Annotated in this window: 84 protein-coding genes (1 of these 84 cut by a window edge); 56 read left to right on the plus strand and 28 right to left on the minus strand. The window is 39.0% G+C overall.

The features are described from left to right. Positions 1-18 precede the first annotated feature (18 nt). The 7 genes from IPZ59_RS18575 (at position 19) to IPZ59_RS18605 (ending at position 7,144) form a co-directional block, all read left to right on the plus strand. Positions 19-489, plus strand: coding sequence for a type I restriction enzyme HsdR N-terminal domain-containing protein (locus IPZ59_RS18575; RefSeq protein ID WP_236137534.1), 471 nt, complete (start codon positions 19-21; stop codon positions 487-489). A 73-nt stretch (positions 490-562) separates the two neighbouring features. Then, a complete protein-coding gene (locus IPZ59_RS18580) occupies positions 563-1,276 on the plus strand; it encodes a Crp/Fnr family transcriptional regulator (protein ID WP_236137535.1) in 714 nt (237 codons plus the stop codon). 88 nt (positions 1,277-1,364) lie between these two features. Further along, a complete protein-coding gene (locus tag IPZ59_RS18585; protein ID WP_236137536.1) occupies positions 1,365-1,862 on the plus strand; it encodes a rhodanese-like domain-containing protein in 498 nt (165 codons plus the stop codon). A 168-nt stretch (positions 1,863-2,030) separates the two neighbouring features. Next, positions 2,031-2,792: a DUF547 domain-containing protein gene (locus IPZ59_RS18590; protein ID WP_236137537.1), complete on the plus strand. Its 762-nt coding sequence runs from the start codon at positions 2,031-2,033 to the stop codon at positions 2,790-2,792. Then, positions 2,785-4,140 (plus strand): NAD(P)/FAD-dependent oxidoreductase, encoded by a 1,356-nt coding sequence (locus IPZ59_RS18595; RefSeq protein ID WP_236137538.1) that lies wholly within the window; start codon positions 2,785-2,787, stop codon positions 4,138-4,140. Before IPZ59_RS18590 ends, IPZ59_RS18595 begins: the two co-directional genes overlap by 8 nt. Then, positions 4,137-5,681, plus strand: coding sequence for a 4Fe-4S binding protein (locus tag IPZ59_RS18600; RefSeq protein WP_236137539.1), 1,545 nt, complete (start codon positions 4,137-4,139; stop codon positions 5,679-5,681). Before IPZ59_RS18595 ends, IPZ59_RS18600 begins: the two co-directional genes overlap by 4 nt. Beyond that, positions 5,681-7,144 (plus strand): cellulose synthase family protein, encoded by a 1,464-nt coding sequence (locus IPZ59_RS18605; protein WP_236137540.1) that lies wholly within the window; start codon positions 5,681-5,683, stop codon positions 7,142-7,144. Before IPZ59_RS18600 ends, IPZ59_RS18605 begins: the two co-directional genes overlap by 1 nt. A 542-nt stretch (positions 7,145-7,686) precedes the next feature. Here IPZ59_RS18605 and IPZ59_RS18610 read toward each other — a convergent pair. Beyond that, positions 7,687-8,778 carry a bifunctional 3-deoxy-7-phosphoheptulonate synthase/chorismate mutase type II gene (locus tag IPZ59_RS18610; protein WP_236137541.1) on the minus strand — a complete coding sequence of 364 codons (1,092 nt, stop codon included), beginning with the start codon at positions 8,776-8,778 and terminating at the stop codon, positions 7,687-7,689. A 53-nt stretch (positions 8,779-8,831) separates the two neighbouring features. Next, positions 8,832-9,965 carry an acyloxyacyl hydrolase gene (locus tag IPZ59_RS18615; RefSeq protein WP_236137542.1) on the minus strand — a complete coding sequence of 378 codons (1,134 nt, stop codon included), beginning with the start codon at positions 9,963-9,965 and terminating at the stop codon, positions 8,832-8,834. Positions 9,966-10,136: 171 nt separating this feature from the next. Here IPZ59_RS18615 and IPZ59_RS18620 point away from each other — a divergent pair, with 171 nt between their 5' ends. From IPZ59_RS18620 to IPZ59_RS18630, 3 genes are all read left to right on the plus strand, one after another. After that, on the plus strand, positions 10,137-11,324 hold the full coding sequence (locus IPZ59_RS18620; RefSeq protein ID WP_236137543.1) for a proline dehydrogenase family protein: 1,188 nt from the start codon (positions 10,137-10,139) through the stop codon (positions 11,322-11,324). Positions 11,325-11,378: 54 nt separating this feature from the next. After that, positions 11,379-13,097, plus strand: coding sequence for a lysine--tRNA ligase (lysS, locus tag IPZ59_RS18625; protein WP_236137544.1), 1,719 nt, complete (start codon positions 11,379-11,381; stop codon positions 13,095-13,097). Between the two features lie 721 nt (positions 13,098-13,818). Next, on the plus strand, positions 13,819-15,033 hold the full coding sequence (locus IPZ59_RS18630; RefSeq protein ID WP_236137545.1) for an arginine deiminase: 1,215 nt from the start codon (positions 13,819-13,821) through the stop codon (positions 15,031-15,033). Here IPZ59_RS18630 and IPZ59_RS18635 read toward each other — a convergent pair. Then, positions 15,030-17,780 (minus strand): putative LPS assembly protein LptD, encoded by a 2,751-nt coding sequence (locus IPZ59_RS18635; protein ID WP_236137546.1) that lies wholly within the window; start codon positions 17,778-17,780, stop codon positions 15,030-15,032. The two genes, IPZ59_RS18630 and IPZ59_RS18635, sit on opposite strands and share 4 nt — an antisense overlap. Positions 17,781-17,867: 87 nt before the next feature. Here IPZ59_RS18635 and IPZ59_RS18640 point away from each other — a divergent pair, with 87 nt between their 5' ends. The 11 genes from IPZ59_RS18640 (at position 17,868) to IPZ59_RS18690 (ending at position 30,991) form a co-directional block, all read left to right on the plus strand. After that, positions 17,868-18,671: an N-acetylmuramoyl-L-alanine amidase family protein gene (locus IPZ59_RS18640; protein ID WP_236137547.1), complete on the plus strand. Its 804-nt coding sequence runs from the start codon at positions 17,868-17,870 to the stop codon at positions 18,669-18,671. Positions 18,672-18,674: 3 nt separating this feature from the next. Further along, positions 18,675-19,376 carry a glycosyltransferase family 2 protein gene (locus IPZ59_RS18645; RefSeq protein WP_236137548.1) on the plus strand — a complete coding sequence of 234 codons (702 nt, stop codon included), beginning with the start codon at positions 18,675-18,677 and terminating at the stop codon, positions 19,374-19,376. Between the two features lie 198 nt (positions 19,377-19,574). After that, positions 19,575-20,084, plus strand: coding sequence for a hypothetical protein (locus IPZ59_RS18650; RefSeq protein WP_236137549.1), 510 nt, complete (start codon positions 19,575-19,577; stop codon positions 20,082-20,084). After that, positions 20,081-21,901 (plus strand): M64 family metallopeptidase, encoded by a 1,821-nt coding sequence (locus tag IPZ59_RS18655; RefSeq protein WP_236137550.1) that lies wholly within the window; start codon positions 20,081-20,083, stop codon positions 21,899-21,901. Before IPZ59_RS18650 ends, IPZ59_RS18655 begins: the two co-directional genes overlap by 4 nt. A gap of 11 nt (positions 21,902-21,912) precedes the next feature. Then, positions 21,913-22,797, plus strand: coding sequence for a hypothetical protein (locus IPZ59_RS18660; protein WP_236137551.1), 885 nt, complete (start codon positions 21,913-21,915; stop codon positions 22,795-22,797). Further along, positions 22,794-24,107, plus strand: coding sequence for a carotene biosynthesis protein (locus IPZ59_RS18665; RefSeq protein WP_236137552.1), 1,314 nt, complete (start codon positions 22,794-22,796; stop codon positions 24,105-24,107). Before IPZ59_RS18660 ends, IPZ59_RS18665 begins: the two co-directional genes overlap by 4 nt. Then, positions 24,104-24,841, plus strand: coding sequence for a hypothetical protein (locus IPZ59_RS18670; protein WP_236137553.1), 738 nt, complete (start codon positions 24,104-24,106; stop codon positions 24,839-24,841). Before IPZ59_RS18665 ends, IPZ59_RS18670 begins: the two co-directional genes overlap by 4 nt. Positions 24,842-24,843: 2 nt before the next feature. Further along, positions 24,844-25,581 carry a DUF6503 family protein gene (locus tag IPZ59_RS18675; protein WP_236137554.1) on the plus strand — a complete coding sequence of 246 codons (738 nt, stop codon included), beginning with the start codon at positions 24,844-24,846 and terminating at the stop codon, positions 25,579-25,581. A 1,987-nt stretch (positions 25,582-27,568) separates the two neighbouring features. Beyond that, entirely contained in the window at positions 27,569-28,894 is a 1,326-nt protein-coding gene (locus IPZ59_RS18680; RefSeq protein ID WP_236137555.1) for a DEAD/DEAH box helicase, read from the plus strand. A gap of 565 nt (positions 28,895-29,459) precedes the next feature. Further along, positions 29,460-30,617, plus strand: a complete 1,158-nt coding sequence (locus tag IPZ59_RS18685) for a baeRF3 domain-containing protein (RefSeq protein ID WP_236137556.1) — start codon at positions 29,460-29,462, stop codon at positions 30,615-30,617. Positions 30,618-30,646: 29 nt separating this feature from the next. Next, complete coding sequence (locus IPZ59_RS18690; RefSeq protein ID WP_236137557.1) at positions 30,647-30,991, plus strand: HPF/RaiA family ribosome-associated protein; 345 nt, start codon at positions 30,647-30,649, stop codon at positions 30,989-30,991. Positions 30,992-31,363: 372 nt separating this feature from the next. On the opposite strand, the gene IPZ59_RS18695 is transcribed toward IPZ59_RS18690, so the two are convergent. After that, on the minus strand, positions 31,364-32,044 hold the full coding sequence (locus IPZ59_RS18695) for a tetratricopeptide repeat protein (RefSeq protein WP_236137558.1): 681 nt from the start codon (positions 32,042-32,044) through the stop codon (positions 31,364-31,366). Between the two features lie 2,260 nt (positions 32,045-34,304). Further along, entirely contained in the window at positions 34,305-36,410 is a 2,106-nt protein-coding gene (locus IPZ59_RS18700) for an FtsH/Yme1/Tma family ATP-dependent metallopeptidase (protein WP_236137559.1), read from the minus strand. 170 nt (positions 36,411-36,580) lie between these two features. Here IPZ59_RS18700 and IPZ59_RS18705 point away from each other — a divergent pair, with 170 nt between their 5' ends. The 4 genes from IPZ59_RS18705 (at position 36,581) to IPZ59_RS18720 (ending at position 39,943) form a co-directional block, all read left to right on the plus strand. Then, positions 36,581-37,483 carry a helix-turn-helix transcriptional regulator gene (locus IPZ59_RS18705; protein WP_236137560.1) on the plus strand — a complete coding sequence of 301 codons (903 nt, stop codon included), beginning with the start codon at positions 36,581-36,583 and terminating at the stop codon, positions 37,481-37,483. A gap of 14 nt (positions 37,484-37,497) precedes the next feature. Beyond that, complete coding sequence (locus tag IPZ59_RS18710) at positions 37,498-38,523, plus strand: restriction endonuclease (protein ID WP_236137561.1); 1,026 nt, start codon at positions 37,498-37,500, stop codon at positions 38,521-38,523. A gap of 31 nt (positions 38,524-38,554) precedes the next feature. Then, complete coding sequence (locus tag IPZ59_RS18715) at positions 38,555-38,713, plus strand: hypothetical protein (RefSeq protein WP_236137562.1); 159 nt, start codon at positions 38,555-38,557, stop codon at positions 38,711-38,713. Positions 38,714-39,238: 525 nt separating this feature from the next. After that, complete coding sequence (locus tag IPZ59_RS18720) at positions 39,239-39,943, plus strand: type I restriction-modification system subunit M N-terminal domain-containing protein (RefSeq protein ID WP_236137563.1); 705 nt, start codon at positions 39,239-39,241, stop codon at positions 39,941-39,943. A gap of 3 nt (positions 39,944-39,946) precedes the next feature. On the opposite strand, the gene IPZ59_RS18725 is transcribed toward IPZ59_RS18720, so the two are convergent. Beyond that, positions 39,947-41,068: an IS4 family transposase gene (locus IPZ59_RS18725; protein WP_317208054.1), complete on the minus strand. Its 1,122-nt coding sequence runs from the start codon at positions 41,066-41,068 to the stop codon at positions 39,947-39,949. Positions 41,069-41,411: 343 nt separating this feature from the next. On the opposite strand from IPZ59_RS18725, the gene IPZ59_RS18730 reads away from it, so the two are divergent. The 10 genes from IPZ59_RS18730 to IPZ59_RS18775 all read left to right on the plus strand — a co-directional run bounded on the left by IPZ59_RS18730 (position 41,412) and on the right by IPZ59_RS18775 (position 61,457). After that, positions 41,412-43,163, plus strand: coding sequence for an HsdM family class I SAM-dependent methyltransferase (locus tag IPZ59_RS18730; protein ID WP_236137565.1), 1,752 nt, complete (start codon positions 41,412-41,414; stop codon positions 43,161-43,163). Between the two features lie 4 nt (positions 43,164-43,167). Beyond that, positions 43,168-44,229 carry a PDDEXK nuclease domain-containing protein gene (locus tag IPZ59_RS18735; RefSeq protein WP_236137566.1) on the plus strand — a complete coding sequence of 354 codons (1,062 nt, stop codon included), beginning with the start codon at positions 43,168-43,170 and terminating at the stop codon, positions 44,227-44,229. Beyond that, entirely contained in the window at positions 44,222-45,517 is a 1,296-nt protein-coding gene (locus tag IPZ59_RS18740; RefSeq protein ID WP_236137567.1) for a restriction endonuclease subunit S, read from the plus strand. The genes IPZ59_RS18735 and IPZ59_RS18740 overlap by 8 nt, the downstream gene beginning before the upstream one ends. A 2-nt stretch (positions 45,518-45,519) precedes the next feature. Further along, positions 45,520-49,710, plus strand: coding sequence for a sacsin N-terminal ATP-binding-like domain-containing protein (locus IPZ59_RS18745; protein ID WP_236137568.1), 4,191 nt, complete (start codon positions 45,520-45,522; stop codon positions 49,708-49,710). After that, complete coding sequence (locus IPZ59_RS18750) at positions 49,700-52,762, plus strand: type I restriction endonuclease subunit R (protein WP_236137569.1); 3,063 nt, start codon at positions 49,700-49,702, stop codon at positions 52,760-52,762. Before IPZ59_RS18745 ends, IPZ59_RS18750 begins: the two co-directional genes overlap by 11 nt. A 2,797-nt stretch (positions 52,763-55,559) precedes the next feature. Then, the gene (locus IPZ59_RS18755; RefSeq protein ID WP_236137570.1) at positions 55,560-56,090 is read left to right on the plus strand and encodes a hypothetical protein; all 531 of its coding nucleotides are present in this window, start codon (positions 55,560-55,562) and stop codon (positions 56,088-56,090) included. Between the two features lie 1,517 nt (positions 56,091-57,607). Beyond that, positions 57,608-58,108: a hypothetical protein gene (locus IPZ59_RS18760; RefSeq protein ID WP_236137571.1), complete on the plus strand. Its 501-nt coding sequence runs from the start codon at positions 57,608-57,610 to the stop codon at positions 58,106-58,108. A gap of 62 nt (positions 58,109-58,170) precedes the next feature. Continuing rightward, positions 58,171-59,278 (plus strand): peptide chain release factor 2 gene (gene prfB / locus IPZ59_RS18765; RefSeq protein WP_394800721.1). Its coding sequence is split into 2 segments (ribosomal slippage): positions 58,171-58,221 and positions 58,223-59,278, totalling 1,107 coding nucleotides; the frame shifts between segments, so codons are not numbered across the junction. 94 nt (positions 59,279-59,372) lie between these two features. After that, entirely contained in the window at positions 59,373-60,557 is a 1,185-nt protein-coding gene (locus tag IPZ59_RS18770; protein WP_236137573.1) for an MFS transporter, read from the plus strand. A 153-nt stretch (positions 60,558-60,710) separates the two neighbouring features. Next, positions 60,711-61,457: a lysoplasmalogenase gene (locus IPZ59_RS18775; protein ID WP_236137574.1), complete on the plus strand. Its 747-nt coding sequence runs from the start codon at positions 60,711-60,713 to the stop codon at positions 61,455-61,457. Between the two features lie 15 nt (positions 61,458-61,472). Here the strand turns inward: IPZ59_RS18775 and IPZ59_RS18780 are convergent, their stop codons facing one another. The 5 genes from IPZ59_RS18780 to IPZ59_RS18800 all read right to left on the minus strand — a co-directional run bounded on the left by IPZ59_RS18780 (position 61,473) and on the right by IPZ59_RS18800 (position 66,851). Further along, the gene (locus tag IPZ59_RS18780; protein WP_236137575.1) at positions 61,473-62,828 is read right to left on the minus strand and encodes a M24 family metallopeptidase; all 1,356 of its coding nucleotides are present in this window, start codon (positions 62,826-62,828) and stop codon (positions 61,473-61,475) included. Positions 62,829-62,987: 159 nt separating this feature from the next. Next, positions 62,988-64,349 carry an MATE family efflux transporter gene (locus IPZ59_RS18785; RefSeq protein WP_236137576.1) on the minus strand — a complete coding sequence of 454 codons (1,362 nt, stop codon included), beginning with the start codon at positions 64,347-64,349 and terminating at the stop codon, positions 62,988-62,990. Positions 64,350-64,366: 17 nt separating this feature from the next. Beyond that, positions 64,367-64,906, minus strand: coding sequence for an NUDIX domain-containing protein (locus tag IPZ59_RS18790; protein WP_236137577.1), 540 nt, complete (start codon positions 64,904-64,906; stop codon positions 64,367-64,369). A gap of 58 nt (positions 64,907-64,964) precedes the next feature. Beyond that, positions 64,965-65,447 carry an Lrp/AsnC family transcriptional regulator gene (locus IPZ59_RS18795; protein WP_236137578.1) on the minus strand — a complete coding sequence of 161 codons (483 nt, stop codon included), beginning with the start codon at positions 65,445-65,447 and terminating at the stop codon, positions 64,965-64,967. 210 nt (positions 65,448-65,657) lie between these two features. Further along, positions 65,658-66,851 (minus strand): tetratricopeptide repeat protein, encoded by a 1,194-nt coding sequence (locus tag IPZ59_RS18800; protein ID WP_236137579.1) that lies wholly within the window; start codon positions 66,849-66,851, stop codon positions 65,658-65,660. 82 nt (positions 66,852-66,933) lie between these two features. On the opposite strand from IPZ59_RS18800, the gene IPZ59_RS18805 reads away from it, so the two are divergent. The 3 genes from IPZ59_RS18805 (at position 66,934) to IPZ59_RS18815 (ending at position 71,683) form a co-directional block, all read left to right on the plus strand. Further along, a complete protein-coding gene (locus IPZ59_RS18805) occupies positions 66,934-67,575 on the plus strand; it encodes a sulfate ABC transporter permease (RefSeq protein WP_236137580.1) in 642 nt (213 codons plus the stop codon). A gap of 84 nt (positions 67,576-67,659) precedes the next feature. Beyond that, complete coding sequence (locus IPZ59_RS18810; protein ID WP_236137581.1) at positions 67,660-69,531, plus strand: CocE/NonD family hydrolase; 1,872 nt, start codon at positions 67,660-67,662, stop codon at positions 69,529-69,531. 124 nt (positions 69,532-69,655) lie between these two features. Further along, positions 69,656-71,683 carry a M3 family metallopeptidase gene (locus IPZ59_RS18815; protein WP_236137582.1) on the plus strand — a complete coding sequence of 676 codons (2,028 nt, stop codon included), beginning with the start codon at positions 69,656-69,658 and terminating at the stop codon, positions 71,681-71,683. Positions 71,684-71,737: 54 nt separating this feature from the next. Here the strand turns inward: IPZ59_RS18815 and IPZ59_RS18820 are convergent, their stop codons facing one another. Next, positions 71,738-73,186 carry an amidohydrolase gene (locus tag IPZ59_RS18820; protein WP_236137583.1) on the minus strand — a complete coding sequence of 483 codons (1,449 nt, stop codon included), beginning with the start codon at positions 73,184-73,186 and terminating at the stop codon, positions 71,738-71,740. Between the two features lie 370 nt (positions 73,187-73,556). Beyond that, a complete protein-coding gene (locus IPZ59_RS18825; RefSeq protein WP_236137584.1) occupies positions 73,557-74,549 on the minus strand; it encodes a cation diffusion facilitator family transporter in 993 nt (330 codons plus the stop codon). 111 nt (positions 74,550-74,660) lie between these two features. Between IPZ59_RS18825 and IPZ59_RS18830 the strand changes: the two genes are divergently transcribed. Beyond that, a complete protein-coding gene (locus tag IPZ59_RS18830; RefSeq protein ID WP_236137585.1) occupies positions 74,661-75,740 on the plus strand; it encodes an AI-2E family transporter in 1,080 nt (359 codons plus the stop codon). Then, on the plus strand, positions 75,737-76,669 hold the full coding sequence (locus IPZ59_RS18835; protein ID WP_236137586.1) for a tetratricopeptide repeat protein: 933 nt from the start codon (positions 75,737-75,739) through the stop codon (positions 76,667-76,669). The genes IPZ59_RS18830 and IPZ59_RS18835 overlap by 4 nt, the downstream gene beginning before the upstream one ends. Here IPZ59_RS18835 and IPZ59_RS18840 read toward each other — a convergent pair. The 4 genes from IPZ59_RS18840 to IPZ59_RS18855 all read right to left on the minus strand — a co-directional run bounded on the left by IPZ59_RS18840 (position 76,664) and on the right by IPZ59_RS18855 (position 84,796). Next, on the minus strand, positions 76,664-79,693 hold the full coding sequence (locus tag IPZ59_RS18840; protein WP_236137587.1) for a PAS domain-containing hybrid sensor histidine kinase/response regulator: 3,030 nt from the start codon (positions 79,691-79,693) through the stop codon (positions 76,664-76,666). The two genes, IPZ59_RS18835 and IPZ59_RS18840, sit on opposite strands and share 6 nt — an antisense overlap. 120 nt (positions 79,694-79,813) lie before the next feature. Further along, complete coding sequence (locus IPZ59_RS18845) at positions 79,814-81,019, minus strand: porin (protein WP_236137588.1); 1,206 nt, start codon at positions 81,017-81,019, stop codon at positions 79,814-79,816. Positions 81,020-81,128: 109 nt separating this feature from the next. Next, on the minus strand, positions 81,129-83,390 hold the full coding sequence (locus tag IPZ59_RS18850; protein WP_236137589.1) for an aconitate hydratase: 2,262 nt from the start codon (positions 83,388-83,390) through the stop codon (positions 81,129-81,131). Between the two features lie 113 nt (positions 83,391-83,503). Then, the gene (locus IPZ59_RS18855; RefSeq protein WP_236137590.1) at positions 83,504-84,796 is read right to left on the minus strand and encodes a TIGR00366 family protein; all 1,293 of its coding nucleotides are present in this window, start codon (positions 84,794-84,796) and stop codon (positions 83,504-83,506) included. A 95-nt stretch (positions 84,797-84,891) separates the two neighbouring features. Here IPZ59_RS18855 and IPZ59_RS18860 point away from each other — a divergent pair, with 95 nt between their 5' ends. Then, on the plus strand, positions 84,892-86,649 hold the full coding sequence (locus IPZ59_RS18860) for a sensor histidine kinase (protein WP_236137591.1): 1,758 nt from the start codon (positions 84,892-84,894) through the stop codon (positions 86,647-86,649). Here IPZ59_RS18860 and IPZ59_RS18865 read toward each other — a convergent pair. Continuing rightward, a complete protein-coding gene (locus tag IPZ59_RS18865) occupies positions 86,640-87,665 on the minus strand; it encodes an aldehyde dehydrogenase family protein (RefSeq protein WP_317208024.1) in 1,026 nt (341 codons plus the stop codon). The two genes, IPZ59_RS18860 and IPZ59_RS18865, sit on opposite strands and share 10 nt — an antisense overlap. A gap of 140 nt (positions 87,666-87,805) precedes the next feature. On the opposite strand from IPZ59_RS18865, the gene IPZ59_RS18870 reads away from it, so the two are divergent. The 5 genes from IPZ59_RS18870 to cas6 all read left to right on the plus strand — a co-directional run bounded on the left by IPZ59_RS18870 (position 87,806) and on the right by cas6 (position 91,950). After that, the gene (locus IPZ59_RS18870; protein WP_236137592.1) at positions 87,806-88,153 is read left to right on the plus strand and encodes a 4Fe-4S binding protein; all 348 of its coding nucleotides are present in this window, start codon (positions 87,806-87,808) and stop codon (positions 88,151-88,153) included. Positions 88,154-88,340: 187 nt separating this feature from the next. Beyond that, complete coding sequence (locus IPZ59_RS18875) at positions 88,341-88,670, plus strand: DUF3276 family protein (RefSeq protein ID WP_236137593.1); 330 nt, start codon at positions 88,341-88,343, stop codon at positions 88,668-88,670. A gap of 117 nt (positions 88,671-88,787) precedes the next feature. Next, the gene (locus IPZ59_RS18880; protein WP_236137594.1) at positions 88,788-89,870 is read left to right on the plus strand and encodes an AI-2E family transporter; all 1,083 of its coding nucleotides are present in this window, start codon (positions 88,788-88,790) and stop codon (positions 89,868-89,870) included. Positions 89,871-89,881: 11 nt separating this feature from the next. Continuing rightward, positions 89,882-90,979 (plus strand): redox-regulated ATPase YchF, encoded by a 1,098-nt coding sequence (ychF, locus tag IPZ59_RS18885; RefSeq protein ID WP_236137595.1) that lies wholly within the window; start codon positions 89,882-89,884, stop codon positions 90,977-90,979. A gap of 101 nt (positions 90,980-91,080) precedes the next feature. Next, a complete protein-coding gene (cas6, locus tag IPZ59_RS18890; RefSeq protein ID WP_236137596.1) occupies positions 91,081-91,950 on the plus strand; it encodes a CRISPR-associated endoribonuclease Cas6 in 870 nt (289 codons plus the stop codon). Between the two features lie 34 nt (positions 91,951-91,984). Here the strand turns inward: cas6 and IPZ59_RS18895 are convergent, their stop codons facing one another. Beyond that, complete coding sequence (locus tag IPZ59_RS18895) at positions 91,985-93,247, minus strand: type IX secretion system plug protein (protein WP_236137597.1); 1,263 nt, start codon at positions 93,245-93,247, stop codon at positions 91,985-91,987. A 193-nt stretch (positions 93,248-93,440) separates the two neighbouring features. Continuing rightward, positions 93,441-95,363, minus strand: a complete 1,923-nt coding sequence (locus tag IPZ59_RS18900; RefSeq protein WP_236137598.1) for an ABC-F family ATP-binding cassette domain-containing protein — start codon at positions 95,361-95,363, stop codon at positions 93,441-93,443. Positions 95,364-95,508: 145 nt separating this feature from the next. Here IPZ59_RS18900 and IPZ59_RS18905 point away from each other — a divergent pair, with 145 nt between their 5' ends. Further along, the gene (locus IPZ59_RS18905; RefSeq protein WP_236137599.1) at positions 95,509-96,639 is read left to right on the plus strand and encodes a PQQ-dependent sugar dehydrogenase; all 1,131 of its coding nucleotides are present in this window, start codon (positions 95,509-95,511) and stop codon (positions 96,637-96,639) included. A gap of 88 nt (positions 96,640-96,727) precedes the next feature. Here the strand turns inward: IPZ59_RS18905 and IPZ59_RS18910 are convergent, their stop codons facing one another. The 3 genes from IPZ59_RS18910 to IPZ59_RS18920 form a co-directional block, all read right to left on the minus strand. Then, positions 96,728-98,047, minus strand: coding sequence for an ABC1 kinase family protein (locus tag IPZ59_RS18910; protein WP_236137600.1), 1,320 nt, complete (start codon positions 98,045-98,047; stop codon positions 96,728-96,730). A gap of 11 nt (positions 98,048-98,058) precedes the next feature. Continuing rightward, positions 98,059-98,724, minus strand: coding sequence for a TetR/AcrR family transcriptional regulator (locus tag IPZ59_RS18915; protein WP_236137601.1), 666 nt, complete (start codon positions 98,722-98,724; stop codon positions 98,059-98,061). 156 nt (positions 98,725-98,880) lie between these two features. Then, positions 98,881-100,050, minus strand: coding sequence for an MFS transporter (locus tag IPZ59_RS18920; protein ID WP_236137602.1), 1,170 nt, complete (start codon positions 100,048-100,050; stop codon positions 98,881-98,883). Positions 100,051-100,312: 262 nt separating this feature from the next. Between IPZ59_RS18920 and pflB the strand changes: the two genes are divergently transcribed. The 5 genes from pflB (at position 100,313) to IPZ59_RS18945 (ending at position 107,888) form a co-directional block, all read left to right on the plus strand. Continuing rightward, complete coding sequence (pflB, locus tag IPZ59_RS18925; RefSeq protein WP_236137603.1) at positions 100,313-102,556, plus strand: formate C-acetyltransferase; 2,244 nt, start codon at positions 100,313-100,315, stop codon at positions 102,554-102,556. Positions 102,557-102,565: 9 nt separating this feature from the next. Then, positions 102,566-103,429, plus strand: a complete 864-nt coding sequence (gene pflA / locus IPZ59_RS18930; protein ID WP_236137604.1) for a pyruvate formate-lyase-activating protein — start codon at positions 102,566-102,568, stop codon at positions 103,427-103,429. Between the two features lie 223 nt (positions 103,430-103,652). Then, positions 103,653-105,044 carry a Na+/H+ antiporter NhaA gene (nhaA, locus tag IPZ59_RS18935; RefSeq protein WP_236137605.1) on the plus strand — a complete coding sequence of 464 codons (1,392 nt, stop codon included), beginning with the start codon at positions 103,653-103,655 and terminating at the stop codon, positions 105,042-105,044. A 780-nt stretch (positions 105,045-105,824) separates the two neighbouring features. After that, a complete protein-coding gene (locus IPZ59_RS18940) occupies positions 105,825-106,061 on the plus strand; it encodes a T9SS type A sorting domain-containing protein (RefSeq protein ID WP_262912290.1) in 237 nt (78 codons plus the stop codon). A 192-nt stretch (positions 106,062-106,253) separates the two neighbouring features. After that, a complete protein-coding gene (locus IPZ59_RS18945; protein WP_236137607.1) occupies positions 106,254-107,888 on the plus strand; it encodes an ABC-F family ATP-binding cassette domain-containing protein in 1,635 nt (544 codons plus the stop codon). Positions 107,889-108,067: 179 nt separating this feature from the next. Here IPZ59_RS18945 and IPZ59_RS18950 read toward each other — a convergent pair whose 3' ends face one another. Then, a complete protein-coding gene (locus IPZ59_RS18950; protein WP_236137608.1) occupies positions 108,068-109,885 on the minus strand; it encodes a tetratricopeptide repeat protein in 1,818 nt (605 codons plus the stop codon). Between the two features lie 51 nt (positions 109,886-109,936). Here IPZ59_RS18950 and IPZ59_RS18955 point away from each other — a divergent pair, with 51 nt between their 5' ends. Then, complete coding sequence (locus IPZ59_RS18955; protein ID WP_236137609.1) at positions 109,937-110,155, plus strand: PspC domain-containing protein; 219 nt, start codon at positions 109,937-109,939, stop codon at positions 110,153-110,155. On the opposite strand, the gene IPZ59_RS18960 is transcribed toward IPZ59_RS18955, so the two are convergent. Together IPZ59_RS18960 and IPZ59_RS18965 are read right to left on the minus strand one after the other, a co-directional pair. Beyond that, on the minus strand, positions 110,144-111,148 hold the full coding sequence (locus tag IPZ59_RS18960) for a glycosyltransferase family 2 protein (RefSeq protein ID WP_236137610.1): 1,005 nt from the start codon (positions 111,146-111,148) through the stop codon (positions 110,144-110,146). The two genes, IPZ59_RS18955 and IPZ59_RS18960, sit on opposite strands and share 12 nt — an antisense overlap. Then, positions 111,148-111,480 (minus strand): YbaB/EbfC family nucleoid-associated protein, encoded by a 333-nt coding sequence (locus IPZ59_RS18965; protein WP_236137611.1) that lies wholly within the window; start codon positions 111,478-111,480, stop codon positions 111,148-111,150. Before IPZ59_RS18965 ends, IPZ59_RS18960 begins: the two co-directional genes overlap by 1 nt. Before the next feature lie 346 nt (positions 111,481-111,826). Between IPZ59_RS18965 and IPZ59_RS18970 the strand changes: the two genes are divergently transcribed. Beyond that, positions 111,827-112,108, plus strand: a complete 282-nt coding sequence (locus IPZ59_RS18970) for a hypothetical protein (protein ID WP_236137612.1) — start codon at positions 111,827-111,829, stop codon at positions 112,106-112,108. Between the two features lie 151 nt (positions 112,109-112,259). Here IPZ59_RS18970 and hisS read toward each other — a convergent pair whose 3' ends face one another. Both hisS and IPZ59_RS18980 read right to left on the minus strand, forming a co-directional pair. After that, entirely contained in the window at positions 112,260-113,630 is a 1,371-nt protein-coding gene (gene hisS, locus IPZ59_RS18975) for a histidine--tRNA ligase (RefSeq protein ID WP_236137613.1), read from the minus strand. Positions 113,631-113,957: 327 nt separating this feature from the next. After that, entirely contained in the window at positions 113,958-114,458 is a 501-nt protein-coding gene (locus tag IPZ59_RS18980) for a metallophosphoesterase family protein (protein WP_236137614.1), read from the minus strand. Between the two features lie 58 nt (positions 114,459-114,516). Here IPZ59_RS18980 and IPZ59_RS18985 point away from each other — a divergent pair, with 58 nt between their 5' ends. Then, positions 114,517-114,942: a rhodanese-like domain-containing protein gene (locus IPZ59_RS18985; protein ID WP_236137615.1), complete on the plus strand. Its 426-nt coding sequence runs from the start codon at positions 114,517-114,519 to the stop codon at positions 114,940-114,942. 110 nt (positions 114,943-115,052) lie between these two features. Further along, on the plus strand, positions 115,053-115,343 hold the start of the coding sequence (locus tag IPZ59_RS18990) for a pyruvate dehydrogenase complex E1 component subunit beta (RefSeq protein ID WP_236137616.1). 687 nt of this gene lie beyond the right edge of the window; the window shows 291 of its 978 coding nt (coding positions 1-291); the start codon lies at positions 115,053-115,055; the stop codon falls past the right edge of the window.

The following is a 115,343-nucleotide window of genomic DNA, read 5'->3' on the forward strand; positions in this document are numbered from 1 at the left end:
AGCACTGATATTTGCTACATGATCCCAGAGCGATATGCATACCTAACAGAGAAGCTCAACTTTCCTGAATTTTCATTTGACTTGAAAAACGTGGAAGGTAAAATCCATATTTATGATCAATTGAGAAAAAAATATTTGGTCTTGACTCCTGAGGAATGGGTGCGACAACACATGATTCAATACCTCATCCAATTTAAAAATTATCCCAAAAGCCTGATTTCTTTAGAGAAAGGATTGATATACAATTCATTAAATAAGCGCTTTGATCTCTTGACGTTTAACCAAAAAGGAGAACCATTGCTGCTGATAGAGTGTAAAGCTCCAGAAGTACAACTCAATAAAAAAACAGTCAATCAGGTCACAGTATACAACCAAACCATTCAAGCGGAAATAATCGGAATTAGTAATGGTAAGCAACACTTTTTCTATAGACTTAATAAAGAGGTAAACAACTACCAACAGTTGACAGACCTACCAAATTTTATTTGATGAATTTGTGACAATCATCATATTTTTCGCTAATTTTAGGAATAATCTTTACTTCAAACCCACACTACCGATTATGAAAGTACAGCAGAAAGCCACTCCTTGTGAACTCTGTCTCAGCCGTAAATTTTCCTTGTTTGCTGGACTTGGAGACCAGCATTTATGTCATTTATCCGACAATAAAAATTTCATTACTCATAAAAAAGGACAAACATTATTTTACGAAGGAACCAAACCTTTAGGTGTGTTTTGTATCAATGATGGCATCGTCAAAGTATATAAAACCGCTTCCAACGGAAAAGATCAGATTATACGATTAGCAAAAAAAGGTGATTTTTTGGGTTATACTTCCCTTTTAGGTGAAGAAGTGTATTCCAATTCAGCTACAATCATAGAAGATGCCAAAATTTGCTTTGTCCCCAGAGAATCGTTCTTAAAAGTACTCGGTGAAGACAATGACTTCCATAGAAGAGTCACCAAAGCCATCTGTTCGGACTTGGGTGTAATGGAAGAAAAACTGACCGACGCAACCCAAAAATCCATCCGAGAGCGGTTGGCGTTTACTTTGCTTAAGCTTTCCGAATCCTATGGTTTGGATGGAGAAAATAGCGAAAAAATTGATGTCATGCTAACAAGAGAAGAAATAGCTGGTTTAGTGGGTACAGCTACAGAAACAGTGATTAGGCTGCTTTCCGAATTTAAAAAAGATGAATTGATCGCTTTTGAAGGGAAGAAAATATTGGTATTAGATAAAAAAGGGCTGGCAAGAATCTCTGACTTCTACGGCTGATTTATTTGGAAGACCATTTATACAAAACCTTTTAACTTTCCCGTTAAAAGGTTTTTCTTTTGTAAGAGTTAGATTTCTAGTGGAAAAAATGAGAAGTAGGCACTTGTACATGATTGCATTTTGTTGGTTGATAACCCTTCAAAGTCATGCGCAATCCACAGCTTTCAAATTACTGTTGGATACTTTTTATGACAAGGAGTTCCCAACTATTTCTCCAAAGGGAGTTTCGAACTTAAAAAATCCACTGATATTGGATACGAGGGAATGGAATGAGTTTCAGACTTCCCATATTAAAAATGCGCACTATGTTGGTTACAACAATTTTGATATTTCTACCATCCAAGAAAAAGATAAATCAAGACCTATTATCGTATATTGTTCTATTGGCGTGAGAAGTCAAGATATTGGGAAAAAGCTACAAGAAGCAGGCTATGTCAACGTTTACAATCTTTATGGAGGTATTTTTCATTGGGTCAATGAAGAAAATACCGTTTACAAAGATGATCAACCCACCAAAAAAGTCCATGCTTACAACAGAGCTTGGGGTATTTGGTTGAATAAAGGGGAGAAAGTGTATGGGGATTGATTGTGAACAAAGGAAAGTGAACGATAAACAGTGCACATAATTCTTGATGCGATAGCGAAAACTCGCTTTTCTCCAACCGAGTTCATCTTGTTTCTTGAGACTTGATTTCTACCTTAAAACCCAGCCTCTAAATTTAAGTATCTGGCATCTAATCTCTTTCATCAACATATGTTACAATACATACAACTATTATTCATTCTCCTCTTTGTACCAGTAGCGTGTGGGAATTCTAAGCTTGGAATGGAAGGTACCTCTTCCCCCTCTCACGAGATCTGGGATAAGCTATTACAAACTCACGTAAGTGTGGATGGAAAAGTCAACTATCAGGGATTCATTCAGGACAAAAATAAGTTACAAGTATATCTCGATAACCTGAGTCAACATGCCCCTGATCGGAAAACTTGGACGCAAAATGAACAATTGGCCTATTGGATCAATGCCTATAATGCATTTACAGTCAAACTCATCATCGACCACTATCCATTGAAAAGCATACAAGATCTCCAACCCAAACTCAACATCCCATTAGTCAATACCGTTTGGAATTTGGAATTTTTCGAAATCGGTGGAAAGAAAGCAAGCTTAGACGAGATAGAACATAAAATTCTACGCAAAGAATTTGATGAGCCAAGGATTCACTTTGCTATAAACTGTGCCTCATTTTCCTGTCCAAAACTATTGAATGAAGCCTTCATGCCAGCAAAGTTGGAAAAGCAACTCCAAGCTACTGCCGTGGATTTTATCAACGATCCCAAGAGAAATAAAATTTCCGCTAATGCCGTGGAAATTTCCCAAATTTTTTCTTGGTTCAAAGGTGATTTTACTAAAAATGGCAGTATCATTGATTACTTGAATCAATATTCAGCAATAAAAATTAACCCGAAAGCGAAAGTGTCACACTTGAGCTATGATTGGTCATTAAATGAATAATTCCCCTTACGTAATTATAGGAAATGGAATTGCAGGAATCACTTGCGCCAGGCACATCCGCAAATACAATGCAGATGCTCCCATCTTGGTGATTTCAGGAGAGTCCGAGCATTTTTTTTCACGTACAGCCCTGATGTATATTTACATGGGGCATATGAAGTATGAGCACACCAAACCTTACGAAGATTGGTTTTGGGAAAAAAACAGAATCCACTTAAAACGAGCTTGGATCACCGATATCAACCTCCATCAAAAAACAATTCACAGCAGTGAAGGAGAGCTCATACCGTTTGGTACACTTATCATTGCAACAGGTTCTAAGCCTTTTACTATTGGATGGCCAGGGGAACATCTAAAAGGTGTACAGGGATTGTACAGTTTACAGGATTTAGAGCAAATGGAAGCCAATACCCAAGGTATTCAGCATGCCGTAATCGTAGGCGGAGGTTTAATTGGTATCGAAATGGCTGAAATGCTCCAAAGCCGTCATATAGATGTTACCTTTTTGGTTCGGGAAAAAAACTTTTGGGACAATGTATTACCTGAAGAGGAAGCGAAAGTCATCAATAGGCATATCAAGGCACACGGTGTAGACCTTAGATTGGCTAGCGAATTACAAGAAATCCTCTCCGACGAAAAGGGTGCCGTCCGGGCCATACGTACTGCTGCAGGCGAAGAAATACCCTGTCAATTTGTGGGGCTTACTATTGGCGTTACGCCAAATATTGAGTTTTTAAAAAATCAACCTACTATTACAACTAATAAAGGGGTGATGGTGGATCAATTTTTCAGGACCTCAGTTCCAGATGTCTATGCAATTGGTGATTGTGCGGAATTTATTGAGGCACCCGGCTCCCATCGTAAAAACATCGAACAAGTATGGTACACAGGCCGAATGCATGGAGAAACCTTGGCTTACAATCTTACACACTCCGATCCAATGCCTTATAAACCTGGAATTTGGTTCAATTCTGCAAAGTTTTTTGACTTGGAATATCAAACCTACGGTTGGGTTCCAAACAAAATTCCAGCGGTACTTGATACTTTCTATTGGGAAAACAACGAAGGAACTGTAGCCATCCGTTTCACTTATGATAAAACTGTAGGGACAATTAAGGGAATTAATACCATTGGTTGGCGCATGCGTCATGCTTATTTTGATCGAGCAATTGAAGAGGGCTGGCTGTTTGAAAAAATTCTAAGCCATTTGGATAGAGCCAACTTTGATGCTGAATTTTCAAAAAACTATACTCCACAAGTAATCCTAGCTTACAATAAAGCTAAAAACAGAAGCCTATCCTTGCCAAAAAAAGGATTGATCAGAAGACTATTAACCGCATTTTCATGAAAACGATACAATCACTAGGCATTGTCCTTTTTTGTTTGGCTTTGGCATTTTTCAGTATACTTCCTTTCATTGGATCCTATACACTTAGACCAGAGTTGGTAGAGAAAAATACCAAAGATATCCATCAAAAACAGATGTTGGAAATCTTGCAGCCTATGTATGGAGAGCTCTATTCTTCCAATGTTGCCTTTATTGCAGATTTCAATAAGTATTTCAATAACTATAACGACGCACTCAAAGCGAGTCAGTCTTGGGATCAAGTGATTTGGGATAACTATGCACTTCCCTTGACCAAAGCATCCTCGCAAAGCCCTGTTACCGAAAACCCATGGTTATATTTGGGGCTCACCGTATTTCTTGCGATCGTTGGAGCCTTACTTTATATCCTGCCCATGTATGCTGGAAAGCTTCCAGGTATTAAACATGATGGTATTTATTTTTCATCCATGAAATCAAAGGGACTTTTAGGCATTATCACTGGTTCTTGGTTAATTCTCTTTTACATAGTCCTTTACTGGTTTCCGGAGTATTTGACTAATTTAATTCTAATGGTAGATCCTCTCAGCATGGCCATTTCAGGTAATCCCGCGAGCCAATGGTTTTTATATGGACTGATCTACACCATTGCTATTTTAGTGATGGGGATACGGATGTTTAAAAAATATAAGGGCAATGCCTATCAACGCCTACGAACTGGCTCGGTAATGTTTTTTCAGTTGGCTTTTGCCTTTATGCTCCCAGAAATATTGGTCCTATTCAACATGCCTTGGCATGATTTCAAAAATATTTGGCCACTCGATTACTCCTTTTTCTACGATTATCGACTGGAAGGTATGACAAGTTCAGGCGCACTAGGAATGTTTATGCTGATATGGGGGATTATTTTAATTATCGTAGCAGTCCCTTTGCTGACCTATTTTTATGGAAAACGATGGTATTGCTCTTGGGTCTGTGGCTGTGGGGGCTTAGCCGAAACCCTCGGAGACCCCTATCGTCAGCTTTCTGATAAGTCTTTAAAAGCATGGAGTATTGAACGCTACCTGATTCATGGAGTCTTGGTTTTTGCAGTGGTGATGACGGCTGTTACCCTTGTCAATTACTTTATGGAGTTCGAATTGCTGGGACAAGCGACCAATCAACTGCACAGCATTTATGGCTTTGCTATCGGTTCAGCATTTGCAGGAGTCATCGGAACAGGCTTTTATCCTTTGATGGGTAATCGGGTTTGGTGTAGATTTGGATGCCCATTGGCGGCTTACTTAGGAATGGTACAGCGCTTTAAATCTAGATTTAGAATCACCACCAATGGAGGACAATGTATTTCTTGTGGAAATTGCTCCACCTATTGTGAGATGGGCATCGATGTACGTTGGTATGCGCAACGGGGCCAAAATATCGTCCGCTCATCCTGTGTGGGTTGTGGTGTTTGCGCTTCCGTGTGTCCAAGAGGGGTGCTAAAATTGGAAAATGCCGACGAAGAAGGTAGATTGCAGGACCTTCCTATCATCATTGGAAACAAATCCATCACGATCAAAAACTAATGATTGTACTTTACATCTTTGTGTTGCTGTATGCTATAGCCATGCTGTTTATATTGTTGTATGGATTTGCACAAGCTGATTTGCTCATACAGTATTGGAAAAAACCAAAAGAAGAAAAAAGTTTACCGGTAATTCCACATGATTCACTGCCGAAAATTACCGTGCAACTCCCCATTTTCAATGAGCGCTATGTGGTCGAACGTTTGATTCATGCAGTAGCCAAATTTAACTACCCAACAAATTTATTGGAAATACAGCTGCTAGATGACAGCACAGATAGTACTTCTGATATTATCCAAAAAACCATCAAAAATTATCCTGATATAAACTTTGATTTTATCCACCGGGAAAACCGTCAAGGTTATAAGGCAGGGGCATTAAAAGAGGGATTAGCTCAAGCTCAAGGTGAATTCATCGCCATTTTTGATGCAGACTTTGTTCCGGACCCAAATTTTATTCTCCAAACCATTCCCCATTTTCAGGATCCTGAGGTCGGTATGGTACAAAGTAGATGGACTCATCTCAACGAGGATTATTCGATTTTTACACGCTTGCAAGCCTTTGCTTTGGATGCTCATTTCACAGTAGAGCAGACGGGTAGAAACAGGCAGCAAGCATTTATCAACTTCAATGGAACGGGTGGAATTTGGAGAAAAAGCTGTATCCTAGACGCCGGCAACTGGGAAGCTGACACCTTAACCGAAGATCTTGACTTAAGCTACCGAGCGCAACAAAAAGGTTGGAAATTTATTTATAGGGAAGACATTGAATCACCCGCTGAACTCCCTCCGGTCATGTCAGCAATCAAATCCCAGCAATTTAGATGGACCAAAGGAGGAGCTGAGTGTGCTACCAAACATTTGAAAAATGTCTGGAGAGAAAAGCATAGTTTACATAAAAAATGGCATGCAACTGCCCATTTATTGAATGCGGTGTTATTTGTGGCAGTTTTGACAGTGGCTATCAGTTCTATTCCGATTTGGTGGGGCTTTTACAATGAATTATTGCCAACATGGTTATTTACCATTGCAAAAATTTTCTTAGCTGGATTTGTAATCGTAGCTGGAGTGTATCTTTCAGCAAATATCAGTTTAGCCAAATACAAGGGTGCAAGTACGCTCAAGTTTTTATGGGAATTGCCCTTGTTTTTGATGGTCAGCATGGGGCTTTCGCTGCACAATTCCCAAGCAGTCATCGAAGGACTCACCGGGAAGAAATCACCTTTTATCCGAACTCCAAAATACAACCTAAAAAAATCTGACACTTGGTGGAGCAATCCCTACCATTCCCTAAAAATGCCTATCACCACCTACTTGGAAGCTGGCTTGGCCTTGGTTTTTGGATACATGCTTTTCTTAGCAATTTCTTATGAACAGTTAGCTATGGTTGTATTTCATGGAATGCTCTTTGTAGGTTTTTCCATCGTCAGTGTCACATCCTTTCTAAGCTACCGGTCCAATTGACTTACTCACTCTTGAAATCTTAAGGCTCGCAGAAAGCGCTGAATCCGCGGAAAAATTAGAACACAGATTGAAAATGTGATTGACGCTGATTCACACAGATTTTTTTGCTGACGCAAAGGGAGGAGGGTTCGCGGAAGGCGTGGAAAACGCGAATAAGAAGGAAAATGGATGTTTTGATGTTTGAAAGTGTCTTGTCCTGAAAATACTTGACATTTTTTAAGAATAATCTTCCTATTTACACGCCGTTAAAATAAGTCACCAAAAGACACAACTTCCACTCTGTGGCAGATTTCTATGGCCAACCCTCAAAAATCGGATGTTCTAACCTATCTTTTGTCGGTCGTACCTACGGCACTTAAGGTGTGACGCTATCATCAATCTGTGGGTTGAAGCTAGCAAGTCTGCCGCCCCTATGGACTTTTTGCCGTTCCCTCCCTCATCATGTCACGTCCTGAATTTCTCGCTTCTAGCCTCCTGCTTGCAGCAGGCAAGTCTCGCCTCTTGATTCTTGATTCTTGTCTCTTGATTCTTAAATCTCGCTTCTACGATCCTTTCTTCTCCACTCCTTCCATCAGCTCCGCTTGCACCTTGATCGACTCCACATGGATAATTTGGAAGAGCTCTTTGATAAAATCGGGATTTAGCTGCATTTGAACAGCCCATTCGGGTCTGGATTCAAACACTTTTTTCCATCGCTCCATTTGAAAAAGAGCTTGGTCATTTTCCTTTTTAAAAACGCCTGCCTGTTCTACTAATTTCATGCGCTGACGTAAGGTGGAAAGCAAGGCCCTGTCTACCTCATCAATCTGCTCCCGAATCAACTCTAATTTACTTTTAAAAATTGGATTTTCAGCGGATGAATTAGGGACATGTAATTGCTCCAAAAGCACACCCAGGTCATCGGGCGTTAATTGCTGGGCTACATCCGACCAAGCCTCATCAGGATGGATATGAGACTCTATAATCAGTCCATCCATATCCAAATCCAAGGCCATTTGAGCAATCATAGGGATCAAATCCCTTTTACCACAGATATGACTTGGATCGTTGATTAAAGGAATTGCCGGGTAGCGTGTCTTCAATTCCAAAGGAATCTGCCATAAAGGACTGTTGCGATATGTCTGATCATTAAAATTGGAAAACCCGCGATGAATAGCCCCTAAACGCTTGATTCCAGCTTGATTGATTCGTTCCAAAGCACCTATCCATAAAGCTAAATCAGGGTTAACAGGATTTTTCACCAATACAGGAATGTCCACTCCCTTTAAAGCATTCGCGATTTCCTGAACAGTGAATGGATTAACAGTCGATCGGGCTCCTATCCATAAAATATCAATGCCATACTCCAATGCCTTTTCTACATGATATGGACTAGCGACTTCTATAGCAAAGCTTACACCGTACTTTTCCTTGATATCTTTGATCCAAGGAAGGGCAATCTCCCCTACTCCTTCAAAAGAATTTGGACGCGTACGAGGCTTCCATACACCTCCACGAATGATCTGAATACCTTTTTCTACCAATTTCCCAACAGTTGCATCCAACTGCTGCGGTGTTTCTACACTGCAAGGACCAGCAATTACAAAAGGTTTGTCGGTGGCAAAGCCCCATTCGTTTAAGCGTATTGTATCCACAGCTAAGTTTAATTTGTATACAAAACTAGCTTGCCTCTAGATTTGTTCCTAACCTAATTAAAAATGGAGTAACCTACCGTCCATTCAAAGAAGTCGGCTCTTCCTTTATGTGCTTTAATGCTGAGTCCGGTAAAAAGGTTATTATCAAAACGATAGCGAAGACCAATTCGCTGGTAAAACCAATTCCATTCATCGTTGAACCGATTCCGATGGGCATATACACCCACACCCATAGGGGCATACAATTTTTCAGTCAATAACCATTCCCATGATCCAAAGACTGCAAAAGAGTTGGCATCCCAAAAGGAATTCTCTCGAGGTTCTCGTACCCTTGTTTCCCATCCTCCGGAATAGAAGTGTTCCAATCCGAGACCAAATCTATGCTTATACGAAAACTCCCGGAGCACATGGATCCCGGTCCCCATTTTAAAATGCTTGGTATCGCCTACAAAATATTCTTTCACACCCGGAGCTACATGGAAATGGATGGCTGTTTTGGATTGATGCTTTGGAAGAGAGGTGTCTTTGAAATCCATTTCACTTTCTTTGGTCAACCGATATTGCACCCCCAGAGAAAAAGGAAACAAATTGATGCCTGAATTGGGCAAACTTGACGCACCGTTTGAAAAATGTTTGAAACCAAAGGTACTGGACAAGGCTGTTCTATCCGTAAGGCTCACAGCTGCTCGAAACCCGAGATGAGCATACACATTTCTATAGGACCCAATGAATAGATTCAATGGATTTTCTTCAGGATCAAAGGGATTGAAATTGTAAGAAAGTCCGTAAGATGCAAAGTAACTAAATCTGACTTTTTGATACCTAGGGAATGTAAATGGCATATTAAGGAAAAAATACAAGGCATTGGGTTCTCCCACATTGGCATTATGAAATGTAGAACCATAAAAACCAACCCCAAAAGTAGGGAAACGATACACTTTGGAATACAAATTTTCAGAACCTCTCCTAAAGCCAAGTCTTGCATCTACCCCAATGTATGAAGAGCTATTTCTAATTTGCTCTCCAAAATCAGAGCCATTTCCAAGCATAGGACCGCCTTCCACACTCAAGTCCAAGTACTTTTCAAACTTGGGAGATTTTTTGCTTTTTGACAGGTCAATTTGACCCCAAGCTTGAAAGGAAATAATAATTAAAACAGCAAGCAGAGCACTCTTGATTACACCCATCTCGTTTAGTTGATTTAAATAATTTGCTAATTAGCGTTTTTTTGAAAAATAAAAAAATAGTGTTTGCCAATCCTGATTAAATATTGGCATTCATTATTCAACGTTCTTTTACCAAACAATTAACAAGTCCACATAGTTTTTTGATATATTTGCGACATAATTCAAAGCTTTATGCCAGTTAAACCCAAGATTTCTTTTGAGAACCTCGAGGTCGCTTTCGCATCCAAGTCGGATGTAGAATTGAAAAAAATGTACCTCATATTTGCAACGGTCAATAATAACCTTGCTGTAAGCGTGGGTACAAAACTCGCGAATTGGTCTTTTGCCTTGGGTTTGCCAATTAAAAGCATTATGAAAGCCACCATGTTTGGTCATTTTTGCGGGGGAGAATCCATACAAGATTGTGAGTCATCAGTTCAGAAACTGGCTGAATATGGAATCAAAACTATCTTGGATTACTCCGTAGAAGGAAAAGGTGACGAAGCGAGCTTTGAAGCAACTAAAAATGAAATTCTTCGGACAATTGAGCGGTCGGCAGGTGATGTACATATGCCTTTTGCTGTATTCAAAGTAACGGGCCTGGGCGATTATGCGATCATGACCAAAATCCAAGCAAAAAAAGCGCTTACACCCGAGGAGCAGTTAGCATTTGACCGCATGCAAAAGCGAGTGGATGAGCTTTGCAAAGCTGCCTTTGAAGCAGATACCAAAATCTTGATTGATGCAGAAGAATCATGGTTTCAGGACGTAATTGATGAAATGGCATATAAGGCCATGAAAAAATATAATCAAGAAAAGTGCGTCGTGTATAACACCTATCAAATGTATCGGCATGATATGTTGGAGCGCCTGAAAAAAGCACATGAAATCGCCCATGCACAGGGCTATTGGTTAGGTGCCAAATTGGTGAGAGGGGCATATATGGAAAAAGAGCGAGACCGTGCTCTAAGCAAAGGCTATCAAAGTCCCATTCAACCTACAAAAGAAGCCTCAGATAGAGATTACAATGCGGCTTTAACTTTTTGCGTGGAGAACCTTTCTTCCATAGGATTGGTTTCAGGTTCGCACAACGAACAAAGCAATCATCTGTTAGCTGAACTGATCGCTGACAAAGGGTATGACCCTCAGGACCACCGCATCTATTTTGCGCAATTATATGGCATGAGTGACAATATTTCCTACAACTTAGCGAATGCAGGGTATAATGTTGTGAAATACGTACCTTACGGCCCCGTAGAAAAAGTTATGCCCTACCTTTCTAGAAGGGCTGAAGAAAACACCTCTGTCGCAGGTCAGTCCAGCAGAGAGTTCGATTTAGTTCGTAGAGAAATGAATCGAAGAAGGAATAAAAAATCGTAATTAACTATAAAATTTTCAAAAGGCTATTATACCTTTTTAAATCAAATCAGCACAATGCAATTACTGAGCGAACAGGAGTTAGAGCGTAGAAAAGACAGAGAAGAGTTGATGAAACTGGGAATCAATCCCTATCCAGCAGATTCTTTTGCTATCAACGTCACCGCACAAGATATTCATCAAAATTACGAACGTCGCAAAAACGACTATAAAAACATTTCCATAGCAGGGCGTTTAATGAGCCGTAGGATTATGGGTTCTGCATCGTTTGCCGAGCTCCAAGATTCCACTGGAAGACTGCAGATCTATATCCGAAGAGACGATATCTGTCCTGAGGAAGATAAAACATTCTACAATACCGTATTCAAAAAATTACTGGGAATCGGTGACTTTATCGGCGTAAAGGGCTACATTTTCACCACACAAACGGGTGAAATCTCCTTACATGTTACTGAATTGAAAGTCCTATCTAAATCTGTCAAACCACTACCAGTGGTCAAAAGAGATGATGATGGAAATGTATACGATGGGTTTACAGATCCTGAATTACGCTACAGACAGCGGTATGTTGATTTGGTTGTTAATCCAGATGTTAAAAATGTATTCCTAACCCGTTCTCGAATCATTACCAACATGCGTAAGTTTTTCGATGACCGAGGTTGGTTGGAGGTGGAAACACCAATTTTACAACAAGTTCATGGAGGTGCGGCAGCTAGACCATTCAATACGCATCACAATACCTTGGATATGCCTTTGTATTTAAGGATTGCCAATGAATTGTATTTGAAACGATTGATCGTGGGCGGTTTTGATGGAGTGTATGAATTTGGAAAAATGTTCCGAAATGAAGGCATGGACCGCACCCATAATCCAGAATTTACTTCCATGGAAATATATGTAGCCTACAAAGACTACATCTGGATGATGGAAATGGTAGAAACCTTATTGGAAAAAGTTACCGAATCCATTCATGGAAAGACTGTCGTAGCTGTAGGCGATAAGCAAATTGATTTTGCAGGCCCATACAGAAGACTAACCATGTTTGATTCCATCAAGGAATATGCAGGAGTAGACGTCAGCGAACTCGATGAAGCCGGCTTGCGTCAGGTCTGTGCTGAGATGGGCATCGAAGTAGATAACAGCATGGGCAAAGGCAAATTGATTGATGAAATCTTTGGTGAAAAAGTTGAGGCTAATCTGATTCAGCCTACCTACATCACCGACTACCCCATCGAAATGACTCCTTTAGCTAAGAAGCACAGAAGCAAAGATGGCTTGGTGGAGCGCTTTGAATTATTTGTGAACGGCAAGGAAATCGCCAATGCATACTCTGAATTAAATGATCCGATCGATCAGCGAGAGCGGTTTGAAGACCAATTGAAATTAGCTGCAAGAGGTGATGATGAAGCTATGGCCATGGATGATGATTTCTTGCGCGCCTTAGAATATGGAATGCCTCCAACTGCTGGTCTGGGCATTGGAATCGATCGATTAACGATGCTATTGACGAATAATTCCACCATACAGGAAGTACTGTTCTTCCCTCAGATGCGTCCAGAGAAAAAAGTGAAAATTGCGAGCGACGAAGATTTTATAGCATTGGGTATATCAGCAGGGTTGATCCCAGTGATACGAGATATGAATATCCACACCATCGAGCAATTGAAAGAGTACGATCCAAACAAACTCTTCAATGATGTCTGCGGTCGTAGAAAAAAACTCAAATTAGACATAGCCAATCCTACAAAAGAAGAAGTAGAAAGCTGGTTGCAGTGAGCAGTTGATGGTGGACAGTGAGTAGTTGACAGTGCACAGTGCACAGTGTGGGAATAGAAAACTAGTTGGAAGGATTCCTAGAGACTGTAGAGGCGGCTAAAATTATAGGCTTAAGTCTTAATCTAGCAGAGGATAAAATAATAGACCAGTGAATGGGTCATAAAAACACTGTTCTCAAATTTCAAAATTGGAGTGCTGCCAAGCGCTCCAATTTTTTTTATGTCAATCAGTTATTTATAAAATCAGTCTTCTATGATCTAAATTCCTTAGGGGAGAAAGCTTTTCCAAAGTTCAAAACTTTGGAAAAGTTACCATAACCACAATCTCTCTTGTTCTGCAAATTCTTGAGATTTTTCTATTGTTTTTCGTTTGTTTTCAATCCCCTTATATCTCTATAATGGGTTAAAACCTGGGGTGATTGATGAGCTTAATTCGTTCATTCTTAATTCCCACTCTTGGATATAATCATATCTCTGCATATTTTTTTTGCTCTTTCTGTATATTTTGCGAGACTTGTTTCTTCTTCGTCTAAACTTTCGCTTCTCGGCTCTTTTTTCGCGACTCTCGTTTCTCGTATCTTAATACGTAGTAGATGGTACATCCCTTACACTCCTGCCGACTTTTTATATTACCACAAATATTTTCCCAAGAATTGCCATTTTTCAAACCATACTATCAAAATTTTACAGTATTTTTAACAAATTCACTTTTACAGCAACCTATGAATCTTCGATTAAACTCAGAATTTGGAACATTGAAGGCTGTGTTGATGCACAGGCCGGGCAAAGAAATTGACAGACTTACTCCTTATAATAAGGAGTTTTTGCTCTTCGAAGATGTGCCTTACTTAGAAGCCATGCAAAAAGAGCATGATTTTTTTACCGATCTTATCAAGCAAACTACCGGCGCCACCGTATTTCGACTGAGAGAGTTACTGATGCAAGTATTGGGAGACCGTACAATTTTGGAAAGCTTGATGAAAGCAGCCTTAGTCAGATCAGGACAAACACATTTATGTGAATATATCTTGGATAGACTTTCGACTGCTGAATGCACCACCGTATTGACAGCGGGGATAAAAGTGCACGAGTTAAAAAGAAAAATCCCCAATGCCCCCACCGGTGAATTGATGGATTATGCATTCATCATCCCACCTAGTCCCAACCTTTACTTCCAACGAGACCCTATGGCGATCACCCCAGGAGGCATCATATTCTCCAGTATGAACAAAGAAGGAAGGCAACGCGAGGCAGACCTCTTAAGAACCATCTTTGAAAATCACCCAGAGTTTAAAGACAACGTCAACAGGCTCTATCCTATCAATGGACACGACAATCCTCCAAGTATCGAGGGAGGAGATGTGATCGTACTTTCCAAAAAAGCCGTAGCCATCGGAAATTCTGAGCGCACCAATGAAAAAGCCATTTACCATGTTGCCAAAGCGCTTTTAGCCGAAGGGTCTGTTGAAAGGGTTTATGAGGTACACCTACCTCAAAAAAGGCAATACATGCATTTGGATACCGTATTCACCATCTTGGATGAAAACCTGGTACTCACCTATCCGGACGCGCTTAATTCAGTACTTCAAACTTCTCTTTACACTTTAAAAGATATACAAGATGGAAAGGCTACCATCAAAAGGCAGGTATTAAAGGAATCTTTGCTTACGATATTGGAGCGGGAAATCCCTCATTTGGAAATATTATCCACGGCGGATGGCAATCCAGACTATGCGATGAGAGAACAATGGTTTGATGGAGCAAATGTGTTTGCTATTGGCCCCCGCAGAGTGATTTCCTACAATCGAAATATACACACCAACAGAGCCCTGAGAAATATGGGAGTAGAGGTATTGGAAATCCCCTCATCAGAATTATCCCGTGGATTAGGTGGACCTAGATGTATGACCATGCCACTGAGCCGAGCGAAGCTTTAGAAATCGAAGAAGCTTCTTCTACGAGAAACCTTCAAGTCTTGTAACATGGCCGCATTGACCCTGATATCAATGTTGTAAGAAGTAAATCGGCCAAATGGAATCCAGCTCATATCCAATCTCCAGCAATGCAAATTTCTGGAAATACCGATCATGGTTTGAGTAATTTGTGCGGTCATAAAGTCATACCCACCATTAAATTTTACTTTCCATTTATCTGTCAAACTCACATCCCCATTGACAGTCATTGCAGAAGTAACATTGGCATCTCTGCCGGGCTGTCGATTGTAAGCAATATTATATCCAAAACCCAAATTCCATGGAATACTCCAATCGATATACATGGCAGGATCGTTTACAATCCTATTGATTTCATTCTCCACAAACTCATTCATCACACCGCCTTGCTGCAAAAAATCATTGGTCAAATCCTCCCTCACTTCTCCTGGAGTGCGTTCCCCACCGGTAGGATTGATATTTCCGTTTAGGTTTAGTGTCAAATTTCTGAGGTTACCCAATCCCTGCCCCGAAGTCCATGCCAATTGATTGACACGACGTCCTGTAACAGCCCCTGTTTGAGAATTGACGATGCGTTGCTCTGCATACATATCGAAATTACCCGAGAAGTTGACAGAAAGCTTGTCGTCAAAAAAGGAGGTTCGTGTATTGAAGTTGATCGGAGCCAACTGGAAAGAGTCTGCTGCAAAATTGTAAGAAGTGGAAAAATTCAAAGATTGCAACAATGGGATTTTCTTAGTTTGCATTTTTTCATCATCCGAATCCTGTCTGATTTTCGCTTCTAGCACATTTCGAATATTGATGGCCAAAGCACGAGACTCTCCTAGCGGTGCACCTGAAAAAATGAATCCTTGATGTCTGGAAAATAGCTGTGTATTTCCTTCTCTATCTACTTGTACCTCTTGGTAAAAACCAAATGCAGGATTAGAGAAATCGGGGGTGTAGTTGAACGAAAAAGTAGGTTGCATGTGGTGACGAATACGTTCTATTTTTTTACTTCTTTTGGGCGTATACATGCCATAAATGTTTGTATTCAAAGAAAAGGAAGAATTGAAGAATCCCACTCTATTAAACCCAGACTCCAAAATCCTATCTACTCGATTTTCTACAGGATTGAAATAATAATTGATCCGTTCGAGATACCACAATTCTGTATAGTTTGCCGCCGCAGTGCCCGTGAAGTGCTTGAATAAGCGGAAATTAGAAGAAACAGGTATTGTGTGTCTAGCGCCATTGTCAGCCTCTCTCAAAAGCTGTGCAAAGTTTTCCCTAGCAAAAGGGATGATGTTTGGGTTTTGAACAAAACCCTCTTCCAAATCCAACTGCTGCTGTATTGCCGCACTTTGCACGCCAAAAGGAGGCGTAATGCGGTTATTGATACTATTCTGTAAGTTAAAGTTCCAAGCTACGTTGAGTGTTTTGATAGGCTCTATCTTGGAATTTTGAAAAGGGCTCTGCCGGTTCATGTTGACCGCAATATCTGGTAAAATGATGTTTACTTCATCTGTTTGGATATTTTGGGAGTGGCGCATATTTGCCGACATGCTGAAAGGAGTTCCTTGAAAAGTTTTGCTGTAGGATATATTGGAAGAGAATTCAGCCCTAGTATTGGCAGCAAAAGATACTGGGTTAATCACCACGTTATTGTAATTGCTAGTACCCGCATTCACAGAAGCTGAAAACCTAGAATTACCACGAGACTCCGGAGAGTGATTCCAATTGACCCAAATGGTATTATAGTCAATGGGATTTAGTTCGGTCTCCGGGCTTCGAAAACGCTGGTAGTCCAAGTTAAACCCACCATTATATTTATACCGCTTTTTGTAAACAGTGGCAGCCTTGGCACCATAGCCTCCCAAGGAGTATACATCTGCAGTTACCCGTGTATGAATATAATCGTTGAAGGCAAAATAATAGCCGAAATTTCTCAAGAAGAATCCACGAGCTCGTTCCTGTCCCCAAGACGGGAAGACAATTCCGGAGGCTTTTTCATCGGGAGTATCGGGGATTATACCAAATGGCAAACCAGCAGGTGTAGGAATCCCATTGAAATACATATTGAATGGCCCGGTGACGATTTGCTTCCCTCGAATAGATTTGATCTTATTAGCCGAAATATGCCAATGCGGTTCGGCAAGATTACAGGTAGTATAATATCCCCTGTCCATGTAAATGCTTCCATCCTGATCTTTTTTAATCGTTTGACCACGCAGTAAGCCATCTTGCTGTTCGGTAACTACATCTTTGATGATTGCTTTTTGGGATTTGAAATTATACCGCATTTCCTTGCGTATTTCGTAGGAAGTCCCTCCTTCTTTAAAAATCGGATTACCCTGAATATTTCCAAGACTATCTACAACCCCAGAGGCAAACAGTTCATTTTTTTCCCAGTCTACAATAATCAAATCTGCATCCAAACGGATATTTCCATATTCAAACCATGCGTCCTTGTGAAGAATTAACTTATTATTGACAAAATCTGTGATGATACTATCTTCACCATAATAATTGATGACGGTCTGAATATCACTTTTAGGTACTGTTTTTGTAGAGTCAGCAAGGGGAATAGTATCTTGGGCTAATTTGTCCAAAGAGTCCAGCGGAGACAAGTCTAAAGTTTGGGGATTGAGCACAGTATCAGGCGCTACTACCCTTCTTTCAACCCCCCGTTGATTTCTTTGTTGCGAAAATGCTGATGGGGTAAAGTAACCCAACAACAGGAACGCTAACAAGCAAAGCCACTTATTCTGCACTGATAGATTTTGATTTGATTAAAAATTTCTAAAATTTGCCTTGGCAAAGTTAATAGTTTACCACGCATGGAACGCTTCAAAGTAAAAAATATTCTTCTTATTTCAATTTTTACGCTCTCTTTGGTTTTTGCAGGCTTTTCTCCCACCGGAACTAAGGCTCCTGAATATCGTTTGAAACGGGTGGTGATCGACGCGGGACATGGAGGAAAAGACCCTGGGGCTGTAGGCGCCGTCTCCAAAGAAAAAGATATCGCTTTGGCTGTCGCTTTGAAAGTGGGTGAATATGTCAAAAAAAACCTGCCAGGTGTTGAGGTGATTTATACACGCAACTCAGACGTATTTGTGGAATTAAAGGAGCGAGCAAACATTGCCAACCGAAACAAAGCGGATCTCTTCATTTCTATCCACTGTAATGCTGCGAGCAATCGGGCTGCATACGGAACTGAAACGTTTGTCATGGGTACCAAAAACTTTGAAGCAAACTTTGAGATTGTGAAGCGGGAAAACTCGGTAATCTTGTTGGAGGATAATTACGAAGAAAGCTACGAGGGATTTGACCCGACCTCCCCTGAATCCTACATCATGTTTAACTTAACCCAAAAAGCATTTTTAAGTGGCAGCATTTCATTGGCATCCAAAATAGAAAGTGACTTTTCTTCACGAGTCAACCGCACTAGTAGAGGCGTCAAACAAGCACCTTTATATGTATTATGGACCACTTCCATGCCTTCTGTTTTGGTTGAATTAGGTTTTATCTCCAATCGCAACGAAGAGGCATTTATGAACAATAAGGACAATCAAGCTTATTTAGCCTCTGCCATTTACCGCTCAATCAAGGCTTATAAAGAGGAAATTGAGGAATTACAATAAGACATGAGTGAAACCACCCGCCATCCGATTGTGGATGTGATTATACCTGCCTACAACGAGGAGCAGTCTATCCATCATGTCATCAAGGAAATTCCCACTTTTGTTAGACACATCATCGTTGTCAACAACAATTCAACTGACCAAACAAAAACCGTAGCCCAGCAAGCAGGGGCCATTGTATTGGACGAACCCATCATGGGCTATGGAAGAGCTTGCTTGACTGGCATGACATTTTTGGAGAGCCTAGATAGACAACCGGATATGTTGGTTTTTCTGGATGGAGATTACAGCGATTATCCTGAGCAAATGCATGACCTTATCCAACCAATAATAAATAACGATATTGATTTTGTTTTAGGATCGAGAGCCAAGGGGAAAAGAGAACGCGGTTCAATGACCTTGCCACAGGTTTTTGGAAACTGGCTATCCACTTCCCTGATGCGCTGGAGATTTGGTACTACTTATTCGGATTTAGGACCTTTTCGGGCGATCAAATGGGAAAAGCTAAAGAGTCTAGGAATGATCGATCAGAACTATGGCTGGACCATAGAAATGCAAATCAAAGCTTTCAAAAAAGGATTAACTTATCAAGAAATCCCTGTGGACTATCGCAAAAGAATTGGCGTATCCAAAGTCAGTGGTACCATCAAAGGAGTCTTTGGTGCAGGTTATAAAATTTTATGGACTATCTGGAAATACCGCTAAAATTCAATTCATATCCATCAAGGATATAGTTTTTTTTGAACGAGTGTTCTTTACGCCTGCTTAAAAAAAGAGTTTTTTCTGTAGATTTAAAAAAAGTTATTGAAAAAGGGTTGAATTTTCACATCAAACCCCATAACTAACTATATTTCAGTAGGATATTCTGAAAAAGCTTAGTATGTTTAATCAAATTTCATTGCTATGAATCGAGTGAACTTTTTTCTTTTTTTTCTGCTGTTCGTGTCATGTTTTTCTTGCAAGGTTTCAGATCCTGTCCAAAGTCAAGAAAAAGAACCGATTACAGTTCCTTCCCCTACTGCTGGACCTGAAATCCTCATGGCTACCTTTCAACTTCACAAGACAGATTCAATTCAACTCCTAGAAGCACACATCAACGTCGGCACTCTCAAATCAACACCCCATCTACCTGCCTATTCATACGATGGAGATTTAAAATTAACTTGGTTATCACAAGATGGACAGATGTGTCTGGAAGAAATCATTTCAAATCCACTGCTAAAGAAAGTGGAATATATCAACGATATTGATTCTGGCAAACTTAGCGCAGAGGCTGTTGATCTCGAGGAAAATACTTTTTTTATTCGACATCAATGGATGGATTGCTTTCATGCCATAAAAATTGAAAAAAAAGAAAATGAAGAATGGAAACTGTTACGAATTTTGAGTTTTTCTAAGCCACCAATGTTATGAAAAAAATTTACTACACCTTCAGTCTATTTGTGGGATTTTTCTTTTCAACAGCCTTTGTATTTGCCCAGCTGTTCCCAGTAGAAACAATTGTTTATAATGGCTCCCCTGATAAAATGGTCAACTTGGTCATCATGGGGGACGGGTATACCGCAGCCCAACAAGATAAATTTATGCAAGATGTGCGTAAAAACATTGAAGGCATGTTTGGTCAGGAACCCTGGAAATCCAAGGCACAATTTATCAATGTATACGCTATCAAAGTAGTATCCAATGTTTCGGGAGCTGCTGACCGTCCATCTCAACCCATCGATAACTATTTCGGAAGTTCATTTAACACCTCTGGCATTGAGCGCTTATTGTATCCAACTCGCATCAACAGGGTAGTGTCTGTGTTGAGCAATAACCTCCCTTTCTACGACATTGGAGTCATTGTGGTCAACGATGGCCGCTATGGAGGCGCCGGAGGTTCCTTTGCCACCTTTTCGACCCATCCCTCAGCATTGGAGATTATGATCCATGAATTAGGACATACCTTCACACGCTTGTCCGACGAATATTGGGCGGGAGATCAATTTGCTAGAGAAACACCCAATATGAGCCGAGACAACAATCCTGCTACCAATCGTTGGAGGACCTTTCTCAATAATGGAGGAGTAGGGATCTTCCCTCACGAGGAGTCCCCTGCATGGTTTAGGCCACACAATAATTGTAAGATGCGCTTTTTAGGCCGTGATTTTTGCCCGGTTTGCATGGATCAGCTTACAACAAAGATTGATGACCTGACAAAACCAGCTGCATTGCAGAGCCCACAGGCATTTTTTGGAGCAGACAAATTGGAGATTTTGGAAGGTCAAGAAGTCCGCTTTTTTGATTTGACTAGTCAGTCCCCTGATACATGGTCTTGGATTTTTCAAGGAGGATCCCCAGAAACAACCTCAACACAAAACCCTACGGTTTCCTTTGAAAATGAAGGGAATTATCAAGTAACCCTTACTACCTCCAACAGTGTGGGAACTTCCACCTTTCAACGGAATCAATTCATTATTGTAAAAAAAGATACTGAAGCTCCAATTTTGAGCACACGAAACCCTATCATACAATTGAATCAAAACGGACAAGCCACCCTCTCTGTAGCACAGGTAGATACGGGTACTAGCGATAACGTGGGGATTCAGTCCATGACACTATCTCAGACTGCCTTTGACTGCTCCCATGTTGGGGTCAATAATATCACCTTTACAGTTGTCGACGTAAATGGCAATGAGGCTAGCACCACCGTATCAGTTACTGTGGTAGATAACATCGCTCCTGTGGTGCGGACAAAAGCATTTACGTTAGTATTAAATGAGGAAGGTGTTGGCGAATTAAAACCGGAAGATATCGATGACGGTTCTTTTGATAATTGCGGCATTGAAAGCCTCAGTTTATCCAAAACAACTTTTGGAAGGGAGGATTCTGGAGATAATACAGTAACTTTAACTGTTCGCGATATTCATGGAAACAGTGGAAGTGCTACCGCTACGGTCAGGGTAGATATTATCTTGTTTGCCAATCAAGAAATCCAAGAGGCAATCCTTCTTTATCCCAACCCAAGTCAGGGATACCTACAGCTTACCTTTCCTCAGGTAGTGGATCCAACCCTGAAAAGTATTGAAATTTTGGACACCAAAGGTTCAGAAATTCGACGAATCACGGAATTTCCCTCCACAGGAAAAGTTATTCCAATCGATGTGAGTCATCTGCCAAATGGACTATATTTGCTTCAGCTTACCAGTGAAAAATACTTTCAAACCATACGGTTTGTCATCCAAAAATAATCCAATCGTAGATGAAACGTTCTATTTTGCCCCTCCTTTTGTTACTGATCTTGGTTGCTTGTAACGTTGAACAACGAAAGGAAATCGATTTTAAAGAATGGGGCAACTACTGGTTTCAGGGAAAAGCAGAAATCAGTTCCTTTCAACTCAGCCAACACCGTTATGGGGAAAGCAGAGCTGGGCAAGCAGTTTTGATTTTTGTAACAGAGGATTTTTCGAGAAAAAAACATGTAAAATTGGATAATCCGGATGAAGCTGGAAAAGACAAAATTTCCGTGCTCAAGATGAACCAAACCCGGGACTTTATCACAGGGATCTATCCCTACCACATGATGCTCTCGGCATTTACTCCAACCAAAGAAGCCTCTCAAGGACTCAAATTTACAGCAAGTGTACAGGAATGGTGTGGACAAACATTTACCCAATTTAATCTTTCCAAGAAGGATTCTTATAAAGGTAAACTGTATTCCTATTTTGAAAAGGAAGGGGATCAATCCATCAACATACAAGGACTCATGGAAGATGAGCTCTGGAACTTGTTGCGAATAAACCCTAATCAAATTCCCTTGGGTTCAGCTAGAATAATTCCATCCTTATTTGATCAGCGATTCAACCATCAACCGTTTGCAAGTGAAGAAGCTTTCATTAGCATCAAGGATATTTCTGAGCGTAGAAGTCAATTAGAAGTCATTTATGCCAAGGGTTTCCGAGAACTCAGAATAGATTTTGAAAAAACCTTCCCTTTCCACATCATGGGTTGGGAGGAAGTCACCATTCGCTCCAATGGGCAACAAGAAAAAACTACTGCTACTCGCCTAGCTGTCAGCACCATCGATTATTGGAAACATAACAAAATTGAGGATGAGTACCTGAGACAGGAACTAAGGCTTCAATGAAGGTTTTTGTCAACTGGATTAGCCCTATTTTTTTTCTGATTATACTCATGGGCATGGCTTATGGCTTGGAACGCACAGATGCTTGGGCGCTACAGGTTTGTTATGCCATACTTTTTGGACTGTTTTTATTCAGCTATTGGAGATCTCAAGAAATTGGCTTTGTAAGGTTATTAGTAATTGGATGCTTAAGCCGGTTGCTACTGATCCCCCATACGCCATTCTTATCGGATGACTTTTATCGCTTTCTCTTTGATGGACATCTGATCCTACAGGGTATCAACCCCTACACCTACCTCCCACAAGAAGCGTTGCAGCAGGTATCAGAAAACAGCTTATCCTATATGAGTTTACTAGTAGAGCAGATGAACTCTTCTTCCTATTTTTCGATCTATCCTCCACTTCATCAAGTCTTTTTTGTAGGGGCTGCCTTAGGTGGGCAATCCCTAGTCTGGAATCTTATTTTGTTAAGATTACCGCTGATTTTGGTAGATATGGGCGTTCTGTTTTTTCTTTGGAAATTACTGCCCCTATGGAATCAAGACCGATCTAAGGTTCTGCTGTATTGGCTCAATCCCTTGATTATCTTAGAACTGACGGGAAATGTACATTTTGAGGGGTTGGTTCTACTGGGACTTTTGGGTAGCATATGGTTTTTCAAAACCTCTAAACCTATGACAAGTGCAAGCCTGTGGGGTTTTGCGATTGGCGTAAAACTCCTTCCTGCGATTATGGGAGCTGTGTGGCTTCGGGTATTTCCTCCATTGAAGCATACAAGATTTTGGCTGACTTTTACATTCATTTGCTTAATTGTTCTATTCCCTCTCTTTCAAGCAGATACCTTTCATAATTTCTACCAAAGTTTTCGTCTGTACCAAAGCAGTTTTGAATTTAATGCTTCGCTTTACTATGTTCTTCGTTTTCTCAGCTCTTTTTGGTTGGATTACAACCCTATTGGCACCCTAGGGCCGGTTTTAAATTTCTTGGCTATCATCGGCATGCTGTTTTTTGCTTGGCGTCAACCTAAGCCAATAGATTTGGCAACAGGATTTGTTGGTACTTATGGAATTTACTTAGTAGTTCAGACCACTGTGCACCCCTGGTACATCATCCCCATGCTCGGGCTTAGTTTATTGACTCGATACAGCAGCCCTTTACTTTGGTCTGCTCTGGTTTTTTTATCCTATACAGCCTATACAAGTGATCCTACCGAAGAGTTGACATTACTATTGTTGGTTCAGTACATTCCCTTGCTTATTTTTGCAGCTAAGGAATTGTTCGATCCTAATCAAGACATTCCAGAGACACCATGAAAAAAATCCAACTATTCATTCTTTCCATTACCATCCTATCCTTGACTGCCTGCACCTCCTCTGAAGATCAGGCAAGAGCATTGATTCAACAATCAATCAAAGCACATGGAGGACAAGAGCGATGGGATCAATTGAATGGATTTGAATTCTTGAAAAAGAGCACCCTCTACCAAGAAGATGGCAGCGAAGAATCTTCTTTAGAGCAGCAGGTCCAGTTTAAGCGCTACCCCTATTTTGAGGCCCGAATGAATTGGAATAAAGACAGTACCTCACATAGGGTAAGCTTTGATGGACTAAAAACACGATACATGATGGGAAGCAATGAAATCCTCAATGAAGGATTTCTAGCCAGTAAAAAGAAAGAAATCGATGCGGCTTTTTATGTCATGGACAAACCATTTGCCCTTCTTGAAGGCACAAAGAAGCTCACTTACATAGGCCTTGTCACGTTACCGGACCAACGGGAAATGGAATGCATTGAGGTTATCGATGGAGATCCTACTGATCCAAAAACTGATCGCTGGTGGTATTATTTTCACCCGCAGACGCATCAATTAGTCGCTTACAAAGTAAAAACTTCCGACCATTACAGCTTGGTATATAACTTGGAAATGGACCGTTCGTTGGGCATTGCATTTCCGATGAAACGAGAGTCCTTCCGCGTAGACAGCTTGGGACAAGTTCTTTACCTGAGGGCTTCCTACACCTATACAAACTATCAAAAATTAGATTGACCATGAAAAAATTTATAGTATTGGGACTGCTGATCAGTTTCCTTGTTGGATGTAAGGAAAATAACCCAGCGCAGGAGATTGTTGACAAGGCGATCACTGCCCATGGAGGGAAGTCATTTGAACAATCAACCATTGAGTTTGACTTCCGGGAGCGCAGCTACAGTATTTTCAAATCTCCAGAAGCATTTGAGTATAGCCGTGAGTTTACTGATTCTACGGGTCTCATCAAGGATGTGCTCAACAATGCGGGCTTCACCCGGACGGTGAATGGTGTAGAGGTAAGTTTGGAGGAAAAGCAAATTGCTGCTTTTACCAATTCGGTCAACTCAGTAGCCTATTTTGCTTTTTTACCTTACGGCCTAAACGATGCTGCGGCCATCAAAACATCCCTTGGACAAGTGACAATGGAAGGAAAACCATACGAATTGGTCAAAGTAACCTTTGTTGAAGAAGGTGGAGGCGAAGATTTTGAGGATGAATTTTTGTATTGGTTTGATGCAGACACATTCAAACTAGCCTACTTAGCCTATTCTTTCCATACCAATGAAGGCGGAGTTCGCTTCCGCAAAGCCATCCGCGAACATGCTGTCAATGGGCTTATCCTTCTAGACTATGAGAACTACAAACCCAAAATCAAAGACACACCGCTAGAGGACCTGGCTGCCTTATTTGAAGCAGGAGAGTTGGAGTTACTGTCGGAAATTGAGATGGAGGATGTGAGAGTGAAAAGTAAGCAGTGAATAGTGAACAGTGAACAGTGAGCAGTGAACAGTGAGATAATTTGTAATGAGGAATGTGGAATGCGGAATGAAGAATTAGAAATTTTGAATGCTTATTCCGTCTGTGGGTTTTAACCAACGATTTAGAATAGTAGTTAGGAATGAAATTCAGATAATTTTTTAAAGAATGCACCAATCAATAGCCGTGGATTTTAATCCCCTGTATTGAAGTGAACATTGGGCAGTACAATCTATCTCTAAGATTAAAAACTCCGACAGGAGTTGGGCATGCATACCCGCTTCGCGAAATTTGGAATTTCGGGAAACAGATAAATGGAGATTTGCAATCTCCTTGGGTAAGGCGAATTATCAAGCCTAATAATCCTGAGTTTTAAAAGCGATTGCCCTAAAGGATTACAAATCCTCGTTTATCTACAGTCCGAGATTGCAAATCTCGGACAGCTCCTCCATGCATCATCTCTCTGTGAAATCTGTATCATCTGTGGACAAAAAAAATACAAAGAGCTATCCCAATAACTCTTCGTTTAAGATATCAGGGCTGACGCCCCTCGTCCTGGACTTTTATACATCAGTCCTACGAAGATTACAGGGCTAAAGCCCCTTTTTAGTTTGAACCATTATTTCAATTTTATTTCCACAATGTTTCGCGTCAGCATTATTTCATCTACATAATCCCAAGAAAAAAAATCCTTCAACCCCAATACGTCAATCCTTGCCAATCCCGGAGCACTCAACAAAATCTAATTAACCTACCGATCCATTAATGTATGCTACCCAAAAAAATTTTCAAAGTTCACCCCTCTGTGAAATCTGTGTCATCTGTGGACAAAAAAAATACAAATAGCTATCCCGATAACTCTCCGTTTAAGATATCAGGGCTGACGCCCCTCGTCCTGGACTTTCATACATCAGTCCTAGGAAGATTATAGGGCTAAAGCCCCTTTTTAGTTTGAATCATTATTTCAATATTTTTTCCATAATGTTTCGCGTCAGCATTATTTCATCTACATAATCCCAAGAAAAAAAATCCTTCAACCCCAATAGGTCAATCCTTGCCAATCCCGGAGCACTTGACAAAATCTAATTAACCTACCGATCCATTAATGTATGCTACCCAAAAAAACTTTCAAATTTCTCCCCTTCTGTGAAATCTGTGTCATCTGTGGACAAAAAAAATACAAATAGCTATCCCAGTTACTCTTCGTTTAAGATATCAGGGCTGACGCCACTCGTCCTGGACTTTCATACATCAGTCCTACGAAGATTACAGGGCTAAAGCCCCTTTTTAGTTTGAATCATTATTTCAATATTTTTTCCATAATGTTTCGCGTCAGCATTATTTCATCTACATAATCCCAAGAAAAAAAATCCTTCAACCCCAATAGGTCAATCCTTGCCAATCCCGGAGCACTTGACAAAATCTAATTAACCTACCGATCCATTAATGTATGCTACCCAAAAAAAATTTTCAAATTTCACCCCTTCTGTGAAATCTGTGTCATCTGTGGACAAAAAAAATACAAATAGCTATCCCAATAACTCTCCGTTTAAGATATCAAGGCTGACGCCCCTCGTCCTGGACTTTCATACATCAGTCCTACGAAGATTACAGGGCTAAAGTCCCTTTTTAGATTGAATCATTATTTCAATTTTATTTTCACATTATTTCATCTACCTACTACCAAAAAAATATCAAACAATATCGCGCAGCTAATTTCCACCAATATCTATTTCATCAATTATTTCAACCTTGTTTCGCGTCAGCATATTTCAACCTTATTTCATCTACTCACTTCCAAAAAAATATCAAACAATATCGCACCGCTAATATCAACCAATATCTATTTCAAAAATTATTTCAATTTTATTTCTACAATATTTCAACTTTATTTCATTCAACAACCCCCAAAAAACAATATCATCTAATATCGCACCGCTAATATCCACCAATATCTATTTCAAAAATTATTTCACGTACTTTAGCACCATGGAAAATGATGCACAAAGACTAGCACAACAATTTTTAAACAACCTAGGTATAGATGCTTTGAATGAGATGCAGCAGGCATTTATTGAAGCAACTACAAAAAATCCAAACTTGATGTTGTTAGCACCAACAGGTTCAGGTAAGACAGTGGCATTTTTATTTCCACTAATCAAGAATTTGGATCCTACTTCCAGAAGTACACAAGCACTTATAATTGTTCCCTCCCGTGAGTTGGCCATACAGATTGAACAGGTCTTTAAATCCCTGAAAACGGGTTATCGCGTGAGTACTTGCTACGGAGGACATTCCATGAAATTGGAGAAAAACAGTTTGGGAGAATTGCCTGAATTGGTCATTGGTACACCTGGAAGGCTTTCCGACCATGTAAACCAAGGCTCACTCGATACCTCTGCTATCCAAACGGTGGTTTTGGACGAATTTGACAAATCCCTTCAACTCGGGTTTCATGAGCAACTGAGGGATATATTCAGAAAACTTATCAGTGTTCAAAACCATTACCTGACCTCAGCAACGAAAATGGGACGTCTGCCTGACTTTATTCCCTTTGATAATCCTCCGGTAGTGGATTTTCTTCAGCAACAGCAAGAGTCTAAGCTGGAATTGAAACTTGTTCGTACGAACACCAAGGAAAAAATCCAGAACTTGATGCGTTTGATTTCGCATTTTCAGGGAGAATCAAGTATTGTTTTCTGCAATCATCGAGAGGCAGTTGACCGCATTAGCTTGTTGTTGGGGGATCATGGCTATGAACATGCAGTGTTGCATGGCGGTATGGAGCAGTTGGATCGGGAGAAAAATCTAATCAAATTCAGAAGCGGGGTGGTAAATTTATTAATTGCTACTGATTTGGCTTCCAGAGGATTGGACATTCCGGAAATCAAGCATATTGTCCACTACCAAGTTCCTCCAAAAGAAGATGCATTTATTCACAGAAATGGCCGTACTGCCCGCATGCATGCTTCCGGGCAGGGTCACTTGATCTTGGCTGAAGATGAAGATTTTCCAGAATACTTGGATGAAAAGCGCATGGAGGAAGTGGAGATAGATGAAACCATTGCTTCCGAGCCAACCGGATTTTCTTTACTCTACTTCAGTGCTGGTAAAAAAGATAAAATCAGCAAAGGAGACATTGTCGGCTTCCTGATCAAAATAGGTAAGGCCAACAACGACGATATTGGATTGATTACCATTATGGATTTTGCAAGTTATGTGGCTGTAAAGCGCAATGTAGCACCTAGCTTAGTCAAGAAACTCAATGGAGAAAAGCTGAAAAAATCAAAAGTGAAAGTGGCTGAGGCGAATTGATTTTTTAAACACCTATTTTAAAATGATCGGCATAGATAGGTGGCTATCGACAAGTTTTTTTGGAGATAGTGAATGAAAGTTTAGAGAAAAAACCAAATTGTACAGTTCATGCAACCTCCATGAAGGTATCTAATAAATAAGATTTTCTTGCTAAAGATTATCCTGACTTTGATTTTTAGTCAGGTCAACTTGTGCAATTAAATCGAGCATAGCGTTCTTGGAAAAACCTGAATTCAACTGTCATCCGACAGCCCCCAGCAGCTAGCAATTAACACTTCCTTCAAAATACTATCGTAACGAATATCCGTGAACGATGTAATATATGCCAAAACCTGTGTAAAATAAATGGGGGTTTTATTACCACCTTGTGTGAAACTTCAAAATCAACCTTCTCAACCGTAATGGCAGGGATTTTCAAGGCCCTGAATGTCACATTATTCGTATTGAGGAAAGTAAGGTCATGGACACTCAATTCCAGTTAGGCCGATTAACCTACATTTTAATGAATCCAGTAGAGGGATGTGGGGCACTTGGTCTTAATAAGCAAACAATAAAAAGAATTATAATGACTACTAAACTTACGCCTGAGTTAATTAAAGAACTGCTTGCAGAAACTGCGAAACCCTGTATTTCTCTTTACATGCCAACGCATCGTAGCCATCCAGAGAATATTCAGGATACTATTCGTTTTAAGAACCTTTTGAAAAAGGTAAAGGAGTCATTATCAGAAAAACTTCCTGCAGGTGAAATTACTGAGTTGATGGAACCAATTGAAGCGCTTGGCGAAAACAAGGACTTTTGGAATCACACCACAGAAGGACTTGCTGTTCTTCGCTCTGCGGAGCGCTTTGTGGTTATACATTTACCGGTACCAGTAGGGGAACTTGCGATTGTTTCGGAAAACTTCCATACCAGATCACTGAGACGTTATTTGCAGTCGGCAGATCGATATCATGTCCTGGGTTTAAGTCAGCATGAATTTAACCTTTATGAAGGCAACCGTCATGCACTTGTTGAAATAGTGCTTCAGGAGGATATTCCGAATACAATAGAAACAGCACTTGGAGATGAATTGACGGATGGACATGTAACTGTTGCCTCTTATGGAGGGGCAGGCGGCGAAAGTTCCAATATGCATCATGGACACGGTGGAAAAAAGGATGAAGTGGATATTGATGCGGATAGATTTTTCGCTATCGTAGCCGACACGGTACATAGAAATTTTTCTAATCCCAGTGGTTTCCCTTTGGTTCTTGCCGCTTTAACCGAACACCATGACCGGTTTCAGCAAATAAATGAAAATCCTATGCTGTTGCCAGATGGAATTGAAATAAATGCACAATCTGTTTCGATAAAAAAACTGGCAACATTAGCTTGGGAAGTCATGGAGCCGGTCTATTTTAAGAAGCTTGAGGATATAGTAGGCAAATACCAACAAGCAAAAGCCAATGGTTTAGGAAGTGACAATATCGATGATGTCACCGATGCCGCTGAAAGCGGAAGAGTGGATACACTTCTGATTGAAGAAGGCCGAATCATTGCCAAGCGCCTGAGAAACAAAATCACTGGCACCTTTGAAATGATGGATTTAACACAACCTAAGTTGGACGATTTACTCGATGACATAGGCGAGTTGGTAAATAAAATGGGGGGCACCGTATGGATTATCCCACAGGATAAAATGCCCTCTACTTCTGGCCTTGCAGCCATATTTAGGTATTGATCATTCCTTTTCACTAAATTCAATTTACTATGACCATTCAATTTAACACAGATAAAAGCGTACCGAATAACGATGAGTTTACGGCTATTTTCCTACGCATGATCGAAGAAGGACTTAACCGCTATGATCACCATATAACCCGATTGGAAGTTCATCTTTCCGATGAAGATGGGTTAAAAGAAGGTGTATCAACAAAACGATGTTTACTGGAAGCACGGCTAAAAGGACGCCAACCTTTTTCGGTGATCAATCAATCTGACACCTATGATCAGGCCATATCCGGGGCATTGGATAAATTGACAACCTCACTGGATACAATTCTTGGTCGGTTAGGCAATCATCAGCGAAAAAGGATCGATAAAACCGGTATTTGAAATGTTTTTGGTCAATAGCAGCATTTAATATTTGTTGCTTTTTTGGATAAATGGACAATGGTGCTTTCGTCTATGATGTTGTTTAATTAAAATAATTTTGTTGTTCATAGTGTGTCAGCATTCAAAAATAAAAGACCAAATTAATCCTTGGTTTGATTAAAAACTTGCATCTGCTACGCATGAATCTAAGCCAGCACTCCGAAAGGAGTTGCATTTTGGGACCGTATTTTTTTTTGGACACAGATTTCAAAAGGATGGACGCTGATGGATACGGATGGGGTGGCTGACGCCATAGTAATCTATTTCAAGTTTATTTTGCAAAGCAAATTTTTCACTTTTTTTCTTACCATCAATAGTCCGCAAGACAGTATTTCATTCCGAATCCAAAAACCATAACCAACTCGGGACCTGAAACCGAAACACCCATCGATCTTGCGCTAGAATCCGCTGATGCAGTTGATAAGCTTTGGCTAAATAATCCTGGTCTGTGATCTTATCGAGACTTTCCAAGGCTTGTTCAAACTGTCCAAGATTGCGTTGCAATTCTGCTTTCAATAAGTACTCTTGAGGTCTCTGGGGTTGGATGATAAGAAGAAGATCCTGAATAGTATCCTCCCATAATTTTAGCTGTTCTGAACTCTCCCATTCACAATGCTTCAAAAAATACTTATTCAACTCCCAAAGCAAGCTTTTCTGAAGAAACAATTCTTCTTTTAAATTACCAAAGACCTTTTCACTGATAGCCCTACGCCAACCCTGTATATCCAAACGGGGTGCCCAATCTCCAAGGCTATGATAATGGTTTGCTATTTGGGGATCTCCTCTATCATAATCCTCGTGAAATTCATCCACCTGGTTTTTGGGGTCTAACCAAAAGACCTTACTACAAGCAGGACATTCCGTGATGCTGTTTTGCTCGCAAAAATAGGGGCCTTCCATTCGGCCATCCGAATAATACTTTGCTTTTATGTCATTGACAGACAAAATACTTTGCCCTAGCACTAGTTGCCCACACTTGGGGCATTGATACACGATGGTGGAGCCTGTAAGCATTGATTAAGAAGTTTACGGTTCAAGATAACTGGATTTTAGTAGATTTTCTAACCCAGCAACTCAAGGATATTCCAAGGCAAGTTGATCCCTTTAGAAAGGAGCTTCAACTATGATGCATTAAAACTAAATCACTAGACTCCGACAGGAGTCAACTACCGCAAGGTTGCTAACCCCGCTTCTCGAAATTTGCAATTTCGGGAGACAGATAAACGGAGATTTGTAATCTCCTTGGGTGAGCCGTCTTTTCAAGCCAAATAAATGCTAGTTTTAAATCAATTACCCTAGAGGATTTCAAATCCTTAGCATCTCCAAAAAATCTAATCCAAGACTCCGATAGGAGTCAACTACCGCAAGGTTGCTAGCCCCGAGTTGCCACTCGGGGTAAAAAAGAACAAATTGATATCGATCCTCTCAACTCCGGTAGGAGTTGAATTTTGGGACTGCACTTCTTTTGAACACAGATTTTAAAAAGGATGAACACTGATTGACACAGATGGGGTGGCTGACGCCACGGGGATGGTGGGATTGCTTGTTTAGATAGATTTCTCCTATAAACTAGGTCCAATTTCACTGGAATTTTAACCAATCATATTTTGCTTTACTTCATCTGGTCTAATTTCTCGTCTCCTGCTTGCAGCAGGTATGTTTCTCTTCAAGTTATGACAGATGAGCGACTGGAGTCTATGTTTGCGGAAGATTAGACTTCTTGGCTAGCATCAGCACCTCTTACAATTCGACTCCTACCGGAGTCGGGAAGGGTGAATGGGACATCATTTTTCACCCCGAGTTGTCACTCGGGGCTAATACCCTGCGGGATTGAACTCCTTGCGGAGTTGGTCTGCTCCTCAGATTTCCAACACCCTGCTTCTCGAAATTTGCAATTTCGGGAGACAGATAAACGGAGATTTGTAATCTCCTTCGGTAAGCCGTCTTATCAAACGAAATAAATGCTAGTTTCAAATCAATTACCCTAGAGGATTTCAAATCCTTAGCATCTCCAAAAAATCTAATCCAAGACTCCGATAGGAGTCAACTACCGCAAGGTTGCTAGCCCCGAGTTGCCACTCGGGGAAAAAAGAACAAATTGATATCGGTTATCTCAACTCCGGTAGGAGTTGAATTTTGGGAAGACGATTTTTTGAACACAGATTTTAAAAAGGATGAACACTGATTGACACAGATGGGATGGCTGACGCCACGGGGGAACACAAAGGTATACATCAAGCATCTTATTCGCCCTAATTCTGGGTCGGAAGTCAGATTAGGTTTTTTCCTTTACTATAAACACATGACCTCTTTAAGGTCATTTGTAAGAACTTTACTTCTACAGTATTCCACATCAGCATTATTTCATCTAATCAAACCTTGACAATCCCAGAGCCTGCGACAAAATCAAATTAATCTATCCATCCAGTAATGCCAGCCACCTAAAAAATCCTCCAAACATCATCCCTCTGTGAAATCTGTGCCATCTGTGGACAAGAAAACATCCTCCAATCGCTATCCAAATACCCCTCCATTTAAGATATCAGGGCTGACGCCCCTCACCTGAGACATGCATAAATCAATTCTACGAAGAAAACAGGGCTAACGCCCCTTTTGAGTCGAAACCAATTATTTCAATTTTATTTCTACATTATTTTAACCTTATTTCATCTACCTACTACCAAAAAAATTTATCCTTCAATCCTGACACATCAATCCTTAGCAATCCAGGAGCCTGCGACAAAATCCAATTAATCTATCCATCCAGTAATGCCAGCCACCTAAAAAACGTTCCAAACATCATCCCTCTGTGAAATCTGTGTCATCTGTGGACAAAAAGAAATTTACCAATAGCTATTCCAATACTCCTCCGTTTAAGATATCAGGGCTGACGCCCCTCTCCTGGGACTAACTTAAATCAATACTACGAAGAAAACAGGGCTAACGCCCCTTTTGAGTCCAAACCATTATTTCAATTTTATTTCCACATTATTTCATCTATCCACTCCCAAAAAAATATCAAACAATATCGCGCAGCTAATATCCACCAATATCTATTTCACCAATTATTTCGAGTCAGTATATTTCAACCTTACTTCATCTACCCACTCCCATAAAAATATCAAACAATATCGCGCAGCTAATTTCCACCAATATCTATTTCAACTTTATTTCCAACTCCCCCCATAATATCTTAATATCTAATATCCACCAATATCTATTTTTACATTATTTCAATAGAATTTCGCTCAACTAATGATAATTGGTTCTTGGTTCATAATTCTACTGCTCCTCCCCTATCTATCCTATTCAAAGACATTCCCCAAGCATCTTTAACAGGCTTTGGAGGGTTAATGATTTCAAGACCTGAAACCTGATCTTTCAAATGCTTTCGGTAAAAAAGAAAATCCCCTTCTTCAATAAGGCTATTCAGTTCAAAATTTACAGCGTATTTTTTAGTCATTTCAAGAATCGATTCCTTCCGCATCTGACTATGGTCACTTAGAAAATCGGACATTTTCAGTAACCATACCTTTTGCTCAACCAATGTTTTTTCAGCCAAGTCCATTGCCTTTAAAATCCAGAACTCTGCCTCTTGATTCAATTTATTCGCTTCGTCGTGAAGATAGTATTTTGTTTCAACCCCTTTTGCATCAAAAGTTCCTGGAACGTCACCCATTCCCGCCTCTTTCAACATCCCTGTAATAAAAACAGTGGCTTTCTTAATGTCATTCTCTGCACCCGTGGTGAGGTTTTCTTCCCCGAAAACCAAGCGCTCAGCCACATAGCCCCCTAAAAACAAGGCCAAGCGGTTGATGATTTCTTTTTTGGAAATGTACTTCCATTTGAATTTGGTATGGACAAAACCACCTGTCCCCACCTCAGCTGATTTGGAAACAACAACTTCCGGAATGGTACGAAGCAAGATAGTCGAAATGATGGCATGACCTGCTTCATGAACGGCTGAAATGGCCTGAAAATCGTCCTGCTTACTTTTTCTCAGCTCCTCCAATACTAATGGCTGCTCAAGGAAAAACATGTGAACTACGCTTTCTCCCTGATAATATTCAACCTGTATATTTTCCCCCTTAGCCTTCACCTTGACACAACAAACATTCAACTTATTCAATATCATTTCTGTAATGATCCTGCCCAACTTTGAATGGATAACTTGATGGATAGTAGTAAAAATCGGTCGTGTGCCTTGTGTAGGGTATACTGCTTCTTTGTAGATCAACTCATGAACCGTAGCATCTATAAGCATTCTTATCCCTTGGTTGTGGAGTATCTTTTCCTCAATTTTTGCCAATTCCAAGGCGATAATTTTCTGAAAGGATGCCTTGCTGAAGGCTGGGTAAATGATATGAAGATTTCCTAAGCGTGCAATCTGCTCATTTCGAAAGCGCTTCTGCAAAGCTTTCTTGATATGGGGGACAGTGATTTTGAGGGACTGTTCGTGAAATTCATCCGCATCCATATCCGGGTTGAAATTATGGCTCATCGTATACGCCTCATCTAAATTACCCATGACAAAAATCAATCCTTTAGAACAGTCCACCTTCTTAGGACTATTGGCCAAATCAAAAACTTCCAGTAAAAAGGAAAGGGTTTCATAGCCATCAAATGTTAATAATTTTTCCTCAAATTCAATTTTATTCGAAAAGCGATCTTTAGCAAAACTGTAAATGATGCCATATACTTTAGAAGGGACAAATAGTACTTCATCAGTTCTTAAAAATGAGCTTTTCTCATCCTCTCCATAAACCATGTAGACATCTTTCAAATGCATTTTTTGAATGAAGTAATTTTGGTTTTCCACTACCATTCCATTTTTAACCACTACTCCATTCGAAATAAGAAAGCGAATACGCTGTATAAACTCAAACAATTCATCCAAATGCAAATTGAATTTAGAAACCTTAAATTTTCCCGAATCCAATAACTGCCAGATTACTCGGGAAGGACTCTTCTCCTTTTCTCTCCCCAAATCATCAAGTGTTCTGACATTCTGAAATTCATCCAAGGCGAGGATAACAGGATATCCATTGACGTTATCATAAATTTCTTCCAAGGTCCTTTGAACATTCCAATCTCTGTTATCAGTTTCTCCCAGGTCAAAGCTAAAATACTTTTGCTCCATGCCTATCAACTGTACCAATCGGTTGACCAATGAGGATTTACCCACTCCAGTCAATCCCCATAAATTGATAATTACCGGTTTTTCCTGAATATCTGGAAATAGGTACCAAGAACTCATAGCATCGACGACCTCTTCAATGACTCCGTCAATTCCTACAAACTCTCGCTTCAATGTTTCTTTGGCTTGTTGGAGAATAACTTGTTTCTCTAATAGCTCTTGTTGTCTTTTGTGTAAGTCCATGTCCGTATTAGTTTGATTTGGGTCAAAACTATCCCCAGCCTATGCCAAAGAATGACCGAGTAAAAAAATTTTACGAAAAAATTTTCCTGACAATCTTCACATAAAAATTAATTTCTAAAAAATCAGACCCTCAGACGCGTATTGGCGGAGTGTAACCCTATCTTTAGGTTATGAGCAAATTAACATCTCTGATCCGGCAGACAGAAATCATCAAATTGGCCAAAAGAAAAGCATTTGATTGGGAGACTTTGGATAAGCATTTGGCGCGCAAGGAAGAGGAACTTGGGCATGAACTCTGCATTTCCAAAAGGACCTTCAACAGAGACCTTTCAGAAATTGCCTCTCTTTTTGGTATTGATATTTCCTTTGACTTTAAGACTGCGCTTTATAGCATTGTACCGGGGGATAGCAGTGAAGAAAACACCCACTTGCTAGAAGCTTTTGACATGCTTCAGGTCTTTGGTCAGCAACGAAAGGTCCCCTCCTACCTGCTTTTTGAGCAGAGAAAAGCCAGAGGGACTGAGCACCTTACACCAATCCTAGCAGCCATCCAACAGCAACAATTGATTGCCATCCACTACGAAAAATACTGGATGGGTCAATTTCAGGACAGAACCTTACAACCCCTTGCGTTAAAGGAATTCAAACGGCGCTGGTACCTGCTTGCCTTGGATGAAGGCAAGGTGTTCAAGGTTTTTGGATTGGATAGAATTCGAAATTTGGATATCCTGCAAGAACGATTTCAAACTCTACAAAACATGGACTTTGAGCGGTATTTCCAAGATGTATTCGGTATCATCAATACTCCTGGAAATCCTGTAGAGGATGTAATCCTAACATTCACTGAATTCAAGGGTCGCTATATCAAATCCCTTCCCCTCCACCGCAGTCAGGAAATCCTGGTAGAAGATGGGCAACTTCTAACAATCCGCCTCCGAGTCAAAATCGAATACGAGCTAGTAGCCGAAATCCTCTCCCATGGTGATGAAGTAAGGGTTGAGGGGCCGGAAAGATTAAGGGAAATTGTAAAGAAGAAAGCGGAAAATGTAATCAAAGGAATTTTATTAACCTAGAAAAATAAGATCAAATGAATTATTGGCTTCATAGAATTTCGCACGTTGCGGAGTTGTCCTATCCCCTGTTGGACAGAGGATACCTAACTATTGGATTTTCAGACTTTTCTTACAAAGAAATGATCGATTGCGTTTTAGAAGACGATTGGGCCTACTTCAATCAACAGTTTCAGGACTTCTGGGGCAGAATACCTAGACCAAGATATAGCCTTTGGAATTTTCTAAAAATGTCCAAGGGAGATCTGGTGATAGTTCCAAGTCAAGGAACATTTGCTGTCTGCGAAATTATAGACCAAAGACCTCTATTGATTGCCGAGACATTTTCAGAGGACCTGAAGTCTTGGGATGGCAAACCCATTTCAACAAATGGAATCCACTTAATTTCTCCACATGGGAATGCCTTCGACTTGGGTTTTGCCAGAAAGGTTAAAATACTTTACAAACAAATTCCCAGGGACAAATTCGCAGATGCCCAATTGACCGCAAGAATGAAAATCAGACAAACCAATGCAGCTATTAATGATTTAAAAACAAGTATTGAAACGAGCATTGAAAATTTCATAGCAAACAAACCCATTCATTTGCATGCATTGATAATTGACAAGACAGCAAATTTTGTTCTGGATACCATTCAAAATGAATTGAACCCTGACAAGTTTGAGAAATTAATACAAGCCTACTTCAAAACCATTGGGGCCACCGAAGTTGCTATTCCTGCTAAAAATGGGAGAAATAAAGAGGGAGATGCGGATATTGTGGCTGTTTTCGAGCCTATCAAATTGATAATTTACACTCAGGCAAAATTTCAAAAAGGGCAGATCAACGAATGGGGCACCAATCAAATCCTAGATTACAAAACCAATCAGGAAAGTATAGCAGATGGTTACAATAAAGTTGCCTGGGTAATTACAACAGCCAACACTTTCAATGAAAGGGCTGAAAACTTGGCCAAAGAAAATGAAGTCCAATTGATCAACGGACTTGAATTTTCTAAAATGTTATTGAATGCAGGAATCAGGTCCATGGATACTTTCCTGTAAGTAGGAAAAAATTTTTAAAACGAATAAAACTATGAATGATCAGGATTTTCAAAGCATTAAAAACTTGAAATGGCTTCCTTGGATAGGAAGTGATTTCTTCAATTTACCTTTGGATAAAAGAATATTAATTGTTGGAGTAAATGGAATGAATATTTACAAAGAAAAATTCCTTTTGAACTTGAATGGTTAGGTGAGAAAGTCAAATAACAGAGACCGGATTCAATTTAAGAGACCTTTTCAAAAAGAAACTTATATATTAATTTGTATCAATTTATACTCGATATGGAATACAACATATTACCCGTCGAGAGAATTTTTGGAAAGAGATTTGGATTTAATCCTTCTGGAAGAATTAACTATTATGTAACATTCGCTGAAGGGATTGTCAGGGAACTTCAAAAACACACTAAGTCATTCTCCATTCGATTTTTTACCGAAAAAATCGACCAAACCTAGGATTTTGACAATCAAATCGATCAAGTAATCAAAGGACTAGATCATATCCTAAAACTTCGGAACTGGATTTTGGCGAAAGGGTTATTGGAGGAGGGTGAATGAAGAAGTAAAGACAATTGACATTTCTTCTTTCCATTCAATTTGTTTAAAAAACTTGATCAACCTTACTCCACCAAATTCCCTAATTAAACAAAAAACCATTAACTTGAACTTTAATTCAATTTTTACACAACATCTTTTTCCAATTATAAAAATTTAGATGAATACCGCCGTACACAATAGATTAATATCCTTCATCTGGTCCATAGCTGACGACTGTCTGAGAGATGTATATGTAAGAGGAAAATACCGAGACGTTATCCTTCCTATGGTGGTGTTGCGCAGATTGGATGCCTTGCTAGAACCAACCAAAGAAGCGGTAATGGAAGAGCTTGCTTTCCAAAGAGACGAAGCAGGATTCACGGAATGGGATGAAACAGGTCTAAGAGACGCCAGTGGCTATGTATTTTACAATACCAGTGAATGGACTTTGCAACGACTGTATGATACAGCAACTAACAGCCAACAGATCTTGCAGGCCAATTTCGAGGATTACCTTAACGGCTTTAGTCCGAATGTCAAAGAAATCATTGACAAGTTTAAGCTGAAAAGCCAAGTCCGCCACATGGCATCTAAAGATGTGTTGCTCGATGTTTTGGAGAAATTTACTTCCCCTAAAATCAATCTGACACCTTTTGAGGTAGAAGACCCTGACGGTAGAAAACTCCCGCCGCTTTCCAACTTAGGAATGGGCTATGTGTTTGAGGAACTGATCCGGAAATTCAACGAGGATAACAACGAAGAAGCGGGAGAGCACTTTACCCCACGCGAAGTAATCGACCTGATGACGCATATCGTTTTTGACCCTATCAAAGACAAATTGCCTCCTGTCATGACCATTTACGACCCTGCTTGTGGTTCATAGCCGTCAGGTTAAGAGGTTAATTATATGTTCAAGAGCCAATTTTCCTTTCTTTTTTTCAAGATAAATTGCTTTTGGAGCATAATCGATCAATTTTTTAATCAAAAGTCGGAGCTGGTTTTGGTTTTTAACTGCTTTTATTAGAAAGTTTTGGATGTTTTGTATCAGTCTAAAGTATTTCCAAATACTGCATAGTATCTTATATTTACCATACATCTGCTCTTGTAAACAGTTGAATATCTTTAGATTAAGGATTACCCAAATTAGCTTTCCGTAAAGCTGACATTCAAACCTATGAATTTTTTTACTGTTAAACTCATTTATCGTAACCAAAGATTTCCAAGTCTTGAAAATGAGTTCTATTTGCCATCTCATAGCGTAAACTTTTCTTATTTCATTGGTTTTTAGTACCTCAGACGGAACATTGGTAACCATAATATTGAGTCTGGCCTTGATTTTAAACTTTTCAGAAACATTATGTCCTGTTGACCTTGCTTGTTTGGTTGTTTTTTTTAGTCTTTTTTGATAGGTTTCTTCATTGGCAAGTGAAAGAACCAAACGCGCAGGAACACGCTCCTTTTTACCTAAGTATACAGAGACTTCAATATAGTCAAGATGATTTTTTTTGAGTTTGTGAAGGTGATTTTTTAAGTCTACAGGTTCCTCTGAATCCAAATCAAGATAGCAATTCACCTGTGGCCCCAAACGGTTGATAAAATAGGCTCCCGCAGAATGGACCTTTGTCATAAACTTCAGGGTAGAATATCCCAGATCTCTTAAAAAAAGATCTTTTTCACATATATCATGAGTAAATTCCGCTGAGTCTGACTGATCGTTCAATACCCCAGAGGTCAGTCTCAGATCCATACTTTGACCGCTAATGAAATCGTATTCATATTGGATACTTATCATTGATGATGATTGGCTAAGGGCTCCGCCATATCCCTTATATTTTTCCGAAAAAGGGTCAGGGAGAGAAAACTTGGTTGAATCCTTGATCCTGATTCTTTTAAAATGGGATGTAAGGAGTTCTCTATTGCCCTGATATCTAATCTTTTGAAACAAAAGTATGTCAAGACATCTTTTAAAAATGATACTGCTTGAGCTGTAAATCGATCGTGTAAGGATTGCTTTGTAATATTGATACCGAACTGCTCAAACAGAAAGGAGGCCATATCCAATAAGCTGAAAAATTTTCCCCGTTGATACGAAAACATCAAACTAAGCAGGAACCCGAAACCGTCAAGTTTAGACTTCCTGATACAGAAACGAGTTTCAGAGGCGATTGAGTTAATGGTTTTTGGATTAAAGAAACTATGAAATTTTTCCCTTAAAATCTGATCTTTTTCAAGTAAATTTCCTTGATTTTCTTCCCTTTACTGTAAAAATATTGTTATATTTATAGAAGAAAAAGGCGGATAACGACCAAGTTGAGCCGCCTTTTTCAAAATAACTAAAAACTTATACAAATATGAGCAAAAGGACGAAAGATCCCAAGGGGGATCTACGTTTTGTTTGTAAATCAGCTCAGACTTCTGATTTCAGGCCCATTAGCCTGACGGCTATGGCTTGTGGTTCGGGTGGCATGCTGACCGAATCTCAGAATTTCATCAAGGATGAAGAAGGTGCCATTCGGGCTATGGGTGATGTGTACCTATATGGCAAGGAAATCAATGACGAGACCTACGCCATTTGTAAGTCAGACATGATGATCAAGGGCAACAACCCTGAAAACATCCGTGTAGGCTCTACCCTTTCCACGGATGAATTTTCCGGGCACACCTTTGACTTTATGCTTTCCAATCCGCCTTATGGAAAATCCTGGGCAAGTGAGGTAAAAAACATCAAGGATGGAAATGCTGTCATCGACTCCCGTTTTGTAGTAAATCTCAAAGATTATTGGGGCAATGTAGAAGAAGCAGATGCCACCCCTCGCTCCTCCGATGGCCAATTACTTTTTCTGATGGAAATGGTGAACAAAATGAAGCCGACCAGCCAAAGCCCATTGGGTTCTCGTATTGCTTCGGTGCATAACGGCTCTAGCCTTTTTACAGGTGATGCAGGTGGCGGTGAAAGCAATATCCGCAGACACATCATTGAAAACGATTGGCTGGACTGTATCATTCAATTGCCCAACAACCTTTTTTACAATACCGGCATTACCACCTACATCTGGATTTTGCACAACAACAAAGCAGCCCAGCGAAAAGGAAAAGTGTTGCTGATTGATGCTTCTCAGCGTTTTGCCAAACTGCGTAAAAACCTGGGCAATAAGAACTGCGAACTGACGGCTTCACACATCCAAGAAATTCAGGATGCTTATACCAATTTTGAGACGGTGGAGCGCCAAGGCGAAGATGGTTTGGCGGCCAAGGTTTTTGATAATTCCGATTTTGGGTATTTCAAAGTAACGATTGACCGAGCGGCCAGACTGAAAGCCCAGTTTTCTGCCGAACGCATTGCCGACTTGCGCTATGACAAAACACTCAAAGAACCCATGCAATGGGCTTTTGAAACCTTTGGGGAAAGCGTTTACACCAATTTAAAATCCATAGAAAAAGAGCTGTTGGAATGGTGTGAGAAAAACGACCTGGACCTAAACGCTAAGAAGCGGAAAGCACTTACTGCTATCACGACTTGGAAAAAGCAACAAGAAATATTGGAAACTGCCAGTGCATTGATGGACGCCATTGGTACGGATGAATACAGCGATTTCAATGTCTTTTTGGAGGATGTAAACCAAGAACTGAAAGCCCAAAAATCAAAACTCTCTGCCAGCGAAAAGAACCAAATTTTGGCTGCCGTAAGCTGGTATGATGAAACAGCCGAAAAGGTCATCAAGAAAACCCAGAAGTTAAGTGGCGACAAGCTCGACCAACTCTTGGACCATTTAAATTGTACGGTAGAACAACTACCTGATTACGGCTACTACCCAAGTGGAAAGGCCAATGAATACATCGTCTACGAAAACCAAACGGACCTACGTGACAGCGAAAGTGTGCCATTGGCGGAAAGCATTCACGATTATTTCTTGCGGGAAGTAAAACCACATGTGCCAGAAGCTTGGATTGATTTGGACAAAACCAAAATTGGCTATGAAATCAGTTTCAACAAGTATTTCTACCAACACAAGCCACTTAGATCGATCGATGAGGTAAGTGCTGAAATTTTGGCTTTGGAGCTAGAGAGTGAAGGCTTGATTATGGATATTCTGAAAATGTAAGCCGATGGAGATACAAAGCGACAAGGAATATCAAGATTGGCTAAAAGCGTTAAAAGCGAAAGTTAGCGTTGCCCGGGTAAAAGCGGCTTTGGCTGCCAACAAGGAGCTGATCCACTTTTATTTTGACTTGGGCAAAATGATCAGTGAGCAACAACTGAAAGCAGCTTGGGGTGATAAGTTGATTGTGCAACTTTCAAAAGATTTAAGCACCGAATTTACAGATATGAAAGGCTTTTCAGTTACCAATCTGAAGTATTGCCGCCAGTTTTATCAGTTTTATAAAAATGAAATTGGTCAACAGACCGTTGGCCAATCGGAGCGAGTGGATTTTGGTCAACACGCTGTTGACCAATTGCCATGGGGTCATAATGTATTGATCTTTAGCAAATCAAAAAACATTGCAGAAGCGCTGTTCTATCAACAACAAACACTTCATAATAACTGGAGTCGTGATATATTGGCCTTACAGTTGAAATCAAATTTGTTTGAACGAAGCGGAAAAGTCATCAGCAACTTCAAACAGACGCTACCAAAACCTACTTCCGATTTAGCACAGCAAAGCTTAAAAGATCCTTATGTGTTCGATTTTGTAGCATTGGCAGAAAAGTATAACGAACGTGATATTGAAAATCAATTGGTACAACACATATCCAAATTCTTGTTGGAGCTAGGCAAAGGCTTTGCATACGTTGGAAGGCAGTATCCCATGCAGATAGGCGAAAAAGAGTATTACATTGACTTATTATTTTACCATGTGGTGCTCAAAGCCTATGTGGTGATTGAGCTGAAAAATACTGCCTTTATGCCGGAGTATGCCGGTAAACTCAACTTTTACCTTTCGGCAGTAGATAGCTTACTTAAACTAGAAGACGACAAACCTACCATTGGCATTTTGCTTTGCAGAGATAAAAACAACATCGAAGCTGAGTTTGCCCTGCGCGACATCAACAAACCTATGGGCGTAAGTGAATTTAAACTGACAGAAATATTGCCGGAGGACTTAAAATCGAGCATGCCCACCATAGAAGAAATCGAACAAACCCTAAAATCGAGCAGCTATGAATAAATTGGCAGTACAAAAATACCCCGCCTACAAAGATTCGGGAGTGGATTGGCTGGGGGAAATTCCTGAAGGATGGGAATTAAGGAAATTCAAGTATTTATTTAGAGAGATTAATGAAAGAAGCGATGATGGTACAGAAGATTTATTGTCCGTATCTCAGTACACTGGCGTTACTAAAAAATCCGATAAAGTTGAAGAAGGTGATTTATTGACAACCGCTTCGACACTTGAAGGTTACAAAAAGGTTTATCAAAACGATTTGGTCAGTAACATCATGCTGGCATGGAATGGTAGTCTTGGATTCTCTCCTTTTAATGGGATAACAAGTCCTGCTTATTCAATATATCGTTTAAATAAAGGTAATTCCGAACGCTTCTTTCACTATTTAGTGAGAAGCCAGATATACAAATCTGAATTTAAAAGGAACAGTTCAGGTGTCATAGAAAGTAGACTAAGATTGTACACAGATGATTTTTTTGCTATTTGGTCAATACTTCCTTCCCCTTTCGAACAAACCGCCATTGCCAATTTCCTAGACGACAAAACCGCCAAAATAGACCAAGCCATTGCCCAAAAAGAGCAGCTCATAGCCCTGCTCAAAGAACGCAAGCAGATCATCATTCAAAATGCGGTAACCAAAGGTTTAGACCCGAATGCGAGAATGAAAGACTCTGGTGTGGAATGGATTGGGGAGATTCCGGAACATTGGGAGGTGAAGAAGTTGAAGTATGTAGCATTTATTAGAGGTGGGCAGGTTGATCCAAAGATTTCTCCTTACAAAGAAATGATTTTAATAGCTCCCAATCATATTGAATCACGCTCTGGTGTCATTCTATATGAGGAAACAGCTGATCAACAAGGGGCTGATAGTGGGAAATATTTGGCAAAAGAAGGTGATTTAATCTATAGTAAAATCAGGCCAGAATTGAGAAAAGTATGTAAAACTGATAAGGTCTGTCTGTGTAGTGCTGACATGTATGCTATAAAAGCATCAAAAGATGTTAGTGAAGACTATTTGCTGTTTGTCTTTTTGGGTGAGCAATTCAATGATTTTATGATAAATCAGTCTTTAAGAGTTGCAATGCCGAAAGTCAATAGATCGGATGTTATTAATTATCCGATCGTCTTTCCTCCGTTTGAAGAACAGCGGAGGATTATAAAATATATCGAAACCCAATCCGCCAAAACCGACCAAGCCATTTCATTACAACAAAATCAAATCGATAAGCTAAAAGAATACAAGGCTACTTTGATAGACAGTGCGGTAACGGGGAAGATAAAGGTGGAATAATTATGGAAAAGAGCTTAACAGAAATATCCGCAAATTCAATTTTTGAAAAGCATTATGAATGCTACAAAAAAGTATGGATTGAAACCATTAAACAACAAGCTGGTCAAGTAGAGCAAGTAAGTTCAGATTATCAGGGAAGGGTGATTTATGAATTGCTGCAGAATGCTTTTGATAAAGCAGAAAAAAGGATATTAGTTAAGGTAAATGGAAATGTCCTATACATTGCCAATGATGGCACAAAGTTTACTTATACTACCGATTATGATTACGAAAAGAACAGCACCGAAAGGGGGGATTTCCAGTCACTTTGTTCTATATCTACGTCTACAAAAAATGCCGCTAACAGCATAGGAAACAAAGGAGTTGGCTTTAAATCGGCTTTTTCCATTGCAGAGCATGGTTTTGTTAACATCCATACCCAAGGTAATATTATAAAAAAAGGAGTAACAAATATTGAGGAAAATATAAGTTTTAGAATTTACGATTCATTCAAAACTATTAATTCCATTCCAAAAGAGTTTGATTTAGAAATCCAAGAAAATTTATCAGAAAAAATCAGTATTGTTCAGAAAGAGTTTAAAGGAAGGGGTGTTCCTGGCTTTTATTTTCCATTACAAATAAAAAATGAGGATGAAACTATTAAGGCATTGTTTAATGATGGTTTTGTTACAGTTATCGAAATTCCATTTGATATCGAAATTGAACAAATTGTACAATCCTTATATGATGAAATAGAAAAAATACATTTCCAATTTATAAGATTAAAGTATGATAAAGACTTTAAAATCACATTTGATTATAATGGTAAAATCCACAAACAGAAAATAGAAAAAAATATAGTAGGACTATATTCAATTGAGTTACAAAACGAGGAACTCAAACAGCTCGCTAGAAAAATAAATATTGAAATCGAAAAACCTGTTATTGCTTTTTACATCAATTATGAAACAGATGGTGTTTTATTTAATTACCTCCCATCAAAAGTTTCATCCCCCTTTAAGAACATTGATTTCCATGCTGACTTTCAAACAAAAGTTGATCGAACAAATATAAACTTCGATAAGAATAGTGACGTTGGCAAATACAATCGGGCATTATTACAAGCCTGTGTAGAGTTCTTTTTCGCTACTCTCAACAATCACTTAGATTCATCAGAAAGAGTAGAATTAAATTTAAAATGGGTAGATAAAAATTTAATAGACGAAATGAATTTAAAATTTGAATGGAGATTACTTGAAATAAAGAACCATTCCGAAATTTTTCATGAAGTAAGGAGTCTTTTAAAAATCTGGGATTGGGAATACAATCTTGCATCTGACTTAATTACAAGGCTTACCCGTAAGTACTTTCAAGCTGAAAAATCAAATGAGGAATACGCCGTTTATTATGACACTATTAGCGATTTTCTTGAGAGGTTTACATCAAAAACTAACCAATACTACATTTGGGTTGAAAGATTTAAAAATATCTTAGCTCCGAAATTGCTTTCATTAGATTGTAACTTATTACCAGAGATTTCTTTAACTAGGAGCAAAGAAATATTTTATAAAAAGAGAGGTGAAAATAGCCTTCATCTACCCTCATTTATTGGAGTAAGTATCACGGATTTTGAAATAAAAGACAAATATCTTAGAAAGAAATTAGGTGTCAAAGATTTTGAGGATTACAACGAAATCCTTAAATACTTTAAGCAGGTAAGCTATACAGGAACATTTGAAAAGGACAGTTTAACTGAAAAGGAGCAGATTGAATTATTGAAAAGCATTGTTCAAATTATGAAGAACAAGAAGGAGGTTTTTACTACATGCTCACATCGTTATACTAGAACATTTACCTCTGAGGAGAGGAAAATTCATTCTGTTGTAAATCAGGCTTACTTTAATGTTTCAACAGTTTTTCTAAAGACATCTATAGGTAAATATAAGCCGGCACAACTCTGTAGAAAGTCGGAATTAGATACTGCTTTTTTAGATAAATTAGACCTAACCGAAAGCTTAGATAGCTTTTTGCGATTCATTGGTGTTTCTTTGGATAATAATTTTATTTTTTGTGATCTTAGAATATATAATAATTTGAATAATGGCATTGACTATATACCAGCCCTATTTAAACGCAATGAAACTGTAGATAAACTTTATGGCGATGATTTGTTGAAAAATGTTCGGGTAATTAGTGCTAAAAATAAAAAGGTTCACCCTGCATTAATTAATGATAATAATTATAGTTTTCTCCAAAATATAAGTGGAAGAAACATTAAATCTGATTTGGATAATTTAAGAGTAAAGGATTACGATAATTTCCCAAAGGAGTATCTGTATATTCTTTTTGAAAAGCTATATTCTATACGTTATGGAATTGAAAGGCTTTATTCAAGTTTATTTTCCCCATTGCATAAACATTTAAATAAATATTTGATAAGCACTAAGGGAACCTTAGAATGGAAATCAAAGGATGATGATTTTTTTATTGCTCAAAATAAACAGGATTATGAAATTTTAAAAAAATACGAAGTGCCACTTTTGAATTTCTATAATGGAAATGAAATTCCAGAAGAGTTATTAAATAGAAAAATTATACTTACTGAAAATGATATTATTGCTAACCCTGTAAGGGATATTACAACGGAAACCTTGAGTCTGGTCGAAAGTAGAATATGTTATATGTTGTCCACTGTTAGCAATTCAAATCTTTCGGATTTAAATTATAAAGATAACTCAAGCGGAATTAGTGTTATTCAACAATTACTTTTTGGATGTCAAGTATTCGAATGTACAAGCTTATCAAGAGAAATCATTTCTAATAAATCCGAATTAAAATTTGAAAATCGTGCTGATGCTTTATTTGATAAAGAATCAAAGAAAATTTATTTTATTCAAGGTTGCAGCAAAAAAACAAAAGCAGAATTTTTTGCGAAATATTTGTTTAATAACACAAGTATTAGTAGTGCTTTAGAACTTATTCTTTTTTTTAAGGAACCTGAGGATTTAGAAATTGAATATGAAACGGAGGACTTAAATCTGTTTAAAAAGCTTTGGGACAAAGATTACGATAAAAAATTTATAGCATTCGAAAAAGAAATACTAGATGGATTTTTAGCTGAATTAGATAACATCCCTCAAAACTGGCATATTTATAATAGGAGGGAAAAAAGCAGTTTGCTTTTAAAATTTTTTAATCAAGGAAAATTGCTTGAATTGGAGAAAAAAATAATTTCGATTAAACAAAATTACAACAATTTATTTGATGACTTCCAATTAGAAATTGATTATAGTTTAAATGATAATGTTATCAGTAATATGATATCATTTTTAGAATTTCGAACAGATGAAGTTTCAAAAAAGTATATTAATGAGTTAAATGCCTTATCTAAAAGCTTTGGGCAAGAAAATCGGTTAGAAGCAATAGAAAAAGAATTGATTGAAAAGTTTAATTTTTCAGTCTCTGAAAATGTGAGCATGAATAGCCTTGATGCTACTAAATCAAAATTGAATCTTGATAGAAAGGTGGATAGCATTTTCAATAAATTACCCGTTTCTAATAGCAGCACTACAGTTACTAATTTTTCTGCCAATGGAAAATCTGAAGCAAACTCTCTAGTTATAAATAAAAAGAAATTAGTTTTTCAAGGGGGAAGTAATTCAACAAAATGTGATAATTTTTTAGAAGAAACTGGCGCAAACGGTGAAGAGCAGGTACTAGGTTATTATATTAATTTATTTATGACTTTATCACATGATGAAAGAAAAAGTGCTATCGAAAAGATTTACCAAGTTATAAAAGAAAAACTTGGAAATGACTCCCATAATAAATTTAGGGAAAAGTGTTTAATTCATGTAAAAAATGATGTTGAATTGAAAAAGGCCTTGATACCATATTTCTATATTGCTATGCATCATAAATTTGCCTATTTAGATATCATCGCTTACGAGAATAATTCGCCAATTATTATAGAAGTTAAAACTACAAGTAATAATCACAATGATTCGTTTTACATATCAATTGCCGAAGTAAATGAAGCATTAAAAGAATCGCACTATCAAATAGTAAGAGTAACACCATCAGAAATAATTTTTATGGGAAATCCAATAAAGGATTTAGGTAATAAACTCACCTCAATCAATGGTGATAATTATAAATTAATTCCTAGAAATTACAAATTTGAATTTTCAAAAAAGAATGCCAATGCCAAGTAAAACCAACGAAGCAGCCCTTGAAGCGGCCATAGAAAAAGTTTTAACTGGTGCCTTTTCCGAGGACATAGGGAATGACTTGATGGTGGCTTCAGAACCCGCTGCAATCTATCGTAGTGGAAATGGCTTTTATATGGGTCATGCGAATGATTTCAATGCTAAATATGCGTTGGATGAAAATCGTTTTTGGCATTTTTTAGAAAACACTCAAAAAGAAGAACTCAACAAACTCAAACGCGCTGCAGATTGGAAGCTTAAAATTCTGGAGAGATTTGATCGAATGGTGAAAAAATACGGCATCCTGCGTTTGCTTCGAAAAGGGTTGGAGGTAGAAGATGCTCATTTCACCTTACTGTATCAATTGCCCATGGCCAGCAGTAGCCAAACGGTAAAAGATAACTTTGAGAAAAACGAGTTCAGCGTTACCCGTCAGGTGCGCTACAATCTCGATAACCTTCGAGAAGAAATAGACATGGTAGTGTTTGTCAATGGGATTGCCATCGCTACGCTCGAACTCAAAAGCCAATGGACAGGACAAAACGCCAAAGTACATGGAATTAAGCAATACAAGTACGATAGAGACATTCGTCAGCCTTTGCTCAATTTTGGTCGTTGCATAGTTCATTTTGCAGTTGACACAGATGAAGTGTATATGTGTACCAAATTGGCTGGTGCCAATTCATTCTTTTTGCCATTCAACAAAGGCCACAACGACCTGTCTGCCGGACAGGCAGGCGGAAAAGGCAATCCCCCAAATCCATTTGGACATAAGTCGGCTTACTTATGGGAAGAAGTATTTACGAAAGAAAGTTTAGCCAATATCATCCAACACTTTGTCCGCTTTGATGGCAAAGCCACAGATGCTTTGAATAAACGAACACTATTTTTTCCACGGTATCATCAAATGGATGTGGTACGGAAAATACTCAACCATGCTTCGAGAAATGGGGTTGGACAGACCTATTTGATCCAGCATTCGGCAGGGTCGGGAAAATCCAACTCCATTACCTGGGCAGCTTATCAGTTGATAGAAACTTATCCCGAAAGAGAGGGCCTACCAGGTTCCAAGGGAATTCAGAATCCTTTATTCGACTCGGTAATTGTAGTGACAGATAGAAGACTACTGGACAAGCAGCTTCGTGAGAATATCAAGGAATTTTCAGAGGTCAAAAATATTATTGCTCCGGCTTATTCCTCCAATGATTTGAAAAACAGCCTGGAACAAGGCAAAAAGATCATCATTACTACTATCCAAAAATTTCCTTTCATTGTAGATGGCATTGCTGATTTGAGCGACAAGCGATTTGCTGTAATCATAGATGAGGCTCACAGTTCTCAAAGTGGCACAGCAGCAGGCAACATGAATCAGGCCATGGGTATGGGAGCAAATGAGGAGGAGGAAGAAGACCCCCAGGACAAAATCCTGAAAGCCATGCAAGCCCGGAAAATGAAAGGCAATGCATCTTACTTGGCGTTTACGGCTACTCCAAAAAATGCAACCCTGGAGCGTTTCGGTAGCAAACAGGAAGATGGTACTTTCAAGCCTTTTCACTTGTATTCCATGAAACAAGCCATTGAGGAAGGATTTATTCTGGATGTATTGGCAAACTATACTACCTACAAAAGCTATTACGAAATAGAAAAATCCATTGAGGATAATCCACTTTTCGATACCAAAAAAGCCCAGAAGAAGTTACGTGCTTATGTAGAGCGGGATAAACGAACCATCGCCACCAAAGCAGAAATCATGATGGATCACTTTATCAGTAAAGTGTACAATACCAAAAAACTCAAAGGCAAGGCAAAAGGAATGGTGGTTACCCAGGATATCATTTCAGCAGTCCGTTACTTCTTAGCCATGCGGAACATCCTGAATGATAAAGGCAATCCATTTAAAATCGTAATCGCATTCTCCGGTAAGAAAACAGTTGATGGTGTGGAATACACTGAAGCAGAATTAAATGGTTTTGCAGAAAAGGACACCCGGGATAATTTCGATTCTGATGATTATCGCTTGTTGGTAGTCGCCAATAAATACCTCACAGGTTTTGATCAGCCCAAGCTTTGTACCATGTATGTGGATAAGAAATTACAAGGTGTATTGGCTGTACAAGCATTGAGCAGATTGAACCGGGCAGCAGACAAATTGGGCAAGAAAACAGAAGACTTGTTCATCCTGGATTTCTTCAATCAAGTGGATGACATCAAAAACTCTTTTGATCCATTTTATACTTCTACATCCTTGAGCCGGGCTACAGATATCAATGTGCTCCACGAATTGAAAGGTACTTTAGATGATGTGGGCGTTTATGAATGGTCAGAAATAGAATCCTTTGTAGAAAAGTATTTTGAGGGGGTCGATGCCCAGCAACTCAGTCCTATAATAGATGTAGCTGCCGACCGTTTTAATCAGGAGTTGGAATTAGAGGAAGAAGAGAAGGTTGATTTTAAAATCAAAGCCAAGCAGTTTGTCAAAATCTATGGTCAAATGGCCTCTATTATGCCTTATGAGGTCTTGGAATGGGAAAAGCTGTTCTGGTTTTTGAAATTCCTTATTCCAAAACTGATTGTGAAAACCAGAGAAGATGCATTGATTGATGAGCTGTTGGAATCTGTTGATTTGTCTACGTATGGTTTAGAGCGTACCAAACTGAATCACGCTATTGGATTGGACGATTCGGCAACAGAATTAGATCCGCAAAACCCTAACCCAAGAGGTGCTCATGGTGGCGATGAAGAAAAAGATCAATTGGACGAAATCATCAAAACCTTCAATGAAAGATGGTTCCATGGTTGGGATGCTACACCGGAAGACCAGCGGGTAAAATTTTTGACATTAAACAAACATATTCAAGCACATCCAGACTTCAAACTCAAGGTAGCAGAAAACACTGACAGTCAAAACCGGGACCTAGCGCTCAAGAAAATCATTGACGAGGTCATGGGACAACAACGAAAGCGCGAATTGGAATTGTATAAGTTGTATGCCAAGGACGAATCATTTTATCAGGCTTTCTTTGATACGATGAAGCGGATGGTGGAATTGAGGAAGTAAAAACAGCCCAGCTCTGGAAAAAGAACCCAAGTTAACAAAGAGAATATGAGTTCGTATACTCGGAATTGATGATTAAGTCCCTATAAACCTTATACTGATTTTGACAAATTCTAATCCCGCTATATTTCGACTCCTACCGGAGTCGGGAAGGGTGAATGGGACATCATTTTTCACCCCGAGTTGCCACTCGGGGCTAATACCCTATGGGATTGAACTCCTTGCGGAGTTGGTCTCCTACTCAGATTTCCAACACCCTGCTTCTCGAAATTTGCAATTTCGGGAAACAGATAAATGGAGATTTGCAATCTCCTTGGGTGAGCCGTCTTATCAAGCCAAATAAATGCTAGTTTAAAATCAATTACCCTAAAGGATTACAAATCCTTAGTATCTCCAAAAAATCTAATCCAAGACTCCGATAGGAGTCAACTACCGCAAGGTTGCTAACCCCGAGTTGCCACTCGGGGTAAAAAAAGAACAAATTGATATCGGTCCTCTCAACTCCGGTAGGAGTTGAATTTTGGGACGACGATTTTTTGAACACAGATTTTAAAAAGGATGAACACTGATTGCCACAGATGGGGTGGCTGACGCCACGGGGGATGGAGGGATTGCTTGTTTAGATAGATTTCTCCTATAAACTAGGTCTAATTTCGCTGGAATTTTAACCAATCATATTTTGCTTTACTTCATCTGGTCTAATTTCTCGTCTCCTGCTTGCTGCAGGTATGTCTCACTTCAAGTTATGACAGATGGGCGGCAGGCAACTATTTTTGGGGAAGATTAGACTTCATGGCTAGCATAAGCATCTCTTCCAATTCGACTCCTACCGGAGTCGGGAAGGGTGAATGGGACATCATATTTTCACCCCGAGTTGCCACTCGGGGCTAATACCCTGTGGGATTAAACTCCTTGCGGAGTTGGTCTGCTCCTCAGATTTCCAACACCCTGCTTCTCGAAATTTGCAATTTCGGGAGACAGATAAACGGAGATTTGTAATCTCCTTGGGTGAGCCGTCTTATCAAGCCACATAAATGCTAGTTTTAAATCAATTACCCTAGAGGATTTCAAATCCTTAGCATCTCCAAAAAATCTAATCCAAGACTCCGATAGGAGTCAACTACCGCAAGGTTGCTAGCCCCGAGTTGCCACTCGGGGTAAAAAAAGAACAAATTGATATCGGTTCTCTCAACTCCGGTAGGAGTTGAATTTTGGGAAGACGATTTTTTGAACACAGATTTTTAAATGGATGAACACTGATTGCCACAGATGGGGTGGCTGACGCCACGGGGATGGTGGGATTGCTTGTTTAGATAGATTTCTCCTATAAACTAGGTCTAATTTCACTGGAATTTTAAAAAATTAGCTTTTGCTTTGCTTCATCAGGTCTAATTTCTCGTCTCCTGCTTGCAGCAGGTATGTCTCGCTTCAAATTATGACAGATGAGCGACTGGAGTCTATGTTTGCGGAAGATTAGACTTCTTGGCTAGCATCAGCACCTCTTACAATTCGACTCCTACCGGAGTCGGGAAGGGTGAATGGGACATCATTTTTCACCCCGAGTTGCCACTCGGGGCTAATACCCTGCGGGATTAAACTCCTTGCGGAGTTAGGCCTGCATATCCGCTTCTCGAAATTTGCAATTTCGGGAGACAGATAAACGGAGATTTGTAATCTCCTTGGGTGAGCCGTCTTTTCAAACGAAATAAATGCTAGTTTTAAATAAATTACCCTAGAGGATTACAAATCCTCATTCATCTTAAGACCGAGATTACAAATCTCGGACAGCTCCTATTGGTCCAAGTTGCTTAAAGTCCCATCCCCCGAAAATCATGCAAATACAAATAAATCCCAATTGGCGACAGCCAAAGAAACTGTGAAAACCCTCCTAAATTCCCCCTTCTGTGAAATCTGTGTCATCTGTGGACAAAAAGAAATTTACCAATAGCTATTCCAATACCCCTCCATTTAAGATATCAGGGCTGTCGCCCCTCTGCTTGGAACTAACGTAAATCAATTCTACGAAGAAAACAGGGCTAACGCCCCATTTAATTTGACCATTATTTCAATTTTATTTCCACATTATTTCAACCTTACTTCATTCCACAACTCCCATAAAAATATCTTCCAATATCACGAAGGAAATATCAATCAATATCTATTTCCACCTTATTGCATTTAACTACTCAAAAAAATCTACAATAAAACCAACAAATTAATCCCTCCCAACCCCAGAGCCTGCGACAAAATCTAATTAATCTATCCATCCATTAATGCCAGCCACCTAAAAAACCCTCCTAAATTCCCCCTTCTGTGAAATCTGTGTCATCTGTGTCATCTGTGGACAAAAAAAAATTTACCAATAGCTATTCCAATACCCCTCCATTTAAGATCTCAGGGCTGACGCCCCTCTCCTGGGACTAACTTAAATCAATTCTACGAAGAAAACAGGGCTAACGCCCCTTTTGAGTCCAAAACAATTATTTCAATTTTATTTCCACATTATTTCAACCTTATTTCATCTACCTACTACCAAAAAAATATCAACCAATATCGCGCAGCTAATATCTACCAATATCTGTATCTACATTATTACGCATCAGCATATTTCCACATTATTTCATCTACCTACTCCCATTAAAATATCAACCAATATCGCGCAGCTAATATCAAACAATATCCTTTTAATTCATTTCCTCGTAAATATTTTTATTATGTTATAGGTATCGCCTACCCAACTCCTGCAGGCGGTTTTTGTATCCGTTAGTATTTTCAACAACCAACTATTTCCACTACTGCAATGAAAATCGTATTCTTAAGTATCCTCGCTTTTGCATGCTGCTTCACGCTTAGAGCACAGACCTTTCATACCTTCCCAACCCAAAATGGCATCAGTTCTCCGTTCCCCACTCAGTCCGTAACACCTGCTCCGAATAGAGCCAATACCTTCCATGTGTACGAGCACACCAATGGAATCCGTAACATTGCACCTTCCCAAGTAATTCAAGTGCAACCAAACGGCACCAAGCAAGTATTCAACACCCGAAATGGAATCCAGGAAATCACACCCGTGCAGGTAATCAAACCCATGCCCAATGGGGGTTCACAGGTATTCCAAACCCAATCCGGCATCCCCAACATCGTCCCCAGTCAAACCATACAACCCAACAGCCGTGGCGGGATCGATGTGTTCCAAAATACCAACGGCATACAAGCCATTACCCCCATTAAAAGCATCCAACCCGTGAATTCTAATAGCTATGGCGTCTTCCAAAATAATAATGGAATTCAATCCGTATTCCCTAATTCGGTAATTCAAAGGAAAGACTAAGCGTATTAAATGTAGACTTAGGAATGAGGGGCTCTCGCAGCATACAGAAAAACAACAAGAGAAATGTCAAGTATTTTCAAGATGAGAGAAGCGTCAAGTGTGTCTATTTTGATGGCTGTTTAGCGAGGAGGCAGATAGTAGGGTAGGAATAAAAAGTCGGCATTCCGTGGATATGGAGAACGCAATTGGATGTCCAATGATGAAGGCCGAATGAAAAATAATGAAATTTTTGCTTTTCCTGTGAACTGACAATGCTAATATTGAACGTAAAAGGTTGATTTTGGAATTTCTCTTTAGCTAGCTGATAATCATGCCAATTCGACTCCTACCGGAGTCGGGAATTCTGAATGGTGTGCTTTTTTTCTACCCCGAGTTGCCACTCGGGGCTATTACCCTGCGGGATTGAACTCCTTGCGGAGTTAGGCCTGCATATCCGCTTCTCGAAATTTGCAATTTCGGGAATCAGATAAATGGAGATTTGCAATCTCCTTGGGTGAGCCGTCTTATCAAGCCACATAAATGCTAGTTTCAAATCAATTACCCTAGAGGATTACAAATCCTCATTCATCTTAAGACCGAGATTACAAATCTCGGACAGCTCCTATTGGTCCAAGTTGCTTAAAGTCCCATCCCCCGAAAATCATGCAAATACAAGTAAATCCCAATTGGCGACAGCCAAAGAAACTGTGAAAATCCTCCTAAATTCCCTCTTCTGTGAAATCTGTGTCATCTGTGGACAAAAAGAAATTTACCAATAGCTATTCCAGTACCCCTCCGTTTAAGATATCAGGGCTGACGCCCCTCACCTGAGAAATGCATAAATCAGTTCTACGAAGAGATCAGGGCTAACGCCCCTTTTTAGTTTGAACCATTATTTCAATTTTATTTTCACATTATTTCATCTACCCACTTCCATAAAAATGTCAACCAATATCGCGCAGCTAATATTCACCAATTATTTCAACCTTATTTCATCTACCTACTCCCAAAAAATTTATCCTTCAATCCTGACACATCAATCCTTAGCAATCAAGGAGCCTGCGACAAAATCTAATTAATCTATCCATCCAGTAATGCCAGCCACCTAAAAAACCCTTCTAAATCCCCCCTTCTGTGAAATCTGTGTCATCTGTGGACAAAAAGAAATTTACCAATAGCTATTCCAGTACCCCTCCGTTTAAGATATCAGGGCTGACGCCCCTCTGTCTCAAACTACATTAATCAGTTCTACGAAGATAACAGGGCTAACGCCCCTTTTTAGTTTGACCATTATTTCAATTTTATTTCAACCTTATTTCATCTACCTACTCCCAAAAAAATATCAACCAATATCGCGCAGCTAATATCCACCAATATCTATTTCAACTTTATTTCCAACTCCCCCCACAATATCTTAATATCTAATATCAACCAATATCTATATTTACATTATTTCAATTTTATTTCACCCCACTACCCCCTACTTATCCTTTGGCACACAAACAAATCCTTGTATCTTTAGAACGGAATTTATAATTATGAAGCGTATCCTTTTCTTTTGTCTACTTTTCCTCACTGTGCATGCAGCGAGTGCTCAAAAATTCATCTTACTTCAAAAAGGTGATAACCAAAAGACGCGTCTTAAATTCGAAGTAGGAGAAGAATTTGTCTATAAGACTGCACAGTATGATTTTTTCATCACGGAAGTAATACGGGATATTACGATTGATGCCATAATTCTGACAGATAATGTCATACAACCATCCCAAATAGTAGCTGTTGACATTCGAAAAAAAGACCCTAGAAATTACACCTTGGACAACCTTTCCTATCTAGGAATGGGAGGTGGAGCAATGCTGTTACTAGCATCTAGTATCAATAGTTTATACCAAGAAGGCGATTTTTCATTATCAGGTGGAACACTTGGACTTTCTGCTGGATTAATTGGCACAGGCTTATTGATTCGACAACTGAAGTACAAAACGTTTAAGCATAAAGGTAGAAACAAAATTCAATTAGTGATTCTTTACGAAGAATGACAATGAATTAGGTTAAGCGCATAATATTTCCGAATTTTGCACCTCAATTAATTAAATCAATTATGACATCAGACCAGTTGAAAGACTTGAAAGCCCGCGTTTCGGCTTTGAGGAGGTATCTTTGACTACGATCGTAAGAAAGCAGAAATAGAAGACTTTGAGGCTGTTTCGGCCCAGCCAGATTTTTGGAATAATCCAGAAGATGCCGAAAAAACAATGAAGCAAATACAGCTGAGAAAAGGCTGGACAAGCGCTTTTGAATCACTGGACACTCATCTGCAAGACTTGGAAGTGCTGTATGATTTTTATTCGATGGGAGAAGTTCCAGAAGAAGAAATCAAAAGCGAATACAAAAAGGTCTTGACAGAGGTAGAGGAGCTGGAGTTGAAGAAGATGCTAAGCAATGAAGAAGATCAGCTCTCGGCTGTACTTGAAATCAATCCTGGCGCAGGAGGTACTGAAAGTAACGATTGGGCGTCTATTCTCATGCGTATGTACATCATGTGGGGAGAGAAAAATGGCTACAAAGTAACAGAAGTAGACCTTCAAGAAGGTGAAGTCGCTGGAATCAAATCAGTTACCTTACAGTTTGATGGTCCTTTAGCATACGGGTTTCTAAAATCAGAAACTGGCGTGCATCGCTTGGTACGTGTTTCGCCTTTTGACTCCAATGGAAGAAGACACACTTCGTTTGCTTCTGTGTATGTATATCCGGTGGTAGATGATTCGATCAACATCGATATCAATCCATCTGATGTAGAGCTTCACACCTCCCGTTCAGGTGGTGCTGGTGGTCAGAATGTAAACAAAGTAGAAACAAAAGTACAGTTGACACACAAGCCAACAGGCATTGTAGTAGTTTGTCAAATTGAACGTTCTCAATTAGCAAATAGAGAGCGCGCCATGCAGATGTTGAAATCCAGACTTTACCAATTAGAGATGGAAAAGAGAAATGCGGCACGTGCCAAAATAGAATCTTCCAAATTGAAGATTGACTTTGGTTCACAGATTCGAAACTACGTCTTGCATCCATATAAATTGGTGAAAGATGCCCGTACAAGCTATGAAACTTCGGACACCCAGCATGTATTGGATGGGGGCTTGAATGATTTCATCAAAGCTTACTTACTTGCACAAAGTGAAGAAGCAGCAGCGACCGAAACAAATTAATATGTGCCAATAATCCTATGAAGGGGCTGACTTTGAGATATAGGAACTGTTTGTTTCCGCCATCGAAAAGGCAGCCTCGTCTATTTCTACCCGTATGAAGCACCTTCCTTCTTTTTTTACGCTCGACTTTATGCTGCTTTGCCTCAGCTCTTTTTTGTTTTTTGCGAGCTTCAATATGATCATTCCAGAATTACCGGCGTACATTACCTCGCTCGGTGGTGAAGATTACAAAGGATTGATCATATCACTATTTACCTTGACCGCAGGTCTTTCTCGGCCTTTTTCTGGAAAGTTAGCAGATAAAATTGGGAGAGTACCGGTGATGATTTTTGGATTGGTCGTATGCTTTATCGTGAGTCTTTTATACCCAATCATCACAACGGTTTCAGGCTTTTTATTTCTTCGATTTGTTCACGGATTTTCTACCGGCTTTACCCCTACTGGCACTTCCGCTTATGTTGCAGACATTGTCCCATTCAATAAGCGTGGAGAAGCTATGGGCATACAGTCCTTATTCGGCTCTCTTGGAATGGCAGCTGGCCCTGCTTTGGGAGGATATATCGGGAGTGCCTATGGCATCAACCCTTTGTTTTATACAGCTTCTTTCACAGCGGTTCTATCTATGTTAGTGGTTTTGCGATTAAAAGAAACCGTAGCTATCAAAGAACCATTCCGGCTGAATTTGATCAAACTCAAAAAAGATGAAATCATTGAAAAAAGAGTCCTCTTCCCTTCCTTAATTTTATTTCTTACTGTTACTTCTTTCGGGACGGTTTTGACAATTATTCCAGATTATTCGGAACATTTAGGTATACAGAACAAAGGACTATTTTTTGCGGTGTTCACCATAGCCTCTTTAGGTATAAGGATCATTGCAGGTCGAACTTCGGATAAATATGGGAGAATTCCTGTTATGAAAGCAGCATCTTTTTCCATGGTTGTAGCGATGATATTAGTAGCTTTTGCCACTTCTAAAGGCATGTTACTATTTGGTGGGGTTATTTTTGGTGCTTCGGTAGGTATGAACTCTCCCACTATCTCTGCATGGACCATTGACCTATCTTTGGACAAATACAGAGGAAGAGCACTGGCTACCATGTATATAGCTTTGGAAGCTGGAATTGGAATAGGGGCAATCGTATCAGGGTTTCTATTTAACAATAAACCAGAAAACTTTCCACTCGTATTTTTGATCAGTGCAGGGTCTGCATTTATTGCTTTTTTACTGCTCATGTTTCATAAAACTACTCCTAAAAACTCCGGAGCTGATAAATTTTAACATGAAAAAATTCAATTTCTGTCATTCCATATCGGTTCATGCTAAAACTTCAACACAATTATTAAACTTTGATTATTTGAATAAAAAAATTGCACTTTTCTCATAAAGTTTTTCGTCAATTTCCCTAATTTTAAGTGCCAAACTAGTACTGCATTGAATAGAATTCCTACTCCATTTCTATTGGTCTACGTGATTTCCACCTGCGTAGCATTAATTTCTGTGGGAAACGGTTTTACTCTCGGATATTTTTTGGGTAATGGATTAATGATTCCAACACTCATCTATGTGATCGTAAAAAAATATCAGCAATATGACAGTCCTTTACTACCTCAATTGGTGGTAGCTTTAATTTTCTCTTTTTTGGGAGATCTATTTATGATGATTCCCACGGAAGAAAGTTTTTTCACTTTGTTGGCCATTTGCACTTTTATGATCGCGCAACTTGCCTACGGAATCCTATTTTGGAAATCCGCTAAGTTTAAATTGTTTTCTAAAATACCTATCAATAAGCGTATACCTGAGATACTTGTACTCATGGTGATGGGAATTGTATTTTCACAAGTCTATGAATTTTTGGGAGATTACTTGATAGCAGGAACTATATTCCTGATGATAAGTGCGAGTACGTTTTTATTAGGTTTGAACCGTAGGTTTAGTGTTTCTAAAGTCAGCTATGGACTAGTCATGGCCGGACTCATTGCCTTTTTCTTATCTGACGTTTTATCCGCCTTGGATCTTTTCTACACTAACCCACAGATACATATGGTGGTCATTCTTGCCTATGGAATTGGTCATTTTTCAATTACTAATGGAATACTTATCCAATTAGAAAATAAGAGAAAAAGAGAAAAAGCACCATCCTTTGGCGCTTTTTCAACTAAAATTAAAAATAATAATTAGAAAACAAGGCCCTCATCAATAATTACCTAAGTGAGTTGATTTTCTTGGAATCGGCATAATTTCGCGTTGTCTTCCATTCAAATACACTACTTTTTCACCATCAAAGAAGGCACCTTCCTCCAACATTACCCGGTATTCTTTATTCCATTCTTTCAAGAAAACTACGGCATTCAATTCTATTGCATATACTGTATTGGGATACAATGGGTAATCACCGGCTCCAGGTGTATCGCCTTGATTGTCCCACATACCTATGGTCGGACCTGAAGCATGTCCATGAAATCCTAGAGGGTGGGAATATATACTTCCTTTAATACCCTCTTGGTCCATTTGCTTACGTGTTTCTCGAAGGATTTCATTCCCTGTTCTACCTGTTTTAAAATGAGAAGTAAGAATATCCTGTAATCGATTTCCCACCTGAAGTGCATCCTTCAAATATTGAGGAACCTCATCTTCTCCAGGTTTCAATACGTAGGCTAATTGTTGAGTATCTGTGTTCAATCGAAGATAAGTGATTCCAAAATCAATGTGCAGCATATCACCGGGCATGATTACCTCGGCATCGGGCTTCACCGCAAAATTACGAAGATGCTCCTGAGAAGAAGGGTCCGCTCGCTGAATATCCACAGTAGGGTGAAACCAAGTATCCAATTTTAACTCCTTGATACGCTCACGGTACCACCATTGTACATCTTCAGTGGTGGTAACCCCAGGTGTGATCACCTTTTCTGAAAGTCCTTCTGCGATGATTTGATTAGCAATAGCCTGAATATGTCTGTAAGTAGCCATCTCCGAAGGTGTCCTTGTTTCGAGCCAGCCAACGGCTAGATTCTGGGCGGAAACAACACGGGATTTTAAATTTTCCGGCAAATACTGCATCAGCGAATTATACTCAGTTAAATTGATCCCATCAGCGTGGCCGTAGTCCTTGGCCATATTTATCCCGATTTTTTCTGGATTCCTTTCCGCAATCAATTGAGCTAATCTTTCATATTGGTCGGGTTGGGTATCGGGATCCCAAGCTTTTTTAAATGCTTTCCCAACGTCATAACGGGCTACTGCCAACGCTTCTACCTGATCAGACCCCTTAGGCTTGTACATCAGCAACATCGTGCGCCTGCGCGCAGCATGCCAAGTGGCGGGTAAAAATGTACGGATGACAGGATCTTCGTTATACTCCCGGGAAATCACGATCCACATATCAATACCTGCTCGATCCATAACAGTGGGTAAAACAGTTTGTATACGCTCTTCCAGCCATTGATCAATTACAGCCGCTTGGGCGCGCTGTGTTAATACGTGCAATTCCTGTCCAATTGCAAAAGACTGCCAAAAAATAGCAGCCAATAAGATTAGTCCAATTTTTTTCATAATAGATAAGATCGATTTTGGTGGTGATATGGAATCTTGCAACACATCTACCTCGTTCAAAAAGCAAGGTATCCGTATACTTGATTCCAAAAGCTAAAACGATAGCTAATTTTTGTTTTAAAATATGGAATTTTGAGCAAATAAAAAATCTAGCCTCGCTTAAGTGGTCGTTAGCAATTTCCCACGGAGTAATTTTGCACTCAAGGAATGGAACCTATACAATAGCATGATACCCGTGATGGTCAGCCCTATCAATAACCCATACCAAATACCCAATTCATTCAAGCCAGCATAAAAGGCCAACACATACCCTACAGGTAAGCCTATTACCCAGTATGCTATCAAAGTGACAATCGTCGGAACTTTCACATCCGACATTCCTCTCAATGCTCCTAATCCTACCACTTGTATACCATCTGAAAGCTGGAAGAAGGCAGCTACAACCAATAAGCTTCCGCTCAATTGGATCACATCTACATCATCTATGTAAAGAGATGGCAAAAAGTTTTTCCCAACAATAAAGATTACAGCAGAGATACTCATAAACATCGCCACCATGGCAAATACCGTAAATCCAGCCTCTCGAAGCGTTCGGATATCCTGCTTTCCTAGCTGATTTCCTACTTTCACCATGGCTGCAGCCGATAAGCCAGAAGCCATCATGTAACTCACAGAAGCGAGATTAATGGCAATTTGATGGGCTGCCAATGCATTGACACCTATCCACCCCATCATGATGGCAGCAGTGCTAAAGGCGCCTACTTCAAAAATAAACTGAAATCCTGTTGGCACCCCTATTCTCAACATCTTAGAAAGCATGGGGAAGCTTAAACCCCTCAGACGAAAAGACAAATTAAATGAGTGATAACGCTTCGATTTAAATACATAATATGCAATGCCAACTCCCATCAAAACACGAGAGATCAAAGTAGCAATTCCAGCCCCGTTTAAACCCATAGCTGGAAACCCAAGATTTCCAAAAATCAAGACCCAGTTTAAAAATACATTGATCCCATTACATAGAATGGTAATATACATCGCCTGCTTGGTTTGGGAAAGTCCTTCTGCAAACTGCTTGAAGGTTTGAAAAAACATAAAAGGAATTAAAGAAAGGGTAATTATAGCCAAATAAGGAATGGCCAATTCCACAACTTCATTCGGTTGATTGAGATGCTTAAGCATTGGAGATGCTAGTACAATCAATAAAAATAACATCAACCCCACGCTCATATTGAGCAGAAAACCATGATTGAATAACCGAGCAATGCGTTTGGACCGCTTACTTCCGTCTGCCATGGCTACCAAGGGTGTAATGGCCATAGATACTCCAATTCCAAACATCAGTACCACAAAAAATATGCTGTTGGCCAATGATGCCGCAGCCAAAGGCACGGCTCCAAGCCTTCCAACCATCATACTATCCGCCACCCCTACCAACACTTGTCCTAATTGACTAAGCATCACAGGATAGGCTAAAGTAAAGGTACTCTGAAAATGGTTTTTAAAGTTTCCGCCAAACATATGCTTTCATTGAAGCCTCAAATATCCAAAAGTTTGGCGACTTTTAGCAGGCCGGCGATGGAAATAGCGTCGGTAATTTCTCCATCCATCACCTGTTGCAATGCTTTCTTAAGTGGTAACTTCTTTATTTCCAATTGCTCAGTTTCTTCAAATTCAGGAATCCCCATAGACAATTCCTGTGCTAAAAACACAAATCCCTCTTCATCTGTAACAGAGTTAGAGGTATGGATACGCATAATTTCTGTCCATCGGTTGGCCGTAATCCCGGTTTCTTCTTTCAATTCGCGCTTTGCATTTTCCAATACATTCTCTGTCAGTAATCCTCCACCCATGGGAATTTCCCAACTGTATTCATCCAAAGTGTACCGATATTGGCCTACTAACCAAGTATTGAATTCTTCATCAACCGGTATAATCCCTAGGGCTTTATTTAAAAAAGAAACCTTACCATAAATACCCGGTTTGCTGGAAGGATTGATCACTTGATGCTCCGATACTGATATCCATTGATTCTCATAAATCAACTTTTTTGAAAGAGTTGTCCAAGGATTTTTCATTTTTTTGATAACTAAAAAAGGGTGGACAAAGCCACCCTTTCAATGTGTTAATTCTTACTTATGCAGGAATCGGTAAAACTTTGGAGTCCTTGAAGGTCGAAAGAATAACCATGGACTGCATAGAGTCTACTTCTCTGATCTCAGAAACTTTTTCCAACATTAATTTTTGGTAAGCTGTGATATCTTTTGCAATGATTTTCAAGATAAAATCACCCGTACCCGTAATATGGTGACACTCGATGACTTCTTGAATTTCATTAATTTCTTTCATAAAGGCATCAATATTGCCTTTGTTGTGACCAATCAAAGAAACCAGTACAAAAGTACTTACACCCAAACCAATTTTCTCAGGATCTAAGGTTGCATGATAACTTTTGATAATTCCAGATTGCTCCAATTTTTTCACTCTCTCCAATGTAGGAGCTGGTGATAGTCCGATGTCTTTAGAAAGTTGGGCGTTGGTTATTTTGGCATTTGCCTGAAGTATTTCAAGGATAGCCCTATCTATTTTGTCAAATTTCACTCGAACACTGTTATCCATAATTTCAGATTTTTCAAAATTTTATGTTGCGCAAAGTTAATATAATTTTATATTATTTTAAAATGAACGAACATAAAAAACGTCGCCCATAACAAAATATTGTTAGTTTAATCTTCTGATTTGTAAAAGAACATCTAAATCATCCGTGGAAAGAACGGCATTTATCAAATATTCTCCTGAATTCATCCCTCTCTATACGTAAACTTTCAATCAAAGTTTATTCTTTTTTATATATTCTCGCGCTTCTTTGTGAGCGGGGTGTTTTCGCTTGGCGTATTTCTTGACTTTATTGAAGTATTCTTTTGCTTTGGCTTTATTTTTTGCCTCATTTTCCATCTTCCCTAATGCAATCAAGGCATATAAATAATACCCACTTTCTTGGCTTTCGGACTCTTCCCCATAGGACAAAGTTTTTAGATAATATCTCTTGGCACTGCCTTTATCTCCAATCCTATCAAAATATTGGGCAATATAAAAGGCCGCATATCTCCCACTGTTTGATTCATAACCAGTCCACTGATCATCAATGCGTTGCAGGATCTCCATGGATTCTTCTTTTGCCTCTGTAATTCTACCAACGGTATATAAATGACGAGCATACGAACGATGGAAATACGGGTTATTAGGAAATTTCTGATGCAGATAATCGGTGATAGCCAACGCTTTGTAGGGCTGTTTTTCTTCCGATGCATACAATCGAAACAAAAAATACTGAGCCTCTACTCGAGCATAAAATGCATTTTGGGCAACATCTTCCAACTGTTTTAACCCCAATTCTTTGTTACCCTTTGGGAAAAGCGCAACCACCGGCTTCAAAATTGGATAGTTTTCTGGAATCCATACAGAAAAATAATTGAACAAGGCATCACCTAATAATAACTCAGGATTGAGTTCATCGTCTCCTTTACTTAAGTTCAGATATTTAAGTGCGTTCTTCCCAGCAAATGTTGCTTTAGTCCAACTTTTCCTTTCCGATAATAACCTTCCCTGAAAACCATAAGCACCGGCAAGAAAAAAAGCCGCCTCCTTATTTTCCGGATCATTATCTAACAAACCCTTGGCCTTATCGATTACTACATCCATTTGTTTCAGGAATCGATTATCAAGTCTTTTATTTTCTATATCAGGAGCGATTTTCCACCACGTAGCCAAGCCCTGCAAAAAATACGGCAAAGGATGTTCAGGATATTGAAATTGCATTACGGCAAACCCTCTTTCAGCTTTCTCAAAATCGTAATTGTACAGCGCATTTACATTTTCAGTAATCCTAAATTGCAGCCCCTTATCTAAAAGCAAATAGGTCGATTCATTGGGCACTACTTCATCCAACGGAGCTTCTTGAGCACTCACATATGGAAAGACACCCATCAAAAGAATTACTAATAAAACACCAATGTGCCGCATACTTATTTTAAATTTCAAGCAAAATTAGATGGTATTCCAAATTTTAAATTAGTTTTAACAAGATTTAATTTCAAAACCCCTCATGAATACCCAATCATTCTTCGAACGAATAGAAAGCCAATTAGATTTCAATCGGAAGATATTTTTTTTAGTATTGACGATTTTTTACGTGGCAATTCGCTACATCACCAATGATTTGATTTTGCAAAACATTCCTGGATTTGAGTCTTTGGAGGAAGACGGCAGCTTGACCTATTTCCATATCTTCAATACGCTGAATTACTTATGGACTCCCTTTTCCCTGCTTTGGAAATTTCTGCTGACAACTTTCCTGTTATGGATGGGCTCTTTTGCTTGGGGCTATAAGATTTCTTTCGGGAGAATTTGGAGTTTGGTCCTATTGGCCGAAGTGATTTTCATCATGCCGGAATTGCTCAAACTATTAGCATTGATTATTTTCCCCGAAAATTGGTCCGTAGCTGAAATGCGGGACTTCTACCCCTTATCCATCTTAAGCTTGATGGACTATACACAAGTCCCCAAAGCCTACATATATCCCCTTCAAGCGCTGAACCTTTTTGAATTGGTATATATCCTAAGTCTTGCAGTAGGTATTGCCTCAATTTTAAAAAAAGGTTGGAAGGCTGGAATCCTCATTGTAAGTACTGCTTATATTTTAATTTTTCTGGGGTGGTTGGTGTTTTACATCCTAGCTTACCGCTAACTAGCAAAGGAATTGACCGTTCCTAGATTTCATGATGGCAATGTCTACAATTAATGATAGATTCGATTATCCAAATAGATGCTCATGAAACTATTCAAGTTCCTTTTAATTAGCTGCTTTATTGGCTTTTCCCAATGGACGGCCCTAGCACAGGAAGTTAATTACGTAGAAGAGAATTACGTAAAACAAGAATTTCAAATTCCTATGCGAGATGGGGTAAAGTTGCACACGGTTGTATACAGCCCAAAAGATGCCTCACAAAAATACCCCATACTGATGAGTAGAACACCCTACAATTCCGGCCCTTATGGGAAAGATACTATGAAGAGGAGTTTAGGCCCTTCAGAAAAACTCATGAAAGAGGGTTATATTTTTATCTATCAAGACGTGAGGGGACGATGGATGTCCGAAGGCTCGTACGACAATATGCGTCCTACACTTCCCGATCGCAAGAAAAACAGCAAAGAGATAGATGAAAGTACGGACACCTTTGACACCATCGAATGGCTACTTAAAAATCTCACCAATAGCAATCAAAAAGTGGGTATGTGGGGAATTTCCTATCCTGGGTTTTATTCAGCCGCTGCACTTCCCTTTGCACACCCTGCTCTGAAAGCAGTATCACCCCAAGCTCCGATAGCAGATTTCTATTTCGACGATTTCCATCATAACGGGGCATATTTTCTCAGCTATTGGGTAGCTACAGCTGTGTTCGGTTATCAACATGACGGCCCTACGGACAAACCCTGGTACCAAATGGTCAATACCGGCACCAAAGATGCCTATCAGTTTTTTCTGGACATGGGCTCCTTGAAAAATGCCGACAAGTACTACGGTGAAGACAACTTTTTCTGGACCGAATTGAAAGAAAATCCTGATTACAATGAGTTTTGGCAAAAAAGAAATTTACTTCCTCATCTAAAGGACACCAAACCTGCTGTCATGACCGTTGGGGGTTGGTTTGATGCTGAGGATCTGTATGGTCCATTGAATATCTACAAAACAATCGAAAAAAACACACCCAACGCTTACAATACCTTGGTGATGGGTCCTTGGTCCCATGGAGATTGGGCAAGGGTAAGCGGTGCACAGAAAGTATCTAATATTTACTTCGGAGATGATATCAATCTTTGGTATCAAAATGAAGTTGAGGCTGTCTTTTTCGATCATTTCTTAAAAGGTACAGGAGACGGAAAAACAGGGTTACCAGAAGCCTACCTCTTCGATACAGGAACCAAAGAATGGAAAAAGTTCGATACATGGCCTCCGCGGGAAGCTGTAACAACCGCTTATTTCCCGCATGCTAGTGGAGCACTTTCTACCGAAAAGCCAGCAGGAAATGAATTTTCAGAATACATTTCTGATCCAGCCAAACCTGTACCCCATAGCCCGGATATCAAATTCAATTTCACTCCTCGAAAATACATGGCAGACGATCAGCGTTTTGCTGCCCGAAGACCAGACGTGCTGGTTTTTGAAACAGACATATTGACAGAAGATATCACTGTAGCCGGTGAGATTTTTGCTAAGCTCCAAGTGTCTACCTCTGAAACAGATGCAGATTGGATAGTCAAGCTAGTGGATGTATTTCCACATGATACCCCGGACCATGAATATGTGCAACAGGGTACCCATTTAAGCAATTATCACATGATGGTTCGATCGGAGGTAATTCGCGGCAGGTATCGAGAGAGTTTTTCTGCTCCAAAACCATTTACCCCAAATCAGATTACGGAAGTTCCTCTACAATTACAGGATGTATTGCACACCTTCAAAAAAGGGCATAAAATACAAATTCAAATCCAGAGCACCTGGTTTCCTTTAATCGATAGAAATCCTCAGAAATATGTTGAAAATATCTTTAAAGCAGATGACGCAGACTTCATAAAGGCAACTCATCGTGTATATCATCACTCGGATAAGCCCACTGAAATCAGTGTTCAACTATTGAAATAAACCTATTCTACTGAACAAATCGCTACTTTCTTTTTGTTAACTCAAAGAAACAAAAGGGAAGTAGCTTTTTTATTGCCCATTCCCTTCAAAAACTTTATCATTGAACTGAGAAAATAAGAATTATATGAACCCATTATTGGAAAAATTTGACACGCCATTTGAGACGGCACCTTTTCATCTAGTAAAAAACGAGCATTTTCTACCCGCCATCCAAGAAGCTATCCAACAGGCCAAATCAGAAATAAATGCCATTAAAGCCATTAGTATCCCCGATTTTTCGAATACCATCGAAGCCTTAGATAAGGCTGGCGAGCGCTTGGGCATTATCGCTGGGATATTCTATAACCTGAATTCAGCAGAAACCAATAATGAAATCCAAGCATTGGCACGAGAAATTTCTCCTCTATTGACAGCTCATAGTAATGACATTTTATTGGATGCTGAACTTTTTGAGAAGATTGAACCAATTTTTAAAAATAGAGCAAACTTGAATCTTACTCCCGAGCAGTTGACTCTATTGGAAAAAACCTACAAGGGCTTTGTTCGGAACGGTGCTTTGCTGAAGGATACGGGAAAAGAGCACTTGCGAGCGATTGATCAAGAATTAGCTCAACTGAGCCTGAAATTTGGTGAAAATGTACTGGCAGAGACCAATAAGTTTGTGATGCTTGTGGAGCAAGAAGAAGAACTCGCTGGTTTACCCGATGCTATCAAAGAGGCAGCTGCTCAAACAGCAGAGGAAAAAGGACATGCAGGAAAATGGGCATTTACACTTGCATTCCCAAGCTACATTCCATTTATGACCTACGCCGAAAATCGGGAATTAAGAAAAAAACTATTCCTTGCCTATAATACCAAAGGTTGCAAGGGGGATGAATTAGACAATAAGGGGCATATCCAACGCATGCTTACACTCAAACATCAGCGTTCGCAACTACTTGGCTATAGAACGTATGCTGATTTTGTATTAGAAGAGCGCATGGCTAAATCAGCAGATAATGTGCAGGAATTTCTACGAAATCTTCTTGACAAATCTAAGCCAAAGGCTATAGAAGAGTTGGCCGAATTACAGGCTTTTGCAGAAAAGCTAGATGGCTTGAGTCATCTTGAAAAGTGGGACACTGCCTATTATGGGGAGAAACTCAAAAAGGAAAAATATGCTGTAGATGATGAGCTTTTACGCCCCTATTTCAAATTAGAAAACGTCATTGATGGGGTATTCCATACAGCTTCCAAGCTGTTTGACATCCAATTCAAAGAGAATACAGATATTCCGAAATACCATCCGGATGTAATTACGTACGAGGTCCAGGACCTTCAGGGAAATCATGTGGGGGTATTTTATGCCGATTTCTTCCCAAGAGCAGGCAAGCGAAATGGCGCTTGGATGACGAGTTATAGAGGACAAAGTAAACTCCATGGTGCAAATAAGCGTCCGCACGTTTCCATTGTCTGTAACTTCACCAAGCCTACCAAGTCCAAGCCTTCCCTGCTTACTTTCAATGAAGTCACCACCTTATTTCATGAATTTGGTCATGCCTTGCATGGGATGTTGGCAGAAGGAACGTATGAGTCCCTATCCGGCACTTCTGTATTTTGGGACTTCGTAGAGCTCCCTTCTCAAATTTTCGAAAACTGGTGTTATGAAAAAGACTGTTTGGATCTATTTGCCAAGCATTATGAAACAGGTGAGGCTATTCCTGAAGAGCTTCTGAAAAAAATAAAGGCAGCTGCTAACTTCCAGCAAGGCACACAAACTTTGAGACAAATTAGTTTTGGCTTATTGGACATGGCGTATCATAGTACAGACCCTAGCCAAATCAAGGATATCACCACATTTGAGAAGAACATAATGGCAGCTACCAGTTTGCTTCCATCGGTAGAGAACACACTCATGAGCACCTCCTTTTCCCATATTTTCCAGGGTGGCTATGCTGCGGGTTATTATAGCTACAAGTGGGCTGAAGTATTGGACGCTGATGCTTTTGAATTGTTTTTAGAGCGAGGTGTATTTGATAAAGAGACCGCTAGTTCATTCAAGAAAAACATATTATCTGCAGGTGGAAGCGAACATCCCTCTATCCTCTACAAAAGATTCCGAGGAAGAGACCCCAAACCGGAAGCATTGCTGAAACGTTCTGGGTTAGTCTGATACAACAAAGGCTGTCTATCAATAGGCAGCCTTTGTTTTTTTGTCTTATTATGTTTACTTAACAAGATTCTGGTCTTTTCTAAAATGCAAGGGCGGTGCCATATCACCAATTAATGGTTCATATTGCAAGCCTCCTAGGCGTTCATCAAATTCCTTTCTAGCTTCTTTGATCAACAGAGGGTTTAAGATTAAATCTTTTCCAGTGAGGGCCATTGTTTTCGCAGCAACCATCATTCCTTTATAACCGATACTCATCCCATCGGCAGCTACTGCCTGCCACGTGTGGGCAGCTGTACCAGGAACCCAGGTGGCAGTTCCTAAACCTACCGTCGGAACTACGTAACTAACATCCCCTACATCTGTGGAAGCTGGGAAATGGGTCAATTGATAAGGCTGTACTTGCTTAGCAACAGTTAAGGGTGGCACTTTCGCCAAATTGAGTGTTGCTTGGATTTTTTCAGCAAATTCAGTCTCTTGGGCGTCATATTCCACTCCGCCAATTATGGAGAGATTTTTATGCATTGTTTTAGCCAAGGTTTCATTGGGCAATAATCCATAAATTCCAGCAACTACTTCTACTTCTACTTTAGTTTCTGTACCCATGGCTGCACCTTCAGCAGCTTTAATCACCCGTTGCCACATATCCTTTACTTCTACTACATCTGGATGGCGAACCATGTATTCTACAACTGCATAATCAGGCACTACATTAGCTGCCAGACCTCCATTGGTTATGACATAATGAATTCTGCTTTCTTGGTCCACATGTTCCCGCATCATGTTTACCATCATGTTCATCGCTTCTACCCCATCCAAGGCAGATCGCCCGCGTTGTGGAGCCCCTGCTGCATGCGAGCTCTGTCCGTAAAACTTGAAATATCCTTGCATGACAGCAGTGCAAGTAGAAGCATTGGCCGCATTTCGATCACTGGGATGCCAGTTAATAACTGCATCCACGGTATCGAATAAACCTTCTCTTACCATATATACCTTCCCTGCTCCGCCTTCCTCAGCTGGTGTTCCAAATATTTTGATGGTTGCTTGAATGTTATTGGCGTCGATCCATTCTTTCAAAGCAACTCCTGAAGCGACTACCGCCGTCCCAAAGAGATTGTGCCCACAGCCATGTCCATTGCCCCCCTCCACCAAAATCGAACGAAAAGGCACTGCATCCTGCGAAAGCCCCGGCAAGGCATCATACTCTGCTAAAAAGCCTATCACAGGCCCTCCCTTATCATATGTAGCAATAAAAGAAGTCGGCATACCCGCAACACCCGTTTCAACGGCAAATCCAGCAGCTTTCAATTCGTCAATTAAAAGTTTGGAACTGGTGAACTCTAAGTATCCTAATTCGGGATTTTCCCAGATTTCACGTGCTACTTTGGAGAATTGATCTGTTTTAGCATCCAAAGTCTTGACAATAAAGGCATCGTGGTTGGTTTCTTGTGCTATAGCTACTCCTAACAGGAGCATCGCACAAATACTTAGTAAAGATTTTTTCATAAGAATCAAGTAAAATATTCGTTGGGTATAAAACCAAAAATAGCAGAAGATTATTCGGTATCAAAAATAAATCACAGCTAAATCACTCCTCATAAAAAAAAGATATGTTTCTACATATCTCTTTTTATAATCCATAATCCATTTGAAAAGCTTTAGCTGTTTGTAAACAACAGTTGCGCACTTAGGGACTCCGTTAGATAACAATGAGAAACCCAACAAGAATCAACCAAACTGCAGACGATATCGCCAACAGTATTCTAAATTGTCTGTCCTCGTTCATAGCTGTTTTTTTGTTGAATATACAAACTAATCTGCTTATTGTCAAGCATTTTCCAAAAAATCTTTCGCTAAAACTGTATAAACAAGTAGATTACTTAACCAAGTCGTGATAATGTTTTTGGTTTTTAGACATATTTATTGCTGTCCATTCAATCTTGCTGTCTATGTCAAACTTTCTTACAGGACAGTTTTTGAGCTGACAATAATGGCAACATTTTTCAGGGATGCAGGGGTCCGCATGAACAAAAACTTCTAATACCCCAGGCCAGTCTAATTCTAACACATTTTCCAACTCTTCAACCTCATCATGTACTTGCTTTAGATCTAAATAATAAGGAAGAGTTAAATGCAAATCTATATGCCTATCTCCACCATATTGCTGTACCCGCATGTTGTGTACATCTATCCAGGTGTCTTTTCTATGTTGATTAATCACCTTTACGGTAGCTTCTAATGCCTCTGGATCTGCCTCATCCATCAGGCCAGCCACTGACTTCCTAACCAATCCATACCCTGAATACACGATATAAATTGAAAAACCAATTGCAATGATTGAATCCAGCACTTGGATACCGGTAATATATAAAATACTTACGCCTAGTACCAAAAGCAAGGATGTCAACGTGTCTGTCAACAAATGCTTCCCATTAGCAGCTAGCGTAATACTATTCGTTTCTTCTCCTTTCTTTTTCAATATCCATCCCAAAACACCGTTTGCAACACCACATACGGCAATCAACACCATACCTTCTAATAGATTTTCTATTTCTTGAGGGAAAAAAATATTATAAATAGATTGGTAGATAATAAACAAACCAGCTATAATAATGAGCGCTCCTTCCAGTCCAGCACTAAAAAATTCAATTTTCCCATGACCATAGGGATGATTATCATCTCTTGGTCGAGAACTTAAATAAATAGAGTAAGACGCAAAACCAGCCGCAACTACATTTACAATGCTTTCTAACGCATCGGTTAGAATAGCTGTAGAGCTTGTAATCAAGTAGGCATAAAATTTAATTGCTAACAAAACTATGCTGACAACTAAAGAAATTTTTACCCAACGAGAACGTGTAGCTTCCACTTTGCTTATTTTAAGAGGTACAAATAGAACCATTTTTTTTATGGCGCCCAAACTATTCTATTGAATTTGCAGGAAGTTCAGGAATTGATTTAGTAATTTGTAAAAAAAACGATGGCAAAACCTACAGAGTCATTCCCCGCTTCTTTGAAAAGTCTAGTGATACTTTTGTTAATCATTTGCATCGTGTTCATCTTAATTATTGGGAAAAACATATTCATCCCTTTGTTTTTAGCTGGGCTATTTTCTATCATCCTAACCCCATTGGGTGAACAATTTGAAAAATGGGGTCTTGGACGTACAAACAGTACTATTCTGACCGTATTGAGTGGGTTAATTACAATCTTATTAATACTAGGATTTTCTGTTCTTCAAGTAGTAAGTTTCCGAAAGGATCTTGAAAATGTAGGTGAAAAATTAAATGCATATCTTCAATCATTTGATTCCTTCATTTTCGAAAGATTCAATATTGAAACTGGACTAGGTGAAGGGATTGATCAAGCATACCTGATTGATCTCATTGAATCTAATGGATCGACTATAGCCCAAGTAATCTTAGGTACAATCGGCTCCCTATCCAGTTTTATATTACTTCCTATTTTTATTTTCTTCTTTTTGTTATACAGGGGGCACTTGACAGAATTTTTTGTGAAACTTTTGAGCAATCAGAATTCCGAAAAGGTAAAGACAGAAATTAAAGAATTGCGCAAACTTATTCAAAACTACATAGTGGGCGTGTTAAAAGTCATGTTCATTTTAGCAGTCCTAAATAGCATAGCCTTGTTTAGTTTGGGAATCAAACATGCCATCTTCTTTGCAGTATTTGCGGCAATTTTGAATATCATCCCCTACCTGGGTCCATTAATGGGTGCTGTTTTACCCACTGTCTTTGCTTTTTTAACAAAAGACGGACTCTTTTATCCAATTGCTGTAGTAGCATGCTTTCAGTTGATTCAATTGATTGAAAGTAATTTCCTTACCCCTAAAATTGTGGGTAGCAATGTGAACCTGAATGCATTTGTCACGTTTTTGGGTTTATTGGTAGGAGCATCTATTTGGGGAATAGCGGGTATGATTATTATAATTCCCACAATGGCTATTTTAAGAAAAATATTTGAGCTTACAGATAGCACAAAACCATATGCTTTTCTGTTAGGAGAAGAAGAAACAAAAAAATCAGAAGATACAACATGAAGAAGCAATTCATTATCCTTTTAATTTTCGCACTTGGCACTTTAGCTTCCTGTGACAATGAGGAAAGTAAAAAGGGTAGATTCTTATTAAAAGGCAATGAAAAAGTAAAAGATAATGACTTGACAGGAGCCATTAAATTCTACACGGAAGCATTGGCTATGGATCCCGAATTCCGTGATGCTCTCTACAACAGAGGCTTGATGTATCAACGTCTCAATCAACTCGATCAAGCTATTCAGGATTATAGCCTTGTGCTTCAAGGTAATACAAATGATTTTGAAGTTTTGTTTCAGCGAGGACTGGCTTACATTGACAACGGCGAGTTCTATAAAGCCCAAAATGATGCTAAAACACTCACAAGTACTTATCCTGAAGAGTGGAAGAGCTTTTTTTTGGCAGGATTAGTTGCTGAAAGATTAAAGCAAAACGAAGACGCCCTTGTAGCATTTGACAGAGGTCTTAGGTTGGAACCTCAGAATGTAGATTTATTAACTAATAAAGCAACCATTCTTTACTACATTAAAAAATTCGAAGAAGCAGAAAATTTACTTCAACAAGCACTCGCAATAAATTCCAAAGAAGCAAATATATACAACCTTCAAGCTATGGTAGCATTCGAGAGAGATGCCTTTGAAGAAGCTTTGAGCCTAGTCGAACAAGCGCTGGAACTAGATCCTAGGAACCCTTACTTCTACAATAACAGGGGGCTATTTAAGCTCTACTTAGGTGATTTGGAAGGAAGCCTAAAAGATATCAATCAGAGCATCAAACAAGATCCGAGAAACACATACGCCCTCAGAAATAAAGGGATATATTATTACTATAAAGGTGAAAAAGAGTTGGCCCTACAATATTTACGCGAACTCTATGAAAGGACACCTGATATGGAGCTCGTGGAAAAATATTTTAAACTTACCGAGCGATTATAGATGAGAGATCATCAAAACCTCTTTGATCTTTTTCAAAAGTTCTGACGCATCGATAGGCTTTGACACATATCCCTCAAAGCCTATTTCTTCCATTTTATCCAAATACTCCAACTTATCTGCTGCTGACAAGGCCAATACAGGGACAGATGAGAACTCTTTTATTTTTTGTGTAGCATCAAATCCATTCATGATTGGCATCTGAATATCCATTAAAACACAGTCAAACAACTCGTTTTTAACTGCCTCGACAGCTTCTTTACCGTTGTTGACGCGCTTGTAACTCATCCCCCACTTTTTGAGAATTTTTCCCAAAACCAATGCATTCACATCATTGTCTTCTGCCATCAACAACTTGATCTGATTGACATCCACGGGCTTTTTTATATTAGAAATAACATTGGCAGGAGGAGAAACTATCACTTCTTCTGGACTTGCATTTCCATTTACTTTCGGTCTCTCTACCGTTGGAGCCTCCTTCAAGGCTGGTTCTTTGTATACTCTCTCAAACTCTAATTCAAAAAAGAAGGAAGAACCAACGCCAAGCTCGGATATGACTCCAACATCAGAACCCATGAGGTTTAATATTTTTTTGGTGATGGAAAGCCCCAAACCTGTCCCCCCATACTTTTTACTATAGGACTGTTGAATTTGATCGTATTCACTAAATAATCTTGCAATATTCTCTTTTGCGATACCAATACCTGTATCCTTAACCTCAAAATAAACTTTAATCTTATCCTTCGTATTGTCTTTTAAAGATAAATTCACCTCAACCTGACCCTTATCAGTAAATTTTAAAGCATTGGTGAGTAGATTATTGAGTACTTGGGTTAGTCTCACTTTATCGGTTCTCACATCTACATTGACATCAAAATCAGCGGTCCAACTAAGTTGATTTTGAGTTTCTTTAGCATGATGCTCAAGACTACTGACAATCTGAGCCAATAATTCACTTAGGTTAACCGTGGTTTTTTCCAAGGTTAGCTTCCCAACTTCTATTTTTTGGAAATCCAATAAATCATTGATCATAGACATCAAGCTATCCACAGCAAAGTTGATCGTCTGAAATGCAGAAGCCTGACCTTGAGTATGTTCATCCTGCATCAATGAATAAACAGATCCGGAAATCGCATTCAATGGTGTTCTCAGTTCGTGACTTACAATTGACAAAAACTCAGACTTAACTTTACTAGCCTTTAGTGCATCTTCCTTAGCTTTTTGCAAATGATCTTCAAAACTCATCTGAGACGTCACATCATTTAAATAACCATACCAAACAACATCGCCTGATTCTAGTTGAAATGGTTTCGCACTTCCTAAAACCCACTTATATGAAGTATTTCTGCTGGTTTTCACCCGAAACTTACAAGTCCAAGGGGATAGTTTTCTCGCGGATGTGACAGTACTCGTCAAGACTTTAGGCAAATCTTCGGGGTATACCAAAGAAATTATATTGCCTACATCATTGAATTCCGAAAAATCATCATCCCCGATTTCAAGTAAATCTTTTATGCCTGCAGAAATATAATTAAACTTCATTTCTCCTTCTGTATCCACTGTAAACTGATACAAAGCACCTGGGATTTGTTCCGTCAAATGTTTGAGCACCTCCACCGACTGTCCAGAATTTTTTGTGAGAATCACCTTATCGGATATATCTCTCGCTTGGGCAATCAAGTAATTTTTACCTTTCACATGGACAATTGAAGAATGAATATCCAATTCCATTTTTTTTCCTGAAGGCAATAAGTAAAAGCCCGTATAACTCTTCGGGCCATCAATGGCAATTTGATTAAGATGTCCCTCCCATATTTCAGGATTTTCAAAAACTTTTTCTATATCCCAAATCTGATATTTTTTTGTGTTCTTAAGACTCAAAAGATTTTGGACGCGCTGATTTGCAAAAATAATTTGTCCCGTCAAATCGGAAATTAATAAAAAATCTGGACTAGCTTCCAAGAGACTTTTAAACAAAGAAACCTCTTCTAATTGATTTTTAGAGGCTGAAATATCCTGAATACTTCCAAAAACTTTTACCGTTCTGCCCTCTACTTGTATGGATTGACCTATCATTCGAATCCATAGGGGTTGAGGTTGATCTAAAAGAAGCTGAAATTCAAATTCAAATCCTATCCCCTCATTTACTAACTTAGCAAAAGAGTCTTGCAATACTGGCCGAAAATGTGAAACTGCCGCATTAACAAGCCGATCAAAACTTAGTTCGACTGTATCAGGGATTTGCATCAAACTAAAAAACTCCGGAGTAACAGTCCATTTTTTGTCTGTTAGATATTGCTCCCAAAAAGCAATAGAAGCTAATTTTTCACCAGATTTGAAGAGTTTATTCTTATTCTCCTTTTCAGCTAATTGTTTTTTATTATCAGTCACATCATGTCCGACTGCATAGAATTTACCTACAATGAAGTGAATGTTAAATTCCATCCATCGGTACTCACCAACTGAGTTGAGTAAACGGGCAGTAAACTGAGTATTTTTACGTTCATCTTTTACATCAAACACCAAAGACTTGACGTACTCAACATCATCTTTATGGAAAAATTCACACAACTCAATGTTAATTACTTCATCAGCGGGATATCCTAAGATCGATTTAACCGAGTTACTAACCCAAGTCAAATAGTTTTCTTGCCCAATCGCAATTAGATCTACCGAGTTTCTAAAAAAATAATGAGCCTCCTTTTTGGTAGGTAAGCCCTGCCCCCTCATCTCTTTTCCCTTATAAAAAAGGAAGTAATTAGAACCATTTTCCTGCGGCAACTCCAAATTGAACGTATAATCAACGCCCATAAAGCGAAGAATTAACTCTTCATTGAATAAATAACTATTGATATCTAAACCTAACCCTACTAGACTTCTTTCGTCTAGAAATTGCCCGACAAGATCTTCGAATATTTGATTGTTGTAAAATATATTATACGGATAGGTATCATCGGCCAAAAAGACCATTTCTGTTGATTCAAAAATAATTTTTTTAAACGTATTGTTGATACCTCTTTCTTTCATGAAAGTTGCTAAATATATAAATGTAAATCTATTGAATCGGGTAATTAAATACAAGTACTGTATCAGGCGTTAAACATACACTTTTTTGTTTTTTACAACAAATTTTTTGCTTTTAAAATTTCAGATTCCAAACTCTACTTGGAACATACCTGTCCACGAATTTCCAGTATTTTGAAACTTCGACAAGCCCTCAAGCCATTTATATCCAATATTTGCCTGAATTTTTATTCTATGACCGTTCACGTAATATGAGTATCCAAGAAGGGCTGTGTCGATCCTTTCTTGAATTGCTTGTATACTCTCTGCCGGAATTACATTCGAATAGCGAAGCGCCATTTCTGATTTTCTGCTGAGCATTTTACTGATTTGAAGGTTGACTCCATCACCAACTACAATATACCGTATTTCACCAGATTCATTTTCTGTGACTGGATTTACGGCTGTTCGCTTGAGGTACTCCCCACTTAAAGCCCAACCAAGGTGTTTGTATACCCCATCAATAATCAGGGTATTCATATCTCTTTCCTCGAAAAGTTGAGGTCCCAATTGTCCACCTGTCCGAACTGCTTTTTGATTCATAGAATAAGTCATGGCTAAGGATAACTTTGGCTTTGGCTCAAACTCTAAATCCCCTTCCGAATAATCCCCTTTATTCGTAAAACTCCCCAAAGGCAAATACTCTATTCGCCCGGTGTAAGCTAATCCATTATTCACTGCAACTGCATTTCTCCCATCTCCAGAAGTAATTGCTGTTTTCAATTGTAATATGGACTGATTACGAAATGTCTCTGTATAATATCCGAAAAACCCAAAATCCCTATCCAATGTAAAAATACCGTTGGCAATAGAGCGATCTGCAAACTGTAAATTACCTGAACTGATTACCCGCTGCCTGTTCCCTGGCAATTTAGATTGACCAAACCCTATATAAAATTTTTCATTTACCACGTAATACAAAATAGCATCTCTGAGTGGCTGTGCAATGAAAGCTGATTCTAGGTCCAAATCAGCGCGAGAAAATGCTAATTGGATGTAATACTGAAATCTTGGATTCAATACATATCCGTCTAACCGAAGACGAAGGCGCCTTACCCTCATTTCAAAGTCATTGACTTCAAAATTATCTCCGCCTAAGGTATTGAACCCCGCCCGATTCTGCATTCTAAACCTTAGATTCATGAGAAATAAAGAATCTTTGGAAAAACTTATGCCATCGTTTACATCTAGTAACGCCCGTTCATCCGATTCAACGGATTGAGCAACTACTTGCAATGAACCAAGAATTAAAAAACAGACAGAAAGTACTGAAATCCAGCGATAAATCATGCAACCACTAACAAATTTTACGTAAACAGAGCCTTGATAATGCCTAAATGTCCAAAAAAAAGACCAGTCAGCAAATGACTGGTCTTTTTATTTTTTTCGACAAGGCTTCTTACACCCCTGCCTTGATCAAATTCAAAGCAGAACCTGCTTTAAACCATCCAATTTGTCCTTTATTGTACGTGTGATTCACCTTAATCTCATGAGAAGAGCCATCTGCATGGGTAAGCTTTACAGTAAGTGACTTACCAGGAGCAAACTCAGTTAGACCTAAGATATCGATGGAGTCATCTTCCTGAATCAAGTCATAATCAGCAGGATTATCAAAAGTCAATGCTAACATACCTTGCTTTTTAAGATTAGTCTCATGGATACGGGCAAAGGATTTCACCAAAATAGCACGAACACCCAAGAACCTTGGTTCCATAGCTGCATGCTCTCGAGAAGAACCTTCGCCGTAATTCTCATCACCAACTACAATAGAACCAATACCTTCTGCTTTGTAATGTCGCTGTACTGCGGGCACTTCACCGTAAGATCCCGTCAATTGATTTTTAACCTTATTGGTCTCGCCATTGTAAGCATTGACCGCACCAATCAACATGTTATTAGAGATATTATCCAAATGACCTCTAAATCTCAACCATGGACCTGCCATTGAAATATGATCCGTAGTACACTTACCTTTTGCTTTGATCAGCAACTTCAAGCCTGTCAAATCCGTACCTTCCCATGCTTTGAAAGGTGCTAAGAGCTGAAGTCTATCAGATTTAGGATCTACTAATACATCCACAGAAGAACCGTCTTCAGCAGGTGCTAAGTAGCCTGCATCTTCAACTGCAAAACCAAGTGTTGGCATTTCCAACCCTGCTGGCTCGTCCAATTTCACTTGTTTTCCTTCCTCATTGATCAAGGTATCCGTAGCAGGATTGAAAGTCAGATCACCTGCAATAGCTAAGGCTGTAACAATCTCTGGAGAAGCTACAAATGCGTGGGTATTTGGATTACCATCAGCTCTTTTTGCAAAGTTTCTGTTGAAGGAAGTAATGATCGAGTTTTTCTCTTGCTTATCAGCACCATGTCTGGCCCACTGACCAATACAAGGACCACAAGCATTTGCCAATACAACGCCTCCCATATTTCCGAATGTATCCAAAAACCCATCTCTTTCGACAGTAAATCGAACCTGCTCAGAACCTGGAGTAATGGTAAACTCTGATTTTGCAATCAATTTTTTATCTACTGCCTGCTGAGCCAAAGATGCTGCTCTTGAAATATCCTCATAAGATGAGTTGGTACAAGATCCAATCAATCCTACTTCTAATTTAGCAGGCCAACCATTTTCTCTTACAGCAGCAGCAAATTTGGATAATGGCCAAGCCAAGTCCGGAGTGAAAGGACCGTTGATATGTGGTTCCAATTCAGAAAGATTGATGTCAATTACCTGATCAAAATACTTCTCAGGATTCGCATATACCTCGTCATCACCAGTCAAATGCTCTTTTACCGCATTTGCAAGATCAGCTATATCGTTTCTATCTGTACCTCTCAAGTAGGCTTCCGATTTTTCATCATAACCAAAAATAGAAGTAGTGGCACCGATTTCAGCACCCATGTTACAGATAGTACCTTTTCCTGTTGCTGAAAGAGAACGTGCTCCATCCCCAAAATATTCAACTACTGCACCAGTACCCCCTTTTACAGTAAGAATGCCTGCTACTTTTAAAATCACGTCTTTAGCAGAACTCCAACCTGACAATCTACCCGTCAAGCGAACACCTATCAGTTTCGGAAACTTCAGCTCCCAAGGTAACCCAGCCATTACATCACATGCATCAGCTCCACCAACACCGATAGCGATCATTCCCAAACCACCAGCATTTGGAGTGTGAGAATCAGTACCAATCATCATACCTCCGGGGAAGGCATAATTTTCTAAAACTACTTGGTGAATGATACCAGCTCCTGGCTTCCAAAAACCAATGCCATATTTATTAGACACGGAAGCTAAAAAGTCATATACTTCTTTATTCTTATCTTTTGCTTTATTCAAATCGGCAGTTGCACCAATCTCAGCCTGAATCAGGTGATCACAGTGCACGGTAGAAGGGACTGCAACTTGGCTTCTACCTGCTTGCATAAACTGCAAAAGGGCCATTTGTGCAGTAGCATCTTGCATGGCAACTCTATCCGGCTGGAAATCCACGTAAGAAACCCCTCTTTCATAACTTTGAGATGCGGCACCTTCAGAGAGGTGCGCGTATAATATTTTTTCCGTCAAAGTTAATGGTCTACCCACTACTTTGCGTGCGGTCTCGATACGGGAAGGAAACTTCTCGTACACCGCTTTGATCATTTCTATATCAAACGCCATCAGGAAATGTTATTTATGTTAAAAGGTTATTTATCTAATCGTTTGCAAAGATAGAAAATTAGGGCAAAATCGGAAGACAATTGACTAGAAGCCTGCTAATTTATATAGACTCGTCAAAGTCCAAACCAAATACATAGGCCGAACACTAAAAAACCGCAAACAAAGAATAAACTCGTATACTTAAATAGCTCTTTGACTGGCAAGCCTGTGAGAGAAAGTAAGGGAAGAGCCCAAAAAGGCTGAAGCATGTTACTTACCTGATCACCAAAAGCAAATACCATGACCATATCTGCCGGATCCAACGCAAGATCTTGTATCGCTTGCATGATGATCGGCCCTTGAATGGCCCATTGACCTCCTCCCGATGGTATAAATAAATTGAATAGGGCGGCACTTAAAAATGTGAGAAGTGGAAAAAGATTTGCTCCTCCCAAGTGAATAAGGCCAAGAGATAGCTGCTCTAGGAGTCCTGAATACTTCATAATCCCCAAAATCCCCGCATATAATGGAAACTGAAGGATGATATCTACCGCACCTTGGATAGCCACTCCCACCCCAGCAACAAACCCTTTTAAACTCTGATAAAACACCAACCCTAATCCAAAAAGCAAAAAATTAATATAGTTAAGATCAATGTTTGCTGAACCACTTTCTACGGAATAAAATAGATCTACTACGGCTAAAACCACCATAACCAGCCCTAACAATAACCCTTTTTTATCTGTATCATACGTGTTTTGCGTCTTGATATCAGGCACTTTAAAGGTCTTAGAAAATTTGCGTTTAGAAAGCCCGTATAAAACTACCAACATTACCAAGAGCAATATCCCATTGGCTATCATATTGAAGGGCGAAAAAATCGTTAGGGAAACGGGGATTGTCCCAACTATATCCACTAAAAAGTGATTAGACTCTGCAACCTTCAAGGGAGCTGAACCAGATAGACCTCCGTGCCAAACCATCATGCCTAAGTAGGCTGAAGCTCCTACCAGTGGATAATTGATTGGAACCGAAGATTCATGACATTTCCTAGCTATTTTGACGGCCAACACTGCTCCAATAATCAATCCAAAACCCCAATTAAAATACCCTGCCACCATGGCGGTAAATCCAGTTGTGAGTACAGCTGAGGTGTTTGAGGAAACATTTTTGATAAGTATATCCAAAAGTGATCCTATTGGCTTAGTCAGTGCAAGCGCATGGCCTAAAACAAGTATTAACACCATTTGCATTGTAAACTCTAATAGTTCCCAAAACCCTTTTTTCCAATATTTCAGGACCTCACCTCCGTATATCCAAGTAGATTGGTTCTCTGGAATCGTAAAAATCCACGCTGCTGCGATTACCGCAAGCGTCAGAAGCAAAGCGATATCAAATGTCCCGGGAATTCTGGAAGCTTTTAACATCCTGAATTTTCTAAAAAAATTATGAATTTAACAAACATCTTTAGTCTGAACCAGCCAAAATTTCGTATTTTCGAACAATCTAGTCTTTATATCCTTTGGAAATCAATATATTTTCCGTAGTTATTTTTATCAGTGGCATTATCGTCCTGGTTATCTCTTTAGCAATTATAAGGAGACTTGACACCTCTATACGCTTATTTGCGATCACCATGTTGCTCGTATCTCTTTGGTCAATAGCTTATGGATTTGAATTAGCTAGCAAAGAACTTTCTGATATGTTATTTTGGATTCGAATAGAATACATTGGAATTTCTTTTGCCCCAGCAACATGGCTTTGGTTTTGTATAAATTACACTAACAAAGAACGCTGGTTAAGAAAAAAATATTTATTGCTGATTTTCTTATTCCCAGTTCTTACCTACTTGATGGTCATCACCAATGATTTTCATCAGTTACATTACCAAAGTACATCTGTAGACCGATCGGGCCCTTTCCCCCTTTTAGCCATTACGGTTGGGCCTTGGTACTATGTGCATACAATTGTATTCTATATTTCGCTTTTTTTAGGCAACTATTTATTGTTCCAAAGCTTCAAGAACGCAAACAATATTTATAGAAAACAAATCAATCTTTTGATAGCAGCGGGTATCTTGCCTTGGTTGATCAATTTTATATATTTATTAGGTTTTCGACCATTTGACCATATTGACTTGACGCCTTATGCATTTTTATCAGTCTACATAATCGTGGGTTTTGGCTTACTCAAATTTGACTTATTCGAAATAAAACCAATCGCTCGGGACAAGACCCTTTCGGTTATCGAAAAAGGAATTGTAGTGTTTGATCCAATCAATAGGATGATTGACATTAATGCTGCTGGGAGAAAGTTACTCCACCTACCACCAAAAGGCTTAATCGGGATAGATTGTGGCATTGTCTTAGAGCAATTCCCTGATTTGGTATCAAAAATAAAAACAAAAGAAAAAACGACCATTGAGACTTTTATTGAAAAAACTTCCGCTCACCTTTCTGTTCAATTTACACCAATCCTAAACCAAAAGGGGGTCCATACAGGCGTTTTGCTTTTTGTGGACGATATCACTGAATTAAAAAACAATCAGCTTCAAATCGAAAAACAAGCAGATGAACTGAATAATCTCAACAAATTGAAGGATAAACTATTTTCAATTATCTCTCATGATCTTAAAGGCCCCATTCATGGACTCAATGAATTGATCAAGCTAACGAATAAAGGTATTGTGACTAAAGATGAATTTTTTGAAATCTTACCGGATATCGCTAAAAATGTAGAGTCGGTATCGATACTGATGGAAAATTTATTGGCTTGGACAAGCGCACAAATGAAAGGCGAATTTGTAGAAAAACGATCATTTGATATATCAAAATTGATCGATCAAACCTACGAGCTTTTTATCAATCGGGCAAAGGAAAAGGGAGTTAACTTAAAAGTCAACAAAAAAAATCAAATCAAAGTATACGGAGATCGTAACATGATTGATCTAGTCCTGAGAAACCTCGTAAGTAATGCTGTAAAATTCTCAGGGCTTGGAGATCAGGTTAGGATAATTATGGATGATAAGTACGACAAAGTAAGCATAGAAATACTTGATACAGGTTTAGGCATCAGTGACGAAAATCTTAAAAAATTAAATTCTGGGGAATCATTTACCACCTTAGGTAAAAACAACGAAAGCGGAACTGGTTTAGGAATACTCCTTGTCAAAGACTATATCACCAAGAATGGTGGACAATTGCTTATCAAAAGTGAATTAAACAAAGGGAGCTCATTTTATTTTGAACTCCCTAAAGAAGGCCCTGCTCATCAAAGTTGAAGAAGAAAATCTACAGTATCTATTTGATCTGCATAATCCTGAAGTGTTGGGCATTGAGCTTTTCCAAAAGGAATGCTGCCTGGAAACCAACCATTCTTACTTACCACCACCTGAATTTTGGCAGCTAAATCATCAATTCTTGCGTGTAAATTCTCTTGATTCGTGTAGATCTCATAATAGATCATGCTAATTGGGGAAACAAGTTCAGGGCTTTCCCGAACCAATAAAAACCCATTGTCTAAATGGGGTTCTTTATTCACCAGTAAAATCGATTTATTATACTCGTAATTATTGAAATATTTGTGATGATCCCCTACACCTTCAAAAAACTGCAAACCATCAAGCATGGATTGAAGCAGGTCCACCGAAGGAACAAATAGTTTAGATACATTTCTACAGCCCAAACCATAATATTGAAAAATATCTTGACCTAGTTCTTTGAAGTCTTCTTGATTTTCATTTCCATCCAATACTGCAATGGAAGTTCGGTTTTTTCGTATGATGTGTGGGTATTTTCCAAAATAGTAATCAAAATATCGGGACGAATTATCACTGCCTGTAGCTAAATATGCATCCATACCATTCAATCGATCTTGAAAATGGATGGTAGCTGCTAATTCAGGAGCAATTTCTTTGAGCTCATTCACTATCCAACGAATAGATACTGCATCGGCAGTACTAAGCTTCACATAGGCATCATGCCCAACCATAACCACTGAAAGTAAGTCGTGAAACCCTACAGCTGGCACATTACCCGCCATCAATATCCCAACTTTTTTCCTAGCAACAGTAAGTGGAATATCATAACCGCTCATCCATTCATGTAACTGCTCTGAAGTCAGGTATGCGCCTATTTCTTGAAAAGCATTTCGCACCTGAACTGGTGTAAACCAATTATTCCCATTTTGAATCTGTTGAGCCAAATTATCAAATGAAGGAGTATTGATAAAGTTTCGAATCAAATGACCCAATGCACTGAAAGCCTCTATTTTTTTCTCTACATTCATATTTGCCATAAAATCTCGGGCAAAGATATCAATTCAACTTGGGAAGATTGGATAGAACGAATTTAAATTACTTAGCATGACAAGTTTTTTTTGCAAGTTTGAACCTATGCTTCTTACTTTTGTTTTAGAATTATAAATTTGAGAATGACATGGCTATAATGATAACCGACGAATGCATCAATTGCGGTGCATGCGAACCTGAGTGCCCCAATACTGCAATTTACGAAGGAGGCATTGAATGGACATGGGCTGGAGGTACGAATCTTAAAGAAGTTACTCTTCCGGATGGAACTGTTATGGATGCTCATGAGAAACAAGATCCTGTATCGGATGAATTTTATTACATCGTTACAGACAAGTGTACTGAATGTACTGGATTTCACGAAGAACCACAATGCGCGGCTGTTTGTCCGGTAGATTGTTGCGTAGATGATCCTGAACATAGAGAAACAGAAGAAGATCTGCTCGCCAAAAAAATTAAAATGCACGGAGAGTAATAATAAAAGGGCTCAAAAGGCCCTTATTTTTATGTTTTCAACAATCTCATCCACTGTTTTAGACGCTGAGTAACAAGATTTTCTCTCATTTGTTTGAAAAATTATTGAAAACTTCTTGAAGTTTTTTTTTTATTTGATTTATCTTGGCACCTAATTTAAGTAAAACTACAACAAAATACTTCATACAGTGGAAGATAACAGAGGTAATGAGCGAGATGAAATTTTCTCTAAAAGGGTGAAAGCAGGAAAAAGGACTTACTTTTTCGATGTGAAATCTACCAGGTCCAATGATTATTATTTAACAATCACGGAAAGCAAAAGGAGAAATAATCAGGATTCTTTTACATTTGAGAAGCATAAGATTTTCTTATACAAAGAAGACTTTGGCAAATTTGTTGAAGCACTTCAGGAAGCAGTGGACCATGTAAAAAATGAATTAATGCCTGATTTTGATTTTTCTCAATTTGAAAATGAAGAATCCGAAACGGCATTTGACGATGAATTGAAGTGGGATTAATCATTCCAACATCATAAATTAGAAGAGAACGAGTTTAAATTTGTAAGATAGGCCTAGATTTTGTAATCTAGAGTTTAATTGTGAATCTAACCTCTTTCTCTTTTTTTATTAACCTTTATGAAAAAGCCGATCCTCATTCTTAGCCTTCTATTGGTTTTAGTTTTTGTGTTGGGGTGGTATTTTTCAAACATTACCCTTTACTTTATTTTTTCAATTGTATTAGCTGCTATTCTTCGCCCTCTGACCAATCGCTTGAATTCCTTCCAGTTATTTGGTCAAAATATTCCCCGTTGGTTTGCGATTTTCATGTCTTTTTCAGCTATAGGCTTCTTAATTTTCTTAATGAGTCTTTTGTTTTTACCACTAATAGGCAATCAGATAGAAATCATTTCCTCCTATGACTTAGATTATATATATGAACAAATTCAAAATCCTGTTGGGAGAGTCGAAGACATTTTATTAAAATACCAAATTATCAAAGGAGAGCCCGGTTTTTTGATTACTCAAGTCAGAGAAACTATGGTCAACAGTTTTAAAGCCATCAACTTTCAAGGCCTCATAAATAGTATCCTGAATACCACTAGTTCCTTTTTAATTGCCTTGATGGCAGTCTTATTTATAACATTTTTCTTGCTATTGGAAAATGGTTTATTGAGAAGAAACATCATCAACCTTATTCCAAATGCCTATTTTGAATTATCTGTGGCTGTGTTTAGTAAAGTAGAACGCTTACTATCAAACTATTTGGTAGGTTTACTTATACAGATTACAACCATTTTCTCCATTGCTTCCATTGGATTGAGCTTGATGGGAATAGAGTATGCATTGACCATAGCACTTTTTGCTGCTGTAGCCAACTTAATTCCCTATGCAGGTCCTATCCTTGGTTCAACTTTTGGAGTGTTAGTAGGACTCTCGACAGGAACTTTTGCAGAAAGTAATGAGATTGTGTTTATGATAGTGAAGATACTTTCCGTCTTTTCTCTGGTACAATTGACAGACAACGTGTTATTGCAACCATTAATTTTTTCGAAATCTGTAAAAGCTCATCCGCTTGAAATATTTGTTATTATCTTTGCCGGAGCAAAAATCGCCGGTGTCCTCGGGATGATTTTTGCAATCCCTGTTTACACTATCTTCAGAGTTTCCTTTTTGGAATTTCTGTTGGGGTACAGAGAGTACAAAATTTTCAAATTGTAAAATAACGAACAATGGCATTACAGTGCGGTATTGTAGGGCTGCCTAATGTGGGCAAATCAACCCTTTTCAATGCATTATCCAGTGCAAAAGCAGAAGCAGCAAATTTTCCATTTTGTACCATAGAACCAAATGTGGGAGTAGTTTCAGTTCCAGATCAACGATTAAAAACCCTGGAGTCTTTGGTTAATCCCAACCGGGTAGTTCCTACAGTCATTGAATTTGTAGATATAGCAGGATTAGTGAAGGGAGCTTCCAAAGGTGAAGGATTGGGAAATAAGTTTCTTGCCAATATAAGGGAGGTCGATGCTGTTATACATGTAGTCAGATGTTTTGACGACGATAATATCGTACACGTAGCAGGAGGTGTAGATCCTATTTTTGACAAAGAAGTCATCGATACAGAATTACAATTAAAAGACATTGAATCTGTAGACAAGAAAATTGCGCGCTTAGAAAAAATAGCTAAGTCCGGTGATGCCAAAGCAAAAAAGGAATTGGAAACCCTCCAATTGTTTAAAAGCGAATTAACCAGTGGGAAAAATGCCCGAGCAGTTCAAGTCGAAAAAGAAGATTTGGAAGCAGTAAGAGACTTACATCTTTTGACTATCAAACCTGTATTGTATGTAGCAAATGTGGATGAAAAAAGTATTCTAACAGGTAACGCTTTTGTGGACCAATTAAGAGAAAAGGTGAAAGAGGAAAACGCAGAGGTGATTGTCCTGTGTGCAGCAATCGAATCACAAATAGCTGAATTTGATGATCTCGAAGAAAAGGAGCTTTTTCTTTCTGAATATGGATTAGATGAAAGTGGACTGAATAAACTGATTCAAGGAGCATACACCCTACTGGATTTGATTACCTATTTTACAGCAGGGGTACAAGAAGTAAGAGCTTGGACGATTAAAAAAGGTTGGAAAGCCCCACAAGCAGCTGGTGTAATTCATACAGATTTTGAAAGAGGGTTTATCAAAGCTGAAGTGATCAAGCTTGGAGACTACGAAAAGTTTAAAACTGAAGCAGCATGTCGCGAAAATGGCAAAATAGCCATTGAAGGAAAAGAATATATCGTTAAGGATGGCGATATTATGCATTTTAGGTTCAATGTGTGATAATTAGAAAAAAAAATTGCTAAATTTGACGCAACCTATGTATATTAAATTCGTTACTTAATAACATCTTAATTATTGTTTAATTAATATTTTTGTTACCCGTGAGAATAAGATTAATATTTTCTTTAAAAAACAAAGGAGCTTATTTACCCTTTCACCACCAGTACATACTGGCACAGTTCCTCAAAGGTCTCATTGTCAAAGGAGGCAACGAAGAGTTTTTCAATTACAATTACTTCAACTTCTCTGGTTTGAAAGGTCAAACCAAAGTCAGTAGAAGTGGACTTCATTACTATTCAAGTTTAGTCACCCTTGTGCTTTCATCACCCAATGAAAAATTCATGGAATACCTTCTTGAACAAGTGTTTGAAACTCCTAAAATTGAATTAGGAAATCTCATTCTTTCCCCTGAGTACACTGAACTGGAATCAGAACCTGAGTTGGAGACTTCAAACAAATTTGTTTGTATCTCGCCTTTGGTGTTACTAACCCCTGCCTTCAATGATGAGTCAGGTAAGCGATTCATTAATCCAGATACCGATGAATTTTCGGATCTGTTGTATGAATCTACCTTAACTCGTATGGAAAGATCAGGATGGTACACTCAAGAACAGATGGAGTCTTTCTACAAGTTCCAAGTAGTACCAGACATGAATTATGTAAATAAGCTAAGAGAGCAGCAAAAGAAATTTGCTAGAATCTACTCGGTGTATGATATGGATGTCAAATATGAAGTAAGAGGCTATACGCTTCCATTTACTTTGTATGCTGCTCCAGAAGTACAGGATTTTGTCTTCAAATGTGGTTTGGGAGCTTTCACCCATAAAGGTTTTGGCATGTTGGATTTAGCCAATCATGGTACTACCCAGCGCACAACTCCTTACAAATTTAAGAGAGAGGGATTCGTCCCATACAAACCAAATGAAAGACAAAAACCTTCAGAATTGGAGGAAGGTTCAGAAGAATTGTAAATAAAAAAACCGGCCTTATAGCCGGTTTTTTTTGTTAAAATCTTCGCTTATTCGGGTTTAGATTAAAGTACCCGATGAGTTCATCATATCTTGAACCCATATCTCGATAATATACAAAAATCTCATATTCGTTCTCTGCTTCAAAAAAACTTCCCTCTAAGGACCGTGTATCAAACCCACTCGATGTCTTGTATCCATACATATAGTCGTACCACCCTTGCTTCATCAAAAGTGTAGCCTCGTAAGTATTACTGCGCTTATTCAATTCCATTTTTGCAGCAGGATCCTTGCCCCATTGGGTAAATGCCCCAATGATGTAAGGGGTATCTGTGACACCTTCTGCCGACAGACTAAATGTGGTCATCATATACTCGCTTTCCAGATCGTAATTTCTTCGCTCCAAGTTCATGATTGCAAACTGCCCATTGACATCTAAGTATTCATTGTATACAGTATTTTTTCGTACACCATCAACTCCGGATTCCGCATATACTATATCAGATTCCATGCGTATAGACCGTACATTTATCCCTCTTGCACGAACAAATCGCAGATCAATAAAGCGAAACTCATTGCCACCCCAAAAGACGTTAGAGCCATCAAAAAGATTGTATTCAATCATCCTCGTATCTTCCCTTAACATGGTAGGTTTATTCAAAATCCGATTATTCTCCCATTGCTGATTTTGACGGATAACCACACGTAAATTGTTCAAGGGATCAAATAGCTCTCTAGCTCTATAATTTACCGATACATTGATTTGCTGTACTTCCCTCCTATTTTCATTTTGACTCGGAGGCACTACCCTTCCCGCAACACCTAACGTTTTCTGATAGACCATAAAGCGCTTCGTGAGTACGGTTTGATTGATATCTCGACCACGATACATAACAAGTACATAGTTTCCTGATTTGGAGACTGGAGGAACAATAAAGTTGTAATGTATGTAGGGAATGCGCGTATCAATAGAATAACTATAATCCAACACATTAAACTCATTGAATTGATTTAGATATTCTGGCTCTTTTAAGTCTGATGGAGACCAATCCATTGTACAGTGAATAAGTTTCACTGAATACAAATCAGGATCGTAGGCTAAGTCATCAAAACTCAGCTGTAGTTGAACACCGCTATTCAATTCCACAACTGGGGTATTGAACTGTGCAGAAAAATCACCTGCTCGTGGAAAAAGCCTGGCGGACAAAATATTCTCATCAAAAACTTTATCCTCATAAACTGTCTGCCCTAAAAGAGGCTGAAAAATAACTAAAAAAATAATAATCAAAATTACCCTCATGATTCTCATTATTTGTATTAATTACTTCATTTAGTAAAACTACATTTTGGAAGAAGCCAAAATGTACTCAGCATCCACTGTCATGATATGACAGGAAGGTTCATCAAAATCTACAAGTAAATGCAGTTTTTACAGTACTGTACACATTCAAGCATCCTCAAAAGAGTAATTGCCAGGCTCTAATGGCATAAAATTATTTACCTGTCAACTTTTCTTGCAAATCACCAATAGCCCCTATCAAATCCTCCCAAATATTGTTTAATTGTTGCTCTTTTGATTTTAACAACTCATAGCTTTGATTGAGTTTAGCCATTTTTTCGACAGACTCATAATTTTCGGGTAACGCCATCGCTGCCTCCTTTTCCCCTTTTTCCAGCTCTAGAGACATCACCTGTTCTTCTATTTGAGCCAGTTCCTGTTCCTTTTTCTTTAGCTCTTTTTTCCAAAGATGCTCATCAGACGGATTAATTTCTTTTCGTTTGGAAACCAGTTTTACTTCTGTTTTCAGTACTGTTTTCTCCTCTTGCTGAGACTTCCAATACACAAACTCTTCATAAGTACCCAAGTACTCTTTTATTTGGTGGTCCTCTATATACCAAATTTTATTGGCTACTCCACGAATAAAGTGGCGATCATGGGATACCGTAATAAAGGTACCTTCATATTGCTGCAAAGCCTGTATCAGAATATTAACGGACTGCATATCCAAATGGTTGGTTGGCTCATCAAGCAATAAAAAATTCGCCTCAGAAATCAATGTTTTTGCCAAAGCTACTCGTGACTTTTCGCCTCCAGATAAAACTTTGATTTTTTTAAACACATCTTCGTTAGTGAAAAGAAAACAACCTAAAACATTTCGTAACTCAGTATCTAACTTACCACTTCCTGCTTGCTGCATTTCTTGAAGTATCTCATTATCTACATTCAAGGCCTCCAGCTGATGCTGTGCATAAAATGACTTGATGACATTGAATCCGTGTTCACGCTTGCCTTTTATAGGTTCTGTCCCATCAATTATGCGGAGTAATGTAGACTTACCCTTTCCATTGGCACCAATCAAAGCAATTTTATCTCCTCGCTCAATTCGTGCAGTTGAATCTTCTAGAATCACCAAGTCTCCGTAGGCTTTGGATACTTGTTCCAAAACCACCAAGTCTCTTCCAGACTTTTGGGAAAACTTAAATTTAAAATTTACCGATATGTTATCGTCCACTACTTCATTTACACGTTCCAAGCGATCGAGTGCCTTGACTCGAGACTGTACCTGATTTGATTTGGTGGCTTTTGCCCGAAAACGCTCAATAAATCGCTCCGTCTGCTTGATCATTTGTTGCTGATTTTCATAAGCATTTTGTTGAATTTCCATCCGCTCCTTTTTCTCTTCTTGGAAGAAGGAGTAATTGCCTGAGTAGCTTGTCAGTGTGCCATTTGCTACCTCCACAATTACAGAAACGCAATTATCTAAAAATTCCTGATCGTGAGACACTACAACAACTGCTCCCTCATAGGACTTCAAATAGTTTTCAACCCACTGGATAGAAGGAAGATCTAAGTGGTTGGTTGGTTCATCCAACATGAGTAAAGAGGGTTTCTCTAAAAGAAGCTTGGCTAACATCACTCTCATTCTCCAGCCACCAGAAAAGGTTTTTAAAGGGCGTTTGAGATCCGCTGTTTGGAATCCGATACCTTCCAACACTTCTTCCGCTTTTGCTTTGATCGTGTACCCTTCATTCGCTTCAAATCTATCTTGTAAAGTAGCCAGTTTATGGATGATTTCATCCGAATAATCTGTCTCCATTTGCTTGAGGACTTGATCGATTTCTGCTTGAAGCGCCAAAGTATCCTTGAAAGCCTCCAATGCCACATCCAAAATACTATCTTCAGATTGATACGATAGTAAATCCTGATTCAAAAACCCAATGGTACAATCTTTTGCTTTCTGAACCTCCCCCGAACTTGGTAAATAGTCACCATGAATGATCTTTAGCAGGGTAGACTTCCCAGTACCATTCATACCTACTAAACCAATTTTGTCTTTAGGGCGAATATGAAGAGAAGCATTCTCGTACAGTGCCCTTCCGCCAATAAAATAAGAGAGATTATTAATCGATAACATGGTGCAAAAATAAGGAAACAAACCAAGAATGGACTAGAAATCGAATGATAATACAAAGATGGATCCCAATAAAACAATTCATCTAGCCAAAGAGTACTTAATTTGATATATTACAATCAAATTACATCCATATTCAAAGATAAACATGAGATTTACACCCTTAGTTTTCACAGGTTTCGCACTGTTCTTTTCTTTAGGCTGCGATGCTCAAAAAAAATCTGCTCCTGAAATCCAGCTCGAAACAATTCGACTACCTAAAGGCTTCACGATAGAAGTATGGGCGGATAATATCCCAGATGCTCGTTCGCTTGCATCCAATGAGGATGGTAGCCTTATCTTCGTGGGAAATAGGCAAGGAAAAAATGTGTATGCCTTAAAAGACACCAATGGAGATGGAAAGGCCGATAAAAAATATACACTTGCCAGTGGACTGAGAATGCCCAATGGTGTAGCCTTCAAAGATGGTAACCTCTATGTTGCAGAAGTAAGCCGTATCCTGCGCTTTAAAGACATTGCAAAAAATCTAGACAATCCTTCGTTTGAAGTTGTTTATGATAAATATCCAGACAAAGCTCATCATGGATGGAAGTTCATTGCATTTGGACCTGATGGCATGTTGTATGTTCCTGTTGGTGCTCCCTGCAACATTTGTGAATCAGAAGAAATTTTTGCGAGTATCACACGAATTGATGTAAATAACCCAAATACACCGGAAATTTATGCTCATGGTGTCCGAAATACTGTAGGGTTTGCATGGCACCCAGTAACCAAAGATCTATGGTTTACGGACAATGGAAGAGACATGATGGGGGATGATATTCCTGACTGTGAACTGAATCATGCCCCTATGAAAGGGATGCACTATGGCTATCCATACTGGCATGCGGGGGATATAAAAGACCCTGAATTTGGTTCTAAGGGAAAGGGTCAATCAGCTTACACAGCTCCTGCAGCCAAGCTTGGTCCTCATACAGCTCCTTTAGGAATGCGCTTTTATACGGGTAACCAATTCCCTTCAACATACAAAAATTCCATTTTCATAGCAAAGCACGGCTCTTGGAATAGAAGTAGAAAAATCGGATACAATGTAGTAAGCGTCCTACTAGACGATAATCAAAAAGTTATTAGAGAAGATGTTTTTGCAGAAGGTTGGCTCAATGAAGATACACAAGAGGTGTGGGGTCGTCCCGTAGACGTGCTCCAACTTCCAGATGGTAGTATGTTAGTCTCTGATGATATGGCCAATTGTGTGTATAGGATTCGATACAAAGGATAAAGACCATTAAAAAAGGTAGCCATTTCTGTGCTACCTTTTTTAGTGAATTTCAGTTTATCTCCTATACACTATTGGAACCGCTTGAAAATTACTTCAACCAATCGGGTTTGGTGGTCACAATATTTGACTGTAATTGATTTAGTAAATTATAGAGTCCAAAATAGGTTCGGTTGATATATAAACCATGCCTAGATCCACGTGCCTGACGGGATTTTTTAAACATCTTATCGTTGGAGATACGATCGCCCAATCGGAAAATTTGCTCAAAATATGTGTCGTCGGCAAAATCAAAGGTTTCTGAATGGAAAGGCTTACCTAATAAGGAGATCATCTCTTTAAATACACCTTTGAAGTATATTTTTTCCTCCTCTGTGTCCTTATCAGAGATAAATTCTAATCCATAAAATATTTCATTTAACTCTTCCTCATTGATGAGCAATTCACGCTTAATCAACGAAAAATATCCTTTGTAGAAATCTTCCGGAAGGATTTTTACACAGCCGAAATCTATAATTCCCAATCGGTTGTCCGTCGTAATAATAAAATTACCTGGATGTGGATCAGCATGCACTTGCTGCAAATTATGAACCTGATGATGATAAAAATCCCATAAAGACTGACCTATACGATTTTTATCTTCTTGTGAAGGATTAGTATCAAGCCACTCCTTAATATGTTTACCCTCAATCCAGTCCATCGTAATGATGCGTTCCGAACTCATATCTTCATAATAGCCAGGAAAAGCAAGACCATCTATATGACTACAGGCAGTCGAAATTTCAAGAGATCGCTGCACTTCTAACACGTAATCGGTCTCCTCTATCAACTTACTTTCAACCTCCTCCATATAATGATCAAGCTCACGCTCATTCATATTCAACAAACGCAAAGCAAACGGGCGGACCAATTTCAAATCTGAACTAACCGAATCTGCAACCCCTGGGTATTGTATTTTGACAGCAAACTTCTTGCCTCCGCTCGTGGCTTGATGTACTTGACCTATGGAAGCTGCATTCACAGCTGACTTGGTAAACGTGTCATATAGTTGCTCTGGAGTTTTACCAAAGTACTTTTGAAATGTCTTGACGACCAATGGATAGGACAATGGCGGAGCACTGTACTGAGCCATAGTAAACTTATCCTGATAAGCCCTTGGTAAAAGATTTTTATCCATAGACATCATCTGGGCAACTTTCAGCGCGGAGCCTTTCAGTTCACTCAAAGAATTATAAATATCTTCTGCGTTATTATTATGCAATTCTTCCCTTGAGAGGGATGGATTGACCACCTTTTTTGCATAATGCTTCACATAATTCCCTCCTACTTTAGCACCCGTAGTGATAAACTTGGCTGCACGCTGTACCTTTGATACAGGTATACTCTGCTGCTCTTTCAACTTCCTCTCCATAAACCTGTAGATTATTTGTTTTGATATAAAAACTTGGCAAAGTCAATGAAAGTATCCACTGCACTTTTACCCATCAGGTCGAAGGCTAGGTTCACTGATTTTTCTATAGCTGCATCGGTTTTTTCAAATGCAGGAGACGTATCCTTCAGCCAAAACTGAAACACAAACCACACCTGAAGCCACATGGCTTCATCATAACGATCCGTAATTAAAGGACGGTTAGCTATTTCTTCAGTTTCTTTGCCTTCTAAGATAATTTCATTAGCAAAATCTTTAAACCTAGACTTAAAAGACTTGATTTCAGAAGGCACCATGTTCTTAAGATCATTTTTGCTTTGATAGATAGCCAGCAAATACGATCTATTTTTTTTCAACTCTTCAATCCAAGTGAAAAAGAAACTGAGGAGTTTTTCTCTTGCACTGTAGCTTCTATAAACCTCTTGGGATTCTATGCTTTGGATGGTTTGATCGAAAATATGTCCCCACACAGAGGATTTTACAGCCTCGAAAGAAGTAAAGTAATTATAAAACTCTTCCTCGGACATTTTGAGTTCTTTGGCAAACTTGAATATAGAAGCAGGCTCGTGACCATGTTCTAATACAAAAGATATATAACCTTTGATAATTGTACTTTTAGGATCTGCTTTCGCAGATTTTTTGGCAGGTGCTTTTTCCATGATGTAATTATTTACTCATGATATAACCTGTAAATGCCTCATGAAGTTTAGAAAATCATATCAAATCCACGTGATTTTTTCCATTCAGATAAAGCTTTGCAACAATTAGTGAATATTTCAACCTTTCGTGCCTCAGTTTTTGCCTCCATCAAGCATTCAACCTGACAGTCTTCGTGAGGTCAAATAATGATGAAGGAATAACAGACTTCCTATGACACTAATTGCACTTGCGAACATGATCGGATAATAAAATGAAGCCGACAAATCATAAAGAAATCCACCTACCAAAGGTCCTGAGATGCCTGCGAGCGTTTTTCCTAAAAATACAAATGGATAAATTAATCCAAGATTTTGAATACCATAAACATGTGCTGTTTCCTTAGCAAATAGCACAAAATTGCCCCCAAAACCAAAACCAATCAGGAGAACTACTATCAAGAAAGAGAAGTCACTGTGCTCCATAAAATTTAGAAAAAAAATGGAAATGCCTTGCACCAAAAGCGCTAAAAATATACTCAAACTAGCTCCTATGTAATCACTCACAAATCCCCAAACCAGTCTGCCTAAAAAATTAGCAATGGCAAACAAGGAAACACTCAACACCAATACTTGCAGGGATACACCCTGTTCACTACCAATCAATTTTAAACTGCCGATTATTAATAATCCCGCAAATGTCCCCAAAGACAGCCCGAAAAATAGCTTTTGAAACAGCCTTGTTCGAATTACCATTGCAACTTTCAATTGCTCCATTTGGGCATCTGTTTTTATAGGGTTTTGGTAAATTAAAAAGGACATCCCTATCACTATACTTCCATAACTGAGCGCAAAAAGAATCAGGATATCAAAAATCAAAAACCCTTGATTCAATAAATATTCAATAACTAAGGACATCACCATTGCACCCAAACCAAAGCCAGCCGTTGCAATACCTGTTACCAATCCTTTTTTCTCTGGAAACCAACGAACGGAGGCATTTAAAGCTACCCAATAGCCAAACCCAGTGGCCATTCCCCCAAAAAACCCAATACCTATCAAGACAAGAAAAAAATTTCCTTGTGATAGTCCTCCCGTAAGATAACCGAAAAGAAATAGGACTCCAGATAAGACACCTAGATATTTATGGGATAATTTTTGATCCAATTGCCCAACAAAAACCATGGTTAGGGGAAATACAGCTATCAAAACTCCAAAAATCAGCTGAGCTTGACCGATCGTAAATCCATAATCTTTTACCAGTTCATTGGCAATCACACTCCAAGCATATAGACTCCCCAAACATAACATTATTACGAAGGAAGCGATAATTGTAAAATAATTTTTCATAGACTAATGAGCTGACGAAGGATATTGAAGTTTCAAACGGAAAGATCAAAAGACAAGATTAAATTTAATGAATAAGTTTTGATAGTAATTGTATTGTTAGTCAATAAAAGTTAACAAAGACAAATTTACTCATTAAAAAAATGAATAAATTACGGAAAAATTCATATAAAAGTATGATATTTATCATGATTAGAAACTAGTTCAGTGACCAATCGTACACTAATTTTGCGAAGCAAATCAAGAATAATTTAATCATATCTATATGTTAACCCAAGAAGAAAAGTTAGAAATCGCATGGAGAAATTTCCGCACAGGTTTGTGGGAAAAAACCATCAATGTCAGAGACTTTATTCAAAAAAACTACCACCCTTATTCAGGCGATGATTCGTTTTTGACAGGAGCAACAGAACGGACCAAAAAACTATGGGATGCTCTGAAGCCCTTACTAAAAGAGGAAGTAGAAAAAGGTGTTTTGGGGGTTTCACAAATCCCATCTACGGTGGCGGCACATGCTCCAGGCTACATTGATAAGGACCTAGAGATAATTGTAGGGCTTCAAACAGACGAACCGCTCAAACGTGCCATCATGCCTAAAGGTGGCTGGCGTACAGTAGAAGATAGTCTGAAGGCTTATGGGTTCGAGCCAGATCAAAAAATCGCAGAAATATTCACCAAATATGCCAAAACACATAATGACGGTGTATTTGATGCCTATACAGAGCAAGTCCGCAAATGTCGAAAGTCAGGAATCATTACCGGACTTCCAGATGCCTATGGGAGGGGCCGGATCATTGGAGATTACAGAAGACTACCCCTGTATGGCTTGGATTTTTTGATTCAACAAAAGATCAATGAAAAACAAGAAATTGACACAAGATGGTCCACAGAAGATATCCTCCGATTGAGAGAGGAGCTTTCTAGTCAGATACGGTCATTGAAAGAATTGAAATTAATGGCTGAAAGTTATGGTTTTGATGTGTCACAACCAGCAAGCAACGCTAGAGAGGCTGTTCAATGGCTTTATTTCGCATTCTTAGCAGCTGTCAAAGAACAAAACGGAGCAGCTATGTCCGTAGGTCGGATATCCACCTTTTTGGATATTTACATTGAAAGAGACTTGGAAGAAGGTAGCTTAACGGAGTCACAGGCACAAGAGTTGATCGATGATTTGATCATCAAGTTCAGAATTGTTCGCTTTTTACGCACCCCTGCTTACAATGAATTGTTTTCGGGAGATCCTACTTGGGTAACAGAATCCATCGGTGGTATGGGACAAGACGGCAGAACAATTGTGACTAAAAACAGCTTCCGGATGCTAAATACACTCTATACTTTAGGTCCGGCTCCTGAACCAAATCTAACTGTTCTTTGGTCTACGAGACTTCCCCAAGGTTTCAAAGACTTTGTGGCAAAGGTCTCTATAGACACATCATCCATTCAATACATGAACGATGACCTGATGCGACCAAAATATGGTGATGACTCAGGTATCGCATGCTGTGTATCCGCTATGGCTATAGGGAAACAAATGCAGTTTTTTGGTGCGAGAGTTAATTTACTTAAAACTTTGCTGTATTCACTCAATGGCGGAAAAGACGAAGTTAGTGGTGCTCAAATTGGCCCAATGATTCAGGAAATGGAGGGAGATTACTTGGATTATTCAGAAGTCATGAAGCGATTTGACGTGTTGATGGATTGGCTTGCACGTACATATGTAGACGCATTGAACATCATCCACTACATGCATGACAAGTATTGTTACGAATCCATTTTGATGGCCTTCCATGATCGTGATATTCTCCGAACTATGGCTTTTGGTTTGGCAGGATTATCACATACCGCAGACAGTTTATCCGCCATCAAATATGCAAATGTCAAGGCTATCCGAAATGAAGCTGGCTTAATCGTAGATTTCGAGGTGGAAGGAGAGTTTCCGAGATATGGGAATAATGACAACCGCGCGGATGACATTGCTGTCATGCTTTGCTCCAAGATGATGGAGAAAATCAGAAATTATCCAACCTACCGAAATGCAACCCATACGCAGTCTATTCTCACGATCACTTCAAATGTGGTATATGGCAAGCAAACAGGCAACTCACCTGATGGAAGAAGAGCTGGTGAACCATTTGCCCCTGGCGCAAATCCATCCAATGGGGCCGATAAATACGGCGCGCTCCCTGCTATGCTTTCAGTGGCAAAATTGCCTTACGATGATTGCGAAGATGGTATTTCCTTGACAATCTCCATGATTCCAAATTCTTTAGGACCGGAGGAGGAAAAAGTAGAAAAAGTGGTAGGTGCACTAGATGCATTTATAGCTTCCAATGGTTTTCATGCAAACCTAAATGTACTGAGAAAAGAAACACTTCAAGATGCTATTGATCATCCTGAAAAATATCCGCAACTGACCATTCGTGTATCCGGTTATGCTGTTAATTTCGTTAAATTAACCAAAGAACAGCAAGTGGACGTACTAAACAGAACATTCCATGGATCGATCTAATTAGGTAATATGGGTTCAAATAAATTAGCGCGTAGCAGGTATGAACTTAAAACTTCTGGTAATGAGGAAAACTCTGAGTTACCAGAAGTAACTATTCATCCCGAACTGCTCACCACCTCTACCATACAGTCTCACATAGACGATGGCTCCATAGGCTATGTGCATTCCTATGAAATCGGAAGTACCATGGATGGTCCTGGCATTCGTTTCGTTTTATTTTTGACAGGCTGTAAACTGCGTTGTCAGTATTGCCACAATCCAGACACATGGAACATCAGAAATGGCAAGCCATATGCCTTTGAAAAAATGATGCGAAAAATCTACCCGTATATAGAGGCATTGAAAATTTCCAAGGGGGGACTAACGATATCAGGTGGAGAACCAGGCTTGCAGCATGCATTTGTAAAAAGGATTTTCAAAGCTGCAAAAAAATTAGGGCTGCATACCTGCTTGGATACCTCTGGATTTTTAGGAGCTAATTTTTCTGATGAGGATTTGATGGATATAGACCTTCATCTGCTTGACATCAAGTCAGGGGATCCGGAAATTTATAGACGGGTCACAAAGCAATCCATTGAACCAACTTTAGCGTTAGCTACCAGGCTCTCTAAGCTTAAAAGACCTATTTGGGTTCGCTTTGTATTGGTTCCCGGACTGACTGACAGTTGGGAAAATGTAGAAAAAGTAGCCGATATCTGTGCCGACATACAATCCCTAGAGCGGGTTGAAATCTTACGATTTCATCAGCTGGGAAAAAGTAAATGGGAACAATTAGGTATCAATTACTCATTGGCTGAAACCGAAACGCCTTCTCAAGAACTCGTGGAAAGGGTTCGTGAACAGTTTAAAGCGAGAAATCTCGTCGTTTACTGATTTCATCTCTTTTGGCACCCCCCTGCTGTTGAAATTTTTACAAAAAGTAATAGCAAAGGTTTAATTTGGAGCATATCCAAACCAAACCTTTGAATATTTTTTTGCGTAATGAAAATTCTGCATCAGTATATTATTTCAAATCAAGTCAATCATTAAAATAATTAATGGTTTTGATTAAAATACCTGATGAATTCAAAACATTGTTCTAAAAAACTTCAACACTATGAATTCGGGAAAGTTAAAGTTCAGTGCCTTGAGTCCGTTGATTCAATTCATTCAAAAGAGTACATTCAGCTCTTTCTTGTTGTTCTTTGCGGCATTATTGGCGCTAATTTTAGCGAATACGCCTGCCAATAGTCATATCCAATGGATCCTCAGCCAAAAAATAGGATTCAGCATAGGTGAGTTCAGCGTGTACAAATCACTTTTATTATGGATCAATGATGGCTTGATGTCCATATTTTTCTTCGTTGTAGGTTTAGAATTGAAGAGAGAGATCATAGCGGGCGAATTATCCAATCCTAAAAATGTCTTAATGCCGATTGTAGGTGCTATCGGCGGCATGTTGATACCAGCATCGATTTACATTGCTTTCAATGCAGGTAATGGAACAGAAAGCATGAATGGCTGGGGAATACCCATGGCAACCGATATCGCTTTTGCTTTGGGTGTGTTATACCTCTTAGGGCCGAGGGTTCCGATTCAATTGAAAGTTTTCTTAACCGCACTAGCAATTATTGATGATATCGGCGCTGTATTGGTGGTAGCTCTATTTTATACCTCAGAAATCTCCACATTCAATCTAACCATAGGCTTAGGGATTTTAAGCTTGATGTTTGCCCTTAATCTCTTGGGCGTCCGTAGAGTATTTATCTTTGCGGTATTGGGTATTGGAGGTGTATGGTTAGCAACGCTATTATCGGGTGTTCATGCTACTATCGCAGCGGTCTTAGCAGCTTTCGCAATTCCAGCGGATAGAAGAATTGATAAGTCTGATTACTTAAATTCCATCAGCAGCCTTACAAAAAAGTTTAAAACGGCCAATAAAGCTGAAAAAGATGAGTATTTGCTTTCAGCAGATGAAGAGAACATTATAGGTGAGATCAAGCGTATTTCAAAGGCATCGATTTCCCCCTTACAGCGATTAGAGCGCAGTATGCATGGATTGGTGATTTACTTTGTTATGCCCGTGTTTGCTTTAGCCAATGCCGGAGTTGTAATTGATAGTGATTGGATGGAAATGATTACCAGTCCAGTCGCATTAGGTGTAGGATTAGGGCTTTTACTCGGTAAGATTATAGGCATTTTTGGTTTATCAATGCTAGGAATCAAAATGAAGTTATTCGCTATGCCTGTTGGGTTGAACGCTCGTCTGCTACTCGGGATTTCTTTTTTGGCAGCCATTGGTTTTACCATGTCTCTATTTATCAATTCTCTTGCTTTTGAAACTGTCATTTACCAAGAGCAAGCAAAAATGGGAATCCTGTTAGCTTCCCTGATTTCAGGTTTGACTGGATACAGCCTTATCAAACGTGAATTAAATAAACTGGAAAAAGCAACTGAAACACCAGAAATGCTTGACAAAAAAGAGAAAGGAAAAGTGCTTGTAGGTTAGGTAGAAGAAATGAGCTGTTAGTAATTTATCATATATTTTCCAAAGGGTTATGAATTTTGCGTTACCTCTCAAAATTCATAACCCTAAACTCTTTTCGGCTTTTTTTTGATTTAAAAAGAATTAAGTATTTTAGATTGGTGATAGACTACCAATTAATTTTAGGATTCACATGATTTTGCCTAAATACTTCAAATAATTTTAAAGGAGTTTTCGCTTCAACTTGATAACACTAGAAACGGAATTTTAACAGTTGACGACATTGACAATGGAAGTTTTGACAATTGTGCTGTAGCATCTAGAGTCTTATCAAAAACAAATTTAACTATGCAGATCAAGGTCTAACTAGTAATTCTGGATGTATAGCGGAACAAGAAGTTTCTGTGATATCCGTTGAAACAGCATGCGGTAAGGTTGGGCAAAATAGAGTTGCCGTCTGTCAAGTCCTACCAAATGGCAGAAGGACAACTTTATGCTTAAATCCTAATGCAGTTGAAGCATTCTTGAGGAAAAACAAGGGATCTTTTATAGGTAGTTGCACTACGGTATTCAGATTTGAAAGCGAGCCAGAAGTAATTTCAGTCGCATGGAATACGCTATTTGAGACTATTCAGCAAAAAATTATGGTTCAAAGTGAACATTGGTTTAATCGTAAAAAGATTGGATTAGGCATATTAGGTACCAGCTGCAAGGATCAACGTAACCGTCAACAGTAAAGATCGGGCAGGTCAGATAATCAGCAGAGACATTGATCTCACAAGGGAAATCGGACCTAATCAACTGATTGTATATCCAAATCCTGATCATAAGGAAGTAAATGTTTTGGTAGATTTAAATGAAAGTGCCTCCATAGAAATCCGATTATTTGATGCCATGGGTAGGGTGGTCATTCAAGAAAGCAGCTACCGTGATGCAACATTCATCCAAACTTTAAATCTAGAAAGCTTGAGCGCTAGAATGTACATTGTCCAAGTCAAAATCGGAAAGATTATCATGACCGAACGATTGGTCAAAAAATAAACCCTTAAACTTAATCCTATTTAAAAAACATTCCTGAACATCCCATTGAGGAACCCTTAACTAAGGGTAGTCTCTTATCCGAATGAAGAATAGTGGAAAGACTAAGAACACATATCCTGATTCTACAAATTTTTAATTTTCCAATCATTCTATCTATCAAATTCCTACCTTTGCCCCTTTAATTACCAACTCATGATTTCAGTCGATAATATCTCCGTCATCCATGGTGGACATGCCTTGTTTAGCGATATTTCTTTTTCTATTAACCCAACAGATAAAATCGCTTTGATGGGCAAAAATGGTGCTGGCAAATCCACCATGCTCAAAATCATAGCAGGTGCTACCAAACCCTCCAAAGGAGGAGTTTCTGCACCTAAAGATGCTATCATTGCTTACTTACCCCAACATTTACTTACGGATGATCAAGCGACTGTTTTTGAAGAAACCTCCAAAGCATTTGCCTCTTATTTGAGTTTGAAGGAGGAAATCGATCGCTTGAATGAAGAGTTGACTGTCCGAACCGACTATGATTCGGAAGAATATTATAAAATCATCGAACGGGTTTCCGAAGTATCTGAAAAATTTTACTCCATAGAGGAAGTAAACTATGAAGAAGAAGTTGAAAAAGTCCTTCTTGGACTAGGCTTTGAACGCGAAGATTTCCATCGTCCAACATCGGAATTTTCAGGTGGCTGGCGTATGCGTATTGAACTCGCAAAAATCCTTTTACAAAAACCTGACTTGATTTTGTTGGATGAGCCTACCAATCACTTGGATATCGAATCTATTCAGTGGCTAGAGGACTTCCTGAGAGACAAAGCAAAAGCCGTTGTTGTAATTTCCCACGACCGTGCTTTCGTGGACAACATTACCAATCGTACCATTGAAGTGACGATGGGTAGAATTTATGATTATAAAGCAAAATACAGTCATTACCTCGAACTAAGAAAAGAGCGTAGAGAGCAGCAACAAAAGCATTACGAAGAACAACAAAAGATGATTGCTGAGACCCAGCAATTTATTGAACGCTTCAAAGGCACATACTCCAAAACCTTGCAGGTACAATCCCGAGTGAAGATGCTCGAAAAATTGGAATTGGTTGAAGTAGATGAGGTAGACACTTCAGCACTACGCCTGCGCTTCCCTCCTTCTCCACGCTCCGGGAAATATCCTGTAATCGTAGAAGAACTTTCTAAATCTTATGGTGATCATGTAGTATTCAAGGATGCTTCTATGACTATTGAGCGTGGCCAAAAAGTAGCCTTTGTTGGTAAAAACGGGGAAGGCAAATCCACCATGATCAAAGCCATCATGGGTGAAATCGACTATGAAGGCAAATGTGAACTAGGACATAACTCCATGATTGGATACTTTGCTCAAAACCAAGCATCTCAATTGGATGAGAATCTCACAATTTTTGAAACAATCGACCAAATAGCTGTAGGTGAAATCAGATCCAAGATTAAGGATTTACTAGGTGCGTTTATGTTTAAAGGAGATGACATCAACAAAAAAGTAAAGGTATTGTCTGGTGGAGAAAAAACCCGTCTAGCAATGATCAAGCTTTTATTGGAACCGGTCAACTTGCTTATCCTCGATGAGCCTACCAATCACTTGGATATGCGTACCAAAGACATTATTAAAGACGCTTTAAAGGATTTTGATGGCACGTTGATTCTCGTATCTCACGATCGAGACTTCCTAGATGGTTTGGCTTCCAAAGTATTTGAGTTCGGACAAAAACGTGTAAAAGAACATTTCGAAGACATCAACGGTTTCCTCCGAAATAAAAAACTTGAAAATCTAAGAGAAGTAGAGAGAAAGTGATTCGAAAATTAAGTGATTGGTTAAGTTGTGAATAGTCGATTGAGTGACTAGTGTGGGAAGTCAATTATTGACTTCCCACACTTCATATGCTGAAAAAGACGCCAATTTCTCAGACGCACCGAATCTAAGGACTAGAATCTCGCTTCAAATAGCATGATGCCTTACTTGTACTTGTCCAATTACCCCTCTCCTCTAATCGCCCTCAAGTATCGTTCATCATCGAAGAACTTAAAAAAGATCATATCCGTTGGTGCCAAGCTTCTGAGATACTCATTGGTTTGAACTGCCCTACTGATATATTCATAGACAGCTTCACGGTCTCCATTTACAGCAGCAACCATGGCCAGTCCATAAAAACCATATCCTGAAGTACGATTCAATTGAGAACTTTCTTCAAATGCAACCACGGCATTGGCGTAATCGCTCATCAGAAAATATGCTAATCCTTTGTTAAAAAAATTCTCTTCGTTTTCAGGTGCTTGCTCAAACCGGATCAGGGCTAGACGATAATCCCCATTAATGATATCTAAGGCACCACGCAATGCCTCATTCATTCGGACAAACTCCCTGTCTACACTACCACTCATTCCGGAGGCTTGAGATATAGCTACGTAAGCTTCAAAATAGTTGTCATTTAATAAGTAAGCTCTCCCCAAGTTATGGTATACTTCTGCTGTTACCTGTATTCCATTTGCCTGTCTAAACACACGTATTGCAGAAGAAATCAAAGCTCTACGTTTTTGAAGATTGATCTCCCGTTGCGCTTGATTGATATACACAACCCCAAGATTATTAAACGCAAGCACAGAGGGGTATAATTCTGTTAGCTTCTTGTAAATCATTTCCTTTTCCTGAAGTCGAACGGCCTTTTCCCCAGCATAAATTAAATGTTCCTGAGAAAACCCTTCCATCGCTTTACCCTCCATTAATAATTTATAAACACTTGCCGCAATTTCCGGATTGGTAAAATCATTATTGGCTAATGTGATACTCACTTTAGCTATCCGTAATTTTGGAAAAAGTTCCTTGGAGACCTTCGCATATTGTGGCAATCGTTTTAAGCTAGAAAGTTTTGATTCGTATGATTCACTAGATGTAAGAATATCTATGTAACGCTCTTTTAACTTATCATCAATCCCTGAATATTCCGCCAACAGTACCCGAAAGTCAAACCAATCATTTTTTCTAAAATTGGTTTCAATTGGATATTTTTTCCCTAAATTCTCAAGCTGTAAACGAAGAGATTGTGCTCTTTTTTCAGCCAAATTGTGGTCTCTCGTTTCGTCTGTTTCCGGCGAATGTAAGCCTGTAATCCGGATGGACCGCACTGTTTTACCGCGTTCCCCTCTTTGCAGTAAATTTTGCAAAGCAGCTGGCATCTCATTCCCTACCAACCGATCTCTTCCCAGTTGAAAGCTCGCTTCGTAGGACCTGTTTTCTGTAGAATTAATACCTGAAAAATCAGTTGTCAAATAAACACCTATGTCTGGAATAGGCTGATCGCTACGCACCTGACTCATGCGAGTCAATAAGGGTACAGTTGTCACACCCACACCAAGTACCTTAGCACTTCCTGTGTACAGTTTATCTTTTAGTTGATAAACAGGCCGTATTTGTAGCTCTCCCTTTTCCATACCTGGCAAAAATGGGATCAGGTAGTTGGTTGAAAATTGCGCCTCCCCAACCGCTTGGTTAAACACCCCATCAAACGGAATTATTTCTCCCAATCGAAGAGCCGTACCTGCATAGACATATTCAGGATACAATAACACCCGTGCATCTTTGTTGAGAAATTTTAATGGAATAGAGCCGCTAATGGTAAATCGAACAGAGTCCCTGTGCAAAATCAATACTTCTGGGTTTGCCTTGATTCCGTCCAACATACCATCAATAGATTGTATCCGAGGACTACAAGAAGACAAACAAAGCATCATCAAAAAAGAGAAAAACAAAACTTTATAACTTTTAACCATTTGATTCACAAATAAATTGCACATATGAAATCATTTTTATTTACTTTGCATATTAAACCAACTCCACCAACTATTATGAACAAAATTAAACTCTTTTTCGAAGAAAGTGCCTTCGGCGTTTGCAGCAAGTTAGGAGAAAGACTCAACTTCCCAATTGACAGCATCCGTTTGTTCTTTATTTACAGTTCATTTATCACCTTAGGTTCGCCTATCATCGTGTATGTATCCATGGCCATGATGATGAAAATGCGCAAATACCTTAGAAAAATGAACAATCCTGTCTTATTCGATTAAACTCGGAGAAAACATACGATACCCTAGACCATAATAATGCCAAAGTATAGCATATGGTCTCTTTTTCTTTGCATGTCCATGCGAGTGGGAAGAAGTAATGATATTCTTCGACATCTTTCCATAATCCAAGTGCGCCTTCAAAACTGCTTTAACGAACCCTAATTGACCTTTTACAAGGAAAAACAACATAGCCACCACATCCAAGACGAGTCGATGTGCATATACCCATGCAAATCCAAATCCATGAAGATTTTTGCGGTTCATCAAGAGACTGTTCCTGAAATTCAAATAAACTTTGGTACTGTTACTCCTGGAAAGGGTTCCTCCTCCAAAATGATACACTTGAATATGTCCATTGTAGTACGGCTGCAAACCTGCATTTCTCCAACGCCAACATAAATCTATTTCCTCCATGTGGGCAAAAAATTGCCTATCAAAGCCTCCAAAATCAAAAAAATCATTGGCTCTAACCGCCATACATGCACCAGAGGACCAATCCACAGGAACAATGTCATTGTACTGTCCATGATCTTCTTCTACCGATTCCAAAATTCTTCCCCTACAAAAGGGATAACCCAATTGATCCAAATATCCACCTCCTGCACCGGCATAATCAAATACTGTGTGATTTTGAGCGGAAAGGATTTTAGGCTGCACAGAAACGGCATCAGGAGAAGCATCAAGCCATTCAATCAGGTCAATATCCCAACGATGGGTGACCTCTACATCTGAATTTAACAGTATAAAAAACTCAAAAGAACCTTTTAGCTGCTCCAGCGTGAGGTTATACCCCTGAGCAAAGCCATAATTCTTGGAGAGTTGAATCACTTGAAGCTTTGAAAAATGCTTTTGAAGAAAATCAACCGAATCATCCTGACTGCAGTTGTCAGCAATGATAATAGGAAAAGTAGAATACTTGACAACGGAGGGCAAGAACGTTTCCAAAACTTGCCTTCCGTTATAATTTAATATGACAATTGCAGCCTTTTGCATTAAAACATGTTTCCAAAGTCCATTCCAGGAATATTCGGAATCATACCTTCGGTGGCAGCCTTCATTTCATTTTTGATCTTCAGCTCTATCTCTTCCATTGCTTTGTTAGTAGCAGCAACAATCAGATCACTCAGCATTTCTTTATCACTAGGATTTATAAGAGAATCATCCATTTCGATCTTCATGACTTGTCTATGACCATTGACCTCCACTTTTACTAAACCTGCACCTGATTCTCCCACTGCACGCAGGTGGACTAATTTGGCCTGAGTCTCCTTTATTTTGGCTTGGGCTTCCTTTACCTTACCCATCATACCCATCAAATCAAACATAGCTTTCTAATTTTTCTTACAAAGTTAATTTTAAAATCTGTTTTGTACCAAGTAAACGGTGGAATATACAAACACTCATGTTGCGGTATGCTTGTTTAAGATTTATCTATCCTTCCATACCAGTTATTCCTTGTAAAAATATAGATTGAAAACATTTATTAAAAAAACAAAAAGAATCAACTACATCCTTAAAACAGGCTCTGAAGCATCTGGACTGAGAACCGCCTGCCTTAGAATGCTGCCGCTTATACTAACCATAAAAAAATTAAATAGATTAAACACAACTATTTACAGAACAATAAAGTAAAAATAAACTATATTAAACAATCAAATAACACTGAAACCTATGAAAACCATTGAAAATATTGAAAAAGAAAATATCAGAGGCCTTAAATTTTCAAAAAATGAAGTACTCACCAATATGGATGCCATCAAAATAAGAGCATTTGATTTGAACAGGGCATTGACTTTAGGTAATCTTCTAAAAAATAAAGTTCATATTACCTTCCAAGATATCGATCAAAAAACATACCGTGTCCACACTACCATTTGGGCTGTAGGCTCAGACTTTGTTTGCCTCAAAGCGGATATCTGTATTCCCATCACAAGCATCGTAGAAATAGAATAAAAAGAACCTAAATTATACTGGCTTAAAACAAATCACCCATCTTGGAGTCTTTGACATAAAAGATGGGTGATTTTTTTTGACTGAATTCATAAAAATTAATTGATTGCCTCACGCATCAAATTTGGTGAATCAGCTTGATAAAAAGCGCTAATTACAAACTAAACTTCTCGACTAAGTCGGTAATTATCATCAATTCCTGTGTGCCTGTTTGCATATTTTTTAAAGAAATTGTTTGCGATGCAATCTCTTGCTCTCCCAATACCGCCACATAGGGTACTTGTTTTTTATCAGCATATCCCAATTGTTTTTTGAATTTTGCCACCTCGGGATACAACTCTGAAGATATGCCTGCCTGTCTTAACTGATTCAATACTTTCAAACCATATTCGAAACCTTGATGATCAAAATAACAGATCAAAACTTTACTTTGGCCTACATTACCCTCCAGAAATAACCCCAATTCATCCATGACGTCGTAAATCCGGTCTACTCCGAAAGAAAATCCTACTCCTGACACCCCTTCTAGACCAAAAACTCCAGTCAAATTATCATAACGGCCACCGCCGCTAACCGAACCTATGGATACATTATTTACTTTTACTTCGAAAATTGCTCCAGTATAGTAAGAAAGCCCCCGAGCCAAAACCACATCCAATTCCACATGTTCTTCAGATTCCCCATAAGATCCTAAAAGTGCCATAACCTCCTCCAGTTCTTGTACACCTTGAAGACCAACAGCTGACCCTGACAAAAATGATTTCAAAAACTCAAGTTTGGATTGATTGGAACCTCTTACACCAATTATCGGCTCCAATTGATGCACAGCTTCTCTTGAGAAATTCCTCTGGGCAAGTTCTTCTTGCACCTTTTCCCAACCTATCTTATCCAGTTTATCGATGGCTACACATAATTCAGCCTCTCTCCCTTGCTCTCCAATAACCTCGGACAGACCTGTCAAAATCTTCCGGTTGTTGATTTTGATGCTGTAATCTAAAATACCCAATTGAGCGAATACCCGCTTGATCATCAACAGAATTTCCAATTCACACAGCAAACTATCGGTACCAACCACATCAGCATCGCACTGATAAAATTCTCTATACCTTCCTTTTTGTGGTCGATCTGCTCTCCAGACCGGTTGAATCTGAAAACGTTTAAAAGGAAACGTGATTTCATTGCGGTTCATAACCACATATCGAGCAAATGGAACAGTCAAATCATACCGTAAGCCTTTTTCAGACACTTTAGGCAATACATGCGAGGTTCCTTGCTCCAAGTCTACCGCCTGCACATCTTTTAAAAAATTACCTGAATTCAAAATTTTAAACAGCAATTGATCCCCCTCATCTCCATATTTTCCGGTCAAGGTACTGAGATTTTCCATCGATGGTGTTTCCAACTGTTGAAATCCAAAAAGCTTAAATGTCTCCTTAATCGTGTCAAGAATAAAGTTTCTGCGAGCCATTTGAATAGGGCCAAAATCTCGGGTTCCTTTGGGAAGGCTTGGTTTCTGAATTGACATAATTATTTTTAATTTTGCCCAAAGGTAAGTAAAATCAAAATTTTATTTTAATTTTGCGCTTCATTTGGAATCACATAAACAGATAAGACGATGGCTGTTACTACGTTAAAAAGAAAATTGAGAAGAAAAAGACAAGGTCAAACTACACGCGTGATAAAGATTAAGCAATTGAGCGCTAAGCCTGTAATCAAAAATGTAGACATCGAAGAGCTTAAGAAAAGCTTCGAGGCTTAAATCCTGTCTCCTAATAAACATTACTTTCTTTTCCGCTGAGAGGCGAAAATAAAAGGGTTCGATTGTATAATTGAACCCTTTTATTTTTTTCATTTATCTACCGCGCTTACCCAGCTCCACTACGCGTAAGTGCTGAATTTTACCTCCTTGAATTTCAAATTTCAATAAGGTACGAATCTGATGAAATCCTTGCTGCCCGATAGCTCCAGGATTCATATACAAGCATTGCAAAGTAGAATCAAATTCCACCTTGCAAATATGAGAATGTCCACAAACCAATACTTGCAGGCCTTCTCGCTGTATCAACTGCTTGACTCCCTTTGCATAGCGAGGAGGCTTCCCCGCTATATGCAACAATCCTATGGTTAGCCCTTCTATGGAAAAAGAAAGAAATTCAGGATAAATCATTCTGGCATCCTGATCGTCTATATTTCCAGTAATTACTCTCAATATGACATTCTTGGGTAGCTCCTTTAAAATCTGAATGTTTCCGATGTCTCCGGCATGCCAAATTTCATCGACATCCGAGCAATGTCGGATAATTTGCTCATCCATATATCCATGAGAGTCCGAAATCAATGCAACTTTTACCAAAGCTTTGTCTTGTTTAATGCTTAAATTTATAGCTTCTAATCAAAAATAGTCCCGACATATGGAAAATCAAGTCAAATTTCACCAAATCCTCCAAAAACTTGTACCACTTACACTTCTGTGCTTACTCTTAGCCTTTCAAGGTTTTGCGCAACAGGCTGCCCCCTCACTTAGCCCTGATGCATTTGAAGCTGCAGCAAAGAAAAAGAAAAAAGCTGTAATTTTAGACATTAGAACACCACAAGAAGTGGAAAGTGGCTACATAGCAGACGCTGATTTCATAGATTTTTTAGCAGAAAATTTTGAAGAAGAGCTGAAAAGTCTGGATAAAAAAAAGACTTACTATGTGTATTGCCGCTCTGCCAAACGGACAATCCCCGCAACAGAAAAAATGAAAGAATTAGGCTTCAAAAAAGTCTACATGCTGGAAGGCGGATTAAATAATTGGGTAAGTTCGGGAAAGGAAATCGTCACAAAACAAGAATAAGATTACAGAAAGCTATTCATTATCTTTCCATAATGGCATTTATGCGCTCTTGAAGTTTTGGAATTGAGGGATTACTTTCTATTTTTACGAGCCAAAATAGAGATTTTGAAATGAGAGTTATCCAATTTAGAGAAGCATTAAGAGAAGCTATGTCCGAAGAAATGAGACGCGATAAAAACGTGTTCCTCATGGGTGAAGAAGTAGCTGAATATAATGGGGCCTACAAGGTATCCCAAGGTATGTTAGATGAGTTTGGGCCTGATAGAGTTTACGATACTCCGATTGCAGAACTTGGTTTTGCGGGTTTGGGAGTAGGCGCTGCGATGAATGGTTTAAGACCTATCATCGAATTCATGACCTTCAATTTTTCCTTGGTTGCAATTGATCAGATTATTAATTCA

The organism is Mongoliitalea daihaiensis (assembly GCF_021596945.1).
GTDB classification, from domain to species: domain Bacteria; phylum Bacteroidota; class Bacteroidia; order Cytophagales; family Cyclobacteriaceae; genus Mongoliitalea; species Mongoliitalea daihaiensis.

Bases quoted from the DNA above. Each gene is read 5' to 3' on its own strand.
- IPZ59_RS18575 (WP_236137534.1), top strand. From the start codon at position 19: ATGATCCCAGAGCGATATGCATACCTAACAGAGAAGCTCAACTTTCCT.
- IPZ59_RS18580 (WP_236137535.1), top strand. From the start codon at position 563: ATGAAAGTACAGCAGAAAGCCACTCCTTGTGAACTCTGTCTCAGCCGT.
- IPZ59_RS18585 (WP_236137536.1), top strand. From the start codon at position 1,365: ATGAGAAGTAGGCACTTGTACATGATTGCATTTTGTTGGTTGATAACC.
- IPZ59_RS18590 (WP_236137537.1), top strand. From the start codon at position 2,031: ATGTTACAATACATACAACTATTATTCATTCTCCTCTTTGTACCAGTA.
- IPZ59_RS18595 (WP_236137538.1), top strand. From the start codon at position 2,785: ATGAATAATTCCCCTTACGTAATTATAGGAAATGGAATTGCAGGAATC.
- IPZ59_RS18600 (WP_236137539.1), top strand. From the start codon at position 4,137: ATGAAAACGATACAATCACTAGGCATTGTCCTTTTTTGTTTGGCTTTG.
- IPZ59_RS18605 (WP_236137540.1), top strand. From the start codon at position 5,681: ATGATTGTACTTTACATCTTTGTGTTGCTGTATGCTATAGCCATGCTG.
- IPZ59_RS18615 (WP_236137542.1), bottom strand. From the start codon at position 9,965: ATGGGTGTAATCAAGAGTGCTCTGCTTGCTGTTTTAATTATTATTTCC.
- IPZ59_RS18620 (WP_236137543.1), top strand. From the start codon at position 10,137: ATGCCAGTTAAACCCAAGATTTCTTTTGAGAACCTCGAGGTCGCTTTC.
- lysS (WP_236137544.1), top strand. From the start codon at position 11,379: ATGCAATTACTGAGCGAACAGGAGTTAGAGCGTAGAAAAGACAGAGAA.
- IPZ59_RS18630 (WP_236137545.1), top strand. From the start codon at position 13,819: ATGAATCTTCGATTAAACTCAGAATTTGGAACATTGAAGGCTGTGTTG.
- IPZ59_RS18640 (WP_236137547.1), top strand. From the start codon at position 17,868: ATGGAACGCTTCAAAGTAAAAAATATTCTTCTTATTTCAATTTTTACG.
- IPZ59_RS18645 (WP_236137548.1), top strand. From the start codon at position 18,675: ATGAGTGAAACCACCCGCCATCCGATTGTGGATGTGATTATACCTGCC.
- IPZ59_RS18650 (WP_236137549.1), top strand. From the start codon at position 19,575: ATGAATCGAGTGAACTTTTTTCTTTTTTTTCTGCTGTTCGTGTCATGT.
- IPZ59_RS18655 (WP_236137550.1), top strand. From the start codon at position 20,081: ATGAAAAAAATTTACTACACCTTCAGTCTATTTGTGGGATTTTTCTTT.
- IPZ59_RS18660 (WP_236137551.1), top strand. From the start codon at position 21,913: ATGAAACGTTCTATTTTGCCCCTCCTTTTGTTACTGATCTTGGTTGCT.
- IPZ59_RS18665 (WP_236137552.1), top strand. From the start codon at position 22,794: ATGAAGGTTTTTGTCAACTGGATTAGCCCTATTTTTTTTCTGATTATA.
- IPZ59_RS18670 (WP_236137553.1), top strand. From the start codon at position 24,104: ATGAAAAAAATCCAACTATTCATTCTTTCCATTACCATCCTATCCTTG.
- IPZ59_RS18675 (WP_236137554.1), top strand. From the start codon at position 24,844: ATGAAAAAATTTATAGTATTGGGACTGCTGATCAGTTTCCTTGTTGGA.
- IPZ59_RS18680 (WP_236137555.1), top strand. From the start codon at position 27,569: ATGGAAAATGATGCACAAAGACTAGCACAACAATTTTTAAACAACCTA.
- IPZ59_RS18685 (WP_236137556.1), top strand. From the start codon at position 29,460: ATGACTACTAAACTTACGCCTGAGTTAATTAAAGAACTGCTTGCAGAA.
- IPZ59_RS18690 (WP_236137557.1), top strand. From the start codon at position 30,647: ATGACCATTCAATTTAACACAGATAAAAGCGTACCGAATAACGATGAG.
- IPZ59_RS18695 (WP_236137558.1), bottom strand. From the start codon at position 32,044: ATGCTTACAGGCTCCACCATCGTGTATCAATGCCCCAAGTGTGGGCAA.
- IPZ59_RS18700 (WP_236137559.1), bottom strand. From the start codon at position 36,410: ATGGACTTACACAAAAGACAACAAGAGCTATTAGAGAAACAAGTTATT.
- IPZ59_RS18705 (WP_236137560.1), top strand. From the start codon at position 36,581: ATGAGCAAATTAACATCTCTGATCCGGCAGACAGAAATCATCAAATTG.
- IPZ59_RS18710 (WP_236137561.1), top strand. From the start codon at position 37,498: ATGAATTATTGGCTTCATAGAATTTCGCACGTTGCGGAGTTGTCCTAT.
- IPZ59_RS18715 (WP_236137562.1), top strand. From the start codon at position 38,555: ATGAATGATCAGGATTTTCAAAGCATTAAAAACTTGAAATGGCTTCCT.
- IPZ59_RS18720 (WP_236137563.1), top strand. From the start codon at position 39,239: ATGAATACCGCCGTACACAATAGATTAATATCCTTCATCTGGTCCATA.
- IPZ59_RS18730 (WP_236137565.1), top strand. From the start codon at position 41,412: ATGAGCAAAAGGACGAAAGATCCCAAGGGGGATCTACGTTTTGTTTGT.
- IPZ59_RS18735 (WP_236137566.1), top strand. From the start codon at position 43,168: ATGGAGATACAAAGCGACAAGGAATATCAAGATTGGCTAAAAGCGTTA.
- IPZ59_RS18740 (WP_236137567.1), top strand. From the start codon at position 44,222: ATGAATAAATTGGCAGTACAAAAATACCCCGCCTACAAAGATTCGGGA.
- IPZ59_RS18745 (WP_236137568.1), top strand. From the start codon at position 45,520: ATGGAAAAGAGCTTAACAGAAATATCCGCAAATTCAATTTTTGAAAAG.
- IPZ59_RS18750 (WP_236137569.1), top strand. From the start codon at position 49,700: ATGCCAAGTAAAACCAACGAAGCAGCCCTTGAAGCGGCCATAGAAAAA.
- IPZ59_RS18755 (WP_236137570.1), top strand. From the start codon at position 55,560: ATGAAAATCGTATTCTTAAGTATCCTCGCTTTTGCATGCTGCTTCACG.
- IPZ59_RS18760 (WP_236137571.1), top strand. From the start codon at position 57,608: ATGAAGCGTATCCTTTTCTTTTGTCTACTTTTCCTCACTGTGCATGCA.
- IPZ59_RS18770 (WP_236137573.1), top strand. From the start codon at position 59,373: ATGAAGCACCTTCCTTCTTTTTTTACGCTCGACTTTATGCTGCTTTGC.
- IPZ59_RS18780 (WP_236137575.1), bottom strand. From the start codon at position 62,828: ATGAAAAAAATTGGACTAATCTTATTGGCTGCTATTTTTTGGCAGTCT.
- IPZ59_RS18785 (WP_236137576.1), bottom strand. From the start codon at position 64,349: ATGTTTGGCGGAAACTTTAAAAACCATTTTCAGAGTACCTTTACTTTA.
- IPZ59_RS18790 (WP_236137577.1), bottom strand. From the start codon at position 64,906: ATGAAAAATCCTTGGACAACTCTTTCAAAAAAGTTGATTTATGAGAAT.
- IPZ59_RS18795 (WP_236137578.1), bottom strand. From the start codon at position 65,447: ATGGATAACAGTGTTCGAGTGAAATTTGACAAAATAGATAGGGCTATC.
- IPZ59_RS18800 (WP_236137579.1), bottom strand. From the start codon at position 66,851: ATGCGGCACATTGGTGTTTTATTAGTAATTCTTTTGATGGGTGTCTTT.
- IPZ59_RS18805 (WP_236137580.1), top strand. From the start codon at position 66,934: ATGAATACCCAATCATTCTTCGAACGAATAGAAAGCCAATTAGATTTC.
- IPZ59_RS18810 (WP_236137581.1), top strand. From the start codon at position 67,660: ATGAAACTATTCAAGTTCCTTTTAATTAGCTGCTTTATTGGCTTTTCC.
- IPZ59_RS18815 (WP_236137582.1), top strand. From the start codon at position 69,656: ATGAACCCATTATTGGAAAAATTTGACACGCCATTTGAGACGGCACCT.
- IPZ59_RS18820 (WP_236137583.1), bottom strand. From the start codon at position 73,186: ATGAAAAAATCTTTACTAAGTATTTGTGCGATGCTCCTGTTAGGAGTA.
- IPZ59_RS18830 (WP_236137585.1), top strand. From the start codon at position 74,661: ATGGCAAAACCTACAGAGTCATTCCCCGCTTCTTTGAAAAGTCTAGTG.
- IPZ59_RS18835 (WP_236137586.1), top strand. From the start codon at position 75,737: ATGAAGAAGCAATTCATTATCCTTTTAATTTTCGCACTTGGCACTTTA.
- IPZ59_RS18840 (WP_236137587.1), bottom strand. From the start codon at position 79,693: ATGAAAGAAAGAGGTATCAACAATACGTTTAAAAAAATTATTTTTGAA.
- IPZ59_RS18845 (WP_236137588.1), bottom strand. From the start codon at position 81,019: ATGATTTATCGCTGGATTTCAGTACTTTCTGTCTGTTTTTTAATTCTT.
- IPZ59_RS18850 (WP_236137589.1), bottom strand. From the start codon at position 83,390: ATGGCGTTTGATATAGAAATGATCAAAGCGGTGTACGAGAAGTTTCCT.
- IPZ59_RS18855 (WP_236137590.1), bottom strand. From the start codon at position 84,796: ATGTTAAAAGCTTCCAGAATTCCCGGGACATTTGATATCGCTTTGCTT.
- IPZ59_RS18865 (WP_317208024.1), bottom strand. From the start codon at position 87,665: ATGGCAAATATGAATGTAGAGAAAAAAATAGAGGCTTTCAGTGCATTG.
- IPZ59_RS18870 (WP_236137592.1), top strand. From the start codon at position 87,806: ATGGCTATAATGATAACCGACGAATGCATCAATTGCGGTGCATGCGAA.
- IPZ59_RS18880 (WP_236137594.1), top strand. From the start codon at position 88,788: ATGAAAAAGCCGATCCTCATTCTTAGCCTTCTATTGGTTTTAGTTTTT.
- ychF (WP_236137595.1), top strand. From the start codon at position 89,882: ATGGCATTACAGTGCGGTATTGTAGGGCTGCCTAATGTGGGCAAATCA.
- IPZ59_RS18895 (WP_236137597.1), bottom strand. From the start codon at position 93,247: ATGAGGGTAATTTTGATTATTATTTTTTTAGTTATTTTTCAGCCTCTT.
- IPZ59_RS18900 (WP_236137598.1), bottom strand. From the start codon at position 95,363: ATGTTATCGATTAATAATCTCTCTTATTTTATTGGCGGAAGGGCACTG.
- IPZ59_RS18905 (WP_236137599.1), top strand. From the start codon at position 95,509: ATGAGATTTACACCCTTAGTTTTCACAGGTTTCGCACTGTTCTTTTCT.
- IPZ59_RS18910 (WP_236137600.1), bottom strand. From the start codon at position 98,047: ATGGAGAGGAAGTTGAAAGAGCAGCAGAGTATACCTGTATCAAAGGTA.
- IPZ59_RS18915 (WP_236137601.1), bottom strand. From the start codon at position 98,724: ATGGAAAAAGCACCTGCCAAAAAATCTGCGAAAGCAGATCCTAAAAGT.
- IPZ59_RS18920 (WP_236137602.1), bottom strand. From the start codon at position 100,050: ATGAAAAATTATTTTACAATTATCGCTTCCTTCGTAATAATGTTATGT.
- pflB (WP_236137603.1), top strand. From the start codon at position 100,313: ATGTTAACCCAAGAAGAAAAGTTAGAAATCGCATGGAGAAATTTCCGC.
- pflA (WP_236137604.1), top strand. From the start codon at position 102,566: ATGGGTTCAAATAAATTAGCGCGTAGCAGGTATGAACTTAAAACTTCT.
- nhaA (WP_236137605.1), top strand. From the start codon at position 103,653: ATGAATTCGGGAAAGTTAAAGTTCAGTGCCTTGAGTCCGTTGATTCAA.
- IPZ59_RS18945 (WP_236137607.1), top strand. From the start codon at position 106,254: ATGATTTCAGTCGATAATATCTCCGTCATCCATGGTGGACATGCCTTG.
- IPZ59_RS18950 (WP_236137608.1), bottom strand. From the start codon at position 109,885: ATGTGCAATTTATTTGTGAATCAAATGGTTAAAAGTTATAAAGTTTTG.
- IPZ59_RS18955 (WP_236137609.1), top strand. From the start codon at position 109,937: ATGAACAAAATTAAACTCTTTTTCGAAGAAAGTGCCTTCGGCGTTTGC.
- IPZ59_RS18960 (WP_236137610.1), bottom strand. From the start codon at position 111,148: ATGCAAAAGGCTGCAATTGTCATATTAAATTATAACGGAAGGCAAGTT.
- IPZ59_RS18965 (WP_236137611.1), bottom strand. From the start codon at position 111,480: ATGTTTGATTTGATGGGTATGATGGGTAAGGTAAAGGAAGCCCAAGCC.
- IPZ59_RS18970 (WP_236137612.1), top strand. From the start codon at position 111,827: ATGAAAACCATTGAAAATATTGAAAAAGAAAATATCAGAGGCCTTAAA.
- hisS (WP_236137613.1), bottom strand. From the start codon at position 113,630: ATGTCAATTCAGAAACCAAGCCTTCCCAAAGGAACCCGAGATTTTGGC.
- IPZ59_RS18985 (WP_236137615.1), top strand. From the start codon at position 114,517: ATGGAAAATCAAGTCAAATTTCACCAAATCCTCCAAAAACTTGTACCA.